The 115,343-nt window shown below is 70.5% G+C and carries 89 protein-coding genes, 4 tRNA genes and 1 pseudogene (2 of these 94 cut by a window edge); 32 read left to right on the forward strand and 62 right to left on the reverse strand.

Annotated features, from left to right (window positions below; all coding sequences use genetic code 11):
- On the forward strand, positions 1-674 hold the 3' portion of the coding sequence (locus ACZ7MG_RS16765; RefSeq protein WP_471379977.1) for an MBL fold metallo-hydrolase. Its footprint begins 58 nt before the window's first position; only the last 674 of its 732 coding nucleotides appear in the window; its start codon lies beyond the left edge, outside the window; its stop codon occupies positions 672-674.
- Positions 675-715: 41 nt separating this feature from the next.
- Complete coding sequence (locus ACZ7MG_RS16770) at positions 716-1,531, forward strand: DUF3097 domain-containing protein (protein ID WP_471379976.1); 816 nt, start codon at positions 716-718, stop codon at positions 1,529-1,531.
- Here the strand turns inward: ACZ7MG_RS16770 and ACZ7MG_RS16775 are convergent.
- The 3 genes from ACZ7MG_RS16775 to ACZ7MG_RS16785 form a co-directional block, all read right to left on the reverse strand.
- A complete protein-coding gene (locus ACZ7MG_RS16775; protein ID WP_471379975.1) occupies positions 1,509-2,087 on the reverse strand; it encodes a Uma2 family endonuclease in 579 nt (192 codons plus the stop codon). The two genes, ACZ7MG_RS16770 and ACZ7MG_RS16775, sit on opposite strands and share 23 nt — an antisense overlap.
- Before the next feature lie 100 nt (positions 2,088-2,187).
- Entirely contained in the window at positions 2,188-3,420 is a 1,233-nt protein-coding gene (hemW, locus tag ACZ7MG_RS16780) for a radical SAM family heme chaperone HemW (protein ID WP_471379974.1), read from the reverse strand.
- 41 nt (positions 3,421-3,461) lie between these two features.
- The gene (locus tag ACZ7MG_RS16785; RefSeq protein ID WP_471379973.1) at positions 3,462-5,996 is read right to left on the reverse strand and encodes a SpoIIE family protein phosphatase; all 2,535 of its coding nucleotides are present in this window, start codon (positions 5,994-5,996) and stop codon (positions 3,462-3,464) included.
- Between the two features lie 104 nt (positions 5,997-6,100).
- Here ACZ7MG_RS16785 and ACZ7MG_RS16790 point away from each other — a divergent pair, with 104 nt between their 5' ends.
- Positions 6,101-10,309, forward strand: coding sequence for a HAMP domain-containing protein (locus tag ACZ7MG_RS16790; RefSeq protein WP_471379971.1), 4,209 nt, complete (start codon positions 6,101-6,103; stop codon positions 10,307-10,309).
- Positions 10,306-10,878, forward strand: a complete 573-nt coding sequence (locus tag ACZ7MG_RS16795; protein ID WP_471379970.1) for a response regulator — start codon at positions 10,306-10,308, stop codon at positions 10,876-10,878. Before ACZ7MG_RS16790 ends, ACZ7MG_RS16795 begins: the two co-directional genes overlap by 4 nt.
- Before the next feature lie 78 nt (positions 10,879-10,956).
- Here the strand turns inward: ACZ7MG_RS16795 and ACZ7MG_RS16800 are convergent, their stop codons facing one another.
- Together ACZ7MG_RS16800 and lepA are read right to left on the reverse strand one after the other, a co-directional pair.
- The gene (locus ACZ7MG_RS16800; protein WP_471379969.1) at positions 10,957-12,834 is read right to left on the reverse strand and encodes an AMP-dependent synthetase/ligase; all 1,878 of its coding nucleotides are present in this window, start codon (positions 12,832-12,834) and stop codon (positions 10,957-10,959) included.
- 300 nt (positions 12,835-13,134) lie between these two features.
- A complete protein-coding gene (gene lepA, locus ACZ7MG_RS16805) occupies positions 13,135-15,003 on the reverse strand; it encodes a translation elongation factor 4 (RefSeq protein ID WP_471379968.1) in 1,869 nt (622 codons plus the stop codon).
- A 245-nt stretch (positions 15,004-15,248) separates the two neighbouring features.
- Between lepA and rpsT the strand changes: the two genes are divergently transcribed.
- The 4 genes and pseudogenes from rpsT to ACZ7MG_RS16825 form a co-directional block, all read left to right on the forward strand.
- On the forward strand, positions 15,249-15,515 hold the full coding sequence (rpsT, locus tag ACZ7MG_RS16810) for a 30S ribosomal protein S20 (RefSeq protein WP_383887445.1): 267 nt from the start codon (positions 15,249-15,251) through the stop codon (positions 15,513-15,515).
- A 300-nt stretch (positions 15,516-15,815) separates the two neighbouring features.
- Positions 15,816-16,061, forward strand: coding sequence for a hypothetical protein (locus ACZ7MG_RS16815; RefSeq protein WP_471379967.1), 246 nt, complete (start codon positions 15,816-15,818; stop codon positions 16,059-16,061).
- A gap of 143 nt (positions 16,062-16,204) precedes the next feature.
- A complete protein-coding gene (holA, locus tag ACZ7MG_RS16820; protein ID WP_471379966.1) occupies positions 16,205-17,191 on the forward strand; it encodes a DNA polymerase III subunit delta in 987 nt (328 codons plus the stop codon).
- 191 nt (positions 17,192-17,382) lie between these two features.
- Positions 17,383-17,869, forward strand: a pseudogene (locus ACZ7MG_RS16825) (transposase); the annotation flags it as partial.
- Between the two features lie 11 nt (positions 17,870-17,880).
- On the opposite strand, the gene ACZ7MG_RS16830 reads toward ACZ7MG_RS16825, so the two are convergent.
- The 7 genes from ACZ7MG_RS16830 to leuS all read right to left on the reverse strand — a co-directional run bounded on the left by ACZ7MG_RS16830 (position 17,881) and on the right by leuS (position 27,948).
- Complete coding sequence (locus ACZ7MG_RS16830; RefSeq protein ID WP_471379965.1) at positions 17,881-18,366, reverse strand: hypothetical protein; 486 nt, start codon at positions 18,364-18,366, stop codon at positions 17,881-17,883.
- Between the two features lie 99 nt (positions 18,367-18,465).
- Entirely contained in the window at positions 18,466-19,284 is an 819-nt protein-coding gene (locus ACZ7MG_RS16835; RefSeq protein WP_471379963.1) for an arylamine N-acetyltransferase family protein, read from the reverse strand.
- A gap of 4 nt (positions 19,285-19,288) precedes the next feature.
- Entirely contained in the window at positions 19,289-21,811 is a 2,523-nt protein-coding gene (locus tag ACZ7MG_RS16840; RefSeq protein WP_471380540.1) for a ComEC/Rec2 family competence protein, read from the reverse strand.
- Positions 21,812-21,891: 80 nt separating this feature from the next.
- On the reverse strand, positions 21,892-22,968 hold the full coding sequence (locus tag ACZ7MG_RS16845) for a ComEA family DNA-binding protein (protein WP_471379961.1): 1,077 nt from the start codon (positions 22,966-22,968) through the stop codon (positions 21,892-21,894).
- A gap of 159 nt (positions 22,969-23,127) precedes the next feature.
- Positions 23,128-23,973, reverse strand: coding sequence for a DegV family protein (locus ACZ7MG_RS16850; protein ID WP_471379960.1), 846 nt, complete (start codon positions 23,971-23,973; stop codon positions 23,128-23,130).
- A gap of 99 nt (positions 23,974-24,072) precedes the next feature.
- Complete coding sequence (locus ACZ7MG_RS16855; RefSeq protein ID WP_471379958.1) at positions 24,073-24,873, reverse strand: hypothetical protein; 801 nt, start codon at positions 24,871-24,873, stop codon at positions 24,073-24,075.
- Between the two features lie 201 nt (positions 24,874-25,074).
- Complete coding sequence (gene leuS / locus ACZ7MG_RS16860; RefSeq protein WP_471379957.1) at positions 25,075-27,948, reverse strand: leucine--tRNA ligase; 2,874 nt, start codon at positions 27,946-27,948, stop codon at positions 25,075-25,077.
- A gap of 415 nt (positions 27,949-28,363) precedes the next feature.
- On the opposite strand from leuS, the gene ACZ7MG_RS16865 reads away from it, so the two are divergent.
- Both ACZ7MG_RS16865 and ACZ7MG_RS16870 read left to right on the forward strand, forming a co-directional pair.
- On the forward strand, positions 28,364-29,776 hold the full coding sequence (locus ACZ7MG_RS16865) for a cytochrome b/b6 domain-containing protein (RefSeq protein ID WP_471946137.1): 1,413 nt from the start codon (positions 28,364-28,366) through the stop codon (positions 29,774-29,776).
- The gene (locus ACZ7MG_RS16870) at positions 29,773-31,389 is read left to right on the forward strand and encodes an NADH-ubiquinone oxidoreductase-F iron-sulfur binding region domain-containing protein (protein WP_471379955.1); all 1,617 of its coding nucleotides are present in this window, start codon (positions 29,773-29,775) and stop codon (positions 31,387-31,389) included. Before ACZ7MG_RS16865 ends, ACZ7MG_RS16870 begins: the two co-directional genes overlap by 4 nt.
- Before the next feature lie 118 nt (positions 31,390-31,507).
- Here ACZ7MG_RS16870 and ACZ7MG_RS16875 read toward each other — a convergent pair.
- From ACZ7MG_RS16875 to ACZ7MG_RS16915, 9 genes are all read right to left on the reverse strand, one after another.
- Positions 31,508-31,580, reverse strand: a tRNA-Ala gene (locus ACZ7MG_RS16875).
- Positions 31,581-31,826: 246 nt separating this feature from the next.
- Positions 31,827-32,060: a hypothetical protein gene (locus ACZ7MG_RS16880; RefSeq protein WP_005479297.1), complete on the reverse strand. Its 234-nt coding sequence runs from the start codon at positions 32,058-32,060 to the stop codon at positions 31,827-31,829.
- A gap of 406 nt (positions 32,061-32,466) precedes the next feature.
- A tRNA-Ala gene (locus ACZ7MG_RS16885) sits at positions 32,467-32,539 on the reverse strand.
- Positions 32,540-32,684: 145 nt separating this feature from the next.
- A complete protein-coding gene (locus ACZ7MG_RS16890; protein ID WP_471379954.1) occupies positions 32,685-33,353 on the reverse strand; it encodes a histidine phosphatase family protein in 669 nt (222 codons plus the stop codon).
- On the reverse strand, positions 33,350-33,796 hold the full coding sequence (gene rsfS, locus ACZ7MG_RS16895; protein ID WP_471379953.1) for a ribosome silencing factor: 447 nt from the start codon (positions 33,794-33,796) through the stop codon (positions 33,350-33,352). Before rsfS ends, ACZ7MG_RS16890 begins: the two co-directional genes overlap by 4 nt.
- Before the next feature lie 102 nt (positions 33,797-33,898).
- Entirely contained in the window at positions 33,899-35,701 is a 1,803-nt protein-coding gene (locus ACZ7MG_RS16900) for an LCP family protein (RefSeq protein WP_471379952.1), read from the reverse strand.
- 16 nt (positions 35,702-35,717) lie between these two features.
- Positions 35,718-36,428, reverse strand: a complete 711-nt coding sequence (nadD, locus tag ACZ7MG_RS16905) for a nicotinate-nucleotide adenylyltransferase (RefSeq protein ID WP_471379951.1) — start codon at positions 36,426-36,428, stop codon at positions 35,718-35,720.
- Positions 36,429-36,486: 58 nt separating this feature from the next.
- Positions 36,487-36,654 carry a hypothetical protein gene (locus ACZ7MG_RS16910; RefSeq protein ID WP_149829762.1) on the reverse strand — a complete coding sequence of 56 codons (168 nt, stop codon included), beginning with the start codon at positions 36,652-36,654 and terminating at the stop codon, positions 36,487-36,489.
- Positions 36,655-36,831: 177 nt separating this feature from the next.
- Positions 36,832-37,002, reverse strand: coding sequence for a hypothetical protein (locus ACZ7MG_RS16915; protein WP_471379950.1), 171 nt, complete (start codon positions 37,000-37,002; stop codon positions 36,832-36,834).
- 98 nt (positions 37,003-37,100) lie between these two features.
- Between ACZ7MG_RS16915 and ACZ7MG_RS16920 the strand changes: the two genes are divergently transcribed.
- Positions 37,101-38,207, forward strand: a complete 1,107-nt coding sequence (locus ACZ7MG_RS16920; protein ID WP_471379948.1) for a M48 family metallopeptidase — start codon at positions 37,101-37,103, stop codon at positions 38,205-38,207.
- A 123-nt stretch (positions 38,208-38,330) separates the two neighbouring features.
- Here the strand turns inward: ACZ7MG_RS16920 and ACZ7MG_RS16925 are convergent, their stop codons facing one another.
- From ACZ7MG_RS16925 to proB, 5 genes are all read right to left on the reverse strand, one after another.
- Entirely contained in the window at positions 38,331-39,401 is a 1,071-nt protein-coding gene (locus ACZ7MG_RS16925) for an SCO2583 family membrane protein (protein WP_471379947.1), read from the reverse strand.
- Between the two features lie 121 nt (positions 39,402-39,522).
- Positions 39,523-40,116 carry an SCO2584 family spore wall biosynthesis protein gene (locus ACZ7MG_RS16930; protein WP_471379945.1) on the reverse strand — a complete coding sequence of 198 codons (594 nt, stop codon included), beginning with the start codon at positions 40,114-40,116 and terminating at the stop codon, positions 39,523-39,525.
- Positions 40,117-40,263: 147 nt separating this feature from the next.
- Complete coding sequence (locus ACZ7MG_RS16935) at positions 40,264-41,550, reverse strand: glutamate-5-semialdehyde dehydrogenase (protein WP_471379944.1); 1,287 nt, start codon at positions 41,548-41,550, stop codon at positions 40,264-40,266.
- Between the two features lie 154 nt (positions 41,551-41,704).
- Positions 41,705-42,181 (reverse strand): hypothetical protein, encoded by a 477-nt coding sequence (locus ACZ7MG_RS16940; protein ID WP_471379943.1) that lies wholly within the window; start codon positions 42,179-42,181, stop codon positions 41,705-41,707.
- Positions 42,182-42,365: 184 nt separating this feature from the next.
- Positions 42,366-43,472 carry a glutamate 5-kinase gene (gene proB, locus ACZ7MG_RS16945; protein ID WP_471379942.1) on the reverse strand — a complete coding sequence of 369 codons (1,107 nt, stop codon included), beginning with the start codon at positions 43,470-43,472 and terminating at the stop codon, positions 42,366-42,368.
- Positions 43,473-43,809: 337 nt separating this feature from the next.
- Between proB and ACZ7MG_RS16950 the strand changes: the two genes are divergently transcribed.
- Positions 43,810-45,867 carry a hypothetical protein gene (locus tag ACZ7MG_RS16950; RefSeq protein WP_471379940.1) on the forward strand — a complete coding sequence of 686 codons (2,058 nt, stop codon included), beginning with the start codon at positions 43,810-43,812 and terminating at the stop codon, positions 45,865-45,867.
- A 125-nt stretch (positions 45,868-45,992) separates the two neighbouring features.
- On the opposite strand, the gene obgE is transcribed toward ACZ7MG_RS16950, so the two are convergent.
- The 6 genes from obgE to ACZ7MG_RS16980 all read right to left on the reverse strand — a co-directional run bounded on the left by obgE (position 45,993) and on the right by ACZ7MG_RS16980 (position 54,985).
- Entirely contained in the window at positions 45,993-47,429 is a 1,437-nt protein-coding gene (gene obgE / locus ACZ7MG_RS16955) for a GTPase ObgE (protein WP_471379939.1), read from the reverse strand.
- Between the two features lie 118 nt (positions 47,430-47,547).
- A complete protein-coding gene (rpmA, locus tag ACZ7MG_RS16960; protein ID WP_033525817.1) occupies positions 47,548-47,802 on the reverse strand; it encodes a 50S ribosomal protein L27 in 255 nt (84 codons plus the stop codon).
- A gap of 14 nt (positions 47,803-47,816) precedes the next feature.
- The gene (gene rplU, locus ACZ7MG_RS16965; protein WP_006374708.1) at positions 47,817-48,137 is read right to left on the reverse strand and encodes a 50S ribosomal protein L21; all 321 of its coding nucleotides are present in this window, start codon (positions 48,135-48,137) and stop codon (positions 47,817-47,819) included.
- 299 nt (positions 48,138-48,436) lie between these two features.
- The gene (locus ACZ7MG_RS16970) at positions 48,437-52,594 is read right to left on the reverse strand and encodes an Rne/Rng family ribonuclease (RefSeq protein ID WP_471379938.1); all 4,158 of its coding nucleotides are present in this window, start codon (positions 52,592-52,594) and stop codon (positions 48,437-48,439) included.
- A gap of 245 nt (positions 52,595-52,839) precedes the next feature.
- Entirely contained in the window at positions 52,840-53,673 is an 834-nt protein-coding gene (locus tag ACZ7MG_RS16975; protein WP_471379936.1) for a TIGR03936 family radical SAM-associated protein, read from the reverse strand.
- 136 nt (positions 53,674-53,809) lie between these two features.
- Entirely contained in the window at positions 53,810-54,985 is a 1,176-nt protein-coding gene (locus ACZ7MG_RS16980) for a hypothetical protein (protein ID WP_471379934.1), read from the reverse strand.
- Positions 54,986-55,236: 251 nt separating this feature from the next.
- Between ACZ7MG_RS16980 and ACZ7MG_RS16985 the strand changes: the two genes are divergently transcribed.
- Positions 55,237-56,856, forward strand: coding sequence for a collagen-like protein (locus tag ACZ7MG_RS16985; protein ID WP_471379933.1), 1,620 nt, complete (start codon positions 55,237-55,239; stop codon positions 56,854-56,856).
- Between the two features lie 83 nt (positions 56,857-56,939).
- Here the strand turns inward: ACZ7MG_RS16985 and ACZ7MG_RS16990 are convergent, their stop codons facing one another.
- The 11 genes from ACZ7MG_RS16990 to ACZ7MG_RS17040 all read right to left on the reverse strand — a co-directional run bounded on the left by ACZ7MG_RS16990 (position 56,940) and on the right by ACZ7MG_RS17040 (position 72,745).
- Positions 56,940-58,892 (reverse strand): TIGR03960 family B12-binding radical SAM protein, encoded by a 1,953-nt coding sequence (locus tag ACZ7MG_RS16990; protein ID WP_471379931.1) that lies wholly within the window; start codon positions 58,890-58,892, stop codon positions 56,940-56,942.
- 105 nt (positions 58,893-58,997) lie between these two features.
- The gene (locus ACZ7MG_RS16995; protein ID WP_471379930.1) at positions 58,998-60,530 is read right to left on the reverse strand and encodes a CYTH and CHAD domain-containing protein; all 1,533 of its coding nucleotides are present in this window, start codon (positions 60,528-60,530) and stop codon (positions 58,998-59,000) included.
- 105 nt (positions 60,531-60,635) lie between these two features.
- A complete protein-coding gene (gene rodA, locus ACZ7MG_RS17000) occupies positions 60,636-61,832 on the reverse strand; it encodes a rod shape-determining protein RodA (RefSeq protein ID WP_471379929.1) in 1,197 nt (398 codons plus the stop codon).
- The gene (gene mrdA / locus ACZ7MG_RS17005) at positions 61,829-64,099 is read right to left on the reverse strand and encodes a penicillin-binding protein 2 (RefSeq protein WP_471379927.1); all 2,271 of its coding nucleotides are present in this window, start codon (positions 64,097-64,099) and stop codon (positions 61,829-61,831) included. Before mrdA ends, rodA begins: the two co-directional genes overlap by 4 nt.
- Before the next feature lie 144 nt (positions 64,100-64,243).
- The gene (gene mreD, locus ACZ7MG_RS17010; RefSeq protein ID WP_471379926.1) at positions 64,244-64,915 is read right to left on the reverse strand and encodes a rod shape-determining protein MreD; all 672 of its coding nucleotides are present in this window, start codon (positions 64,913-64,915) and stop codon (positions 64,244-64,246) included.
- A 28-nt stretch (positions 64,916-64,943) separates the two neighbouring features.
- Positions 64,944-65,897 (reverse strand): rod shape-determining protein MreC, encoded by a 954-nt coding sequence (gene mreC / locus ACZ7MG_RS17015; protein WP_471379924.1) that lies wholly within the window; start codon positions 65,895-65,897, stop codon positions 64,944-64,946.
- Positions 65,898-66,071: 174 nt separating this feature from the next.
- Positions 66,072-67,091, reverse strand: a complete 1,020-nt coding sequence (locus tag ACZ7MG_RS17020) for a rod shape-determining protein (RefSeq protein ID WP_005479350.1) — start codon at positions 67,089-67,091, stop codon at positions 66,072-66,074.
- Between the two features lie 422 nt (positions 67,092-67,513).
- On the reverse strand, positions 67,514-67,927 hold the full coding sequence (gene ndk, locus ACZ7MG_RS17025) for a nucleoside-diphosphate kinase (RefSeq protein ID WP_471379923.1): 414 nt from the start codon (positions 67,925-67,927) through the stop codon (positions 67,514-67,516).
- 76 nt (positions 67,928-68,003) lie between these two features.
- The gene (locus tag ACZ7MG_RS17030) at positions 68,004-68,357 is read right to left on the reverse strand and encodes a DUF4233 domain-containing protein (protein ID WP_471379921.1); all 354 of its coding nucleotides are present in this window, start codon (positions 68,355-68,357) and stop codon (positions 68,004-68,006) included.
- 10 nt (positions 68,358-68,367) lie between these two features.
- Positions 68,368-69,876 (reverse strand): bifunctional tetrahydrofolate synthase/dihydrofolate synthase, encoded by a 1,509-nt coding sequence (folC, locus tag ACZ7MG_RS17035; RefSeq protein ID WP_471379920.1) that lies wholly within the window; start codon positions 69,874-69,876, stop codon positions 68,368-68,370.
- 238 nt (positions 69,877-70,114) lie between these two features.
- Positions 70,115-72,745, reverse strand: a complete 2,631-nt coding sequence (locus ACZ7MG_RS17040; RefSeq protein ID WP_471379918.1) for a valine--tRNA ligase — start codon at positions 72,743-72,745, stop codon at positions 70,115-70,117.
- Positions 72,746-72,882: 137 nt separating this feature from the next.
- Here ACZ7MG_RS17040 and ACZ7MG_RS17045 point away from each other — a divergent pair, with 137 nt between their 5' ends.
- Entirely contained in the window at positions 72,883-73,842 is a 960-nt protein-coding gene (locus ACZ7MG_RS17045; RefSeq protein ID WP_471379917.1) for a hypothetical protein, read from the forward strand.
- A gap of 90 nt (positions 73,843-73,932) precedes the next feature.
- Here the strand turns inward: ACZ7MG_RS17045 and ACZ7MG_RS17050 are convergent, their stop codons facing one another.
- From ACZ7MG_RS17050 to ACZ7MG_RS17075, 6 genes are all read right to left on the reverse strand, one after another.
- Positions 73,933-74,208 (reverse strand): hypothetical protein, encoded by a 276-nt coding sequence (locus tag ACZ7MG_RS17050; protein ID WP_471379916.1) that lies wholly within the window; start codon positions 74,206-74,208, stop codon positions 73,933-73,935.
- A gap of 219 nt (positions 74,209-74,427) precedes the next feature.
- Positions 74,428-75,714, reverse strand: a complete 1,287-nt coding sequence (clpX, locus tag ACZ7MG_RS17055; RefSeq protein WP_086762710.1) for an ATP-dependent Clp protease ATP-binding subunit ClpX — start codon at positions 75,712-75,714, stop codon at positions 74,428-74,430.
- 203 nt (positions 75,715-75,917) lie between these two features.
- A complete protein-coding gene (locus ACZ7MG_RS17060) occupies positions 75,918-76,598 on the reverse strand; it encodes an ATP-dependent Clp protease proteolytic subunit (RefSeq protein WP_471379914.1) in 681 nt (226 codons plus the stop codon).
- 82 nt (positions 76,599-76,680) lie between these two features.
- Positions 76,681-77,292 carry an ATP-dependent Clp protease proteolytic subunit gene (locus ACZ7MG_RS17065; protein WP_037729632.1) on the reverse strand — a complete coding sequence of 204 codons (612 nt, stop codon included), beginning with the start codon at positions 77,290-77,292 and terminating at the stop codon, positions 76,681-76,683.
- 404 nt (positions 77,293-77,696) lie between these two features.
- Positions 77,697-79,112: a trigger factor gene (gene tig / locus ACZ7MG_RS17070; RefSeq protein WP_471379913.1), complete on the reverse strand. Its 1,416-nt coding sequence runs from the start codon at positions 79,110-79,112 to the stop codon at positions 77,697-77,699.
- Between the two features lie 206 nt (positions 79,113-79,318).
- Positions 79,319-79,395 (reverse strand) — tRNA-Pro (locus tag ACZ7MG_RS17075).
- 188 nt (positions 79,396-79,583) lie between these two features.
- On the opposite strand from ACZ7MG_RS17075, the gene ACZ7MG_RS17080 reads away from it, so the two are divergent.
- Positions 79,584-79,657 (forward strand) — tRNA-Gly (locus tag ACZ7MG_RS17080).
- A 107-nt stretch (positions 79,658-79,764) separates the two neighbouring features.
- Here the strand turns inward: ACZ7MG_RS17080 and ACZ7MG_RS17085 are convergent.
- Complete coding sequence (locus ACZ7MG_RS17085) at positions 79,765-79,959, reverse strand: hypothetical protein (protein ID WP_033526477.1); 195 nt, start codon at positions 79,957-79,959, stop codon at positions 79,765-79,767.
- Between the two features lie 502 nt (positions 79,960-80,461).
- Here ACZ7MG_RS17085 and ACZ7MG_RS17090 point away from each other — a divergent pair.
- Positions 80,462-81,631, forward strand: a complete 1,170-nt coding sequence (locus tag ACZ7MG_RS17090; RefSeq protein WP_471379912.1) for an acyltransferase family protein — start codon at positions 80,462-80,464, stop codon at positions 81,629-81,631.
- Positions 81,632-81,656: 25 nt separating this feature from the next.
- Here ACZ7MG_RS17090 and ACZ7MG_RS17095 read toward each other — a convergent pair whose 3' ends face one another.
- Complete coding sequence (locus ACZ7MG_RS17095; RefSeq protein WP_471379911.1) at positions 81,657-82,139, reverse strand: HD domain-containing protein; 483 nt, start codon at positions 82,137-82,139, stop codon at positions 81,657-81,659.
- Positions 82,140-82,348: 209 nt separating this feature from the next.
- Positions 82,349-83,521 (reverse strand): SpoIIE family protein phosphatase, encoded by a 1,173-nt coding sequence (locus ACZ7MG_RS17100; protein ID WP_471379909.1) that lies wholly within the window; start codon positions 83,519-83,521, stop codon positions 82,349-82,351.
- Between the two features lie 225 nt (positions 83,522-83,746).
- On the opposite strand from ACZ7MG_RS17100, the gene ACZ7MG_RS17105 reads away from it, so the two are divergent.
- A complete protein-coding gene (locus ACZ7MG_RS17105; RefSeq protein ID WP_471379907.1) occupies positions 83,747-84,991 on the forward strand; it encodes a GNAT family N-acetyltransferase in 1,245 nt (414 codons plus the stop codon).
- A 13-nt stretch (positions 84,992-85,004) separates the two neighbouring features.
- On the opposite strand, the gene ACZ7MG_RS17110 is transcribed toward ACZ7MG_RS17105, so the two are convergent.
- Positions 85,005-85,823 carry an Fpg/Nei family DNA glycosylase gene (locus ACZ7MG_RS17110; RefSeq protein WP_471379905.1) on the reverse strand — a complete coding sequence of 273 codons (819 nt, stop codon included), beginning with the start codon at positions 85,821-85,823 and terminating at the stop codon, positions 85,005-85,007.
- 217 nt (positions 85,824-86,040) lie between these two features.
- Positions 86,041-86,526, reverse strand: a complete 486-nt coding sequence (locus tag ACZ7MG_RS17115) for a ribose-5-phosphate isomerase (protein ID WP_471379904.1) — start codon at positions 86,524-86,526, stop codon at positions 86,041-86,043.
- Positions 86,527-86,803: 277 nt separating this feature from the next.
- On the opposite strand from ACZ7MG_RS17115, the gene ACZ7MG_RS17120 reads away from it, so the two are divergent.
- The gene (locus ACZ7MG_RS17120) at positions 86,804-88,279 is read left to right on the forward strand and encodes an amino acid permease (protein ID WP_471379903.1); all 1,476 of its coding nucleotides are present in this window, start codon (positions 86,804-86,806) and stop codon (positions 88,277-88,279) included.
- On the opposite strand, the gene ACZ7MG_RS17125 is transcribed toward ACZ7MG_RS17120, so the two are convergent.
- A complete protein-coding gene (locus ACZ7MG_RS17125; protein WP_471380537.1) occupies positions 88,266-90,044 on the reverse strand; it encodes a protein kinase domain-containing protein in 1,779 nt (592 codons plus the stop codon). The genes ACZ7MG_RS17120 and ACZ7MG_RS17125 overlap by 14 nt on opposite strands.
- Before the next feature lie 272 nt (positions 90,045-90,316).
- On the opposite strand from ACZ7MG_RS17125, the gene ACZ7MG_RS17130 reads away from it, so the two are divergent.
- Entirely contained in the window at positions 90,317-91,078 is a 762-nt protein-coding gene (locus tag ACZ7MG_RS17130; protein WP_471379902.1) for an LPXTG cell wall anchor domain-containing protein, read from the forward strand.
- 105 nt (positions 91,079-91,183) lie between these two features.
- On the opposite strand, the gene ACZ7MG_RS17135 is transcribed toward ACZ7MG_RS17130, so the two are convergent.
- On the reverse strand, positions 91,184-91,765 hold the full coding sequence (locus ACZ7MG_RS17135; protein WP_471379900.1) for a biotin transporter BioY: 582 nt from the start codon (positions 91,763-91,765) through the stop codon (positions 91,184-91,186).
- Positions 91,766-92,226: 461 nt separating this feature from the next.
- Between ACZ7MG_RS17135 and ACZ7MG_RS17140 the strand changes: the two genes are divergently transcribed.
- From ACZ7MG_RS17140 to ACZ7MG_RS17175, 8 genes are all read left to right on the forward strand, one after another.
- Entirely contained in the window at positions 92,227-93,468 is a 1,242-nt protein-coding gene (locus ACZ7MG_RS17140; protein WP_471379899.1) for an ROK family protein, read from the forward strand.
- 267 nt (positions 93,469-93,735) lie between these two features.
- Complete coding sequence (locus ACZ7MG_RS17145; protein WP_471379897.1) at positions 93,736-94,800, forward strand: ABC transporter substrate-binding protein; 1,065 nt, start codon at positions 93,736-93,738, stop codon at positions 94,798-94,800.
- Complete coding sequence (locus ACZ7MG_RS17150; protein WP_471379896.1) at positions 94,797-95,750, forward strand: ABC transporter permease; 954 nt, start codon at positions 94,797-94,799, stop codon at positions 95,748-95,750. The genes ACZ7MG_RS17145 and ACZ7MG_RS17150 overlap by 4 nt, the downstream gene beginning before the upstream one ends.
- Positions 95,726-96,490, forward strand: coding sequence for an ABC transporter ATP-binding protein (locus ACZ7MG_RS17155; protein WP_471379894.1), 765 nt, complete (start codon positions 95,726-95,728; stop codon positions 96,488-96,490). The genes ACZ7MG_RS17150 and ACZ7MG_RS17155 overlap by 25 nt, the downstream gene beginning before the upstream one ends.
- 58 nt (positions 96,491-96,548) lie before the next feature.
- Positions 96,549-97,925 carry an LLM class flavin-dependent oxidoreductase gene (locus ACZ7MG_RS17160; protein ID WP_471379893.1) on the forward strand — a complete coding sequence of 459 codons (1,377 nt, stop codon included), beginning with the start codon at positions 96,549-96,551 and terminating at the stop codon, positions 97,923-97,925.
- Positions 97,926-97,977: 52 nt separating this feature from the next.
- The gene (locus ACZ7MG_RS17165) at positions 97,978-98,868 is read left to right on the forward strand and encodes a TauD/TfdA dioxygenase family protein (RefSeq protein ID WP_471379891.1); all 891 of its coding nucleotides are present in this window, start codon (positions 97,978-97,980) and stop codon (positions 98,866-98,868) included.
- A gap of 123 nt (positions 98,869-98,991) precedes the next feature.
- Positions 98,992-99,633 carry a superoxide dismutase gene (locus ACZ7MG_RS17170; RefSeq protein ID WP_471379890.1) on the forward strand — a complete coding sequence of 214 codons (642 nt, stop codon included), beginning with the start codon at positions 98,992-98,994 and terminating at the stop codon, positions 99,631-99,633.
- A 225-nt stretch (positions 99,634-99,858) separates the two neighbouring features.
- Positions 99,859-100,074 (forward strand): hypothetical protein, encoded by a 216-nt coding sequence (locus ACZ7MG_RS17175; protein ID WP_471379888.1) that lies wholly within the window; start codon positions 99,859-99,861, stop codon positions 100,072-100,074.
- 47 nt (positions 100,075-100,121) lie between these two features.
- Here the strand turns inward: ACZ7MG_RS17175 and ACZ7MG_RS17180 are convergent, their stop codons facing one another.
- Positions 100,122-100,787: a mycothiol-dependent nitroreductase Rv2466c family protein gene (locus ACZ7MG_RS17180; protein ID WP_471379886.1), complete on the reverse strand. Its 666-nt coding sequence runs from the start codon at positions 100,785-100,787 to the stop codon at positions 100,122-100,124.
- 144 nt (positions 100,788-100,931) lie between these two features.
- Between ACZ7MG_RS17180 and pepN the strand changes: the two genes are divergently transcribed.
- From pepN to ACZ7MG_RS17195, 3 genes are all read left to right on the forward strand, one after another.
- Entirely contained in the window at positions 100,932-103,511 is a 2,580-nt protein-coding gene (gene pepN / locus ACZ7MG_RS17185) for an aminopeptidase N (RefSeq protein ID WP_471379885.1), read from the forward strand.
- Between the two features lie 337 nt (positions 103,512-103,848).
- Positions 103,849-104,919 carry a hypothetical protein gene (locus ACZ7MG_RS17190; protein ID WP_471379884.1) on the forward strand — a complete coding sequence of 357 codons (1,071 nt, stop codon included), beginning with the start codon at positions 103,849-103,851 and terminating at the stop codon, positions 104,917-104,919.
- Positions 104,920-105,099: 180 nt separating this feature from the next.
- Positions 105,100-105,555, forward strand: a complete 456-nt coding sequence (locus tag ACZ7MG_RS17195; RefSeq protein WP_471379883.1) for a hypothetical protein — start codon at positions 105,100-105,102, stop codon at positions 105,553-105,555.
- Between the two features lie 49 nt (positions 105,556-105,604).
- Here ACZ7MG_RS17195 and ACZ7MG_RS17200 read toward each other — a convergent pair whose 3' ends face one another.
- The 3 genes from ACZ7MG_RS17200 to ACZ7MG_RS17210 form a co-directional block, all read right to left on the reverse strand.
- Positions 105,605-106,762, reverse strand: coding sequence for a serine hydrolase domain-containing protein (locus ACZ7MG_RS17200; protein WP_471379882.1), 1,158 nt, complete (start codon positions 106,760-106,762; stop codon positions 105,605-105,607).
- Between the two features lie 113 nt (positions 106,763-106,875).
- Entirely contained in the window at positions 106,876-108,648 is a 1,773-nt protein-coding gene (locus ACZ7MG_RS17205) for a TIGR03767 family metallophosphoesterase (protein WP_471379880.1), read from the reverse strand.
- A gap of 233 nt (positions 108,649-108,881) precedes the next feature.
- On the reverse strand, positions 108,882-109,352 hold the full coding sequence (locus tag ACZ7MG_RS17210; protein ID WP_471379878.1) for an NUDIX hydrolase: 471 nt from the start codon (positions 109,350-109,352) through the stop codon (positions 108,882-108,884).
- Between the two features lie 229 nt (positions 109,353-109,581).
- Between ACZ7MG_RS17210 and ACZ7MG_RS17215 the strand changes: the two genes are divergently transcribed.
- Positions 109,582-112,896, forward strand: coding sequence for a S8 family serine peptidase (locus ACZ7MG_RS17215; RefSeq protein WP_471379877.1), 3,315 nt, complete (start codon positions 109,582-109,584; stop codon positions 112,894-112,896).
- Positions 112,897-112,993: 97 nt separating this feature from the next.
- On the opposite strand, the gene ACZ7MG_RS17220 is transcribed toward ACZ7MG_RS17215, so the two are convergent.
- Together ACZ7MG_RS17220 and ACZ7MG_RS17225 are read right to left on the reverse strand one after the other, a co-directional pair.
- Positions 112,994-113,980: a hypothetical protein gene (locus tag ACZ7MG_RS17220; protein WP_471946143.1), complete on the reverse strand. Its 987-nt coding sequence runs from the start codon at positions 113,978-113,980 to the stop codon at positions 112,994-112,996.
- Between the two features lies 1 nt (position 113,981).
- A complete protein-coding gene (locus ACZ7MG_RS17225) occupies positions 113,982-114,518 on the reverse strand; it encodes an RNA polymerase sigma factor (RefSeq protein WP_471379874.1) in 537 nt (178 codons plus the stop codon).
- 352 nt (positions 114,519-114,870) lie between these two features.
- Here ACZ7MG_RS17225 and ACZ7MG_RS17230 point away from each other — a divergent pair, with 352 nt between their 5' ends.
- A protein-coding gene (locus tag ACZ7MG_RS17230; protein WP_471379873.1) for an aspartate-semialdehyde dehydrogenase crosses the window boundary here: on the forward strand, positions 114,871-115,343 show its 5' portion. Its footprint extends 547 nt past the window's final position; only the first 473 of its 1,020 coding nucleotides appear in the window; it begins with the start codon at positions 114,871-114,873; its stop codon lies beyond the right edge, outside the window.

Raw genomic sequence — 115,343 nt, forward strand, 5'->3', positions numbered from 1 at the left:
GCCGCCTGCCCGGCTGGGACTGCACGGTGGGGCTGGTGGCCGGGGGCGGTGCGGCCCTCATGATCGACGCGGGGTCGAGTCTGCGGGAGGGCGCGCGGTTGCGCGGCGAGGCGTGCCGGCTGCTCGGCGGCGCCCGTGTGACACATCTCGCGCTCACCCACCCTCATTTCGACCATGTCTTCGGGGCGGCGGCGTTCTCCGGGGTGGAGGTCTTCGGCGCGGTGGGCGTCGACGGCGTCCTGGCCCGTGACCGCGACGCCCTGCACGCGGACGCCGTGCACCACGGCCTGCCCCCGGCGGACGCCACGGAGGCCGCCGACCTCCTCGTCCTCCCCCGCCATCTGGTCTCCGGCGAGTGGACGCTCGACCTGGGCGACGGTGTCCGGGGGCTCCTGGCGAACGTGGGCCCCGGGCACACCGGCCACGACCTGGCGGTCCTGGTGTCGGAGGGCGCTCGGGAGGTGGTGTTCTGCGGGGACCTGGTCGAGGAGTCCGGTGAACCGCAGGCGGGCCCGGACGCGATCCCGTCCCGCTGGCCGGCCGCCCTGGACCGGCTGCTGGCCCTCGGCGGCGAGGACGCGCTGTACGTCCCCGGGCACGGGGCGGTGGTGGACGCGGCGTTCGTCCGGGCCCAACGCGACGCGCTGGCACGCCGCTTCGGCGTGTCGGACTGAGTACGGGGCATCCGGGCGCCGCTTCTCCTATCGTCATCCGAATGCGCCAGTACTCACCCGACCTGACCCCTCCCTGGAAGAAGTCCCAGTCGGCCCCCGAGGTCCCGGCCGACCCCGGTCTGGTCGTCGAGGAGCCCACCACCGGGTTCTGTGGGGCGGTCATCCGCTGCGAGGCGGGCACGGTGACGCTGGAGGACCGCTTCGGCAAGCACCGGGTGTTCCCGTTGGAGCCCCGGGGCTTCCTGCTGGAGGGTCGCGTGGTGACCCTGGTTCGCCCCTCGTCGCCGGCCCCCGCCCGTCCCTCCCGCACGGCCTCCGGCTCGGTGGCCGTCCCGGGCGCCCGCGCGCGGGTCGCCCGCGCCGGGCGCATCTACGTCGAGGGCCGCCACGACGCCGAACTCGTCGAGAAGGTGTGGGGCGACGACCTGCGCGTCGAGGGCGTGGTGGTGGAGTACCTGGAGGGCGTGGACGACCTGCCGTCGATCGTCGCGGACTTCGCCCCCGGGCCCGACGCGCGCCTCGGCGTCCTGGTCGACCACCTGGTCCCGGGGAGCAAGGAGTCCCGTATCGCCGCGTCCGTGACCAGCGAGCACGCGCTCGTCGTCGGCCACCCGTACATCGACATCTGGGAGGCCGTGAAGCCGTCGTCGGTGGGCATCGCGGCGTGGCCGCGCGTACCGCGCGGACAGGACTGGAAGACGGGGGTGTGCCGGGCGCTGGGATGGCCCGCGGACAACACCGGGGCGGTGTGGCAGGCGATCCTGGGGCGGGTGGGGTCCTACAAGGACCTGGAACCGGAGTTGTTGGGGAGGGTGGAGGAGTTGATCGACTTCGTCACGGATAGCGGTGGGGCCTGACGCCGGGGAAGATACCGAACTCGCTCGTGTCCAGTTCGAGCCCCAGCTCCTCCAACGGTAGCGGCGCTCCGAACTTAGTGATCTGCTGCCGCTGGTAGTCGGCGTTCTCGCCCCTTCCCGTGGGCCGTGTCAACAGCACGCACTGCGCCATGACCGGATCCACGATGAGGTAGGAAGGCACATTCCCCGCCGCATAGATCGACCGCTTGATCTCGTAGTCCCGCTGGACGCTGGTCTTGGAGACAACCTCGACGACCAGGGTGATGAGACGGCACGGCAGCAGGCGTCCCGAGGTGGGCATCACGTCGCGTTCAAGGACCACCAGGTCCGGTACGGGCTCACTGGCCTCATCAACGATGTCGACATCCTGGGTCTGCAAGCGAGACCACCGCGTACGCGGGATCTGGTCCAGCACGTCCTCCACGATCATGTTGTGCACAAGGTCAGGGCTGGCCATCATCACGATTTCCCCCCGGAGAAGCTCGACCCTGACGCCCTCCGGGGGCTCGAACTCCTCGAAGAACTTGGTCATGTCACGCTCGTCCACAGCGGTCATCTCCGTGGCCCTCCACATCCGCCGCGTACTTTTAGCGGCAGCCTACGAACCAGGTTAGGTACCGAACCCCCGTTCCGCACGGATTCACCCACCCAAGTGATCAGTCCACCAGGTCCCGCACCACCGCGTCCGCCAGCAGCCGCCCCCGCAGGGTGAGCACCGCGCGCCCCTCCGCGTACGGCCCCGTCTCCAGCAGCCCGTCGGAGAGGGCGCGCTCGGCGGCGGCGCGGCCGTCCTGCCGCAGCAGCGACAAGGGGCACCCCTCCCGGAGCCGCAGCTCCAGCAAGATGCGTTCGACCCGGCGGTCCTCGTCCGCCAGGAGCTCGCGCCCGGCGCCAGGGGAGCGCCCGGCGGCCAGCGCGCCCGCGTACGCGCCGGGGTGCTTGACGTTCCACCAGCGGACGCCACCGACGTGGCTGTGGGCGCCCGGCCCCGCGCCCCACCAGTCCGCGCCGCGCCAGTACAACTCGTTGTGGAGACAGCGCCCGGCGTCGGAGGTGGCCCAGTTGGAGACCTCGTACCAGTCGAACCCGGCGGCCGAGAGCATCTCCTCGGCGATCAGATACCGGTCGGCATGCACATCGTCGTCGGTCATCGGCACCTCGCCCCGCCGGATCCGCCGCGCGAGCTGCGTGCCCTCCTCCACGATCAGCGCGTACGCCGAGACGTGGTCCGGCCCGGCGCCGAGCGCGGCGTCCAGGGAGGCCCGCCAGTCGTCGTCGGACTCGCCGGGCGTGCCGTAGATCAGGTCCAGGTTGACGTGGTCGAAGCCGGCGGCGCGCGCCTCCGCCACGCACGCCTCCGGGCGCCCCGGCGTGTGCGTACGGTCGAGGATCTTCAGCACATGCTGCCGCGCGCTCTGCATCCCAAAGGAGAGCCGGTTGAAGCCGCCGGCGCGCAGGGTCTCCAGATACGCGGGGTCGACCGACTCCGGGTTCGCCTCCGTCGTCACCTCCGCGTCGTCCGCGAGCCCGAACTCGTCCCGGATCGCCCCCAGCATCCGTACGAGATCGCCGGCGGCCAGCAGCGTGGGGGTGCCGCCGCCGACGAAGACCGTACGGACGGGGCGCGGGTCGTCGCCGAGGACCTTGCGGGCGAGGCGGATCTCGTCGACGACCGTGTCCGCGTAGTTGTCGCGGGAGGCGAGGACGCCGCCGGTGGAGCGCAGCTCGGTCGCGGTGTAGGTGTTGAAGTCGCAGTAGCCGCAACGCGTCGCGCAGTACGGAACGTGCAGATAGAACCCGAGGGGCCGCTCGGCCGCGTCGGCCAGGGCGTGCGCGGGCAGCGCCCCGTCGTCGGGGACGGGCTCACCGTCGGGGAGTGCGGAAGGCATGTCCTCCATTGTCCAGCACCCGGCCGGTCATCGTTCCGCCCTCATTCCGCCCGCAGTACGAGCAGCGCCAGGTCGTCGTCCGGTGGCCGTTCCCCGAACTCGTGCACGAGTCGGCGGATGCGTTCGGCGATCAGCTGGGCGTCGAGTCCGGCGCAGCCGGAGAGCGCGGCGGCGAGGCCGTCCCCGTCGTCGAACATGTGCGGGCCGCTGCGTCGCTCGGTGACCCCGTCGGTCACACACAGCAGCGTGTCGCCGCAGCGCAGCTCGAACGTCTCGGAGACGTACTCCGTGTCCTCGATCACCCCGAGCAGCGTCTGCGGCTCGGCCACGGCCCGTACGTCGCCGTCGGGGCCGAGGAGCAGCGGCAGCGGGTGCCCGGCGGAGGCGAGGGTGCAGCGGACGCCGCCGGCGACGGGGACGAGTTCGCCGTAGAGGAGGGAGAGGAAGCGGGTCTGCGGGCCGTCGGGGTCGACGAGGCCGGGGTCGCCCGCCGTGACCAGGGCGCGGGCGGCGGCGTCCGCGGCCTCGGTCGCGTCGTCGAGGAGGAGCTGGTTGAGGCGGTCGAGCACGTCGGCGACGCCGTATCCCTCGCGGGCGAGCAGCCGCAGCCAGGGCCGGGCGAGGCCGATGACCACGGCCGCCTCGGGGCCCTTGCCCTGGACGTCGCCGATCGCGAAGCACCAGCGGCCCCGGCCCGCCGGGAAGAGGTCGTAGAAGTCGCCGCTGGGGCCGCCCTTGTCGCACGGCTCGTACACCAGTGCGCTGGACACCCCGGGGATCTCGGCGACCGCGCCCGGCAGCAGGCCGCGCTGCAGCACCCGGCTGATGGTGGCCTGACGGGCGTACTGGCGGGCCGCGCCGATGGACAGCGCGATCCGCCGGCTGAGGTCCTCCACCAGCCCGGTCACCTCGTCCGGGAAGCGGAGCAGTCCGGCCCGGCCGATGACCAGGGTGCCGAGGGGCCGCCCACCGGCAATCAGCCGATACGCGAGCGCGGCCCCGCCTTCACCTTCAGCCGCGACCTCGCCGCTTTCCACGGGCCCGGGACCAGACCGGGTCCCGCCTCCGGCTGCACGGGGCTCTGTCGCGGCGGCTGTCCGGCCTCCGGCCGTACGAGGCGCCGTCGCGTCGACTGCCCCACCTCCGGCCGTACGAGGCGCCGTCGCGTCGACTGCCCCACCTCCGGCCGGCCGGGGCTCCGTCCCGCCCCCGGGCTCACGCGCAGCGCCGGTCCCACCCGCCACGCCGGTCTCCGGGGCCGGTCCAGCTTCCGTGCCCAGGTCTGCGCCCGCTCGCGAACCGGAGCCCGCGCCCGCGCCCAAGTCAGCACCCGCACCCGCTCGTGACCCGGAGCCCGCCGCACCCCCCTCGGCGCCCACCTCCGCAGCGGCCCCCGCGCCCATCCCCGGCCACGGCACCGGCACCGCCCGCGACCGCACCGACTCCGGCAGTCTCGGGGGGGCCTGTTCCAAGGCCCGGCGGAGTTCCTCGATGCGGTTCTCGCTGCCGTGCCAGACGCGGGCGAGCCGTGGCGCGGGGCCGAACGCACCGTCGCCGCCGCGCCAGCCGAGCCCCTCGTCCTCCAGCCACACCGCGCACCAGTCGGCGAGCCTCGGCACCAGCAGCTGCCCGGCGAGCGCGGCGACCAGGTCCTCGTCCAGTTGCCCGGCGAGCAGATCGGACGCCTCGGCGAGGAAGGAGAGCGCACCCCGGTTCAGCCACTCCCGGTCATGCTCCCCCGCACGCCGGGGCGCGGGGGCGACCAGATCGGCCGGGTTCGCGCGGTGCCCATGGCCGGGCTCCCCGGCGTGGCCGGAGCTACCGGCGTACGCCCGCGCATCCCAGCCCCGGGCCCCCGCGTCCTCCTCGCCGTGCCCGCCCCTTTCACGCCCCTCCTCCCCCACGCCGGCCACATCACCGCCGTACGCCTCGAACGCACCCTCCACGGCCAGCGAACCGTCCACAGCCATCGCCCCGTCGACCGCGAGCGCCCCGTCCACCGACAACCGCGCCCACACGGTCTTCATGCCGGTCCGGTAGGTGATCCCCCACGCCTCGGCGAGCGCGGCGACGAGGCGCAGGCCGCGCCCGTACTCGGCGTCCCCGTAAGGCCGTTCGACGAGGTAGGGACGCTCGGCGCCCTCCTCCCGTACCGCCCGGGAGGGATGGTGGTCCGAGACCTCGACGAGCAGCCACCCGGCGGCGGTCGGGTCGTCGCGGCCGAGCCGGCAGAGGAGGTCGACGTCCGTGCCCGCGTGGACGACCGCGTTGGTGACCAGCTCGCTGACCACGACGAGCGCGTCCTCGACGAGGCGGGCGGAGAGCGCGGCGGCGCCCGGCAGATCGAGTTCCGTCCACTCCGCGAACGCGGCGCCCACGAAGCGCCGGGCGGCTCCGGGCGCGAGCGGACCCCCGGGCAGCGAGACATGCGCCATCGCGCGCCGGTCGACGCCCGCGTACGCGGGCGCGGCGGACGACAGGTCGGACGGCGCGGCGTACAGGGACTCGGGTCCGACGCGCGCCGGCGTATCGGAAGCACAGGACACGAGATCCCGTTGCGTCGGAATGGCCCCCACTGAGCGGCTCCCTGAGAAAGTTCGGACGAATAGGCCTCAGGCGGCACGGACAGAGTGACAGACTGACCACGCCCATAAGCGCCGAGTTACCGAAGTGGGCCACCATGAGTGAGAACAGTGCTACGCGGGTGCTCGAAAACGGCCAGAAGAACGGCCAGAACGACGGCCAGAACGACAGCCGAACGGACGGATCGATCCGGGCGTCCGATCTCCGCGCGCTGACCGCGGCCATGACCGCCGCCCGCGACGGAAGCTTCACGAAGATCCCGGAGGCGGGTCCCGCGCCGGTGGCGGAGCTGTGCGCCCTCTTCAACCAGATCATCGACCGCAGTACCCACTTCGGCGGCGAAGTGCAGCGCGTACGGCGGGAGTTGGTCCGGCACGGCCGCCTCGACGAGCGACTCTCGGCCTCCCCCGGCCAGGGCGCCTGGGCGACCCGGGTCGACGACGTCAACCAGACGCTCGACGCCCTGGTCGCCCCCGCCGCGAACGCCACCCGGGTACTGGACGCGGTGGCCGGCGGCGATCTGACCCAACGCGTCGACCTGCACGACGGCAATCGGCAACTCCGGGGCGATCTACGGCGGTTGGGCCGGGCCGTGAACAAGATGGTCGACCAGTTGTCGCTGTTCACGGGCGAGGTGACTCGGGTCGCCCGCGAGGTCGGCACCGAGGGGCGGCTCGGCGGCCGGGCGAAGGTCCGTGGCCTGTCCGGGAGTTGGCGGGACGTGACGGAGGCGGTCAACACCATGGCCGCCCGGCTGACCGCTCAGGTGCGGGACATCGCGCTGGTGACGACGTCGGTGGCGCGCGGCGACCTCACCCGTACGGTGACGGTCGAGGCGACCGGCGAGTTGCTCGAACTGAAGCTCACCGTGAACACGATGGTCGATCAGCTGTCCGCGTTCGCCGACGAGGTGACCAGGGTGGCCCGCGAGGTCGGCACCGAGGGCCAGCTCGGCGGCCGGGCCCAGGTGCGGGGCGTCTCCGGGGTGTGGAAGGACCTCACGGACAACGTCAACTTCATGGCGTCCAACCTGACGTCGCAGGTCCGCAACATCGCCCAGGTGACGACGGCCGTGGCGAACGGCGACCTCTCGCAGAAGATCATGGTCGACGCGCAGGGCGAGATCCTGGAGCTGAAGTCCACGATCAACACGATGGTCGACCAGCTCTCCGCCTTCGCCGACGAGGTCACCCGCGTCGCCCGCGAGGTCGGCACCGAAGGCAACCTCGGCGGCCGGGCCCAGGTGCGCGGCGTCTCCGGCGTCTGGAAAGACCTCACCGACAACGTCAACTTCATGGCGGACAACCTGACTTCACAGGTCAGGAACATCGCCCTCGTCTCCACGGCGGTCGCCCAGGGCGACCTCGGCAAGAAGATCACGGTCGAGGCGAAGGGCGAGATCCTGGAGCTGAAATCGACGATCAACACGATGGTCGACCAGCTCTCCGCCTTCGCCGACGAGGTCACCCGCGTCGCCCGCGAGGTCGGCACCGAAGGCAACCTCGGCGGCCAGGCGCAGGTGCGGGGCGTCTCCGGGGTGTGGAAGGACCTCACCGACAACGTCAACTTCATGGCCCTGAACCTGACTTCGCAGGTCCGCAACATCGCCCAGGTGACCACGGCCGTCGCCAACGGCGACCTCTCCAAGAAGATCACCGTCGATGCGCGCGGCGAGATCCTGGAGTTGAAGGACACCGTCAACACGATGGTGGAGCAGCTGCGGGCCTTCGCCGACGAGGTGACGAGGGTGGCCCGCGAGGTCGGCACCGACGGCGCGCTCGGCGGCCGGGCCCAGGTGCTGGGCGTGTCGGGTGTCTGGCGAGACCTGACCGACAACGTCAACTACATGGCGGACAACCTCACTTCGCAGGTCCGCAACATCGCCCAGGTGACCACGGCCGTGGCGAACGGCGACCTCTCCAAGAAGATCGACGTGGACGCGCGCGGCGAGATCCTGGAGCTGAAGACCGCCATCAACACGATGGTCGACACCCTCTCCTCCTTCTCCTCCGAGGTGACGAGGGTCGCCCGCGAGGTCGGCTCCGAGGGCCAACTCGGCGGCCAGGCACGGGTGGAGGGTGTGTACGGCACGTGGAAGCGGCTGACGACGAACGTGAACGAGCTCGCGTCGAACCTGACCACCCAGGTCCGCGCGATCGCCGAGGTCGCCTCCGCCGTGGCGCAGGGCGACATGTCGCGCTCGATCACGGTGGAGACGCAGGGCGAGGTCGCCGAGCTGAAGGACAACATCAACCTGATGGTGGCCAACCTCCGCGAGACCACCCGGGCGAAGGACTGGCTGGAGTCCAACCTCGCCCGGCTCGCCGCCCTGATGCAGGGCCACCGCGATCTGATGGAGGTCGCCGACCTGATCCTGCGCGAGCTGACCCCGCTGGTGAACGCCCAGTACGGCGCGTTCTATCTGGCCGACCCGGACGAGGACGGCGCGGCCCCGCTGCCGGTGGCGCCCACCAAGGGTCTCGCCTTCATCGCGGGCTACGGTGCGGCGCAGGGCGCGACCGTGGAGACCGGCGGCCTGCCCGTGCACGGCCTGGTCGCGCAGGCGGCCCGCGAGAAGAAGCGGATCCTGGTGGAGGAGGCCCCACCGGACTACATCAAGATCAACAGCGGCCTCGGCGAGGCTTCCCCGTCCAGCGTCGTGATCATCCCGATCCTCTTCGAGGACAAGCTCCTCGGCGTGATCGAGCTGGCCTCCTTCTCCCGCTTCTCCGATGTCCACCTGGCGTTCTTCGACCAGTTCGTGAACACCATCGGCGTCGCCATCAACACCATCATCGCCAACTCCCGTACGGAGTCCCTCCTCGGCGAGTCCCAGCGCCTGGCCATGCAGCTCCAGGAGCGCTCCGACGAACTCCAGATGCAGCAGGCGGAGTTGCAGCGTTCCAACGCCGAACTGGAGGAGAAGGCAGCCCTGTTGGCCACCTCCTCGCAGTACAAGTCGGAGTTCCTGGCGAACATGTCCCATGAACTGCGCACCCCGCTGAACTCCCTGCTCATCCTGGCCCGGCTGCTCTCCGACAACCCGGACGGCCATCTCACCGACCAGGAGGTGCAGTTCGCGACCACGATCCACCGCTCCGGCTCGGACCTCCTCCAGCTGATCAACGACATCCTCGACCTGTCGAAGATCGAGGCCGGCCGGATGGACGTACGCCCCAAACGCCTCCCGCTCATCAAGCTCCTGGACTACGTCCACGCCACGTTCCGCCCGCTCACCCTCGACCGGGGCCTGGCCTTCGAGGTGACGGTCGGCGAGGACGTACCGCGCGAGATGTACTCCGACGAGCAGCGCCTCCAGCAGATCCTGCGCAACCTCCTCTCCAACGCGATCAAGTTCACCGCGTCCGGCCGCGTCGAACTGACCGTGAACCGCGTCAAGGACCCCGACCGCCGCTTCACCCGTGAGGACCACGACTCCGCGGCCGCCGAGGTGATCGCCTTCGCGGTCTCCGACACCGGGATCGGCATCGCGGCCGAGAAACTCCCGGTGATCTTCGAGGCGTTCCAGCAGGCCGACGGCACCACCAACCGCAAGTACGGCGGCACCGGCCTCGGTCTCTCCATCAGCCGGGAGATCGCCGGTCTGCTCGGCGGCCGGATCATCGCCGAGAGCATCCCCGGCCAGGGCTCCACCTTCACGCTGTACGTGCCCGTCTTCAGCCCCGGCCACGGGGTGACCGGCCACGCGGCCGAGGAGCCCGGCAGCCTCGTACCCGAACAGCTGACCACCACGCCGTACCCGGCCGCCCTCGACGGCGACGGGCACGACAGCGACGACACCTGGCCCGCGCCCACCAAGCTGGAGGCGTGGAAGGCGGGCCGCGCCGGTCAAGTGCTGCCCGGCCGCCGGGTGTTGATCGTGGACGACGACATCCGCAACGTCTTCGCGCTCACCCATGTCCTGGGCCGCGTCGGCATGCCCGTCCTCTACGCGGAGAACGGCCGCGAGGGCATCGAGACCCTGGAGCGCAACCCGGACGTCGAACTCGTCCTGATGGACATCATGATGCCGGAGATGGACGGCTACGAGACGATCTCCGCCATCCGCCGCACCCCGCGCTGGGCGGGCCTGCCCATCGTCGCCCTCACCGCCAAGGCGATGCCCGGCGACCGCGAGAAGTCCATCGTCCGCGGCGCCAACGACTACGTACCGAAGCCGGTGGACGTCGACCAGCTGCTGACGGTCGTCTGCGCGGTCCTGGACCCGGAGGCCGCGGAAAGCCCGGAGAGCGCCGAGCCGTCCCCCGGGAAACGCACCGAAGAGAACGAGGCACCCTCACCATGACCACTCAGGACCGGACCGACGGAAGCGCGGGCATCCTCCTCGTCGACGACATGGAGGACAACCTGATCGCCCTGGAGGCCGTCCTGGCATCCCTCAACGAGCCGCTCGTACGCGCCCGTTCGGGCGAGGAGGCGATGAAGGCCCTGCTCCGGCAGCGGTTCGCCGTCGTCCTCCTCGACATCCGCATGCCCGGCATGGACGGCTTCGAGACCGCCGCCCACATCAAGCGCCTCGACCAGACCAAGGACGTCCCGATCATCTTCCTCACCGGCACGGACGCCGACACCGGCTACGCCTTCCGCGGCTACGCCACCGGCGCCGCCGACTACCTCACCAAGCCCTTCGACCCCTGGGTCCTCCGAGCCAAGGTCAGCGTCTTCCTCGACCTGCACCGCAAGACCCGGGAACTGGAGACCCTGCTGGCGAGCCAACGCGAACAGACGGAACAGATCAACGCCCGCCTGACGACCCTGGAAAAGCAACTGGCCACGCCCGCACCGGACGTGACCGAGTTACGCATACAAATACGCGACCTTCAAACCCTGGTGGAGAGCAACCGAGCCCCGTAAAGGGCGCGGGGAACTGCGCGACAAGCCACAACGAACCCGCAGCCGCCACCCAGCCCCCGCAGCCCCCTTCAATAGGCGCTACGCCTCACGAGAGCCCGCATACATCTCATCGATGAGGTGCTGATACTCCTTCTCCACCACCGGTCGCTTCAACTTCAGACTCGGCGTCAACTCCCCGTGCTCGACATCGAGATCCCGCGGCAGCAACCGGAACTTCTTGATCGTCTGCCACCGCTGCAACCCCTCGTTGAGCTGCGCGACATGCCCCTGCACCATCTCCACCGTCGCCGGCGCCGAGATGATCTCCTCGTACGACTTCCCGGCCAGCCCGTTCTCCGCGGCCCACGCCTGGAGGGACAGCTCGTCGAGCGCGATGAGGGCCGTGCAGAAGTTACGGTCCGCGCCGATCACCATCACGTTGGAGGTGAAGGGGCACAGCGCCTTGAACTGCCCCTCGATCTCGGTCGGCGCGATGTACTTGCCGCCCGAGGTCTTGAACAGGTCCTTCTTCCGGTCGGTGATCCGCAGATACCCGTCGGGCGACAGCTCCCCGATGTCGCCGGTGTGGAACCAGCCGTCGGCCTCCAGCACCTCCGCCGTCTTCTCCGGCAGCCCGTGGTAGCCCTCCATGACACCGGGCCCGCGCAGCAGGATCTCGCCGTCGTCCGCGATCCGCACCTCGCAGCCGGGCAGCGGCTTGCCGACCGTACCGGTGCGGTACGCCTCGCCGGGGTTCACGAAGGACGCCGCCGAGGTCTCGGTGAGTCCGTAGCCCTCCAGGATGTGGATGCCGGCGCCGGCGAAGAAGAACCCGATCTCGGGCGCCAGCGCGACCGAGCCGGAGACACAGGCCCGCAGCCGCCCGCCGAACGCCTCGCGGAGCTTGGCGTACACCAGCGTGTCGGCGACCTTGTGCTTCGCGCCGAGCGCGAACGGCACCGAGGCGGTACCGGTGCGCCGGAAGTTGTCCTGGCTGACCTTGGCGTACTCGCGGGAGACCCCGGCCGCCCACTGGAAGATCTTGTACTTGGCCGGGCCGCCCGCACGGGCCTTGGCGACCACGCCGTTGTAGACCTTCTCGAAGATACGGGGCACGGCCGCCATGTACGTCGGCTGCACGACCGGCAGATTCTCGATGATCTTGTCGATCCGGCCGTCCACGGCGGTGACGTGCCCGACCTCGATCTGACCGCTGGTAAGCACCTTGCCGAACACGTGCGCGAGCGGTAGCCACAGGTACTGCACGTCCTCGGCGCTGACCAGCCCGGTCGCGGCGATCGCCTTCGCCATGTACGACCAGTTGTCGTGCGGGAGGCGGACACCCTTGGGGCGCCCGGTGGTGCCCGAGGTGTAGATGAGGGTGGCCAGCTGGTCCTTGGTGATCGCGCCGACCTTCTCCTTGATCAGGTCGGGCTTCTTCTCCAGATACGCGGCGCCGCGCTTCTCCAGCTCGGCCAGCGAGAGCACCCAGTCCTCGGAGAGGTCCGCGCCCTCGGTGTCGATGACGACGACATGCGTCAGGTCGGGCAGCTCGGCCTTCTTCTCCCGGGCCTTCGCGAGCTGCGCCGCGTCCTCGGCGATGAGGACCCGGCTGGCGGAGTCCGAAAGGATGTACGCCGACTCCTCCGCGTTGGTCTGCGGATAGACGGTCGTGGTGGCGGCACCGGCGCACATGATGCCGAGGTCGGCGAGGATCCACTCGATGCGCGTCGACGAGGCGAGGGCGACGCGCTGCTCCGGCTGCACGCCCAGCTCGATCAGCCCGGCCGCGACGGCGTACACCCGCTCGGCCGACTGCGCCCAGCTCAGCGACTTCCAGTCGGAGGGCCCCTCGCCGGAGGCCGGCGGCACCGGATAGCGGTAGGCCTCGCCGTCGGGCGTCGCCGCCACGCGCTCCAGGAAGAGGGCCGCCACCGAGGGCGGACGGTTCTCGATCAGGGTCTGTGTGTCGCTCACGACATCCTCCGGGGCACGCGACAGTGCGGCTGGCTCATGGACTGTGCGGCTGGCTCAAAGCGGCTGTTGTTTAACTCGCGAGTAACTATCGAGTGGTGATCAGGGTAGAGCGCGGTTGGCCGGTTCGTAAGGGGCGGCGGGCAGTCACTTTCCACCGAGAACGACCGTACGGACACGTACCGCCGTCACCCGGACGACCTGCGGGCCCGTCGCGCCGAAACGCGACGGGCCCGCATTGTGCCCGAGTTCCCGGGGGTAACAGCGACTCCCCCGGCGGTCGGCGACGGCCGCCGCCGTTGGCTACTTCTTGCCCTTGCCTCCGCCGCCGCTGTCGTCGCTGGACAGAACGGCGATGAAGGCCTCCTGCGGAACCTCCACAGAGCCCACCATCTTCATCCGCTTCTTGCCTTCCTTCTGCTTCTCCAGCAGCTTCCGCTTACGGGAGATGTCACCGCCGTAGCACTTGGCGAGGACGTCCTTGCGGATGGCGCGGATGGTCTCGCGGGCGATGACCCGCGACCCGATGGCCGCCTGGATCGGCACCTCGAAGGCCTGCCGCGGGATCAGCTCGCGCAGCTTGGCGACGAGCCGCACCCCGTACGCGTACGCCGCGTCCTTGTGCGTGATCGCCGAGAACGCGTCCACCTTGTCGCCGTGCAGCAGGATGTCGACCTTGACCAGGCTGGAGGTCTGCTCGCCGGTGGGCTCGTAGTCCAGCGAGGCGTAGCCGCGGGTCTTCGACTTCAGCTGGTCGAAGAAGTCGAAGACGATCTCCGCGAGCGGCAGTGTGTACCGGATCTCGACCCGGTCCTCGGACAGATAGTCCATCCCGAGCAGCACCCCGCGCCGGGTCTGGCACAGCTCCATGATCGACCCGATGAACTCGCTCGGCGCCAGGATCGTGGCGCGTACGACGGGCTCGTACACCTCCGCGATCTTCCCCTCGGGGAACTCGCTCGGGTTGGTGACGGTGTGCTCGGCGCCGTCCTCCATGACCACCCGGTAGACCACGTTGGGCGCGGTGGCGATGAGGTCGAGCCCGAACTCGCGCTCCAGCCGCTCCCGGATGACGTCCAGGTGCAGCAGCCCGAGGAAGCCGACCCGGAAGCCGAAGCCCAGCGCCGCCGAGGTCTCCGGCTCGTAGACGAGCGCGGCATCGTTGAGCTGCAGCTTGTCGAGGGCCTCGCGCAGCTCCGGGTAGTCGGAGCCGTCCAGCGGATAGAGCCCGGAGAAGACCATGGGCTTCGGGTCCTTGTACCCGCCGAGCGCCTCGGTCGCCCCCTTCTGCTGGCTGGTGACGGTGTCACCGACCTTGGACTGGCGGACGTCCTTCACACCGGTGATGAGGTAACCCACCTCACCGACACCGAGGCCGTCGGCACCGAGCATCTCGGGCGAGTTCGTACCGATCTCCAGCAGCTCGTGCGTGGCGCCCGTCGACATCATCTTGATGCGCTCACGCTTGTTGAGCTGCCCGTCGATGACACGGACGTAGGTGACCACGCCCCGGTAGGAGTCGTAGACCGAGTCGAAGATCATGGCGCGGGCGGGGGCGTCCTTGACGCCGACGGGCGCCGGGACCTCCTTGACCACCCGGTCCAGCAGCGCGTCGACCCCGAGGCCGGTCTTGGCGGAGACCTTGAGCACGTCGGACGGGTCGCACCCGACGAGGTTGGCGAGCTCCTCGGCGAACTTCTCGGGCTGCGCGGCCGGCAGGTCGATCTTGTTCAGTACGGGGATGATCGTGAGCTCGTTCTCCATCGCCAGGTACAGGTTGGCGAGGGTCTGCGCCTCGATGCCCTGGGCCGCGTCGACGAGGAGGACGGTCCCCTCACAGGCCGCCAGCGACCGTGACACCTCGTACGTGAAGTCGACGTGCCCGGGGGTGTCGATCATGTTGAGGATGTGCGTGTTGCCCGGATCGTCGGTCGGCGCCCAGGGCAGACGCACCGCCTGGGACTTGATCGTGATACCGCGCTCACGCTCGATGTCCATGCGGTCGAGGTACTGAGCACGCATCTGCCGCTGGTCGACCACACCGGTCAGCTGGAGCATCCGGTCGGCGAGCGTGGACTTGCCGTGGTCGATGTGCGCGATGATGCAGAAATTGCGGATCTGAGCCGGGTCGGTACGGCTCGGCTCGGGCACATGGCTGGGGATCGCGGGCACGCAGGGTCCTGATTCTTGAGGTGTCCGCAGCGTCTGCGGTCTCGGGTCGGATCTGGCGGTACTGGTACGGGGGCGGTTGGTACGTAGGTCGTTCTGCTATGTAGGCACCATGGTCCCACGGGCGGGGTACTGCGACCGGTTTGGGCCGACCCATGGGCGGCTGGTAGCGTGGGCGGCTGTGTCTCATGCCCTCTCAGCAGGAGGCACATCCCAAGAAAATCATCTGAAGCTGAAAAGGCTCATTCGTGGCGAACATCAAGTCCCAGATCAAGCGGAACAAGACCAACGAGAAGGCGCGCCTTCGCAACAAGGCCGTCAAGTCGTCGCTCAAGACCGCTATCCGCAAGGCCCGCGAGGCCGCTGCCGCGGGTGACGCCGAGAAGGCCACCGAGTACCAGCGCGCTGCCGCGCGTCAGCTCGACAAGGCCGTCTCGAAGGGCGTCATCCACAAGAACCAGGCCGCCAACAAGAAGTCGGCGCTTGCTTCCAAGGTCGCTTCCCTCCAGGGCTGAGCTCCACCTCTGATCTGACCGCCGGCTGAACCCGGAGCGGACTCTCTCTTATCCGCTCGCACCCGGCACCCCGGACCCGTACGCGGCCTGCGTTCGCAAGCCGACCGGACTTCCAACCCTCCCGCGAGGGACGTCGAGCCCTCTACCTCGACTCGCGGACAGACCTTCGTGGTCGCCACGCCACGTTCAATGCCCCCGGACCCACTTCGGGGGCATTGCTGTGTCCGCCCACGAACACGGGAGCCCGGCGCTCCGGCTGCGGAAGCGCCGACCAATGGCCACGTCGAAGAACATAGGGGTGTGAGTGATGTGAGGCATGTACTGGTGTTGCCCGATCGTGATGCGGCCGAGCAGGCCTTGGAGGCGCTCGGGCAGCGGTTCGGGCTCGATGAGGAACCGCAGTTGGTGCGGGACGCGCTGGCGGGGGAGGACGACGCCGAGGACGCGCAGTGGTTGGTGGTGCTGCGGGATGAGCGGGCGCGGTTCGATCCGGTGGCGTTGGACGAGTTCGTGAGGGAGTGGGACGGGTGGCGGGAGGAGCCGTAGGGCTCCGCCGGGGCCGGGTGATGTCCCGCGGGTCGTAGGCGGGTGCGGATCCGCGGGGAGCGCTCTCGCAGTTCCCCGCGCCCCTTGGCCGGGCGTGGTTGCCGCGGAGTGGGTTGTCAGTGGGGCGTGGGATGCTGTCCCGGATGGCCAAGAAGACTGTGAATGATGATCCTCTCGCTCCCGTGACATTGGCTGTGGGGCAGGAGGAACTGCTGCTCGACCGGGCTGTGCAGGTGGTGGTGGCCGCGGCGAAGGCCTCCGACGCCGACACGGATGTGCGGGACCTGGCCTCGGACCAGCTGCAGCCCGGCACGCTCGCCGAGCTGACGAGTCCGTCGCTCTTCGCGGAGCGAAAGGTCGTGGTCGTACGCAACGCGCAGGATCTGTCGGCCGACACGGTCAAGGACGTGAAGGCGTATCTGGGCGCTCCCGCCGAGGAGATCACCCTGGTGCTGCTGCACGCGGGCGGCGCCAAGGGCAAAGCGCTGCTGGACGCCGCGCGCAAGGCGGGGGCGCGGGAGGTGGCGTGCCCCAAGATGACGAAGCCGGCGGATCGGCTGGCGTTCGTGCGGGGGGAGTTCCGGACGCTGGGGCGGTCCGCGACGCCCGAGGCGTGCCAGGCGCTCGTCGACGCGATCGGCAGTGATCTGCGGGAGCTGGCGTCCGCGGCGTCGCAGCTGGTCGCGGATGTCGAGGGGACGATCGACGAGGCGGTGGTCGGGCGGTACTACACCGGGCGGGCCGAGGCGTCGAGCTTCGAGGTGGCCGATCGGGCCGTCGAGGGACGGGCGGCGGAGGCGCTGGAGGCGCTGCGGTGGTCGTTGGCGACCGGAGTGGCGCCGGTACTGATCACCAGTGCGCTGGCGCAGGCGGTGCGGGCGATCGGAAAGCTGTCGTCGGCCCGGGGCGGACGGCCGGCGGATCTGGCGCGGGAGCTGGGGATGCCGCCGTGGAAGATCGATCGGGTACGACAGCAGATGCGGGGGTGGACGCCGGACGGGGTGGCCGTGGCATTGCGGGCGGTGGCCGAGGCCGATGCCGGGGTCAAGGGCGGAGGGGACGATCCCGAGTACGCGTTGGAAAAGGCAGTCGTAACGATCGCACGGGCGGCCCGGTCTCGTCGGGGTTGAGCTCTCCGCCCCCCACCGCGCTTACCCGCCCCCCTCCCCAGGGGGGCTGCCCCCTCCCCCCGTTACCTGCTTCGTGGCTCCGCAATGGGGCCTCCGGCCTTCGGGTCCGGCATGGCTTCCCCCCTTGTTGTTCATGGTCCGGGGGGTGGCGTCACCGGGCCCGGAGGCATCGACGGATCGCTGATGAGGGGCTCTTCGCTGCCCTCGACGAGCAGACCCTTACCGTTCCCGGCACCGAGGCGGCCTCTCTGATCGAGCCCGAGCCTCGCCACGTCGCTGACGGCCGCGCTCGACCAGCGGAAACTGCTTGCCGGACGGATCGAGGAACTGCTGGCGGCACACTCTCTTTCCAAGGTCCTGACGTCTACGCCGGGAGTCGGCGTCAGGACCGGAGCACGCACCCTGATCGAGGCCGGCGACGGCAGCACCTTCCCGACCGCCGGCCACTTGGCCGCCTACGCGGGTCTCGCCCCGGCGACCCGGAGTTCGGGCTCATCGATCCGCGGCGAACAGCCATCCCGGAGAGGGAACAAGCAGCTCAAGCGAGCCTTCTTCCTATCGGCGTTCGCGGCGCTCAGTGACCCGGCCTCCCGGGCCTACTACGACAAGAAGATCGCCCAGGGCAAGCACCACACCCAGGCCCTGCTCCGCCTCGCCAGACACCGGGCCGACGTCCTCGTCAGTCCCAGTCACCTGACCTGCGGGTCTGCAAGGACAACGACCCGATCAGCCTCGACGTCGAAGCCGAGCACCGGATTGCCGTACTCGCCCTCCGGGTCCATTAGCACCGGCTTGCCCAAACGCCGCCCGATCTCCCCAAGGAAGCCACAGAGCACATCAAGTCGGTCCTGGCCCCGCAACTCCCGCAGGTCAACGTCGAAGTCGACTTCGTCGTCGGCATGAAAACGGAAGATCGCCAACACATCGGCGCTCGGCCAGACCCGCAGGTCCGGGCACTCGGCATCCGCCGAGCGGGACAGCACGGCCTCCGCCCGGGGCATCGGAAGCACCGTCTCTCCCTCGGAGTACTGGCACTTCCAGCCCTTCTCCACGACAAGGTCGAGGACCGCCTGCCAGTCCTCCACCGAGGCGTTCGGGACACGCACGTCGGGCAACGACCCCATCAGGTCCAGGTCGAAGAAGCGCTTCACGTCATCCCACAGCAGGCCGCTCACCCCGCCATGCTGCCCGGGTCGCCGACCCAACGCACCCCCGTTTCCCTTGACATAGGGCAAGGGGGCACCCCTCCCCCTCCCCCTCCCTCCCCACCCCGCTCAACGCCCCCGCCGCCCCGCCCCCACCTCCGGCACCCGTCCCAGATCCATTCCGAATCGCTCCCGGTACGCCGCCAGTACCTCCGTGTCCGTCGACAGCTCGGTCGTCTCCCGGTCGCCTCCCGCCGAGGTGAGCGTCAGGGTGCGTCCGCTGAGGGTGACGCGGCCGCCGTCCTCGGTGACCCGGGAGCAGACGAGGGACTGGGTGAAGTGGGAGGCCGGTGAGGTGCTGTGCCACCAGGCCCCGGCCACGAAGTCCCCGAGCACCCTCGGCCGTGTCTCCAGCCGGTACTGGGGCTGGCCGTCCCGGAACACGTCCAGGTCCCCGAACTCCCGCCCCCCGCTCTCCCGGTCCGCCTCGGCCACCCGGAACGCCCCACCCGGATCCGCCTGCTCCCCCCGGTCCCCGAACTCCAACGGATAGTGGCTGTTCGCCCCGAACCCGACATCGGCCAGCCAGTCACCCCCGTCCACCGTCCGCACCCGCAGCACGAGATGGTCGTACGGGATGCCCAGCCGCCCCTCCTCCCCGTACACCCGTGCCGCGAGCAGCGTCACATCGAATCCGAGCGCCGCGAGCAACGCCCCGAACAGTCCGTTCAGTTCGAAGCAGAAGCCTCCCCTGTGCTCCCCGACCACCTTGTCCAGCAGCCGCTTCTCCTCCAGGACGATCTCCTCTCCGAGGTGGATCGACAGATTCTCGAACGGCACCGCCCGCAGATGGCGCAGATGCAGTTCTCGCAGCACATCGACAGTGGGCCAGGCCGGCTGCTCGGCTCCGAGGCGGCGAAGGTAGGCGTCAAGCTCTGCGGTTTCCATGACATCAGTCTCTCGCCACGAGCAACTCCTTCGTCGTACCCGCGACGGCGATCGCGCCGTCCTCGTCCGTACGCAGCACCGTGGCACCCCCGGCCCGCAACGCCGCGACCGTACTGGGGGCCGGGTGGCCGTACGGGTTGTCCGCGCCCACCGAGATGAGGGCCAGCCGCGGGGTCATCGCCCGTATCAGCCCCGGATCCTGGTAGGCCGAGCCATGGTGGGCGACCTTCACCACGTCCACGGTTCCCAGGGCCGCCGCCTCCGGTGATCTCGCCAGTTCCCGCTGGCCGGGTGGTTCCAGATCGCCCAGGAGCAGCAGGGTCAGCCCGGCCGAGCGGACCAGCATGGTCACGCTGGCGTCGTTCGGCCCGTCGGGTGCGACGGCGTCACCCGGCGGCCACAGCACCCGCCACGACAGGCTTCCCGTGCGCCGCTCCTCCCCGGCCGCGGCCCGGGTCAGCGGGATCCGCCGGGCCGCCGCCTCCCTGCGCACGAAAGCGGCCTGGTCCGCCGGTTCCTCGAACCCCGTCGCCGCGATCGCTCCCACCGAACGCCCCCGTAGCACTCCCGGCAACCCCACCACATGGTCGGCGTGGAAGTGGGTGAGGACCACGAGCGGGACCCTGGTGATGCCGAGCGAGGTGAGACAGCGGTCGACCAGCACCGGATCGGGACCGGCGTCCACGACCACCCCGGCACCGTCCCCCACCGCGAGAACGGTCGCGTCCCCCTGCCCCACATCGCACATCACGAAGCGCCAGCCCGGCGGCGGCCATCCCGTGATCACCCTGGTCAGCGGCGGCGGCTGCACCACCACCAGCAGAAACGCCACCAGGCAGGCCCCCACCAGCCAGGGGTGGCCCAGGAGCCGCCGCCCGACGAGGACGACGACCACGGTGGTCAGGAGCAGCAGCAGCGCGCCGGTCCAGCTGCCCGGCCAGTCCACCCCCGCGCCGGGCAGCGACGCCCCGGTGCGGGCGATGTCCGCGATCCAGCCGGCGGGCCAACTCGCGCACCAGGCAAGGCACTCGGCCACCGGCATCGCCACCGGGGCCGTCGCCAGCGTGGCGAACCCCAGCACCGTGGCCGGGGCCACCGCGAACTCCGCCAGCAGATTGCACGGCACCGCCACCAGGCTCACCTTCGCCGACAGCACGGCGACGACCGGCGCGCACACCGCCTGCGCGGCTCCCGCCGCTGCCAACGCCTCCGCCGGCCGCGGCGGCACCCGGCGCCTTTGCAGCGCCGCGCTCCAGCGCGGGGCGAGGGTGAGCAGGGCTCCGGTCGCGAGAACGGACAGCAGGAAGCCGTAGCTCCGGGCCAGCCACGGGTCGTACAGCACCAGCAGCAGCACCGCCGTCGCCAGCGCCGGGACGAGGGATCTGCGGCGCCCCGTCGCGATGGCCAGCAGCGCGATCGAACCGCATGCCGCCGCCCGCACCACACTCGGGTCCGGCCTGCACACGATCACAAACCCGAGCGTCAGCGCTCCACCGGCCAGCGCGGTCGTCCGCAGCGGGATCCCGAGCCGGGGCGCTAGCCCCCGTCGCTCGGCCCGCTGCGCCAGCCCCGGCGGCCCGATGAACAGAGCCAGCAGGATCGTGAAGTTGGCGCCACTGACGGCGAGCAGATGCGTGAGATCGGTCGCCTTGAACGCCTCGTCCAACTCGGCCGGCACCCGCGAGGTGTCCCCCACGACGAACCCCGGCAACAACGCCCGCGCGTCCGCGTCCAGCCCGTCCGTCGCCTCCCGCAGCCCCGCCCGCAACCGCCCCGCGAACCGCTGCACCGCGCTCGGCCCCTCCACCACCACCGGCGCCCCACCGCCCCGCACCCGCAGCACGGCCGCCACCCGGTCTCCCCCGACCATGGCCGGCACGGCCTGCGCCACCACCCGCACCCGCGTGGACGGCAGCAGTGAGAGCCAGGCCGCCCGACCGGGCCGTCCCACCACATCGACGATGACCAGCACCGGTGTCCGTGTGTCCACGACCGTCCCGTCCGGGCTCCGCACCCGGCGCACCTCGGCCTGGAGGAGTACGGCGGTCGGGGCCGCGCGGTTGCCCTGGAGCCGGGGGCGGGTGAGCCGTGGATCTGACGTCAGCTCGGCCTCCGCGGTCACCCGGGAGTACTGCTCGGCCAGCGCGGGCACCGGCCCCCGCCGCAGATCCGCCCCGTGCAGCCCGGCGGAGGCCGCAGCCGCCCCGGCACACAGCAGCACGGCCGCGACAGACACCCGCGTCCAGCCCCCGGCCCACCTCCGCCCGCGCTCCCGCTCCCGCCCGCGCCCGCGCCCTTGCCCTTGCCCTTGCCCTTGCCCTTGCCCTTGCCCTTGCCAAGGAACGAGCAGGGCCAGGCCCACCACCAGGCAGACCACGACCACTCCCGTGACCCACCCGGGCGAGGCGTGCACCATCAGCGCCGCCGTCCCCCACGCGGCCAGCGCCGGAGGCACGAGGCGCAGATCGGTCGGCCCCTCCTGCCGGGGATGCGCGTCCCCGAGCCGAGTACCGGAGGCCGCGTGCACGGCGGCCCGCGCTGGAGTGCCCCGGGGAGGAGCCTGCCGCACACCGCCCACCGCCCTCGGCGCCCCCTCCTCGGTCGCCCTCACGGCCGGACCAGAGGCCGCAGGTCGGCGAAGCGGCGGTCGCCGATGCCGTTCACCTCACGCAATTCGTCGACCGAGCGGAAGCCGCCGTGCTGGGTGCGGTAGTCGATGATGTGCTGGGCGAGGACGGGGCCGACGCCGGGCAGGGTGTCCAACTGGTCGGCCGTGGCCGTGTTCAGGGAGACGGGAGCCGCCGGCGCCGCCCCGGTGACGGCGCCACCGGCCCCGACCGCGCCACCACCGCCCGCCCCGGGCACCGCGCCCGGCCCGGACACCGGTGCCGGACTCCCGACCAGGACCTGTTCGCCGTCCACGAGGAGCCGGGCGCGGTTGAGCCCGTCGGTGTTCGTCCCCGGGCGTACCCCGCCCGCCGCGCGCAACGCGTCGGCCACGCGGGAACCGGCCGGCAACCGCTGGATCCCCGGCCGTCGCACCTTCCCGCCGACGTCCACCACGATCACGGGCCCGGCCGTGGAGGCGCCCGACCCGGCCGAGGCGCCGGACCCGGCCGCCCTGGGGCCGTCCCCGGGCTCCCCGAACGAAGCCGCCGGGCCGCCCGAATCCCCCGAGCCGCCTGGAACCCCCACACGCACCACCTCGGGCGCGCTCACCTGCTGGGTCCGGCCCGCCCAGAAGTGCTGTGCCGCGAACACCGCCGCGACGACCAGCACCACGCTCAGCGCGACCACGCTCTTCCGCTCGATGCCGCACCGCACCTGCAACCACAACGGCAGCCGCTCCCGCACAGCAGGCCCCACCCGCTGCCGCCACGCGCCCCGCTCCCCATGCCCCGCAGCACCGTCGTCGAGGTCCCGGTCCGGGTCGCCCGGCGGCCCATGCCCCAACTCCCGTGGCTCCGCGGCCCTTTCCGGGAACAGTGCCTCCGCACGCAGCCGGAGCGTCTCCGCCGAAGCCTCGCGGCGACGGCCGCCCCGCACCCTCGGCGGCCCGGAGCGGTGCCGAGCCCGCCCGTCGGAGGACGGACCCCGGCCGGGCCCGCTGGTGACCGTCGCCGTACGTGAACGTGAATGTGAACGTGACTGTGCTCGTGCGTGTGAACGTGATCGAAGTGCCATGCGACGAGGATCGGGCAATCCCGCCCACCCGCGATGATCTTGCTCAATTCCCGTGGACAACTACCCAGTTGTGGATAACTCCGTCACCCACACGAGCGAACGGGCAACCAACCGAGCCCCACCGACCACCGCACCCCGACCGCCTCAACTCGACCCGCCTCACCGAGGCGAGACAACCGCCCCCAACAACCCAGGCCCCGTATGCGCCCCGATCACCGCCCCCACCTCGCTCACATGGAGGTCGGCCAGCCCGGGCACCCGCTCCCGCAACCGCTCCGCGAGCGCCGAGGCCCGCTCGGGCGCGGCGAGGTGGTGGACGGCGATGTCGACCGGCGCGCCGCCCGCCCGCTCGGCGACGATCTCCTCCAGGCGGGCGATCGCCCTGGACGCCGTACGGACCTTCTCCAGCATCTCGATACGGCCGCCGTCCAGCTGCAGCAGCGGCTTGACCGCCAGCGCGGACCCGAACAGCGCCTGTGCGGCGCCGATCCGGCCGCCCCGGCGGAGATAGTCCAGGGTGTCGACGTAGAAGAACGCGGACGTCCCCGCGGCCCGCTTCTCGGCGGCCGTGACGGCCTCGTCCACCGTGCCGCCCGACTCCGCGGACTCGGCGGCGGCGAGGGCGCAGAACCCGAGGGCCATCGCGACCATCCCGGTGTCCACGACACGCACCGGCACGGGTGCCTCGCGGGCCGCGAGGGCGGCGGCGTCGTACGTGCCGGAGAACTCGGCGGAGAGATGGAGGGAGACGATGCCCGTGGCGCCCGCCTCCGCGACCCTGCGGTAGGTCTCCGCGAACAGTTCGGGGCTGGGGCGGGAGGTGGTGACGGACCGTCGCTTCTGCAGTGCCTGGGCCAGGGACCGTGCCGAGATCTCGGTGCCTTCGTCGAGCGCCTCGCCGCCGAGGACCACGGTCAGGGGTACCGCGGTGATGCCGTGACGCTCCATCGCCGGCGGCGGCAGGTAGGCCGTTGAATCGGTGACGATCGCGACATGGCGGGACATGAGCTGGAGGTTACCCGCCAAGCCCCGAGGACGGCAGCCCGCCCCCTCTCACCTGCGACCGGGCGGAGCGATCCGATCGGGACGAGCGCGCCGCCCGGCTCAAGTCGTGCTCTCCGGGCGGGGCTTCTTCTGCCACGGGTAGGTCGGCCGCGCGCCCGGCGGTGTGATCGCGGGCCTGGGCGGCACCTGACCGCCGTGCGCCCGACCACCGCTGGAGTCAGCACCGCTGGAGTCAGCACCGCTGGAGTCGTCGCCGCCGGACTCGGCGCCGCGCGCCCCGGGGGTCTCCTGCCAGGTCTGCCCCGTGGAGGCCGTGGGCTCGGGCTTGGGCGCCTCCGGCCACACCGAGGCCGGTTCCGTCGTCCAGTGCCGCAGCGCGCCCGCCTCGACGTCTATCTGCGCGCTGAGGGTGTCCAGGTCGTCCTCGGCGAACTTGCGGGCCCGGTCGTGCGCCGCCCAGCGCAGGGAGTCGGCGGACTTGATGATCCGCTCCGTGCGCTCGCGCAGCGCGGGCAGCCGCTGGGCCAGCTTGCTCCGGTCCGGCTCGGGCTCCAGGCGCCGCAGTTCGTCGTCCAGCTCCCGGCCGTGCTTGCTGAGCTGGTCGAAGAGGGCCAGGGACTCCTTGAGGGACTCGTCCTCGCCCACCCCCGCCTGCAACGCCTCCTGGGTAGCCCGCATCGAGGTACGCAACTTCAGCCGCAGATCGGCCAGTTGCCCCACGGGGCCGGGCTGGGCCAGGCTTCTGGCGCGCAGGGTGGTGTCCTCGACGGTCCGCTTGGCCTGCGTGATCGTACGGTCCACGCCCCGCTTGGCCGCGCCGACCGCCTTCACCGTGGCGTACACGCCCAGCACCACGAACAGCACGAAGAACAGGGCGACGACTGCGATGACGGCTTCCACGACGCGCTCCTTCTCCGAACCTTCTCCGAAGCTTCTCCGACCGGCACGGCATGTGCTGCGGCGCTCTTCAACGGTAAACGCAACAGGCAGGTCCCGAGTTCCATCCGAACCCGGAACCTGCCCGTAGGGGACGACCCCGAACCGCGACCCTCGACAGCCGAACGACTACCGAAAGCCACGGGAAGTCACCGGAAGTCACCCTCAGGTGACGATGTTCACCAGCTTCGGCGCCCGCACGATCACCTTGCGGATCGGCGCCCCGGCCAGCGCCGCGACCACCTTCTCGTCGCCCAGGGCCACCTTCTCCAGCTCCTCGTCGGAGATGGCCGGCGACACCTCCAGCCGGGCCTTGACCTTGCCCTTGATCTGGACGACGCAGGTGACGGCCTCGTCGACGACGTACGCGGGGTCGGCGACGGGGAAGTCCCGGTGCACGACGGAGTCCGTGTGCCCCAGCTTGCGCCACAGCTCCTCGGCGATGTGCGGGGCCAGCGGCGCGACCAGCAGGACCAGCGCCTCGGCGACGGAGCGGGACACCGGGCCGCCCACCTTGGTCAGGTGGTTGTTCAGCTCGGTGACCTTGGCGATCGCGGTGTTGAACCGCATGCCCTCCAGGTCCTGGCGGACGCCGTCGATGGCCTTGTGCAGCGCCCGCAGGGTGTCCTCGCCGGGCTCGGTGTCGACGACCGTCACCTCACCGGTGACCTCGTCGACGACATTGCGCCACAGCCGCTGCAGCAGCCGGAACTGGCCCACCACCGCGCGCGTGTCCCACGGCCGAGACACGTCCAGCGGGCCCATCGCCATCTCGTACAGGCGCAGGGTGTCGGCGCCGTACTCCGCGCAGATGGACTCCGGAGTGACCGCGTTCTTCAGGGACTTGCCCATCTTGCCCAGCAGCCGGCTGACCTTCTCGCCCTCGTAGTAGAAGGCGCCGTCGCGCTCCTCGACCTCGGCGGCGGGCACCGCGAAACCGCGGCTGTCGCGGTAGACGAAGGCCTGGATCATGCCCTGGTTGAACAGCTTGTGGAACGGCTCGGCGGAGGAGACGTGCCCCAGGTCGAACAGGACCTTGGACCAGAAGCGCGCGTACAGCAGGTGCAGCACGGCGTGCTCGGCGCCGCCGACGTACAGGTCGACACCGCCGTGCGGCTGCCCCGCGCGCGGGCCCATCCAGTACCGCTCGATCTCCGGGTCGACCAGCTTCTCGGAGTTGTGCGGGTCCAGATAGCGCAGCTCGTACCAGCAGGAACCGGCCCAGTTGGGCATGGTGTTGGTCTCACGCCGATAGCGCTTGGGACCGTCGCCCAGGTCCAGGGTGACGTTCACCCAGTCCTCGTTGCGCGACAGCGGCGTCTCGGGCCGGGTGTCGGCGTCGTCCGGGTCGAAGGTGCGCGGCGAGTAGTCCTCGACCTCGGGCAGCTCCAGCGGCAGCATCGACTCGGGCAGCGAGTGGGCGACGCCGTCCTCGTCGTAGACGATCGGGAAGGGCTCGCCCCAGTAGCGCTGACGGCTGAACAGCCAGTCCCGCAGCCGGAAGTTGACGGTGCCCCGACCGGTGCCGGAGCGCTCCAGCCACTCTGTGATGCGTGCCTTGGCCTCGACGACGCCCAGGCCGTCCAGGGAGACTCCGTCAGCGGTGGAGTTGATGATCTTCGCGTCGTACGACCCGAAGGCGTCCTCCCAGGTGGAGGTGTCCGTACCGCGGCCGTCGGTGGGTTCGACGATGCAGTGGATCGGCAGTTCGAAGGCGCGCGCGAACTCGAAGTCGCGCTGGTCGCCGCAGGGTACGGCCATGATCGCGCCGGTGCCGTAGCCCATCAGGACGTAGTCGGCGATGAAGACGGGCACCTTCTCGCCGTTGACCGGGTTGGTCGCGAACGAGCCGATGAAGACGCCGGTCTTGTCCTTGGCCTCGGCCTGCCGCTCGACGTCGGACTTCGAGGCGGCCTGCGCGCGGTAGGCGGTGACGGCGTCGGCCGGGGTCGCGTGCCCGCCCGTCCACACGTCGTGGGTGCCCTCGGGCCAGGCGTCCGGGGTGAACTTGTCGACCAGCGGGTGCTCGGGGGCCAGCACCATGTAGCTCGCGCCGAACAGGGTGTCGGGGCGGGTGGTGAAGACCGTGATGTTCTCGCCGTCGATGGGGAAGTCGACGCGGGCGCCCTCGGAGCGGCCGATCCAGTTGCGCTGCTGCAGCTTGATGGCCTCGGGCCAGTCCAGCTCGTTCAGGTCGTCCAGCAGCCGGTCCGCGTAGGCGGTGATGCGCATGTTCCACTGGCGCAGCTTCGCCTTGAAGACGGGGAAGTTGCCGCGCTCGGAGCGGCCGTCGGCGGTGACCTCCTCGTTGGCCAGGACGGTGCCCAGACCGGGACACCAGTTGACCGGCGCGTCGGAGGCGTACGCCAGGCGGTACTCGCCCAGGACGTCGGCGCGTTCACCGGCGCTCAGCGCGCTCCAGGAGCCGCCGCCGGGCACCGCGCGCTCCCCGGACTCGAACTGGGCGACCAGCTCGGCGATCGGGCGGGCCTTCCTCGCCTCGTCGTCATACCAGGAGTTGAAGATCTGCAGGAAGATCCACTGGGTCCACTTGTAGTAGTCCGGGTCGATCGTGGCGAACGACCGGCGCTTGTCGTGGCCCAGGCCCAGCCGGCGCAGCTGGGACTTCATGTTGTTGATGGCGGCTTCGGTGGTGATCCGGGGGTGCTCGCCGGTGGCCACGGCGTGCTGTTCGGCGGGCAGGCCGAAGGCGTCGAAGCCCAGGGTGTGCAGGACGTTGTGGCCGGTCATCCGCTGGTAGCGGGCGAAGACGTCGGTGGCGATGTAGCCCAGGGGGTGGCCGACGTGCAGGCCCGCACCGGAGGGGTACGGGAACATGTCCATGATGAACTTCTTGGGCTTGGCGGCCAGCTCGGGGTCGTCCGCCAGGTCGCCGCTCGGGTTCGGCGCGGCGTAGGTGCCCTCGACGTCCCAGAAGTCCTGCCAGCGTGCCTCGATCTCGGCCGCGACGGCGGCCGTGTAGCGGTGTGGCGCGGCATCCACCGCCGCACCTGTGACAGCGGGGTTCGTCTCGCTCATGATCCTCAAGGCTCCATCGATCGTCTCTGCCAGCGGGGTGTTCGTCCAGGTCGGTCCTGGAAACGAAAAATCCCCTCGCACAGGAGGGGACGCCGCGCTGATGCCGACCACGCCGTTCACCGGCGGTCGGGACTGATCAGCGCGGCTCGCTAAGCAGAAGGCGTACGGCACGCATGGGCTCAGGGTACCGCAGCCCCGATGGACATCGACCAGCGGCGTGTCAGCCACACGATCCGGCCAAATAAGTTGAACTTTATTCAAAACTTACTTCGCGTAACGACCTCTAAGGGGCAACACAGGTGTGAGATTGCCCCTTGATAACAACGCAATAACTCAAACCTCGTACCGCCCGGTATTGGCACCACTTACAGTTCGACGACGGGACCGCTTTCCCGAACTGTTCGGAGTTGCCCCCATGAACCGTCCTCGCAGTAACAGCTCGCTGCCCCAGACCGGCCGTTCGGCCTATGGGATAGCCACGGCTGCCGCTCTGCTGCTGATACCCGTAAGTGTGCTGGTCGGAGGTGACGCGTACCGGGAGTTCCTCGACTTCGGAGCGGGCGTACTCTCGCTCGTCTCGTTGACCCTCTCGGTGCTCTGGGGGCTCGTCGCCCAGGACCGGACCCTGCTCACCGTGCGCCAGCGGATCATCGGCCAGGCCGTCCACCGGACGACCGCCATCGCCTCGGTCGCGTTCCTCGTGCTGCACGTCTCGGTCAAGCTGGCGCTGAACCACGTGTCCGCGATCGCCCTGTTCCCCTTCGCCCTCGGCGTGACGGGGTCGGGCGCGCTCATCGGCTTCGGCGCGACCGCCGGGGCCATGATGGTCTTCGTCGCCATCACCGGCGCACTGCGCAGCAACTTCGCCTCCCCCGCGCCGGTCGCGGCACGCTGGCGCGCGATGCACATGATGGCCTACCCGGCCTGGTGTTTCGCGCTGGTGCACGGACTCTACGCGGGTCGCGAAGCCAAGCCGGTCTTCGTGATCCTCTACTCCGCCGGCCTGGTCGCCGTCGCCGCCGCCCTGCTGCTGCGGGCCGCGCCGCGCGAGATCAAGCGCGAGGTGGTCGAGCGCGTCGCCGCCATCCTGGGCACCGACGGCCAGCGGCCCCCCGAGGTCGACGAACTCGTGAAGTCCCGCTCGGCCCTGCAGGGCCTGGACGAGACCGGCGGACGCCGTGAGGGCGGCCGGCGCGAGGGCGGTCAGCGTGACCAGATGCGCGACACCGGCCAGTTCCCGCTGCCCGGTTTCGGCGGCGGCCAGGGCAACCCCCCGCTCGGCGACCCGCTGGTGCCCCCGCAGCGCGGGGCGGCCGCTTCCGCCGACAGCGGCCCCGGCTTCGCGGCCGCGTACCGCGCGGTGTCGATGACCCCGCGTTCCCCGGAGCCCACGGCGCCCTATCTGACCCAGCAGCAGCCGCCGTTGGACATGCAGCCCACGCAGGCCATGCCCCGCATGGACGACGGTTCGACCACGGGCGCCACCCGCTGGCCGGCCCCGTCCCCGCCGCCGGTCGGCGAGGCGCCCCCGTCGTCGTACGACCCGATGCAGGACACCTTCGCCGGGCAGCCGATCGGCGGGCAGAGCTACCCGGGGCAGACGTACCAGGGCCAGGCGTACCAGGGCGAGACGTACAACACAGGGGCCAACCCGGTGGTCTCAGAAAATTCCTACGGAACGGCTGAGACGAACGCCCCCTACGGCACGTACAACCCGAACGACACGTACAACAGCGGTCCCGCCACTGATGCGCTGTCCGGCTACGACGACTACAACCAGCCGGGCTCAGGCGAACCCTGGAACGCGCCTTCCGGAGGATTTAAGTGAACGAGGCCCTTCCCGACGTCCCCGAAGTCCGAGTGGTGGGTCTCCCCCAGCTCACCTCGGGCTTCGACCTCGTCGAGAGACTCGACCTCCCCATGCACCTGAAGGTGCACGGTCCGCTCGAACCGATGGGCGGCGAGCAACTCGCCCAGCTGTCCGAGCGGATCAACCTGAAGGGCAGGGGCGGCGCGGGCTTCCCGTTCCACAAGAAACTGCGCTCGGTCGCCGAGTCGGCCATCAAGCGCGGCATCCGGCCCGTCGTGGTCGTCAACGGCAGCGAGGACGAACCCGCCTGCCGCAAGGACACGGTGCTGATCAACCGTGCCCCGCATCTCATCCTGGACGGTGCCCTGCTGGTCGCGGAGGCCCTGGGCGCCCGTCAGCTGGTCATCGGGGTGACACGTGAATCCACCGAGCGCTCGATGGAGGCCGCCCTCGCCGAGCGCGGGCTGAGCAACCGGCGCGGCGCCGCGATCCGCGCGAGCGTGCAGCGCAACCCGGTCCGGATGGTCACCGGCGCCGCCGGCTCGCTGATCCGCTCCATCGACGGCGGCCCGCCCATCCCGCCGGGCCGCAAGACCAGCGCCTCCAAGAGCGGTGTCGGCGGCGCACCGACCCTGCTCTCCAACGCCGAGACCTTCGCCCAGCTCGCCATCGGCGCCCGTATCGGCGCCGAGCGGTACGGCAACACGGGCCTGTACGACGAGCCGGGCACCGTCATGCTCACCGTGTCCGGCGCGGTCGCCCGCCCGATGGTGATCGAGGCGCCCACCGGCGTGCCGCTGCGCTACATCCTGCAGCTGGCCGGCGCGCCGCCGGTCCCGCAGGGCGTGCTGACCGGCGGCTACCACGGCAAGTGGATCGACGCGGCGACGGTCAACGAGGCGGTCGTCTCGCGCAATTCGCTGGACGCGGTCGGCGGTGCCCTCGGCGCGGGCGCGATCCTGCCGATCAGCCAGGACACCTGCCCGCTCGGTGAGTCGCTGCAGGTCGCCAAGTGGCTCGCCGAGGAGAGCGCGGGACAGTGCGGTCCCTGCTACCTGGGTCTACCGGCCGCCGCGCGCGGTATGGAGGACATCCTCAACGGCGGTGGTCCGGCCGCCCTGGAGGCCCTCAAGCAGGTCGCGAAGAACGTCAAGCGGCGCGGCGCGTGCTCGCACCCGGACGGCTCCGCGATGTTCCTGGAATCGACCATCAAGGCGTTCACGGACGACCTCGCCGCGCATGTCCTCGGCAACGGCTGCGGCCGTCCCGTGGAGGGCGTGCTGCCGCTCTTCGAGGGCGGCAGGATGCCCACCGGTATCCCGGGCGGCTCCGGCGAGGAGGAGGGCGGCGCCAGCCGCCAGAAGATCTTCGTCGACTGGACGCTCTGCCGCGGCCACGGCCTGTGCGCCGACATCCTCCCCGAGGTCTTCCAGCTCGGCGCCGACGGCTTCCCCACCGTCGCCCAGGCGAAGGTCCCCCAGTACGCCGAGGCCAAGGCCCTGCGCGCGGTGCGCCGCTGCCCGGCGCTCGCCCTGCGCATCGAGGAGGACAACCGCCCCTCCGCCCCGTCCCGGAACCTGCCGGTCCTCTCCCAGGGCCGTGGCCGCCGGGCCCTGGGCAGCGGTCGCTGACGGAAAGCATGCGGAAGGGCGGGGCACCCCCGGCCGGGGGTGTCCCGCCCTTCCGCTTCGTCTCGTGGACGTGGCCAACAACGCGAAGACCCCGTCCACTTGGACGGGGTCTTTTCTGTGGAGCTAAGGAGAATTGAACTCCTGACCTCCTGCATGCCATGCAGGCGCTCTACCAACTGAGCTATAGCCCCTTGCGGTGTTCTCCGCCCGGTCTCCCTGGCGACGACGCCAACATTACCGGTCCCCCGCGCGCACCACCAAATCGTTTCCGTCGGGTGCGAACTATGGGCGGATCAGGATGCCTATGCCGGATTCCGAAGCACCCATCACGCGACCGCCGTTCACGCCCCCGTCCGTGACGGCCGCCCTGCGGGCTCTGGGACACCCGTGGCCGCCCGGAGAGGAGCGACAGCCATGGAGGGACGCCGAGTTGACGCTCAGGCCGTCACGAACGAATAGAAGCGTTTGAGTGTGCAGTGCTCTTCGAGGAGCCGGCCGTAGATCGGCTCGCCCTCCAGCTCGCGGTACGTCTCGATCGGGTCGCCTTTTATGATCAGCGCCCGCGCGCATTCCTCGCACCAGTACTGGTAGTCGGCGTTGACCGGCTCCATGTCACGGACGATGGGCGTGCCGCTGCCGCACCAGTCGCACTTCCTCCTGTGTGCACCCATCGATCAGCTCCAGCTGTGGCCGCAGGCCGTGCACACGTAGGAGATCCCTCCGTTGTCACCGAGGACTTGGGCAACGTGGAGCGAGCCGCAGGAAGGGCAGAGGAGGATGGTCTTGCTCCGCATCGCCACCGCTGCGGAAAGGTCGTGGACCTCTCCGCGGATGCTCGCAGGCATCGCTTCTCCCTCCCGTCGGGCCGCGCCCCCTTCCGGCCGTTTGATTCTGCCACGGCCGGACCAATACGGTCAGCGACGCCTTCGTACCAGTCCGGGCACGGAGCGGGAAAGAAGGCCGTCCGCAGAGGTATACGCCTGCGGAGGCGCACCTGCTCAAGAAGGGACGCAGGTCACACACGAAAAATCCCGCCCCCTCGCGGGAACGGGATCTTCTGTACCGATCTGTGATCTGTGGAGCTAAGGAGAATTGAACTCCTGACCTCCTGCATGCCATGCAGGCGCTCTACCAACTGAGCTATAGCCCCTTGCTGAGTTCTTCCCGCTCGGCGGGGCGAACAAGAAGAACTTTAGCCTGCGACCCGCCGGAAAGTGAAATCCGGGTCCCGGGCCGCGTGACCAGGCCTCTTACGGGGCCTGGTCGTCGTCCGTGCCTCGGTCGCCGCCCGTGACTCAGTCGTCGTCGCCGAGCACCGGCTCGGGGAGCGTGCCGGCGTTGTGCTCCAGGAGCCGCCAGCCGCGGGCGCCCTCACCGAGGACGGACCAGCAGCAGTTGGAGAGGCCGCCGAGGCTCTCCCAGTGCTGGGGCTCCAGGCCGAGAAGTCGCCCGATCGTGGTGCGGATGGTGCCGCCGTGGCTGACGACCACGAGGGTGCCGTTCTCCGGGAGCTTGTCGGCGTGCCGGAGCACCACGGGGGCGGCGCGGTCGGCGACCTCGGTCTCCAGTTCGCCGCCGCCGCGGCGGATCGGTTCGCCGCGCTTCCACGCGGCGTACTCGTCGCCGTGCCGGGCGATGATCTCGTCGTGCGTGAGGCCCTGCCAGACGCCCGCGTAGGTCTCGCGCAGGCCCTCGTCGTGGTTGATCTCCAGGCCGGTGAGCGCGGCCAGCTCGGCGGCCGTGTTCGCGGCGCGCCGCAGGTCGGAGGCGACGATCGCGTCAGGTTCGAGGGAGGCGAGGAGCCGGGCGGCGCGGCGGGCCTGGGCGACGCCGCTCTCGGTCAGCTCGACGTCCGTGGTGCCCTGGAAGCGGCGCTCCACGTTCCACGAGGTCTGGCCGTGCCGCCACAGGATGAGGCGGCGGCCCCGGCCGCTCCCGCCGGCGGAGTCGATGCCGCCGGTCACCGCGGCTCCCCGCCCAGCTCGGCCTCCTCCTCGGCGGCCCGCAGCTTGGCGTGCTCCTCGCCCTTGCCCCGGGTGGCCTTGGCGTCGGCGGGCAGCTCCAGCTCGGGGCAGTCCTTCCAGAGCCGCTCCAGGGCGTAGAAGACCCGCTCCTCGCTGTGCTGGACGTGGACGACGATGTCGACGTAGTCCAGCAGCACCCAGCGGGCCTCACGGTCGCCCTCGCGGCGGACCGGCTTGGCGCCCAGGTCCTTGCTCAGCCGCTCCTCGATCTCGTCGACGATCGACTTGACCTGGCGGTCGTTGGGCGCGGAGGCGAGCAGGAAGGCGTCCGTGATGGACAGCACATCGCTGACGTCGTACGCGATGACGTCGTGCGCGAGCTTGTCGGCGGCCGCCTGCGCGGCGGTCGTGATGAGTTCGAGGGAGCGGTCGGTGGCGGTCACTAAACGGCTTTCGGTCGTCGGTCAGGAACCCTCACGGGCTACCCCAAGGGTCTCACGGCCCACCGACACCGCCCCACGTGTTAATCGATCAGGTCTGTTCGGTCAGCCGGTGGTCCCCGTCGTCCCGGTCGTTCCCGTCGCTCCGGCCGGGTCGGTCGTCTCGTAGTTCTGGCCGAGTACGACCGAGACGTCGGCGTTGGACGTGGTCTCGCCCTTCTTCACAGCGCTGGTCGGCAGGCCGAGGGTCTTGGCGACCTCGATGGCGTCCTGCTTGCGGGCCGCGTCGGAGTAGGTGACCTGGGAGGTGGCCTGGGCGGTGGACGTGGTGCCGGCGTCGAGGAAGGTGTAGCCGCCGTTGAGGACGACCACGCGGGCCTGTTCCGTGGCGTCCTTCTCACCGGTGGCGTTGCGGATGCCGACCCGGACGGCGTCCCCGGCGTCGGGGCTCTTCGCGGCGCCGCCGAGCAGGTCCTTGACCACGCTGTCGGAGTCCTCGGCGCTGAGCGTGCCGTCCTGCTGGACGGGCAGCAGCTCGGTCTCGTAGTCGCCGCCCTTGGCGCGGTCGGCGAGCTTGGCGAGGAAGGTGCCGAGGTCCTTGTCGCTGAGCGAGGGGTCGAGGATCTGGGCCAGCGTCTGCACGGTGACCGTGGCGGCCTGGGAGTCCGAGGACAGCTTGCGCAGCACGCCCTGCATGACCTGCCCGAACCGCTTCAGCTGCGCGTCCTGCGACTCGCCGGAGGCCCGGTAGGTGGCGTAGGCGACGGCCATCTTGCCGCTGAGGGTCTGCGCTTTGCCCTTGGTGACGAGGGGGGCCGCGCCCTTCTTCTTCGCCTCGGGGTCGGGGACGTCGGTGTCGGTGTCGACGTCGATGTTGCCGACGAGTCCGACGAGGTTGTTCAGATACGGGGTGTCGAGCCGCCAGGTGCCCTCGATGTCGGTGCCGAGGACGGTGTCGAGCGCGTCCCGGGTGCCGGAGGAGCCGTCGTCGTCGACGGACTTGGCGAGGGTGGTCGTGGTGCCGTCGTCGCCGGTCAGGGCGAGGGCGTTGGGGATGAGGACGGTGGCGCCCCGCTCGGTGGTGGTGTTGTTCACGAGCAGGGCCGTGGAGGTGCCGCCCTCCTTGGTGTCGTGCAGGTGGACGACGATCACGTCCCGTTTCTGGGCGGCCGCGGAGGTCGTGGTGCCGGTCCGCTCGTCCGAGGAGGCACCGGGCAGCATGCCGGCCCACCACATGTAGCCGACACCGCCGACCGCGACCAGGGCGAGGACCACGGCCAGGGCGACCATCCGGCTCTTGGCCCGCCGCTTGGCCTCCTCACGGCGCTCGGTGCGGTTCTCGGTGAAGTTCAGCCAGTCGATGACGTCCTCGGAGTCACCGTCGGGCTCCTCGACGAAGGCGAACTGCTCGGTGCGGTAGTCCGGTTCGGCCGAGCCCGGCTCCGCGGAGCCGCCCTGGTTCCGGGCTCCGTCCTCCTCCGCGGTCTCCGGCGCCACCGGCTGCTGCGGGATGTAGGCGGTCTGCTCGGCGACAGGCGCCTGCCGGCCGCCGCCTACGGGCTGCCCGTTCTGCCCGTAGGGGTCGTACGGGTCGTAGGCGGGCCCCGGCGCCTGCTGACCGGTGTCGTAGCCCTGCCCGTACGTCTGGCCCTGGCCGTACCCCTGGGTGTGCTGCTGCTGGACCTGACCGGTGGCGTACGGGTCGTAGCCGTAGCCCTGGCCGTACGCCTGGTACTGCCCCTGGGGCTGCTGGGTCCCGTAGGGGTCGTAGGCCTGCTGCTGGGGCACCTGCTGGTGCGGCACCTGCTGGGCGGGTGCCTGTCGGTACACCGGCTGTCCGTACTCGTCGTAGCCGACGAGTTCGTAACCCTGGTCGCCCGCGTAGCCGCCGTCGTATCGGTCGTTCACCGGTGCCCCTCTCGGCTCACTCGCCGCGGTACAGCTGCCGCTTGTCGATGTAGCGCACCACACCGTCCGGCACCAGGTACCAGACGGGGTCGCCCTTGCCGACTCTCGCACGGCAGTCCGTGGAGGAGATGGCGAGTGCGGGGACCTCGACCAGGGAGACCCCGCCCGCGGGCAGGCCGGGGTCGGCCAGGGTGTGACCCGGACGGGTGACCCCGATGAAGTGCGCGAGGGAGAAGAGTTCCTCGGCGTCGCGCCAGGTGAGGATCTGGCTCAGCGCGTCGGCGCCGGTGATGAAGAAGAGGTCCGACTCGGGGTTCAGCTCGTGCAGTTCGCGCAGGGTGTCGATCGTGTACGTGAGGCCCTTGCGGTCGATGTCGATGCGGCTCACGGAGAACTGGGGGTTCTCGGCCGTCGCGATGACCGTCATCAGATAGCGGTCCTCGGCCGCCGAGACCGAGCGGTGGGACTTCTGCCACGGCTGGCCGGTCGGTACGAACACGACCTCGTCGAGACCGAACTGGGAGGCGACCTCCTGGGCCGCCACGAGGTGCCCGTGGTGGATCGGGTCGAACGTGCCGCCCATGACGCCGAGCCGGCGCCGGCCGGGCTCCGACGGGCGGTTTCCCGGTGCGCCCGAGGCGCTGTCGGCCCGGCCGTCCGTGGTGTCGTGTGCCTGGTCCGCGGCCTTGTCGTGCTCCGGACCGGTAGGCGTTTCCTGCTCTCCCATGCGTGGAGAGCCTACCGGCCCGGCCGACGCGCACCGTTCGAACGTCCTTTTGCGCGGATTAGCGATCGCGGTTGAAGCGGGTGGTGATCCACAGCAGCAGCATCAGGGCGACGAAGGCTCCGCCGCCGGTCAGGTAGGGGCTCAGGCTCTCGTGGTTGCCGCCGTGCTCCCCGCCGCCCTCGGCGGCGAAAGTGACCAAGTCGGCAGCGGTGCTGTGGAAGCTCATCGTCGGCGTGACCTATCCGGGTGTGGGATCGGGATAAAGACCCGCCCATCGTAAGCGGGGGCCCCGTCGGCGATCACGCCGACTCCGCCCGGGAGTGAACACGGGCGCCGCCGCGCGCGTACTTCCCTCGGAAGACAACCGTTCGCGGACTGTGGACGTCCTTCCTCTCGGCGGGCGTCAGTCGTCCCGCTTGTAGCCCCGCAGCAGGAACCACGCCATCAGGACGGAGCCCAGGACCATCACGATCAGCACCACACGCAGCAGATTGCCCGGCCCCTGCGCCTTCGCGGCGAGGTCGGCCGCGTCGGTGAGCCAGGCGGACGCGGGCGGGTGCGGGAGATGTCCCATGGAGATCGCTCCTTACGGTTGATGCCCTGCCACGGTAACTCCGCCTAGGCTGGACCCCGCTTCGGGGGCAACATGGGCAAACAGAGCATGGGGGAAACATGCCGGACGACAGCCACGAGCAGAACGGGCCCGACAACGGGCACGAGAACGTGCCGAGCAGGCAGCGCAGGCGCTTCGAGGGGATCTCCTCCCGGGCGTACGAACACCCCGCGGACCGCTCGGCGCTGGTGGCGCTGCGCAAGCTCAGCGGCTTCGACACGGTGTTCAAGGCGCTCAGCGGTCTGCTGCCGGAGCGCAGCCTCAGGCTGCTGTTCCTGTCCGACTCCGTACGGGTCTCGGACCAGCAGTTCGCCCACCTCAACACGATGCTGCGGGACGCGTGTTACATCCTGGACCTGGAGAAGGTCCCGCCGATGTACGTGAACCAGGACCCGCAGCCCAACGCGATGTGCATCGGTCTGGACGAGCCGATCATCGTCGTCACCACCGGGCTCGTCGAGCTGCTCGACGAGGAGGAGATGCGGGCGGTCATCGGGCACGAGGTGGGCCACGCGCTCTCCGGCCACTCGGTGTACCGGACGATCCTGCTCTTCCTGACGAGCCTCGCCCTGAAGATCGCCTGGATCCCGCTGGGGAACATCGCGATCATGGCGATCGTGACCGCGCTGCGCGAGTGGTTCCGCAAGTCGGAGCTGTCCGCCGACCGCGCCGGTCTGCTGGTCGGGCAGGACGTCCAGGCGTCGATGCGCGGTCTGATGAAGATCGCCGGCGGCAACCACCTGCACGAGATGAACGTGGACGCGTTCCTCGCGCAGGCCGAGGAGTACGAGGCCGGGGGCGACCTGCGCGACTCCGTCCTCAAGATCCTCAACGTGCTGCCCCGCTCGCACCCCTTCACCACCGTGCGCGCGGCCGAGCTGAAGAAGTGGGCCGAGTCCCGCGACTTCCAGCGGATCATGGACGGGCACTACCCGCGGCGCAGCGAGGACAAGGACACCTCGGTGACCGACTCCTTCCGTGAGTCGGCCTCGCACTACACGAGCAGCGTCAAGACCTCGAAGGACCCGCTGATGAAGCTGGTCACCGACATCGCGGGCGGCGCGGGCGACCTCGGCAGCCGGGTCCGCCGAGGGTTCGGCGGCGGCGGTGCGGCTACGGCCCAGGAGGACCGGCCCCAGGAGGACCGGGGCCGCGACGACGAGTAGGACGTCGGGTGCGGGTGGGGTGGGGACGGCCTGAAAAAGCAGGGGCGCAGCCCCGCTTTTCAGGGGCGCGGGGAACTGCGCGAGAAGCCCCACCCACCCGCACCCGACCACGCACCCCCCGGCTCACACCTTCGGCTGCGCACTCTCCGCCAAGGTCCCGCACAACGCCGTAGCCGCACCCGTGCCATAGGGGTCGGTCCCCGCGGAGGGACCGCCCGCCTTCGCCGTCTGCCCGGCGAGCAGCGGTCGCAGATGGTTCGTGGCGTCGTCGGCGCAGGCCAGCGGCCCGGCCTGGACATAGGCGACGACGACCTCGACCTGGTGGGTGCGCAGATCGTCCTGGTCGAAGCGGAAGTGCAGCTCGCGCCGGACGGTGAACAGCGAGGCCTCCGCGTCGGCCGGCCCGCCGGACGGCCGCAGCGCGTACACGAGGGTGTGCGCGGCGACGACCTCCAGGGTGCCGGAGTCGAGCTCGGCGGCCTGCAGCGTGCCCTGGACGCGGATCTTCCGGTCGGCGAGCTCCGCCCGGGACGGGTCGAAGCGGACCAGCCAGCCGGTGGGCGCGTGCCGCCCGTCCGCCGCCGGCTGGTCGAAACTCTGCTCGAACTGGTCGAGCTGTTCCGAGTCGAGCAGCCGCCGCACCGGCTGGACGGTCGTGCCGCCGAGCACCTCCGGGTCCAGGGCGGAGGCGACCAGGTACTCCTTGGCGATGGTCAGCGCGGAGACGACCTGGCTGTCGGTGAAGTGCTCGGTGCGCCGGGTGGCCGGCATGGTGATGCCCTCGGCGCCGATCCGGAACTGGGCGGCCGGGCTGTGCGCGTACAGCGTCTCCGGCTGCTCGGCGCCGGGCACCGCGGACTGCGGGGACAGCGGGATCACCGTCATCCGCAGCGGCTCGGTGGGCTTCGCGGCCGGGGTGTCGTACGGATGGCGGACGCCCATGTAGATCGCGGTGCCGAAGGCGAGGGCGATCAGCAGGACGAGGACCAGGGCCTGCCGGGAGAGGCCGCGGCGGACGGCCGGGCGGCGGCGCACGGCGGGGGCGTGGTCGGAGAGGCGCTCGTGGGCGGAGAACTCCTGGAGGCGGGCAGCACGGATGAACGATTCGTCGAAGACGACGGATCGGTATTCGTCCTCTCCACCGCCGGGGCCGCCCTCGGGACTCCCCTCAGGTGGGTTTCCAGGCCCGCCCATACATGGAGAGTAGGTCTTCCGGGGCCTCGGTAAACGCCGTGGTACACCACAAGTTCTGACAGGTCCTCACCAGGTTTCACGCACCGTGACACACCGCACTCCGGGGCCCGTGCGGAGCCCGTCAGGGGGTGCGGGGGTCCGCCGACACCGCCGGCTGGGAGTAGTCCGCGGAGGCGGAGGGGCCGGTCGGGGTGCCTTGTTCGACGCCGGTGGTGGCGGGGGGCAGCGGGACCTCGCCGCGTCCGGCGGAGGCGCCCCGGTAGACCGCGGTGAAGGCCAGCGCGACCATGCCGATGCCCATCACCAGGGCGAGGATCCAGGCCACGGGCCGGTGCCAGCGGGTCTGCTTGCCGTACGGCCTGCCGTACGCCCCGTCGGCGCCGTAGCGGCCCTGAAGGATCTCGGCGTCGTCGAGGTCGTCCAGGTCGTCGTCGCGGCCGTGACCGAAATCGGGGCCGTCGGCGCCGAAGCGGTCGTCGTCGCCGCGTACGCCTCTGGAGTGCGCCCGGCGGGCCTCGGCCTCCTGGGCGGCGGCACGGGCCTCCGCCGCTGCGAGCAGACGTTCGATCGCGGTCGGCTCGTGGACCACGGCCGCCCGTACGAAGTCCTCGTCGAAGACCACGGAGGCGAACTCTTCGTCCATACCCCCGCGGTCGCGGTCGTCGTCGGGCTCCCAGCCGTCAGGGAACGGCGTGCCCCCCACGTCCTCCGGCACGGATCCAGAGTAGACCGGGGTGGTCAATTTGGGCAGACGGTAAGGAAATTCATCCGTTTTGCCAGCTGGACGCCAGGCTGTTCACAGGAACGGACCGGCGCCCCGCGAGACCCGCGCGCCCCCTCGGCGCCGTACGTGCCCTCGCCCTCAGCGCCGTACGTGCCCGTCGCCGGTGACGATGTACTTGGTGCTGGTCAGCTCGGGCAGGCCCATCGGGCCCCGGGCGTGCAGCTTCTGGGTGGAGATGCCGATCTCGGCGCCGAAGCCGAACTGGCCGCCGTCGGTGAACCGGGTCGAGGCGTTGACGGCGACCGTCGTGGAGTCGACCAGCTGGGTGAAGCGGCGGGCGGCCTGCTGGGAGGTGGTGACGATCGCCTCGGTGTGGCCGGAGCTCCACAGCCGGATGTGCTCCACGGCCCGGTCGAGCGAGTCGACGACGGCGGCGGCGATGTCGTACGACAGGTACTCGGTCTCCCAGTCCTCGGTCGTGGCCTCGACCACGGTGGCCTTGGAGTCCTTCGCGTACGCCAGGACCCGCTCGTCGGCGTGGACGGTGACCCCGGCGTCGGCGAGCGCGTCGAGGGCGCGGGGCAGGAACTCGGGGGCGATGTCCTGGTGGACGAGGAGGGTCTCGGCGGCGTTGCAGACGCTGACCCGGTGGGCCTTGGAGTTGATCAGGATCTCGATCGCCGTGTCGAGGTCGGCCTGGGCGTCGACGTAGACATGGCAGTTGCCCGTGCCGGTCTCGATCACCGGGACGGTGGAGTCCTCGACGACCGAACGGATCAGGGAGGCGCCGCCGCGCGGGATGAGGACGTCGACCAGACCGCGGGCGCGCATCAGCTCGCGCACGGAGTCGCGGCTCTCGCCGGGGACCAGCTGGATGGCGTCGGCGGGCAGGCCCGCGCCGCCGACGGCGTCCCGGAGGACCCGGACGAGGGCGGTGTTGGACTCGTAGGCGGAGGACGAGCCGCGCAGCAGGACCGCGTTGCCGGACTTCAGGCAGAGGGCGGCGGCGTCCACGGTCACGTTCGGGCGGGCCTCGTAGATGATGCCGACCACACCGAGCGGGACCCGGACCTGGCGCAGGTCGATGCCGTTGGGGAGGGTCGAGCCGCGGACGACCTCGCCGACCGGGTCGGGCAGCGCGGCCACGTCACGGACGTCGGCGGCGATCGCGCGGACCCGCTCCGGGGTCAGCGTCAGCCGGTCGACGATCGCCTCGCTGGTGCCGGCCTCCCGGGCCCGCTCGATGTCCTTGGCGTTGGCCTCGACGATCTCGCTCGTACGGACCTCCAGCGCGTCCGCGATGGCGAGCAGCGCGTCGTCCTTGTCGGCGCGCGGGAGCGGCGCGAGGTCGGCGGCGGCGGCCTTGGCACGGTAGGCGGCCCGGGTGACCGGCGTCATGGAGTCGTACGGCGAGAGCGAGGTCATGGGGAAAGGGTAGTGCGCCCGGCGGAGGCGTTCATCGGCTGTTCCACAGCGCGAGACACCCTGCCCGGGGCCACCCGCGGGACGGCCGGAAGTGGTGGAGGGCCGAGAGGGGTGGACGGCCAGAAGGGGGTGGACGGTCAGAAGGGGTGGACGGTCAGAAGGGGTGGACGCCCACGGACGTGGCCGGGGGCGGACCGAAGCCCTCGGCGAGGCGCAGGTGGTACGTCTGGCGGTCGATGACCTCCAGGCCGACGATCTCCCAGGGCGGCAGCCCGGCCGTCCGGCGGTGCTCGCCCCACAGCCTGAGGGCCACGGCGGCCGCGTCGTGCAGGTCGCGGGCCTCCTCCCAGTAGCGGATCTCGGCGTGGTCGTTGGCATAGCGGCTGGTCAGCAGAAAGGGGTGGTCGTGGGCGAGCTGTTCCAGGCCGCGCCGGACCTCCTTGAGGGGGGCCTCGGGTCCGGAGACGCTCAGGGTGACGTGCCACAGCCGGGGCAGGTCCTGCGGCTTCTCGGCGCACTCGCCCTCGTACGTGTCCGAGGCGGCGACGCTGGCGAGCGTCCGCTCCTCGCCCGCCGCACGGGAGGTACCACCACCACGGGACGCCGCGGCCCCGGGGCGTACTCGTCTCACGACGGCCTCCTTCGCAACGATGTCGTGCCTCGTCTTGCCTCGTATCAGGTCGTGCAGCAGCTCTTCACAGGTCGTACGGAATCCCCCTGGGACAAAGTTGAGCAGGCTCAGGGGCTTCGCGTGGCGGTTTTACGGAACGCGCACCGCCGGGGGCCGCGCTCCGGCCCCTCCAGGGGGCCGCTGGTCAGGGGTGCAGGAGGGCGAGGTCGTCCCTGTGTACGACCTCTCGTTCGTACGCGGGACCCAGCTCGCGCGCCAGTTCCCGGGTCGAGCGGCCGATCAGCTGAGGGATCTCCTTGGCGTCGAAGTTCACCAGCCCGCGGGCGACCGCCCGGCCCGCGCCGTCGCGCAGTTCCACGGGGTCGCCGGCGGTGAAGTCGCCCTCGACGGCCGCGATGCCGGCCGGCAGCAGCGAGGTGCGGCGTTCGACGACCGCGCGCACGGCCCCGTCGTCGAGGACCAGCGCGCCCTGCGGGGTGGAGGCGTGCTGGAGCCACAGCAGCCGGTCGGCGGACCGCTTGCCGGTGGGGTGGAAGTACGTCCCGGTGTCACCGCCGGAGAGCGCGTCCGCCGCGTGGACCGCGCTGGTCAGGACCACGGGGATGCCCGCCCCGGTGGCGATCCCGGCCGCCTCGACCTTGGTGACCATGCCCCCGGTGCCGACGCCCGCCTTGCCGGCGCTGCCGATCTCCACGTGCGCGAGGTCCTCGGGCCCCCGTACCTCCGCTATCCGCGACGTACCGGGCCTGCCGGGGTCGCCGTCGTACACCCCGTCCACGTCCGACAGCAGGACCAGCAGATCAGCCCGTACGAGGTGGGCGACCAGGGCGGCGAGGCGGTCGTTGTCGCCGAAGCGGATCTCGTCCGTGGCGACGGTGTCGTTCTCGTTGACGACCGGTAGCGCGCCCATGGCGAGGAGCTTGTCGAGGGTGCGGGAGGCGTTGCGGTGGTGGGCGCGGCGGCTCATGTCGTCGGAGGTGAGGAGCACCTGGCCGACGCGGATGCCGTAGCGGGCGCAGGAGGCCGTGTAGCGGGCCACCAGCAGGCCCTGGCCGACGCTGGCGGCGGCCTGCTGCCGGGCGAGGTCCTTGGGGCGACGGCGCAGGCCCAGCGGTGCGAGTCCGGCGGCGATGGCGCCGGAGGAGACCAGCACGACCTCCCGCTCGCCGCCGCTGCGGGCCTTGGCGAGGACGTCCACGAGGGCGTCCACCCGGTCCGCGTCGAGGCCGCCGGACGCCGTCGTCAGCGACGAGGAGCCCACCTTGACGACGATCCGGTGCGCTTCCGCCACGCCCTGCCTTGCCGCTGACACCCGTATCCCCAATGTTCCGAACCGGCCCGGTGTGTACCCCGGTGTGTGTACTTCGCAATCTACGGGAGCGCGCGGACCGGCCGCGTCCTCATTTCGAGGGGCGGACGGGGGCGGTCGGCCGTCGAGCCCTTTATGAGGAGATGCCGAAAGGCCCCTCAAGGTTCCAGGCGTTATGTCCGACTACCACCGATTACTCCCGCCGAAGATTGCTCCTCGGCCTCCCTAGGTCATACGGTCAGGGATCGGCCTCCTTCAGGCCACCCCCAGACTCACCCTCCCCCCTCCGTCCGTCGCACCCTCCGCAGGAGCCCAGCCCGTGCCCTCCGCAGGCCTCGCACCCCGCCGCATCGCGCAGCTGTCAGCGCTGTTCGCGATGTTCGCGCTCTTCACGGCCCAGACCGTCTCCGCGCTGCTGCCGAACATCCCCTTGTTCGTCGCCGCGAGCGCGGCGGGCCTCGTCCTGGACACCTACCTGCAGTACCGGGACCCCGGACTGCTCTCCCTCCTGGGCAAGGTCCGTTTCGACGCACTGGTCCGCCAGCTGCTGCGCGACATGCTGATCCTGGTGGGGCTGCTGCGCATCGACGGCCTGCCGCTGGGCGAGCAGGCCCCGCTCGTGGTCGGCCTCCTCGTCTTCTACGTGGCGCACTTCACCTGCCAGGCCGTCTCGGTGCTGGTCCGCCGCACCCGGACGCTGCCGATCGTCACCCGCAACATCGACGCCTCCGCGCTGCGGCTGACCGCCTCGCCGCCGCGCCTCCTGGCCCGCCGCCAGGCCCACCGGCTGCTGACCTTCTCCCTGCCGATCACGGCCGGCCTGGTGCTCACCGCGGCCACCGACGACGCCACCTGGGGCGGCCTCGGCCTCGGCGCCTCGCTCGGCGCCCTCGTCGTCGGTACGACGTACCTGGCGACCTGGCTGCTGCCGAAGAAGCGGGCGAAGAACGAGCAGCAGGTCATGGAGTGGCTGGACCAGTGGCTCGCCGACTACCGGCCGACCACCGCGATGTACTTCTCCGGCGGTACGACGTCGGCGTACCAGGCGAACATGTGGCTCTCCACGCTCTCCCGGCTGGAGAAGCCGCTGATCGTGCTGCGTGAGCGTTTCATGGTGCAGAAGATCGACGCGACGGACGTGCCGGTCATCTGCTTCCCCAAGGTCTCGACGATGTTCTCCCTGGAGAACTCGACGCTGAAGATGATGCTGCACCCGGCCAACGCCGCGAAGACCTCCCAGGTGCTGCGCATCCCCACCGTCAAGCACGCCTTCATCAACCACGGCGAGAGCGACAAGCTGTCCTCCTGCAACCCCTACGCGAAGGCGTACGACGAGGTGTGGGTCGCCGGTCCCGCCGCCCGGGAGCGGTACGCGCTCGCCGAGGTCGGGGTCGAGGACAAGGACATCGTCGAGGTCGGCCGCCCGCAGCTGGCGCCGATCCGCCCGTACGCGGGCCCGCCGACCGGCACGTTCACGACCGTCCTGTACGCCCCCACCTGGGAGGGCTGGGACGGCAACCCCGGCAACACGTCCGTGGTCCTGGCCGGCGAGAACATCGTCCGGCGGCTGCTCGCCGACGACAACGTCCGGCTGCTCTACAAGCCGCACCCGATGACCGGTTCGGTCGACCCGCGCGCGGGCGCCGCGAACGAGCGCATCAAGGCGATGATCCGCGAGGCCAACACGAAGCGGTCGGGCGCGCGGCCGGGTGCCGACGCCGCGGCCGAACTGGCCCGCCGGACGGCCGAGTTGGACAAGCTCACCTCGACCTCCTTCCGGGCCAGCGCGGACGAGATGGAGCGGATGCTGCTGCAGGGCACGCCGAGCGGGGACCGTGAGGCGGCGATCTTCGAGGCGACGCTGGCCTGGGAGAAGGCGTACTGGGCGTCGTTCCCGGAGTGGGAGCACCGGATCATCACCGAGGCGCGGCCCGCGATCTTCGCCTGCTTCAACGTGTCGGACCTGCTGATCAGCGATGTCTCGTCGGTGGTCTCCGACTGGCTGTCCAGCGAGAAGCCGTACTCGGTCGCCAACACCTCCGGGCTGCCGGAGGAGGCGTTCCGCTCGGCCTTCCCGACGGTCTCCGCGGGTGTCGTCCTGACGCCGAAGGCGGACGGTGTCCCGGCCCTCCTCGACGCGGTCCGCGACCCAGAGAAGGACCGCTTCACCAAGGCCCGCGCCGACCTCAAGGAACAGCTCCTCGGCCCCTCGGACCCGCCGTCCCTCGTCCGCTTCGACCTCGCCGTCAAGGCCCTCTGCGCCAAGGCCGACGCCCGCCGCGTCCGCATGGAGTCCCGCCTCGTCAACGAGGTGCCGTCCCCCCGGGAGGCGGGCGACGAACTGACAGAGGGCGAGCCCACGGAGGCGCTCGCGTAGCCCCCGGAGGCGCTCGCGTAGCCCCCGGAAACGACGGAAGGGCCCCGGAGGTGTTCACCTCCGGGGCCCTTCCACTTCCCTGCTGCGGGGCACCCAGGAACCCCCGGGCACCCCCCCCGGTCGCCCTAGAACGGCTCGAAGTCGTCGTACTCCTTCTGGAGTTCGTCCCGCTCCGCCTGCCGGTCCCGACGCCGCTGCACGGCCGGCCGGGGCTCCTCGAAGCGGTGGTCCTCGCCACGGCGGCCGAGCATCTCCGCGCCGGCCATGACGGTCGGCTCCCAGTCGAAGACGACCGCGTTGTCCTCGGGGCCGATGGCGACGCCGTCGCCCGCGCGGGCCCCGGCCTTCATCAGCTCCTCCTCGACACCCAGCCGGTTGAGCCGGTCGGCGAGATAGCCCACGGCCTCGTCGTTGCTGAAGTCGGTCTGGCGGACCCAGCGCTCCGGCTTCTCGCCCCGCACCCGGAAGAGCCCGTCCTCCTCCCGCACGACCGTGAAGCCCGCGTCGTCGACGGCCTTGGGCCGGATGACGATCCGCGTCGCCTCCTCCTTCGGCTTCGCCGCCCGCGCCCCGCCCACCAGCCCGGCGAGCGCGAAGGACAGCTCCCGCAGCCCGGTGTGGGCGACGGCGGACACCTCGAAGACCTGGTAGCCGCGGGCCTCCAGGTCCGGCCGCACCATCTCGGCGAGATCCTTGCCGTCGGGCACGTCGATCTTGTTGAGGACGACGATCCGGGGCCGGTCGCCGAGCCCGCCGTACTGCGTCAGCTCCTCCTCGATGATGTCGAGGTCGGAGAGGGGGTCGCGGTCCGACTCCAGCGTCGCGGTGTCGAGGACGTGGACGAGGACGCTGCAGCGCTCGACGTGGCGGAGGAATTCCAGGCCCAGGCCCTTGCCCTGGCTGGCGCCGGGGATGAGCCCGGGGACGTCGGCGATCGTGTAGACGATGTCGCCGGCCGTGACCACGCCCAGGTTCGGGACGAGCGTCGTGAAGGGATAGTCCGCGATCTTCGGCTTGGCGGCGCTCAGCACCGAGATCAGCGAGGACTTGCCCGCGCTCGGATAGCCGACCAGCGCCACGTCGGCGACGGTCTTGAGCTCCAGGACGATCTCGCCCATGTCGCCGGGCACGCCGAGCAGCGCGAAGCCGGGCGCCTTGCGGCGGGCGGAGGCGAGGGCCGCGTTGCCGAGGCCGCCCCGGCCGCCCTGCGCGGCGACGAAGGAGGTGCCGTGGCCGACGAGGTCGGCGAGGACGTTGCCCTGCCGGTCCAGCACCACGGTGCCGTCCGGCACGGGCAGGACCAGGTCCTGTCCGTCCTTGCCGGACCGGTTGCCGCCCTCGCCGGGCTTGCCGTTGGTGGCCTTGCGGTGCGGGGAGTGGTGGTAGTCGAGGAGAGTCGTCACGGACTGGTCGACGGTCAGGACGACATCGCCGCCCCGGCCGCCGTTGCCGCCGTCCGGGCCGCCGAGCGGCTTGAACTTCTCCCGGTGGACGGAGGCACAGCCGTGGCCTCCGTTACCCGCGGCGACATGCAGCTCGACGCGGTCCACGAAGGTGGTCATGGTGGGGTGCCTCCAGAGACTTACGGGTTCAATTACTGGTTAACACGCGAAAGGCGGACCCGCCTTCCCGAACGGGAAGTGAGGTCCGCCTCGCGAAAGACTGTGCGAAGACGTCCGATCAGCCGACCGGAACGATGTTCACTACCTTGCGCCCACGGGCGGTGCCGAACTCGACCGCACCGGCGTTCAGCGCGAACAGCGTGTCGTCCTTGCCGCGGCCGACACCCGAGCCCGGGTGGAAGTGCGTGCCACGCTGGCGGACCAGGATCTCACCGGCGTTGACGACCTGACCGCCGAAGCGCTTCACGCCGAGCCGCTGAGCGTTGGAGTCGCGACCGTTCCGGGTGGACGATGCGCCCTTCTTGTGTGCCATGTCTCCTCAGTCCCTTACTTCGCAGCCGCGGGGATCTCAGTGACCTTGATCGCCGTGTACTGCTGGCGGTGGCCCTGACGACGGCGGTAGCCGGTCTTGTTCTTGTAGCGAAGGATGTCGATCTTGACACCCTTGTGGTGGTCCACGATCTCGGCCTGGACCTTGATGCCGGCCAGCACCCACGGGTCGCTGGTCACAGCGTCGCCGTCGACAACGAGCAGGGTCGAGAGCTCGACCGTGTCGCCAACCTTGGCAGTGGAAATCTTGTCAACCTCAACGATGTCGCCGACAGCAACCTTGTGCTGGCGACCACCGCTGCGCACGATGGCGTACACGCGGATCTCACTCTCTCGCTCGGGAACGGCACCCCCGCAGTCCAGCCGCCCGACATGCGAACGGCCTCTTCCAGGGCGCCCGGCGCCCGGAAGGGAATGAGGTTTACGGGGATGTGACGCGTCTCTACCTACGGACACGCCGACGGTCAAGGTTACGGGGCCACGCCCGAAGGGGTCAAACCGAGCCCCTCCCCGCACACACCGGTGCCCCCGCCCGGTGGTGAAATCACCTGGCAGGGGCACCGGTTGGGGCGGACGGCGAACCGCCCGCCCCCTGTGACTCAGCTCTCGTCCGTGACTCAGCTCTCGTCGGTCGAGGCCGTGACCGTGGCCGACGACTGCTCGGCGGCCACCGTGCTCTTCTTCGTGGCGGCCTTCTTCGTCGCCGCCTTCTTGGCCGTGGCCTTCTTCGCGACCGTCTTCTTGGCCGCCGCCGTCTTCTTCGTGGCGGCCTTCTTCGCGGTTGCCTTCTTGGCCGTCTTCCGCGCCGCCGCCTTCTTGGCGGGCGCCTCGGTCCCGGCCTCGGACCCCGTCTCCTCGGCGGCCGGAGCCGCCTCCTCGACCGGAGCCTGGGCCGCGTCCTCGGCGGACGCCGACGGAACCACGACCACGGCCGCCTCGGCGGACGCGGTGGGCGCCGTCGCCTTGCGCACCGCGCGCCGCCGCGGACGGGCCGGAGCCGCGCTCTCGGCGACCTCGGCCGCCTCGGGCTGCGCGACCGGCTCGGCGGCCTTCTCCACGACCGGCTCGGCCACGGGCTCCGCGACCGGCTCGACCACCGTCACGACGGCGTCGTCAGCCACGGCCCCGCCCGGCGCGCCCGCCGGGGCGGACACCTTCCGGGTCGCCCGGCGACGCGTACGGCCCTTGGGCGCGGCCTCCGCAGCCTCCTCTACGCTCGGCGCGGCGGCCGGCGCCTCGACGACCGGGTCCTCCACGGCCACGGGCTCCGCCTCGGCGGCCTCCCGCGACTTCGGGGCACGGTCCTCGGAGACGGTGGTGGCGGCCACGCTCTCGCGGGACTCGCGCGCCTTCGGGGCACCCGAGGGCGCGGACGCCCGCCGGGTCGCCCGACGACGCGAACGACCGCGCCCGACCGCCGCCTCGGCCTCCGCGACGCTGCTGTACAGCTCCTCGTCCGGCTCGAACTCGGGGGCGGGCAGCGCCACCGGCTCGGCGACCTCGGCGGCCACCTCGGCCTCGACCAACTCGGCCGAATCCACCGGCTCGACGGCCTCGGTCACGTGCTCGTGGTCGTGCTCGGCACCGCCACGGCCGCGCTTGCGACGCTTGCCGCCGCCCCCGCCGCCGGCGACGGCCGTCGGCTGGTCCATGTGCACGATCACACCGCGCCCGTTGCAGTGGACACAGGTCTCGGAGAACGACTCCAACAGGCCCTGTCCGACACGCTTGCGGGTCATCTGGACCAGGCCCAGCGAGGTGACCTCGGCGACCTGGTGCTTCGTACGGTCGCGTCCCAGGCACTCCAGCAGACGCCGCAGCACCAGGTCCCGGTTGGACTCCAGGACCATGTCGATGAAGTCGATGACGACGATGCCGCCGAGGTCGCGCAGCCGCAGCTGGCGCACGATCTCCTCGGCCGCCTCCAGGTTGTTCCTGGTGACCGTCTCCTCCAGGTTGCCGCCCTGGCCGGTGAACTTACCGGTGTTGACGTCGACCACGATCATGGCCTCGGTCTTGTCGATCACAAGCGAACCACCGCTGGGCAGCCACACCTTGCGGTCCAGCGCCTTCATCAGCTGCTCGTCGATGCGGTACGTCGCGAAGACGTCGACCTCGGAGGTCCACTTCTGCAGCCGGTCCGCCAGGTCGGGCGCGACGTGCGAGACGTAGCCGTGGATGGTCTCCCAGGCCTCCTCGCCGCTGACGATGACCTTGGAGAAGTCCTCGTTGAAGATGTCGCGGACGACCCGGACGGTCATGTCCGGCTCGCCGTACAGCAGCGTCGGCGCGTTGCCGTTCTTGGCCTTCTTCTGGATGTCCTCCCACTGCGCCTGCAGCCGCTCGACATCGCGGCGCAGCTCGTCCTCGCTCGCGCCCTCGGCGGCGGTGCGCACGATGACGCCCGCGTCCTCGGGGACGATCTTCTTGAGGATGGTCTTCAGCCGGGCCCGCTCGGTGTCGGGCAGCTTGCGGCTGATGCCGGTCATCGATCCCTCGGGGACGTAGACCAGGTACCGGCCGGGCAGGGAGACCTGACTGGTCAGACGGGCACCCTTGTGACCGATCGGGTCCTTCGTCACCTGGACGAGCACGGACTGACCGGACTTGAGGGCGGACTCGATGCGGCGCGGCCCGTTGGCCATGCCGAGCGCCTCGAAGTTGACCTCACCGGCGTACAGGACGGCGTTGCGGCCCTTGCCGATGTCGATGAAGGCGGCCTCCATCGACGGCAGCACGTTCTGCACCTTGCCGAGGTAGACGTTGCCGACGTACGAGGTCGACTGCTCCTTGTTGACGTAGTGCTCGACGAGCACGTTGTCTTCCAGGACGCCGATCTGGGTGCGCTCGCCGCTCTGGCGCACGACCATGACCCGCTCGACGGCCTCGCGGCGGGCGAGGAACTCGGCCTCGGTGATGATCGGGACGCGTCGGCGGCCCTGCTCACGGCCTTCCCGGCGGCGCTGCTTCTTGGCCTCCAGACGGGTCGAGCCCTTGATGGACTGCACCTCGTCGGAGAGCTCGGTCTCCTTGGCGCGCCGCTCGCGCGGTTCACGGACCTTGACGACCGTGCGCTCGGGGTCGTCGGAGCCCGACTCGGCCTCCGTGCCGGAGTCCCCGGCGCGACGGCGACGGCGACGGCGACGGCGGCTGCTGCTGGAGCCGGAACCGGACTCCTCGCGCTCGTCGGCCTCGTCCTCGGCGTCCTCGTCCACCTGCTCGGCGGTGTCCTCGGCGTCCTGCGCGGCCTGCTCGGCGGCGAGGTCGTCACCCTCGGCGACGTCGTCGGCGTCGGCCGACTCGCCCCGGCGGCGACGGCGGCCACCACGACGACGGCGACGGCGCGAACCGGTGGACTCCTCCTCGCCGAACTCGTCGCCGTCGGCGGCGTCCTCCGCCTCCTCGGGCTCCTCGGAGTCCTCCGGCTCGTCGGGCTCGGCCACCGGGGCGGCGGCCACGGGCCGCTCCGCCTCGGCGGGCTCACCCCGGCGACGACGGCGACGGCGCGAACCGCCGGTGTTCTCCTCCTCGGCGAACCCGCCGAGGTCGGTGGGCTCGGGGGCCTCGGCGGGCTCCTCGACCTCGACGACGGTCTCGGCCCGTGCCTCGGCGGCGGCCTGCGCGGCGGCCCGCTCCGGCGTCTGGAACATCGGCTCGGTGAACACCGGCGCCTGGAACACGGCCACGGCGGGCCGGGACGGCCGGGACGGCGCGTCCTCCGCGACGGGCGCGGCAGGCGCCGAGAACCCACCGGCGGCCTTGCGCGTGGTCCGACGACGGGCCCGGCGCGGCCCGGCGTCCTCGGCCTCGGCGACCGGCGCGGCGGCCTCCTGTGCGGCCTTGGCCGCGACGGGCTCGGCGGCGGGCGTCTCGGCGACGGCCGCCTGCACCGACTGCGGCGCGGCGCTCTCGGCCGCGACGGACTCGGCCACCTCGGCGGCCGCACCCTCGGGCGCGGACACCCGACGCGTGGCCCGGCGGCGCGTACGTCCCTTGGGCGCGGCCTCCTCGGCCGCCTCCTCCACGGGCTCCGCGACGGCGGCGGGGACAGCGGGGGCGGCTTCCACGGCCTCCGCCGGAGCCTCCGCCACCTCGGCGGCCACCGGCTCACCGGCGGGCGCGGACACCCGGCGGGTCGCACGACGACGCGTACGAGCGGCGGGCGCGGCCTCCTCGACAGCGGCGGGAGCCTCGGCCGGGGTGGCGACGATCACAGCCTCGGGCGCGGTCTCGGCGGCACTCTCCTCGGCGGCCTTGGGCGCGCCGGTGGGTGCCGACGCCCGGCGGGTCGCACGACGACGCGTACGTGCGGCGGGAGCGGGCTCCTCGACAGCGGCGGGAGCCTCGGCGCTCTCGGCCACGGCGGTGGCGGCCGGCGCCACGGTCTCGACGACCTCGACGGTCTCGGCGTCCTTGGGCGCACCGGCGGGCGCGGAGGCGCGGCGGGTCGCACGACGGCGCGTACGAGCGGCGGGCGCGGGCTCCTCGACGGCGGCGGGTGCCTCGGCTGCGGCCTCAGCGGCCTCTTCCTCGTCCACCTCGGCGTCCACGACGGCCTCAGCGGTCACGGCGGGCTCGTCGGCTGCCGCGAGGTCCTCGGACTCGGCGGCCGGTATGGCCGGCGCGGTGGTCTCCGCGGCCGCTTCGGAGGCGGCGGAGGGGGGTCCCGCGGGGCGGGACGCGGCACGGCGGCGACGGCGCGGCGGCAGGGTGTCGCTCGGCGTGTTCTGCTCGGAGCCCTGCGCGGGCTCTGCGGATTCGATCGATTCGGGCATGCGGGCGTTTCTCCCGTCAGGCTCCCGGGCGCCGCACCCGGTCCGGCATGGCCGGTGACGTCCGCGGCTCGCGTCGTGCGCGACTGCCGCCGTCCGGGGCGCGGGCGCCGCACGGGAGCTCTCTGTGTCCTGTCTCGCCGGTTCCGTACGCCATGTTGCGTACGGCCTGGCGAAAGTCTTGTGGTCGGTGCGCTGCCCGACCCAGATGGCTCCCGGATCAGAGGGCGGCGCTACGACGTCCGTCCCTACGCGGGACCCACCGGCGCCGACGCCTTCGCGGCGGCAGCGGGTTCGGCCGTTGAGAGGGCCGTCGCTGCCTCGCGGTCGGGCGCGAGCGGGTCGGTCACCGTGCCGGTCTCTTCATCGAAAAGCCCCTGCGCCAGCCTGGTCACCGCTGCGGGGACCGGCGGCGCCAGGTCGGCCACGGCGCGGAGACCGGACAGGACGTCGTCGGGTCGTACGGCAGGCGTCACGTGCCGAACAACCAGGCGCAGTATCGCACAGGCCTGGTCCGTCGGCCTATCAGCCTCCGGACCGACCGTCTCAGAACCGTCCGCCCCGACGCTCCCGTCACGGCTGTCACGTCCGTCACGGATGCCGAGATCGACGACGGCTTCCCGGGCGTCGAAGGTCCGTACGCCGTTCTTGGTCCTGCGCTGGACCTCGACGAGGTCCGCCGCCTTGAAGGCCTCGACCGCGCGCCCGGCCTCCTCGGGGTCCACGCCGTCCAGGCGCAGCTCCCACACGGAGGCCGTGAGCCGGTCGGCGAGCCCGGACGTCCGGGCCTCGACCGCGTCGACGATGTCGAGCCCGGTGGGCAGCGACTCGTCGAGCAGGATCCTGAGCTTCTCCGGGTCGCGCGCGTCGGTGAGCGCGATCTCCAGATATTCCGCCTCACTGCCCGTGCCGGTGGGTGCGGCATTGGCGTACGACACCTTCGGATGCGGCGTGAACCCCGCCGAGTACGCCATCGGCACCTCGGCACGGCGCAGCGCACGCTCGAAGGCGCGCTGGAAGTCACGGTGGCTGGTGAACCGGAGGCGGCCGCGCTTGGTGTAGCGCAGTCGGATGCGCTGCACCGCGGGTGCGGGCGGCGGGCCTTCGGGCTGTCGCTTGCCCAGGGGTACCTCTCCTCGTGTCGTGCGGTCCTCGGGCGACCCCCGCATGTGCGGGGAGCACTCCGGCAGACGCCTACCCAGCGTCGTACAGTCCGGATCACCCCCGCGACGGCGGGGAGGCTTCGGCGGCCCTGGACCTCTTCTCAAGGGTACGCGCTTCGTAAGGCGCCGGTTCCCGCCTGTGGACGGGCAGTGGCTCCGCCGGCCGGCCGAAGAGGGCCGATCGCACACTCGCGCGGGCCTGGCGGACGGATTCGCGGGCGGTGGCCAGGGCCTGCCGCGTGGTGCGGGCCACCGCGCGCCCGGCCTCCGCGACCGGCTTCCACACGACGTCCCGTACGACATGACCGGCGGGCGTGAGGACGGTCCGGTACACCCACCGCGTCGGCTCGACGATGATCCACCGGAAGAGATTCGCCAGGAACCGTCCGACGGCCAGCGAGATCCGCCCGGCCACCCGCCACGCGTGCCCGAGGGCGTCCAGGAGCTCCCGACCGGCGACGGCGAGCAGCCGCCCGACCGGGGCGAGCACCCACCGCCACACGGCGACCGAGGGCAGCACGAGCAGCACCCGCAGCGTCCAGTACACGCCGAGCCAGAGCCCGGTGAGGATCGTCCGCACGAGCCACACCACGCCCAGCGCCACCCACGCAATCCCGTGACCCACGGGCGTCAGCACATACCGGTACGTCCACAGCGCCGGTACGACGACGAGGTACCGCACCAGCCAGGCGATCGCGTGCCCGAGCGGCGTCAGCGTCCACCGGTACAGCCACCCGAGCGCGGCCCCGAGCCCCCGGGCGGCCAAGACGATCCCGGCCCAGAACCCGGTGGCCAGCCAGACGACCCCGGCCCAGACCCCGGTGGCCAGCCAGACGACCCCGGACCAGATCCCGGTGGCCAGCCAGGCGATCGCATGGCCCACAGGTGTCAGCCCGTACCGGTACACCCACACCGCCGGTACGACCAGCAGCCAGTACCCGAGCCACCCGATCCCCTTGGCGACCGGCACGACGGCGTACCGCCACAGCGCCACCCACGGCCACACCAGGACGGCCCTGCCGACCCACAGCGCCGCCCGGCCCAGCGGCCGCAGCACGGCGTCCGTCAGGAACCGTCCAACCACCACGAGCGCGTCCCACACCATCCGCACCGGTACGACCAGCACGAGCACGACGATCCGCACGGGAACCCGGATCGCGACGACGAGACACCCCTCGGGCGCCTGCCGCGCGGGCATCGGCTGCGGCGCGGGCCTCTTCTCCAGGTCCATGACGATGTAGACGCCGCAGCGCCCTGTCCGGATGCGCCCGATCGTCCACGAATCGCGTGACGTACCTCCCCTCACCTCGCAACTAACCACTCCCAGGCCTGAATTAGCCCACCCGTGACAGCCGGTTAGGCCGATTTGATGATCTACGTCCCCGTCCGGTCCAGCGCGCTGGTCGGGTCGGTGGACAGGGGTGAGGCTCACGATCGAGTGCGGGGAAAAGCCCCGAACCGGTCGAAACAAGGAGCACATAGATGAGTCCTGAGCGCAGGACGATATCGCTGATAGGCCCGCTGGCCCGCCACAGATTCACGCAGGTCGGCACTGTCGCCTCACTCGCGCTGGCGGTGACGGCCGGACTGGCCGGCCCCGCTTCCGCGGCGACGCGAAGCGTGTCCGAGCACTCCTCCACGACGAGGGCCGGCAACGACGAATGCCCTCCCGCCGACGAACACGGCGAAGAGCAGCACAACGACAACGGGCAGCACCAGGCCGAGTCCGACGGCTCGTCCGACTGGTACGACCAGGACGGCCACGCGCGTACGACGGCGCTCGGCGGCAACGACGACCAGTGCGAGGAGGGACCGGCCGGACCGACCGGACCCCCCGGGCCGACGGGGCCTCCTGGGCCGGTCGGGCCGAAGGGTGAACCCGGCAAGCAGGGCGAGCCCGGAATGAGGGGCGACACCGGCGAGACCGGCCCCGAAGGACCTGAGGGACCGGCGGGACCGGCAGGACCCACCGGACCGGAAGGACCCGAAGGACCGGCTGGATCCACCGGCCCTGAGGGGCCCCAGGGACCCGGAGGTCCCGAAGGACCCCAGGGCCCCGAAGGACCCAAAGGCGACACCGGCGAGACCGGCGCCGTAGGCCCCGCGGGCCCGGCCGGATCCACGGGTCCCGCCGGACCGGCCGGACCCGCAGGCCCCACTGGTCCTGCCGGCCCCACCGGCCCCACCGGTCCCTGCGCCGACATCGACGCGGCGCAGGACTCGAAGAAGCGCGAGTTCCGGGTCGTCCTGTCCAAGGGACGGGTCTTCGCGGGCATCCGCGACCTCCAGGGCAGGGCCTCCCACCCGTTCCTGTGGACGGACCTCAGCACGCACCCCAACTTCCCGTCGGGCGGCCGTGATTCACAGGGCCGCTACGTCGGCCACGCCTGCGGTGTCTCCGTCAACACGCACTCGTCCGACGCCCCCCAGGAACACGGGCAGAAGGAGACGGGCAAGGAGACCGGCAAGGAGCACAGCACCGGCACCGGCACCGGCACCGGCCACAGCCAGGGCACAGGACAGAGCCAGGGCACGGGACAGAGCCACAGCCAGGGAACCAGCCAGAGCACCGGCCAGGGTCACACCCAGCAGACCGGCCAGAGCCACACGCAGGGCACCGGCCAGAGCCAGAGCCAGACGCAGCAGACCGGCCAGAGCCACAGCCAGGGGCAGCAGACCCAGGACGCGGCCCAGAGCCACTCCCAGGACACAGGCAAGGACTACACCCAGGGCACGAGCCAGGCCACCGGCAAGGACCACGCCCAGAACGCGACCCAGGAACACGGCGCGGACACGGGCAAGGACCACGGCACCGGCAACGGCACGGGTAACGGCACCGGCAAGGACCACGGCGAGGACAAGGGCCAGTACAAGGGCGGCCACGGGAGCGCCGACAAGGGCCTCGTCAAGTTCAACGTCGTCACCACCGTGGGCCAGGTCTGGGAGACCACCTGCGTCCCGGCCGACACCCGCCCCCACGCCACCCTGAACTGCGACGACGCACGGGGCAACCCACGCCCCTGGTACCGGGTCGAGCTCCAGCCCTCGGACAACATCGTCAACGGCGGCTCGATCGTCACCCCCCGCGTGACCGGCAGCTAGCACGTGAGAAGGGGTGCCCGGAGCACGGCCCACCGGCCCTCCGGACACCCCTCACGACCCGAGCCCTCGGGGGCCGCGGCCGGTCAGTGGCTGTGCTGCCCACTCCCCACCGGCTGCTTCACCGACAGCGGCAGCAGCTTCTTGCCCGTGGGGCCGATCTGGATCTGCGTGTCCATCTGGGGGCACACCCCGCAGTCGAAGCACGGGGTCCAGCGGCAGTCCTCGACCTCGGTCTCGTCGAGGGAGTCCTGCCAGTCCTCCCAGAGCCAGTCCTTGTCGAGGCCGGAGTCGAGGTGGTCCCAGGGCAGGACCTCCTCGTAGGTGCGCTCGCGGGTGGTGTACCAGTCGACGTCGAGACCGACGTCGGCGAGGGCCTTGTCCGCGCACTTCATCCAGCGGTCGTAGGAGAAGTGCTCGCGCCAGCCGTCGAAGCGGCCGCCGTCCTCGTAGACCGCGCGGATGACCGCGCCGATCCGGCGGTCGCCGCGCGACAGCAGGCCCTCGACGATGCCGGGCTTGCCGTCGTGGTAGCGGAAGCCGATGGAACGGCCGTACTTCTTGTCGCCGCGGATCTTGTCGCGAAGCTTTTCGAGGCGGGCGTCCGTCTCCTCGGCGCTCAGCTGCGGCGCCCACTGGAACGGTGTGTGCGGCTTGGGGACGAATCCGCCGATCGACACCGTGCAGCGGATGTCGTTCTGGCCGGAGACCTTGCGGCCCTCGGCGATCACGTTCATCGCCATGTCGGCGATCTGGAGGACGTCCTCGTCGGTCTCCGTCGGCAGGCCGCACATGAAGTACAGCTTCACCTGGCGCCAGCCGTTGCCGTACGCGGTGGAGACGGTCCGGATCAGGTCCTCCTCCGAGACCATCTTGTTGATGACCTTGCGCATGCGCTCGGAGCCGCCCTCGGGCGCGAAGGTCAGGCCGGAGCGCCGGCCGTTCCTCGTCAGCTCGTTCGCGAGGTCGACGTTGAAGGCGTCCACGCGGGTCGAGGGGAGGGACAGACCGATCTTGTCCTCCTCGTACCGGTCGGCGAGGCCCTTGGCGATGTCACCGATCTCGCTGTGGTCGGCGGAGGAGAGGGAGAGCAGGCCCACCTCCTCGAAGCCGGTCGCCTTCAGGCCCTTCTCGACCATGTCACCGATGCCGGTGATGGAACGCTCGCGGACCGGGCGGGTGATCATGCCCGCCTGGCAGAAGCGGCAGCCGCGGGTGCAGCCGCGGAAGATCTCCACCGACATACGCTCATGGACCGTCTCGGCGAGCGGGACCAGGGGCTGCTTGGGGTACGGCCACTCGTCGAGGTCCATGACGGTGTGCTTGGACACCCGCCACGGGACACCGGACCTGTTGGGCACGACGCGGCCGATACGGCCGTCGGGCAGGTACTCGACGTCGTAGAAGGCCGGGATGTACACCGAGCCCGTCTTCGCGAGGCGGAACAGGACCTCCTCGCGGCCGCCGGGCCGGCCCTCCGCCTTCCAGGCGCGGATGATGTCGGTCATGTCGAGCACGGCCTGCTCGCCGTCGCCGATGATCACCGCGTCGACGAAGTCGGCGATCGGCTCGGGGTTGAAGGCCGCGTGGCCGCCGGCCAGCACGATCGGGTCGTCGAGCGTGCGGTCCCGGGACTCCAGGGGGATCCCGGCCAGGTCGAGGGCGGTCAGCATGTTCGTGTAGCCCAGCTCCGTGGAGAAGGACAGCCCGAACACGTCGAAGGCCTTCACCGGGCGGTGGCTGTCGACGGTGAACTGCGGGACGGCGTGCTCCCGCATCAGCGCCTCCAGGTCCGGCCACACGCTGTACGTGCGCTCGGCGAGGACGCCCTGACGCTCATTGAGCACCTCGTAGAGGATCATGACGCCCTGGTTGGGCAGACCGACCTCGTACGCGTCCGGGTACATCAGCGCCCAGCGGACGTCGCAGGACTCCCATGGCTTGACGGTGGAGTTGAGCTCACCGCCCACGTACTGGATCGGCTTCTGCACATGCGGGAGCAGGGCCTCTAGCTGTGGGAAGACCGACTCGACAGTCATCGCGGGAGTACCTTCGTGAGCTGACTGGGGGCACCCCCGGCCGGAGGCTGGGGGAGGGTGACCATCTAGCCTAACGCCCCCGGAGGCCCCCCTCGCACGCCCGCATCAGAAGGGCATGTCCGCGCTGATCTTCCGCCAGGTCTCCGGCAGTGCCTGCTCCGCCAGCTCCGCCCGCCGTTCCTCCCTGCCGTACAGCAGTCCGTACGTGAAGGCGCTCTCCCCCGGTGCCGCGTGGGCCTGGTGGGCGAGGTCGCGCAGGGCCTCGCGGGCCATCACGCTGTCCTGGTGGTCGCCGAGGAGGCTCTGCAGGGACTTCATGTCCTTGACGAGCGCCTTGGCCTGCTTGCCGAGCAGGGGGTGCGCCGCCTCGGCCGCGTACCGGGTGCGCTTGGTCTTCTTGCGGGCCTCGTGCATGGCGAGGTCGCGGTCGGTGCCGGACGGCTGGGCCAGGGCCTCCTCGACCAGGGCGGCCACCTTGCCGAAGTCCTTCTTGATCGCCTTGGTGATCACCTTCTCGGGATCGCCAGCGGCGGCTTCGAGCAGCGGCGGGTCCGCGATCACGGCGTCGAGGGACTCCAGCAGCGCCAGATACCGCTGTCCGTCCAGCGCCTCGATCAGTCCGCTCCGGGGGCCGGCGCCGCCGCCGTCCTGCTGCGACCAGGCGCGCAGCCGTGCGTGGACCGGGCCCGTCACCAGGGACTCGGGGAGGGCGTCCAGTGCCTCGGTGAGCCGCTCCGTCAGGACCTCCTGGTCACGGTCGACGCCCAGCTCCCCCGCGAGCCACTTCAGCTCCTCGCCGATCGGGTCCGTGACGGTCCGGTCCAGCACCTTCCCGAACGACTTGAAGGTGCTGCGCAGCCGGCGCGTGGCGACCCGCATGCTGTGGACGGAGTCGAAGACGTCCCGGCGGACGGCGGGATCGAGCTCGACGATCGCGTCGCGCTGGGCGCGGATGTAGGCAAGGACATGATCACCGGGGGTGACGGGCTCGCCCGCCGCCTGTTCCTTCGCCTTCTGCCTGGCCTTCTTCTTGCCCTTCTTGGGGGCCGTCTCCATCAGCGCCCTGGCCAGTTTGGAGGGGGAGGCCGACGGCCGTACGCCCGCCTTGCGCAGCTTCTTGTCGACCTTGTCGAGGAAGGCCGGGTCGCCGTCGTCGGCGAGTTCCACCTCGATCTCGGACCACTGGGCGGTCCGGCCGTCCTCGGTGAGCCGCTCGGCGACCACGGCGTCCACGCTGACCTCGGCGAGGAGGACGCCGTCCGCGTCGAACAGGTCACTGACGTCACGGGTGGAGAGCAGCCGGACCAGCGGGACCAGCTCGGCCCCCCGGACCCGGGAACGCACCAGCGCCACGAGATCGTCGGGCAGCGTGTCCGACAGCGGGGCCCTGATCTCGTCCCGGACGCCCGTGGAGACCGGAAGCTTCAGATGCCAGCCGGCGTCACTGCCTCCCGTGCGGCGACGCAGGGTGATGGAGGCGGCGGCGAGACATTCGTCCGCGGTGTCGTAGTAGACGGCGTCCAGCTCCGCCACGCCTTTGTCTATGACGGTCGCGACCCCGGCCACACCGGTCAGATCCGGCAGGCCGCTCTCGTCGGACTCGTACTTCCGCTCGATCTCGCGCTTGATGTCCGCCATGAAATGAATCTAGTCCTACTTTGCCTCCCTGGGCAGCCCCACCCTGCCGATCGCCCGACAACCACCGTTCCCCTCGACGCTACCCGGCGTTACCACCGCCCACCGCTACGCCGACATCGGGCGCTGCACTCTGATGGACTGCAGCAGCCCCACCGCCACCCACACCGCGAACATCGACGACCCGCCGTACGACACGAACGGCAGGGGCAGGCCCGCCACCGGCATGATGCCGAGGGTCATCCCGATGTTCTCGAAGGACTGGAACGCGAACCAGGCGATGATGCCGCCGGCCACGATCGTGCCGTACAGCTCGGTGGTCTCGCGGGCGATCCGGCAGGCCCGCCACAGGACGACCCCGAGCAGCAGGATGATCAGCCCCGCGCCCACGAACCCCAGCTCCTCCCCCGCCACCGTGAAGACGAAGTCGGTCTGCTGCTCGGGCACGAACTGCCCGGTGGTCTGCGACCCCTTGAACAGCCCGGTGCCGAGCAGTCCGCCGGAGCCGATGGCGATCCGGGCCTGGTTGGTGTTGTAGCCCACGCCCGCCGGGTCCAGCTCGGGGTTGGCGAAGGCGGCGAAGCGGTTGATCTGGTACTCGTCGAGCACCCCGAGCTGCCAGACGGCGATCGCGCCCACCGCGCCCGTGCCGATGAGGCCGAGGACCCAGCGGTTGGAGGAGCCCGAGGTGAGCAGGACGCCGAGCACGATGACCACCATGACCATGACCGAGCCGAGGTCCGGCATCAGCAGGACGATCAGTATCGGAATGGCGGCGAGACCGAGGGCCTGCACGACCGTGCGGTGGTCCGGGTGGGGTTTGTCGCCGGCGTCCACCCGGGCCGCCAGCAGCATCGCCATCCCCAGGATGATCGTGATCTTCACGAACTCCGAGGGCTGGAGCGAGAAGCCGCCGCCGATGACGATCCACGCGTGGGCGCCGTTGATCGTCGCGCCCAGCGGGGTCAGCACCAGCAGGATCAGCAGGACCGAGATGCCGTACAGGACGGGCACGGCCGTGCGCAGGGTGCGATGGCCGAGCCAGACCGTGCCCATCATCAGGGCGAAGCCGATGCCGGTGTTGAGCAGATGCCGGAAGAGGAAGTAGTACGGGTCGCCCTGGTTGAGTTCGGTGCGGTTGCGGGTCGCCGAGTAGACGAGGGCCGCGCCGATCAGGGAGAGCGCGATGGCCGAGAACAGTATCGGCCAGTCGAGCCGGCGGGCGAGCGAGTCACGGGCGAACAGCCGGGTCCAGCCGGAGCGTTCGGGCCCGTACCCGGAGACGGAGAAGCTGTTGCCGGTCATACGGATGCCCTCCGCCTCTCTCGTCGACGGGCGGCGCGGTTGCCTCCGCTCCCCCGTGTGCCGACGATCGCCGCCAGGTCGTTCAGCGACACCGGCTGGGCGAGCGGCCCGGCGGCCACCGTCTGCGCGTCCTCCGCCGCCTTCTCCTCCGCGCTCTTCTTCGGCGGGTAGTTCTCCAGCTTCGGGGCGTCGATCGAGCCGTCGGACTCGATCTTCGGCAGGCCCTTCTGCGGGGTGGGCAGCAGCGCCTTCTTCTTGTCGATCTTGCCGTCCTCGGAGACGCCGTACAGCGCGTTGTACAGCTTGCGCACGGCGGGGGCCGAGGCGCCGGAGCCCGTACCACCCTGGGAGATCGTCATGACGATCGAGTAGTCCTTGGTGTAGGTGGCGAACCAGGAGGTCGTCTGCTTGCCGTAGACCTCGGCCGTACCCGTCTTGGCGTGCATCGGGATCTGCTCCTGCGGCCAGCCCTCGAAGCGCCAGGCGGCCGTACCGCGGGTCGCGACTCCCTCCAGGGCTTCGTCTATCTCGTCGTGGGTCTTCTTCGTCATCGGCAGCTTGCCGTGCGACTTGGGCGCGATCTCCTGGACGTTCTTGCCGTCGGCGCTGATGATCGCCTTGCCGACGGTGGGGTCGTAGAGGGTGCCGCCGTTGGAGATGGCCGCGTAGATGGTGGCCATCTGGATCGGGGTGACGAGGGTGTCGCCCTGGCCGATGGAGTAGTTGACGGAGTCACCGGCGCGCATGCGGTTGCCTTCGAGGCAGTTCTCGTACGCGATCTGCTCGGCGTACGAGCCGCCCTTCTTGCCGTACTTGCACCAGGCGTCCTTGTTGGCCTTCCAGTAGTCCAGCTTCCACTTGCGGTCCGGGATGCGGCCGGTGACCTCGTTGGGCAGGTCGATGCCGGTCTCGGCGCCGAGGCCGAACTGGTGGGCGGTCTTGTAGAACCAGTCGTTGGCGCCCTTCTTGGGCTTGATGCCTCCGTCGCGCTTCCACTCCTCGTGGGCGAGGCGGTAGAAGACGGTGTCGCAGGAGACCTCCAGCGCCTTGCCGAGGCTGATCCCGCCGTGGCTCTGGGACTCGAAGTTCTTGAAGACCTGGCCGCCGATCGAGTACGAACTGGAGCATTCGTAGGGGCCGTTGAAGGAGTAGCCGGCGTTCACCGCGGCGGCGGTCGGGACCACCTTGAAGATGGAGCCGGGGGCGGACTGGCCCTGGATGGCGCGGTTCAGCAGCGGGTAGTTGGACTTCTTGCCGGTGAGCCTCGCGTAGTCCTTGGCGGAGATGCCGCCGACCCAGGCGTTCGGGTCGTAGTCCGGGTTGGAGGCCATGGCGACGACGCGGCCGGTCTTGGCCTCCATCACGACGACGGCGCCGGAGTCGGCCTTGTAGTTGGTCCCGGTGTTGCGGTCGTTCTGCTTGCGGGCTTCCTTCATCGCCTCGTTCAGCTCGTACTCGGCGATGCGCTGGACGCGGGCGTCGACGCTGGTGACCAGGTTGGCGCCGGGCTGGGCGGGATCCGCCTCGGCCTCGCCGATGACACGGCCGAGGTTGTCGACCTCGTACCGGGTGACGCCGGCCTTGCCGCGCAGCTCCTTGTCGTACTGGCGCTCCAGGCCGGAGCGGCCGACCTGGTCGGAGCGGAGGTACGGCGAGTCGGTGTCCTGGGCCTTGGTGATCTCCTCGTCGGTGACCGGGGAGAGATAGCCGAGGACCTGCGAGGTCTTGGAGCCACCGGGGCTGGCGTACCGGCGGACGGCCTGGGGTTCGGCGGTGATGCCGGGGAAGTCCTCGGAGCGCTCGCGGATCTGCAGGGCCTGCTTGGCGGTGGCCTCGTCGGTGATGGGGATCGGCTGGTAGGGCGAGCCGTTCCAGCAGGGCTGGGGGGTCTCGGAGTCGCAGAGCCGGACCTTGTCCATGACGTCCTTGGGCTTCATGTCCAGGACGCCGGCGAGCTTGGTGAGGACGGCCTTGCCGTCGTCGTCCATCTTCAGCAGGTCGGTGCGAGAGGCGGAGACGACCAGCCGGGTCTCGTTGTCCGCGATCGGCACTCCGCGCGCGTCCAGGATCGAGCCGCGCACGGCGGGCTGCACGACCTGCTGGACGTGGTTGCCGGAGGCCTCCTTGGCGTAGGCGTCGCCCTCGCGGATCTGGAGGTACCAGAGGCGGCCGCCGAGGGTGCCGAGGAGGGAGAAGACGAGGATCTGGATGATGATGAGCCGGATCTGGACCCGTGGGGTCCGTCCGGTCTCCGGGATGTTGGTCACTGCCTGTCTCCCCCTCTCAGAGCGTGTGCGGGTGGTGCGGGTGCGGGCCGTGCGCGGAGTGCTGGTACATGGGGTACACCGCTCGGCGGTGATCGGTTCCCCCATCCGCCCCCGCGCCCGCCCCGGGTGTCATGTGCCGTGCCGTCACAGCCGCTTGACCCCCTTGATGCGTCCCGCCCGGGCCATCCGTGAGCGCGCGGCCTTGATGCGCAGGCCGCCGCGCTGGTTGCCGATGCGCAGGCCGGTGCCTCCGGAGAGCCAGCCGGAGGAGACGTCGGGCGCCTTGGCGGCGCTGTTGGTCTCGGCGAGCGGATCGTTCTCGGCGCGCCGGGCGAGCGCCATGACGCCGGGGACGACGAAGGGTGCGAGCAGCAGGTCGTACAGCGCGGCGGTGAACAGCAGGCTGGGCAGGCCGACATGGCGGGCGGCGTCGTCGCCGACGAGGGCGCCGACCCCGGCGTACAGCAGGGTCGCGCCGAGCGCGGCCACGACGACCACGGCCATGGGGCCGGTCGCCGACTTCAGGCGGCCGGTCTCGGGCTTCGCCAGCCCCGCGAGGTAGCCGATGACACAGAGGACCAGGGCGTACCGTCCGGCCGCGTGGTCGGCGGGGGGCGCGAGGTCGGACAGCAGCCCGGCGCCGAAGCCGACGAGGGCGCCGCCGACATGGCCGTAGACCAGGGCGAGGCCGAGCACGGTGAGGAGCACCAGGTCGGGGACGGCGCCCGGGAGATGGAGTCTGGCGAGGACGCTCACCTGGATCACCAGGGCGACGATCACCAGGGTGGTGGAGAGCAGCATCCGGTTGAAGCGCATGAAGGGGTCAGCTCCTACTGTCCTACGTCTACTGCTCTTGCGGCTGTCCGTCGGTGCCGTCGCCGGGTTCGTCCGCGCCCGGGGTGACCGTGACCGTCACGGTCGGCGTGGGGGTGGCCTTCGGCTTGTCCGGCAGGACGGTGTCGCGCGGGTCCTTGCGCGGCGGCTGGACGACAACGCCGACGATGTCGAGCTGGGTGAAGGCCACGAACGGCTTGACGTAGATCGTGCGGGTGAGGTCGCCGCCGGAGGGGTCGACCTTGGAGACGAGGCCGACCGGGACGCCGGGGACGAACGGCTTGTCGGCCTGCGAGCCGAAGGTGACGAGGCGGTCGCCCGCCTTGACCTTGGCCTTGCCGTTGAGGAGTTCGACGCGCAGCGGGCGGTCGCCCTGGCCGGAGGCGAAGCCGAGTTCGTCGGTGGACTCCATCCGGGTACCGACGGTGAAGTCGGGGTCGTTGGCGAGGAGCACGGTCGCGGTGTTCGGTCCGACGGTGGTGACGCGGCCGACGAGCCCGTCGCCGTTGAGGACGGTCATGTCGCGGGTGATGCCGTCGTCGCTGCCGATGTCGATGGTGACGGTCCAGGAGAAGCCCTGGGCCGCTCCTATGCCGATGACCTCGGCGCCCTTGATGCCGTACTGGCCGTTCGCGGCGGTCTTCAGCATCTTGTCGAGCTGGTCGAGCCTGCTGCTGTTGCGGTCGTCGCTGCCGAGGGACGCCTTCAGTTCGGCGTTCTCCTTCTCCAGCGCGGCGAGCCGGTCGTGGCGGGAGCCGGAGGCGCGGACGGCGCTTATGGCGTTGCCGATCGGGTCGACGGCGGTCGACACGCCGTCCTCGATCGGGCCGAAGACGGTGGCGGCGGCACGTCGGGCACCGTCGACCGGTGAGTCCTCCCCGCCGCGGATGTCCACCGTGATCAGCGCGAACGCGACGGCGATCAGCAGCACCAGGAGCAGCCGGCTCTCTCGTGTGTCCCTCACGTGCGGCGGCCGTGCCTTCCTCATAGGAATTCGACAGGAATTGGGGAATTCGGGTAGCCCCTCGGAATCCCGGGCCGGGAACCGTAGGGGCGCTTTGTGGGAGCTTATGCCTCTATATCAACGATCCGCCGCACGAGAAGAGAACGTCCCGTACGGCGGAATCGAAGTGTCACGTCATCTGCGGGGCTGGGCGTCGAGCACCTGCTGCAACGCCTCGAACTCCTCGACGCACTTGCCGGAGCCGAGCGCCACACTGTCCAGCGGGTCCTCGGCGATATGGATCGGCATTCCGGTCTCCCGGCGCAGCCGTTCGTCGAGGCCGCGGAGCAGGGCGCCGCCGCCGGTGAGGACGATGCCCCGGTCCATGATGTCGCCGGAGAGTTCCGGCGGGCACTTGTCGAGGGTCGTCTTGACGGCATCGACGATGGCGTTGACGGGTTCCTCGATCGCCTTCCGCACTTCTCCGGCGGAGATGACGACGGTCTTGGGCAGCCCGGACACAAGGTCCCGGCCGCGGATTTCGGTGTGCTCGTCAGCGTCGAGGTCGTACGCCGAACCGATCGTGATCTTGATCTGTTCGGCCGTCCGCTCACCGAGGAGGAGCGAGTACTCCTTCTTGATGTGCTGGATGATCGCGTTGTCCAACTCGTCGCCCGCGACGCGGATGGACTGGGCGGTGACGATGCCGCCGAGGGAGATGACCGCGACCTCCGTGGTGCCGCCGCCGATGTCCACCACCATGTTGCCCGTGGCCTCGTGGACCGGCAGGCCGGAGCCGATGGCCGCGGCCATGGGCTCCTCGATGATGTGCACCTGACGGGCGCCGGCCTGGGAGGACGCCTCGATGACGGCGCGACGCTCGACACCGGTGATGCCGGACGGCACGCAGACGACGACCCGAGGACGGGCGAGATACCGCCGCTTGTGAATCTTCAGGATGAAGTAGCGGAGCATCCGCTCGGTGATCTCGAAGTCGGCGATGACACCGTCCTTCAGCGGACGTACGGCAACGATGTTGCCGGGGGTCCGCCCGATCATCTTCTTCGCTTCCGCGCCGACCGCGAGAATGCCACCGGTGTTGGTGTTGATCGCGACGACGGACGGCTCGTTCAGTACGATCCCGCGACCCCTGACGTACACCAGCGTGTTGGCGGTCCCGAGGTCGACAGCCATGTCACGGCCGATGAACGACATTGAGTTCCCCATCAGGATTCGTGTGGCCTTCCCAGGAGGGCACTGAGGGCTTTTGAGTGCCTTTCAGGCTTTTTCGGGTCGGCGAAGTGGGTGCTGTGACGTGAAGGCTTACATCGTAGTCTCGCCCGCACGAACACTGCGCGAGGGTCTTCGCCATTGTGGGCATGCGATGCGTCGCCTCGCCTCTGGAGACGATCCATCGGGGGTGCACGTTCCCGCGATCGCCCCGCATATGCCGTTGTACGGCCGGAATTTCGGCGGAGATGGCTGGTCAGCCTGGGGCTAGGCCGTGTGGGTGGTGGCCGTGTGTTGCGAGAAGAGTAGAGGCGGCGGGGGCGGGACCGATCACCGGCCCCCGCCGTCTCGGACGCGGCTACGCGCGGCCGGGGTTCACGCGCCCGGGGCTCACGCGCGCCCGGGGCTCACGCGCGCCCGGGGAAGAAGATCTTGACCTCGCGCTCGGCCGACTCCTCGGAGTCTGAGGCGTGGATCAGGTTCTCCCGCACGATCACTCCGTAGTCACCGCGAATCGAACCGGGCTGCGCGGCGATCGGATCGGTCGGACCGGCCAGCGCCCGCACGCCCTCGATGACCCGCTCACCCTCGACGATCAGCGCGACGACCGGGCCGGAGGCCATGAACGCGACGAGCGGCTCGTAGAACGGCTTGCCCTTGTGCTCGCCGTAGTGCTGCTCCAGCGTCTCCTGGTCCAGGGTCCGCAGTTCCAGCGCGGTGATCTGCCAGCCGGCCTTCCGCTCGATACGGCTGATGATCTCGCCGGTCAGGCCCCGCCGGACGGCGTCGGGCTTGAGCAGGACGAGGGTGCGCTGGCTCACTGTGGTGACTCCTTCGTTTCACACGGGTGCGGAGCTCAGAGGCTACAGGGCCCGCCCGGCACCGTGTTACGCAGCGTCAGGATGCGCCGGCCTCGCCGGCGGCCTGCGCGGCGAAGCGGGCCTTCGCCTCGTCGACCTTGCGGCCGAAGTGGACCGAGGCCCACCACAGGGCGGCGAAGACCACGCCCATGAAGAACATGGTCGGGACGAAGAAGCCGGAAAGGATCAGCGCGATCTGCAGCGCCCAGCCGAGCTGGATGCCACCGGGCCGGGTGACCAGCCCGCACAGCACGACGCACAGGAACATGGCGATGCCGCTGACCGTCCAGACCGTCGTCATGGCCAGTTCCGGGTCCTTCATGGCGACCAGCCCGGCGAAGCCGATCACGAAGAACTCGCCGATCAGGGTCGAAGCACAGAGGGTACGCATGGTGTGGAACTCAGCCCTTCCCCAGCAGCAGCCGGGCCTCGCCGACGGTGATGACGGAACCGGTGACGAGGACGCCACCGCCCGCGAACTCGCCCTCCTCCTCGGCGAGCGTGATCGCCGCCTCCAGGGCGTCGGGCAGCCGCGGCTCGACCTGCACCCGCTCCTCGCCGAACACCTCGACCGCGATCCCGGCCAGTTCGTCGGCGTCCATCGCGCGGTGGCTGGTGTTCTGGGTGACCACGACCTCGGCGAAGATCGGCTCGAAGGCCTCCAGCAGACCCCGTACGTTCTTGTCGCCGCTGGCCCCGACGACGCCGATCAGCCGGCTGAAGTCGAACGCCTCTGCGACGGCCTCGGCCGTGGCCCGCGCGCCCGCCGGGTTGTGGGCGGCGTCGAGGACGACGGTCGGGGACCGCCGTACGACCTCCAGCCGGCCCGGTGAGGAGACGGCCGCGAACGCCTTGCGGACCGTGTCGATGTCGAGCGGCTCGGGGCGCTGCGAGCCGACGCCGAAGAACGCCTCGACGGCGGCGAGGGCGACGGCCGCGTTGTGCGCCTGGTACGGGCCGTGCAGCGGGAGGTAGACCTCGGGGTACTCGCCGCCCAGGCCGCGCAGGGTGAGCATCTGTCCGCCGACGGCGACCTGCCGCGCGACGACGCCGAACTCCAGGCCCTCCCGGGCCACCGTCGCGTCGACCTCCACGGCCTTCTTCAGCATCACCTGGGCCGCGTCCACCGGCTGCTGCGCCAGGATCACGGTCGCGTCCGGCTTGACGATGCCGGCCTTCTCCACGGCGATCTCGGCGGGCGTCTCACCCAGCCGGTCGGTGTGGTCGAGGTCGATGGGGGTGACGACGGCGACGTCGCCGTCGATGACGTTGGTGGCGTCCCAGGTGCCGCCCATGCCGACCTCGACGACCGCCACGTCCACGGGGGCGTCGGCGAAGGCGGCGTACGCCATGCCGGTCAGCACCTCGAAGAAGGAGAGCCGGTACTCCTGGGCCGCGTCCACCATCTCGATGTACGGCTTGATGTCCTCGTACGTCTCGACGAACCGCTCGGCGGAGATGGGGGCGCCGTCGAGGCTGATGCGCTCGGTGATCGACTGGACGTGCGGGGAGGTGTAGCGGCCGGTGCGCAGTTCGAAGGCGCCGAGGAGGGCCTCGATCATGCGGGCGGTGGAGGTCTTGCCGTTGGTGCCGGTGATGTGGATGGAGGGGTACGAGCGCTGGGGCTCGCCCAGGACGTCCATCAGCGCGGCGATCCTGGTGACCGAGGGCTCCAGCTTGGTCTCGCCCCAGCGGGTCGCGAGGTCGGTCTCGACCTCGCGCAGCGCCTTGTCGACGGCCGGGTCGGCGGGGCGGGTCGGTACGTCACCCTGCGGTGCGCCGCCCTGGGCACGCAGGGTGCGGCTGCCGGCCTCGATCACCGCGAGGTCCGGATCCCGGTCGGTCTCCGCGGCGATGATCTCCTCGAACGGGTCGATCGGGTCGGGCTGCGGGTCACTGCGTTCGCTCACGGGGCCAGTCTACGGGTGGGGCTTCGCCGGGCCGGGGGCGCCTCATGGCTCGGGGGCAGGGGTTGTACGGCGGCTGCGGGTGGGTCGTGGTTGCTCGCGCAGTTCCCCGCGCCCCTGAGTGACCGGCGGTCACCAGGCGCCCCGTGAGCGCCGGGCCGCGCGGTCTCCCCCGGCCAGCCGAAGGCCCCGGTGCCCAAGCAAGAGCACCGGGGCCTTCACCCACGTACAGCCCGGAGGGCTACGCCTTCGGGAGGCGGTCCAGTTGGGCGGCGATGCGGGCGATGTCCTCGTCCGCCTTGGCGAGGCGGCCGCGGATCTTGTCCACCACCTGATCGGGCGCCTTCGCGAGGAACGCCTCGTTGCCGAGCTTGGCCGTGGCCTGGGCCTTCTCCTTCTCGGCCGCCGCGAGGTCCTTCGCCAGGCGCTTGCGCTCGGCGGCGACGTCGATGACACCGGAGAGGTCGAGGGCGACCTCGGCGCCCGCCACCGGCAGGGTCGCCGTGGCCGCGAAGCCCTCCCCCTCGGGCTGGAGGCGGAGGAGCTGACGGATCGCGGCCTCGTGCGGGGCGAGGACCGTACCGTCGAGCGTCAGACGGGCCGGGACGCGCTGGCCGGGCTGGAGGCCCTGGTCGGCGCGGAAGCGGCGAACCTCGGTGACGACCTCCTGGACCAGCTCGATCTCGCGCTCGGCGGCGTCGTCACGGAAGCCACTGTCCTTGGGCCAGTCGGCGACGACGAGGGACTCGCCGCCGGTCAGCGTCGTCCACAGGGTGTCCGTGACGAACGGGATGACCGGGTGGAGCAGGCGCAGGGTGACGTCCAGGACCTCGCCGAGGACGCGCTGGCTGACCTCGGCCGGTTCGCCGCCGGCCTGGAACGTCGTCTTGGACAGCTCGACGTACCAGTCGAAGACCTCGTCCCACGCGAAGTGGAACAGGGCGTCGCTGAGCTTGGCGAACTGGTAGTCCTCGTAGTACGCGTCGACCTGCTCGACCGTCTCGTTGAGGCGGGCGAGGATCCAGCGGTCGGTCGCGGAGAGCTTCGAGGCGTCCGGCAGCGGGCCCTCGACGGTCGCGCCGTTCATCAGGGCGAAGCGGGTCGCGTTCCAGATCTTGTTGGCGAAGTTGCGGGATGCCTGGACCCAGTCCTCGCCGATCGGGACGTCGGTGCCCGGGTTGGCGCCGCGCGCGAGGGTGAAGCGGAGCGCGTCGGAGCCGTACTTGTCCATCCAGTCGAGCGGGTCGACGACGTTGCCGAAGGACTTCGACATCTTCTTGCCGCGCTCGTCGCGGACCAGGCCGGTCAGCGCGATGGTCTTGAAGGGGACCTCGCCGTCCATGGCGTACAGGCCGAACATCATCATCCGGGCGACCCAGAAGAAGATGATGTCGTGGCCGGTGAGCAGGACGTCGGTGGAGTAGAACTTCCGCAGGTCCTCGGTCTGTTCGGGCCAGCCGAGCGTGGAGAACGGCCACAGGCCGGAGGAGAACCAGGTGTCCAGGACGTCGGTGTCCTGGGTCCAGCCCTCGGCCTCCGTGCCGGGCGGCTGCTCGTCGGGGCCGACGCAGACCGTCTCGCCGTCCGGGCCGTACCAGACGGGGATGCGGTGGCCCCACCAGAGCTGGCGCGAGATGCACCAGTCGTACATGTTGTCGACCCAGTCGAAGTAGCGCTTCGACATGTCCTCGGGGTGGATCTTGACGCGGCCGTCACGGACGGCGTCACCGGCGGCCTGGGCCAGCGGGCCGACCTTGACCCACCACTGCATGGACAGCCGGGGCTCGACGGTGGTCCTGCAGCGCGAGCAGTGGCCGACGGAGTGGGTGTACGGGCGCTTCTCGGCGACGATCCGGCCCTGAGAGCGCAGTGCGCCGACGACGGCCGAGCGGGCCTCGAAGCGGTCCTGGCCGAGGAAGGGGCCGTGGACGGTGATGACACCGTGCTCGTCCATGATCGTCATGGAGGGCAGGCCGTGGCGCTGGCCGATCGCGAAGTCGTTCGGGTCGTGGGCGGGCGTGACCTTGACGGCACCCGTGCCGAACTCCGGGTCGACGTGGGTGTCGGCGACGACCGGGATGGAGCGGTCGGTGAGCGGCAGCTTGATGAGCTTGCCGATGAGGTGCTTGTACCGCTCGTCGTCCGGGTGGACGGCGACGGCGGTGTCACCGAGCATCGTCTCCGCGCGGGTCGTGGCGACGACCAGGCTGTCGTCCCCCTCGCCGTACCGGATGGAGACCAGCTCGCCGGCGTCCTCCTGGTGCTCGACCTCGATGTCGGAGATCGCGGTGAGGCAGCGGGGACACCAGTTGATGATGCGCTCGGCGCGGTAGATCAGCTCGTCGTCGTAGAGCCGCTTGAAGATGGTCTGGACGGCCTTGGACAGCCCCTCGTCCATGGTGAACCGCTCGCGGTCCCAGTCGACTCCGTCGCCGAGTCGGCGCATCTGGCCGAGGATCTTGCCGCCGTACTCCTCCTTCCACTGCCAGACGCGCTCGACGAACTCCTCGCGCCCCAAGTCGTGGCGGGACTTGCCCTCTTCGGCGAGCTGCTGCTCGACCTTGTTCTGGGTGGCGATGCCGGCGTGGTCCATGCCGGGCAGCCACAGCGACTCGTACCCCTGCATGCGCTTACGCCTGGTCAGGGCGTCCATGAGGGTGTGCTGGAAGGCGTGCCCGAGGTGCAGGCTGCCGGTGACGTTCGGCGGGGGGATGACGATGGTGTACGCGGGCTTGTCGCTCTTGGCGTCGGCCGCGAAGTAACCGCGCTCTACCCAGCGCTCGTACAGCGTCCCCTCTACATCGGCCGGCGCGTACTGGGTCGGCAGATCGGTGGCGGGCGCTGGAGGCTGCTGCTGAGCGTTCTCGGTCACCCGCTCAGTTTAGGGGTGTTACGGGGTGGTCCCGAAACCCGATTGTTCGGTAACGGTGTGCACCCCGGTGCTCGGCGGCCATCGAGATTGCGCCAGGATGTCAGGAACACATAAGCATCTGGAGGGGAACCCAGACGATGAGCTACAACCAGCCGGGCCCATACGGTGGGCAGCCTCAGCAGCCCGGACCGTACGGTCAGCCGGGCGGCCAGCCGGGGCCCTACGGCCAGCAGCCGCCGCAGGCCGCCCCTCAGCCCGGCTACGGCTACCCGCAGCAGGCGCCGCCGCAGCAGCCGGGCTACGGGTACCCCCAGCAGGCCCCCCAGGGCGTCCCGTCCCAGACCCCGCCGTACGGCCAGCAGCAGGCCCCTTACGGCCAGCAGCCCTACCCGACCGTCCCGCAGCCGCCGGTCGCCTCCGGCGGTGGCGGCAAGAAGGTCGGCATCATCCTGGGCGCGGTCGCCGTGGTGGCGGCGGTCGCGGTGGGCGCGTACTTCGTCCTCGGCGGAAGCGGCAGCGGCGCGGACATCGCGGACGACGGGCCGCACAAGCTGACTACGCCGGCGACTGTGCTCACTGAGTACAAGAAGAGCAGCGACAGCGGCGACGAGATGACCGACGAGGATCTGAAGAAGGCCGAAGCCTTCGGCATCAAGAACCCCAAGGACGTCAGCGCCAACTACCAGTCGGGGGACGAGAGCAACCCCCTGGCCGGGAAGATGATCAACTACGGCGGCGTCTACGGCGAGATCGAGGACCCGGAGAAGGCGGTCGACGGTTTCCTCGCGATGCAGAAGGAAGAGGCCGCGAAGAACGACGTGACCTTCATCGGCGACGCCGAGCAGTACACGCCGGACGGGCTGGACGGCGCCGTCCTCAAGTGCCAGAAGGCGAAGGGGAAGCTGGACGAGAGCGCCACCACGAGCGGTGGGCCGTCCGAGATGAACCTGGTCTACTGCGTCTGGGGCGACTACAGCACCCTCGGTTTCGTGATGCCCATGGAGTTCACGGACGTCGCGGCGGGCAAGGCCGCGGACCCGAACGAGGCGGCCGAGATCGCCGCCAAGCTTCGCAAGGAAGTCCGCGTCAAGATCTGACGCCCGCAACTCCCGGTTGCCATCGACAAAGAATGCGGCTCGGCCCCTCACACACGGGCCGAGCCGTCTTCCACGTGTGCTGTCACCTCATCAGGCGCGCTTGCAAGCCGCCGAAGCGTCACCGGAACGGACGCCTATGTTCGCGAGCCCGGTCAGGCAATACGGGTTGGGCAGCTTTATCGCGCCGGAAGAGAGCGCCGCGTGGTCGCAAGCAGCTCTGACCCTAGGGCCGATCACATACCCCTCGCCGCCGAGGTAGTTCACACACTGCGCCTGCGACGCGTGCGCCGGTGCGGCCGTCACCAGCGGGACGACGCCTGCGGCCGCCACCACACTCATCACTGCCAGAGCTCTCTTGATCTTCATGGCCTTTATCAGCAGCCTCCCGTTTCACTTGCACTATCGCTCGAACGAGCGATCGATATGGTCGGCCTCGACTAGATCATGAGAGCAGGCAGGGATCCAAGGCATCGACGTGAGCCTGGCGTGTTTCCTTCGGTGGGCAGGCGCTTGAGCGACGAAAAAGGTGCCTGGCGCATCCCTGCGCCAGGCACCTTCACGCAAAGTGCGTGGAGAGGACGGGAGTTATGCCGTCTTCTGCTCCCCCGGCCCCCGCCCCCGTGCGTCGCGCGGGATCAGGGTCGGGTTGACGTTTGAGCGGACTACGTCGGCGTTGATGACTACTCGGGCCACGTCCTTGCGGGACGGGACCTCGTACATGACCGACATGAGGACTTCCTCCATGATGGCGCGGAGGCCGCGGGCGCCGGTCTGGCGGAGGATGGCCTGGTCGGCGATGGCTTCCAACGCCTCGCGCTCGAAGTCCAGCTCCACGCCGTCGAGTTCGAAGAGGCGCTGGTACTGCTTCACCAGCGCGTTGCGGGGCTCGATGAGGATCTGGAGGAGGGCCTCGCGGTCCAGGTTGTGGACGGAGGTGATGACGGGGAGGCGGCCGATGAACTCGGGGATCATGCCGAACTTGACGAGGTCCTCCGGCATGACGTCCTCGAACTGGTCCTTCGACTCGAGTTCACGCTTCGAGCGGATCGTCGCGCCGAAGCCGATGCCCTTGGCGCCGGCCCGGGACTCGATGATCTTCTCCAGACCGGAGAAGGCACCGCCGACGATGAACAGGACGTTCGTCGTGTCGATCTGGATGAATTCCTGGTGCGGGTGCTTGCGGCCGCCCTGCGGCGGGACCGAGGCCGTCGTGCCTTCCAGGATCTTCAACAGGGCCTGCTGGACGCCTTCACCCGATACGTCGCGGGTGATGGACGGGTTTTCGCTCTTTCGGGCCACCTTGTCGATCTCGTCGATGTAGATGATGCCCGTCTCGGCCTTCTTGACGTCGTAGTCGGCCGCCTGGATGAGCTTGAGGAGGATGTTCTCGACGTCCTCGCCGACGTAGCCCGCCTCCGTCAGCGCCGTCGCGTCGGCGATCGCGAACGGGACGTTCAGCATGCGCGCGAGGGTCTGGGCGAGGAGGGTCTTGCCGGAGCCCGTGGGGCCCAGCAGCAGGATGTTGGACTTCGCCAACTCGATGGCGTCCTCGCGGCTTTGACCGCCGCCGTTCTCGCCGGCCTGGACCCGCTTGTAGTGGTTGTAGACGGCGACGGAGAGCGCCTTCTTGGCCGCCTCCTGGCCGACTACGTACCCCTCCAGGAACTCGTAGATCTCGCGGGGCTTCGGGAGTTCCTCCCAGCGGACCTCGCTGGTCTCCGCGAGCTCCTCCTCGATGATCTCGTTGCAGAGGTCGATGCACTCGTCGCAGATGTACACACCGGGCCCTGCGATGAGCTTCTTGACCTGCTTCTGGCTCTTGCCGCAGAACGAGCACTTGAGCAGATCGCCGCCGTCACCGATGCGTGCCACGGTGTGCTTCCCCTTCGCCTGGGAGACGCCTGGACGATTGGAATCCAGCGGCTCCTGGTGCTGCCTTATGTCGACGGTACCTTGCCGGGCCCCCCGTTCGGGCCCCCCTTGGCACGGTTCGCTTTGACGTGCACCTTGTCGTGCACTGGGTCAAACGGTGCCAACCATGCCAAGGGGCGGCAGATAATACAGCTTCTCCCGCGTCAGCGGACGTTGCTGTTGTTCATCTTTCGCGTGGAGATGATCTGGTCGACCAGGCCGTACGAGAGCGCGTCCTCGGCCGTGAGGATCTTGTCGCGCTCGATGTCCTCGCGGATCTTCTCGATCGGCGTGGTCGAGTGCTTGGCCAGCATCTCCTCCAGCTGCGAACGCATCCGGAGGATCTCGTTGGCGGCGATCTCCAGGTCGGAGACCTGGCCGCGGCCCGTCTCGCTGTACGGCTGGTGGATCAGGACGCGGGCGTTCGGCAGCGCCATGCGCTTGCCCGGCGTACCGGCGGCCAGCAGGATCGCGGCGGCGGAGGCCGCCTGCCCCATGCAGACCGTCTGGATGTCGGGCTTCACGAACTGCATCGTGTCGTAGATCGCGGTCAGCGCCGTGAAGGAGCCGCCGGGGCTGTTGATGTAGACCGAGATGTCCCGGTCGGGGTCCATCGACTCCAGGCACAGCAGCTGCGCCATGACGTCGTTGGCGGAGGCGTCGTCGATCTGCACCCCGAGGAAGATCACCCGCTCCTCGAAGAGCTTCGCGTACGGGTCGTACTCACGGATGCCCTGCGAGGTGCGCTCGACGAAGCGCGGGATGACGTAGCGGGACTCGGCCGTGGGGCCCGAGTACTGGGAGCGTGCGCCTTCGTAGAGGCCGCTGCCGGGGAAGTCGTTCACTGTGGTCTCCTGGAGGCCTGAGAGGGGCTGAGGCGGTCGACTGAGGGCTTTACGGGGGTGTGGGTGACGGCGGGTGCCGTCACTACTGCCCGGCCCCTGTGCCGCCGCCGCCCGGCATACCGGCGGCCGTGGGGATCACGTCGTCGATGAGGCCGTACTCCTTGGCCTCGAAGGCGTCGAACCAGCGGTCGCGGTCCGAGTCGCGGGTCACCTGCTCGACCGTCTGCCCGGTGTGCTGGGAGGTCAGCTCGGCCATCCGCTTCTTGGTGTGCAGCAGCCGCTCGGCGTGGATCTTGATGTCCGAGGCCGAACCGGCCAGGCCGGCCGAGGGCTGGTGGATCAGGATCTCGGCGTTCGGCAGGGCGAAGCGCTTGCCGGGGGTGCCCGCGCTCAGCAGGAACTGGCCCATCGAGGCCGCGAGGCCCATGGCGATGGTCACCACGTCGTTCTTGATGAACTGCATCGTGTCGTAGATCGCCATGCCGGCCGTGATCGAGCCGCCGGGGCTGTTGATGTAGAGGTAGATGTCCTTGTCGGGGTCTGCGGCAAGGAGCAGCAGCTGTGCGGTGATCTTGTTGGCAATGTCGTCGTCGACCGGCTGGCCGAGGAAGATGATCCGCTCGTTGAGCAGCCGGTTGTAGACCTGGTCGCCGAGGCCACCACCGATGGAAGGCTCGCCGGCGGCGGAGGGCATCAGATTCGTCACGTATCCACCTGCTCGTCTTACGACGGCGCCGGGCCGTCTTCACGTTTCCCTGCCGGGGGCCGAGCCGTGTCGCCGATGGCTCCGCCCTCGTATTCATGGACCCTAACGCGGTGGCTGCGCCGGTGAATCCCGCAGAGGGAACTGTTCGCTGTCAGCGCATGTGCTCCGCTGGTCGAGCGGGTGCCTTGTGACCCCCGGTCCGGAAAGGGGCGCGGGGAACTGCGCGGCCCGCCACGAACAGGCCGCGGACGTGTCTGCCACGTCAGGTGTATCGGCGGGTGCGGCTCGTACGGGGCCGGTCGCGCAGTTCCCCGCGCCCCTGGGTAAGCCGACGGGCCCCCGGGTCACAAGTGATCCGGGGGCCCGTCTCAAGCCTGCTGTTCGGGGAGTGATCAGGCCTCGGGGGCCTTCTCCTCCGCCTCAACCGCAGCGGAGGCCTCTTCGGCGGAGCCCTCGGCGGCCGGGGTCTCCTCGGCGGAGCCCTCGGTCTCCTCCTCGTCGTCGTCCAGGTCGACGATCTCGCCGTTGGTGTCCTTCACCGTGGAGGACTCGACGACGAGGGCCAGGGCCTTGCCGCGGGCGACCTCGCCGACGAGGAGCTGGACCTGGTTGTTCTGGACGACGGCCTGGGCGAACTGGTCCGGGGACATGCCGGAGGAGGCCGCGCGGCGCATGAGGTGCTCGGTGAGCTCCTCCTGGTTGACGTTCAGCTTCTCCTTGGAGACCAGCTCGTCGAGGACGAACTGGGTCTTGATGCCCTTGACGGCCGCTTCCTTGGTCTCGGCGTCGAACTCCTCGGCCGTCTTGCCCTGGATCTCGAGGTACTTCTCGAGGTCGAGGCCCATCTGGCCGAGCTGGTGGTGCTCCAGGTTGTGCTTGCGGGTGTTGATCTCGTCCTCGAGCAGCTTCTCGGGGACGGGCACCTCGACGAGCTCCAGCAGCTTCTCCAGGACGCGCTCCTGGGCCTGCGTGGCCTGGTCGTACTGCTTCATGTTCTCCAGGCGCTTGCGGCTGTCGGCGCGCAGCTCCTCGAGGGTGTCGAACTCCGAGGCGAGCTGGGCGAACTCGTCATCCAGGGACGGGAGTTCACGGGCGGCGACCTGGGTGACCTTGACGGTGACCTCGGCCTCCTTGCCGGCCGCGGAGCCACCCTTCAGCTCGGAGGCGAAGGTGGCCTCGCCACCGGCCTCCAGGCCCTTCACGGCGTCGTCGATGCCGTCCAGCAGCTCGCCGGAGCCGATCGTGTAGGAGACGCCGTCGGCGACGCCGTCCTCCAGGACCTCGCCGTCGACCTTGGCCTCCAGGTCGAGCGTCACGACGTCGCCGTCCTCGGCGGCCCGCTCGACCGGGGAGGTGGAGGCGAAGCGCTCGCGCAGCTGCTCGACCGCCTTCTCGATGTCCTCCTCGGTGACCTCGACGGCGTCGACCTCGACCTCGATGCCGGAGTAGTCCGGGATCTCGATGGTCGGGCGGACGTCGACCTCGGCGGTGAAGTTCAGCGTCTCGCCGTCCTTCAGCTCCGTGATGTCGACCTCGGGCTGGCCCAGGACGTTGAGCTCGGCCTCGTTGACCGCGTCGGTGTAGAACTTCGGAAGCGCGTCGTTGACCGCCTCCTCCAGGACCGCACCGCGGCCGAACCGCTGGTCGATGACGCGGGCCGGGATCTTGCCCTTGCGGAAGCCCTTCACCGTGACCTGCTGGTTGATCTTCTTGTACGCCGCGTCGAGGCTGTCCTTGAGCTCCTCGAAGGGCACCTCGATGCTGAGCCGAACCCGGGTCGGGTTCAGGGTCTCCACGGCGCTCTTCACGGTTCGGTCTCCTTGGGGGCTGACTTCTTGGGGTTCTGCCTGTCCCCCGCCGGGTGGGCGGGGCTTCGGCAAGATTCGCGGCCCTTGAGAGACATGAGAGTGCAGACACACGGGCGCGCAGCTTGCATAGTAACCGCAGGCGGTACACGCCCCAAAAGGCGATCTCGCCGATGGCGGGCGCGCCCTCCCGCACGGCGGTCGGACGGTGGTCGGGGTGGCGGGATTTGAACCCACGGCCTTCCGCTCCCAAAGCGGACGCGCTACCAAGCTGCGCCACACCCCGTCTGGTGCGACACGTAGGGTACATGCCCGCAGGCCATGCGGTTGCCGCATTTGCCGAGTGCGCGGGCGCGCGCGACGGCGGGCGCCGGAGCGGCCGGGGGGCGCGACCGGAAGGGGTGTGCGGCGGGGGTGTCCGACCCGCTACGATGCCTTCAGTGCCGCGGTCCTCCGACCTGCGGCGCGAGCTGTGCGGGCGTAGCTCAATGGTAGAGCCCTAGTCTTCCAAACTAGCTACGCGGGTTCGATTCCCGTCGCCCGCTCCACGTGGCCTCCGGCCCGGTTTCGAGGGACTCCTCGGACCGGGCCGGAGGTTTTTTGTCGCCTCACGACGAGTGTTCGCACGCATCCGGACGGTCACTGGAAGCGGTCACTAGAACTGGATCGAGTTGATCGTGTCCGCTATCGAGTTCAGGAAGCGTTGGATGTCGTCGGCCATGCCCGTCGAGGCGAGGAAGAAGCCGAAGAGGATGGCGACGACAGCCGGTCCGGCCTTGATCGTCCCTCCTCGCATCAGGACTACCAGGATGATCCCCAGCAAGAGCACCACTGACAGCGAAATGGCCACACAGATCACACCCTCGGTCGGTCCGCACTCCCGGCCCGGGGCGCCGACCCCACGCGCACCCCGCCATGACCATCGTGCCACCAACCAGGCCGTCATATGCAGCCGGTGAGACAACGTCGGCCACGCCACCGCACGCGCGCCACCCGCACCCCCGGTCAACAAGACGGCGTCGGGAGTGAATTCGGGGTGATCGTTTCCATGCACACACAACCCGGCCGCAGGTAATTCGAATTGTTGCCACAGACACATCAAGGGGCAGGGCCAGGACGGTAATTAACCGGACATTCCACCGGAGTCGCCTGCGCATGTTATGCACCATTTAGTCGGGATGAATACGGACAGAACGATGCATGCCATGTGCCGTGCGGTGTACGGACGGTGATGCTCCGCCCAAGGAGGACTTCACCGAATCCCGGGTACCCGGGGGTGACACGTACCCCTCAATACAGGATTCACGTCGATGGTTTTACGGAATCGCACAGACAACGCTAGGGTGCCTCAGATGTTCACCGCTGCCTCGTCCCCCACTTGCGCAGCGAGTGCCGACGGAGTGCCGAGTCCGCGCTCGCTGAAGTCCTCTCCCCCCGACCCGACGCCAAGTGGCGCCTCCCCGGAGGCCAGACCGGCCAAACAACGTGACGCGTTCTTCGACAACGCCAAGTACCTCGCCATCGTGCTCGTCGCGATGGGGCACGCGTGGGAGCCGCTGACCGACCACAGCCGTGCCGCCGAGGCGCTGTACATGTTCGTGTACACGTTCCACATGCCGGCGTTCATCATCATCTCCGGCTATTTCTCGCGCAGTTTCGACATGCGCCCCGACCGGCTCCGCCGGCTGATCACCGGCATCGCCGTTCCCTACGTCCTCTTCGAGATCGCGTACTCCTTCTTCAAGCGGTACGGCAACGACGATCCCTCGCATCCGATCAGCCTGCTCGACCCCTGGTACCTGACCTGGTTCCTGATCGCGCTGTTCGTGTGGCGGCTGACGACTCCGCTGTGGAAGGTGGTGCGCTGGCCGATCCCGGTGGCGCTCGCCATCGCGGCGCTCGCCTCCGTCTCGCCCGACATCGGCGACGACCTGGACCTGCAACGCGTGCTGCAGTTCCTGCCGTTCTTCGTCGTCGGTCTCTTCATGAAGCCCGCGCACTTCCAGTTCATGCGGCGCCGTGAGGTGCGGATCCTGTCCGCGCCGGTCGCGGCGGGCGCGCTGGGGCTGGCGTACTGGCTGGGGCCGGACATGAACTCGGCGTGGTTCTACCACCGGGACAGCGCGCAGGAGCTGGGTGCGCCGTGGTGGGCCGGGATCGTCATGACCTTCGCCCTGTTCGGCTGCTCCATGGTGCTCACCACGTGCTTCTTCTCCTGGGTGCCCCGGCGGAAGATGTGGTTCACCGTGCTGGGCGCGGGCACGCTGTACGGCTATCTGCTGCACGGGTTCCTCGCGAAGGGCTCGCGGTTCTGGGACTGGTACGACATCAACGCGTGGGTGTACCAGCCGGTCGGTGAGCTGTTCGTCACGTTCTTCGCGGCGGCTGTGATCACGCTGTTGTGCACGCCGCCGGTGCAGCGGATGTTCCGGTTCGCGATGGAGCCGAAGATGGAGTGGGCGTTCAAGCGGGACGCGGCCGAGTTGGCTCGTGAGCGCGGGAAGGTCGGCGCCAAGGCTTAGCGGTGGGCGGTTCGTCCGCCCGGTTCTATGGGTTCGGGGCCTCCTCGGCCGTCGGTTCGTCCGGCAGGCCGAGGAGGTTTCGCATGTGGGCGTACTTGTGGGTGAGGCGGGTGCGGGTGGGGGTGTCCAGGGCGGCGAGGCGGGTGGGGTTCGCGTTGTGGGCGAGGTCGGACTGTTTGACGAGGAGGGCGCCGGGGGTGGTGAGGATGCGGGTGGCGTAGGTCTCCGGGGGTTCGCCCGGGTGTTTGGTGAGGGCTCGGACGATGGCCTTGGTGCGGGGGGTCAGGGGGGCGTCGGTGAGCCACGCGTCGGTGAGGGCGTTGTCCTCTATGGCGTCGTGCAGCCAGGCTGCGGCGATCTGGTCCTCGTCGCCGCCTCTTGCTCTGACGCCGTGCGCCACTGCCTGGAGGTGTTCGGTGTAGGGGCGGCCGGCCTTGTCGGTCTGGGTGGCGTGGGCGGATCTTGCGAGGGTCTCCACTTCGGGGAGGGAGAGGGGGGTTGGGGGCATGGGGGTGGCTCCTGTGTGTGGGTGGTTGGGGTTTTTGTTGTCGCCCCCGCCGCCCCTACCCGTCCCATCCTCAAGGGGCTGTGCCCCTTTGACCCCCTTGGGCGCCTTATGGGGAGGGGGGCATGGGTCTGTTGGCGGGTGCGGGTTTGTTGTGGTTGCTCGCGCCGTTCCTCGCGCCCCTGGAGGGCGCTTAGCGCCCTTCAGTGCTCTCACCTTGTGGCTGTGGGGCCTTCTCGGCAGATGAGGAGGAGGGCTCGGTCGTCGTTGACGTCTTTGGCTACGGCTTCGATGAGGTGCCAGGCGGCGCCGTGGAAGCCGCCGGCGACGTAGCGGTCGGCCTCGCCGGTGAGGCGGTCGATGCCCTCGACGATGTCGCGGTCGGAGGTCTCGACGAGGCCGTCGGTGAAGAGCATCAGGACGTCGCCGGGGCGCAGGGAGCCCTTGACGGGGTCGAACTGGGCGCCGTCGTAGACGCCGAGGAGGGGGCCCTCGGCGGCCTTCTCCTCCCAGCGGCCGGTGCCGGCGCTGAGCTGGAGGCCCGGCGGGTGGCCGGCGGAGAAGAGTTCGTAGTCGCCGGAGTCGAGGTCGAGGACGAGGTGGATGGAGGTCGCGAAGCCTTCGTCCCAGTCCTGGCGGAGGAGATAGCCGTTGGCGGCCGGGAGGAAGGCGTGGGGTGGGAGCGAGCCCAGGAGGCCGCCGAAAGCACCGGAGAGGAGCAGGGCGCGGGAGCCGGCGTCCATGCCCTTGCCGGAGACGTCGGTGAGGACGACTTCGAGGGTGCGACCGCCGTTCGTACGGGCGGCCACGACGAAGTCGCCCGAGAAGGACTGGCCGCCCGCCGGGCGCAGGGCCATCTCGCGATGCCAGCCGGCCGGCAGCTGCGGCAACTTGCTCTGCACCCGGATGCGTTCACGCAGGTCGAAGAGCATGGTGCCGCCGCGCCGCCAGGGGACGCCGACGCGGCTGCGGAACTGGGCGATGAGCAGGCCGAAGAAACCGCAGGCGGCGACCACGAGCACTATGCCGGGGGTGACTCTGGCCGGGCCCTCGGTGTAGGGGCCGAGCTTCACGGACTCGATGATCAGCGCGGTCGCGGCGGCGGCGTACAGACCGAGGAGGCTGGCGGGGCGGAGCAGCAGGCCGCCCGCGACGATGGGGAGGACGAGGACGGCGGGTGAGAACCACACCTCGTCGATCAGGGTGAGGCAGGCGATCAGCGGGATCATCAGCAGCAGGCCGGCGAGGGCGATCCAGTCGGAGCCGTCCCCGCGGAAGTAGTCGACGGCGGATTTACGCACGCCGGTGCGGGCCCGGTGAACCAGCTTCTTCATCCGGGCCGTGAGCGTATCGGCCGCCGCGCGCCGCTCTCGTCCTGCTGCCATTGTTCGGGACCTTATCCATCGGACCAGCCCCTGTGCACAGGAGGTCCTACTTGTCCCCCTTCCGAGGGCCGGTTCACGACGAATCTCACACAGATCTCACACCGGAACGCGTTCCTCTGCCCCCGTGCGCCCTCCGTGCGGCACCTGCGAAGGATCCCACGTCGAACGGCGACGCGCGGGACAAATTCGCTCGCTCGTACCGGATCGCCCTGCTAGGCATGGCGTATGACGACTGAGCTGCGGGCGCTGCGCAAGGAAGACTGGACCGTCTGGTACGACAACCTCCTCCGCGCCTTCGGTGGAGCCGAGGAACCGGACGACGAACGGGAGTTGTGGCAGGCGCTGACCCCGTACGACCGCTCGATCGGGGCGTGGGACGGCGATCAATGTGTGGGGTCGGCCGGGGCGTTCGACTTCCGGCTGACGGTGCCCGGCGGTGCCGCCGTGTCGGCGGCGGGCGTCACGATGGTCGGGGTCGCGGCCACGCACCGGCGGCGCGGGGTGCTGACGTCCATGATGCGGCGGCAGTTGGACGACATCCGTTCCTGGGGCGAGTCGGTGGCCGTGCTGACCGCGTCCGAGCCGGTGATCTACGGCCGGTTCGGGTACGGCCTGGCGACACAGCGCCTCACCACCGACATCGACACCACCCGCGTACGGCTGTCCGTACCGCCCGGCACCGATGACGTACGGCTGCGGTACGCCGACCCCGCCGAGGTGCTCGACGCGTGCGAGGCGGTGTACGCGCGCCGGGTGCCGGGGCGGCCGGGGATGCTGGAGCGGCGGCCCGGCTGGGAGCGGTTGGGTCTGCTCGACACGGAACAGCAGCGGAACGGGGCGTCGCCCCTGCAGTGCGTGGTGGCCGAGCGGCCCGGCGAGGGGGACGGGGCCGGGGTGGTCGGGTATGTGCGGTTCCGGGTCAAGTCGGACTGGGGGCCGAGCGGGGCGGAGGGGGTCGTCCAGGTGGCCGCGCTGGAGGGCCTGGATCCCGCCGCGCGGGCCGCGTTGTGGCGGTTCCTCTTCGATGTCGACCTGACGCGGTGCGTCGTCGCGCCCCGGCTGCCGGTCGACGATCCGGTGCTGCATCTGGTGTCGGACACACGCCGGTGCGGGCTGCAGTTGAAGGACGACCTGTATCTGCGGCTCGTGGAGGTCGGGGCCGCGCTCCGGGCGCGGACCTATCAGGCGCCGCTGGACGTGGTGTTCGAGGTCGAGGACGCCTTCTGCCCCTGGAACGAGGGGCGTTGGCGGCTCACCGGTGACCCGAAGGGCGCGACCTGCGAGCGGACCGCCGACGCCGCCGATCTCTCGCTCTCCGTACGGGAGTTGGGGTCGGCGTATCTGGGCGGGGTGAGCCTGGCCTCGCTGGCCGCGGCCGGGCGGGTGCGGGAGTTGCGGGTGGGCGCGCTGGCGGAGGCGTCCGTGGGGTTCCTGTCCGGCGTCGCGCCCTGGCTGCCGCACGGGTTCTAGGGGCGGGGCCGGTTCACTTCTGCTGGCAGGTGGGGCACCAGAAGAGGTTGCGGGCGGCGAGGTCGGCGGTGCGGATCTCGCCGCCGCAGAGGTGACAGGGCAGGGCGGCCCTGCGGTACACGTACACCTCGCCGCCGTGGTCGTCGACGCGCGGCGGGCGGCCCATGGCCTCCGGGAGGTGTTCCGGGCGGACGGTGTCGATGCGGTTGTGGCGGACGCCCTCGCGCATCAGGGCGACGAGGTCGGCCCAGATCGCGTCCCACTCCGCCGCGGTGATGTCCCTGCCCGCGCGGTACGGGTCGATGCCGTGCCGGAAGAGGACCTCCGCGCGGTAGACGTTGCCGACGCCCGCGATCACCTTCTGGTCCAGGAGGAGCGCGGCGATCGTCGTACGGCTGCGGGTCACGCGCGCGTAGGCGCGGGCCGGGTCGGCGTCGGGGCGGAGCGGGTCCGGGCCGAGGCGGGCGTGCACGGCCTGTTTCTCGGCGTCGGTGATCAGGGCGCAGGTCGTGGGGCCCCGGAGGTCCATGTACGACGTGTCGTTGCGCAGCCGGAGGCGGACGGTGTCCGTGGGCGGGGGTGCGGGGGCCGCACCGAAGGTGACCTTGCCGAAGAGGCCGAGGTGGATGTGGACCCGTTCTTCGGCGTCCGGGTCGCCGAAGTGCAGGAACAGGTGTTTGCCGTGGGCCTCGGCGGTGTGGAGGGGGGTGCCGGTGAGGAGGGCGGCGGCGTCGGTGAACTTGCCCTGGGGGCTGGTGACGTGGGTGTTCCGGCCGGCGAAGTGTGCGCGGCAGTCTGCGGCGAGGCGGTGGATGGTGTGCCCCTCCGGCACGGTGTCCTCCGGGGGTTCGGCAGGGTGGGTGGGGGGTGGTTGGGGGTGCGTTTTCGGGTGCGGGTGCGTGGGGGTTGCTCGCGCAGTTCCCCGCGCCCCTTAAAAGCCAGGGGGCGCCCCTGATCGTTCAGGGGCGCGGGGAACTGCGCGAGCAACCACATACGACCCGCGGCCGCCCTCCGAGTCCAGTCACCCGAGCTCGTGGGCGGCCCTAAAGCTACGGCTGGGGGTGGTGCGCCGGGATCTCCGGAAGGTCGCCGGTGGTTTCGTAGGACGCCAGCATGTCGATGCGGCGGATGTGGCGGGCGTCGCCGGAGAACGGGGTGTTGAGGAAGGTCTCGACGAACTTGGTCGCGTCCTCCTCGGAGTGCATCCGCGCGCCGACGGCGACGACGTTCGCGTCGTTGTGCTCGCGGCCCAGCGCGGCCGTCTCGGCGCTCCACGCGAGCGCGGCGCGGACGCCGGCGACCTTGTTCGCGGCGATCTGCTCGCCGTTGCCGGAGCCGCCGATGACGATACCGAGGGACCCGGGGGCCGCGGCCGTACGCTCCGCCGCGCGGAGGCAGAACGGCGGGTAGTCGTCCTGGGCGTCGTAGATGTGGGGCCCGCAGTCGACGGGCTCGTGGCCGGCGGCCTTCAGCCACTCCACGAGGTGGTTCTTGAGTTCGTATCCGGCGTGATCCGAGCCGAGGTAGACGCGCATGGTCCGAGTGTGACACGCGTGTTTCGGTGGGGCACGACGGGGTGTGGACGCGGAGAAACGTGAGGTTCACCACCGAACCTCAAGTAAACCTCAAGTAACGATCCGGATTCAAAGGTTCAGGAATCCTTTCACCTCCGATTCACTGGACCGATCTTTACAGCGGCCCAGCCCGACCCCGGCTGTCGAGTCTCGTTTCCCGCTCTTACGAGAGTCGATCGGCCGGTCGCTGGGCAGACGCACCGAAGTCCCCACAACGGCGCAAAGGAAACCTCCCCCCATGACCTCCCAGCCGACACTGCCGCCCCAGGCAGACACTCAAGGCTCCTCCTCTCCCCCCTCCCCCGGTCTGCACGCCGGTCTCAAGAACCGTCATCTGTCGATGATCGCGATCGGCGGTGTGATCGGGGCCGGTCTGTTCGTCGGGTCGAGCTCCGGCATCGCCACCGCCGGCCCCGGCATCCTGCTGTCGTACGCGCTCGTCGGCACGATGGTGGTGCTGGTGATGCGGATGCTCGGTGAGATGTCCGCCGCCAACCCGACCTCGGGTTCGTTCTCCGCCCACGCCGACCGCGCGCTCGGGCGCTGGGCCGGGTTCTCCATCGGCTGGCTGTACTGGTTCTTCTGGGTCGTCGTACTCGCGGTCGAGGCCACCGCGGGTGCGGTGATCCTGGAGGGCTGGATCCCGGCCGTACCGCAGTGGGGCTGGGCGCTGATCGTGATGGTCGTGCTGACCGCCACGAACCTGGTGTCGGTCGGTTCCTACGGTGAGTTCGAGTTCTGGTTCGCCGGGATCAAGGTCGTCGCGATCGCCGCGTTCATCGTCGTGGGTGGGCTCGCGGTGTTCGGGGTGCTGCCGGGGGCCGAGACCGAGAAGGCCGGGCTGTCCAATCTGACCGACCACGGCGGGTTCCTGCCCAACGGGGCCGGGGCGATCCTCATCGGTGTGCTGCTGGTCGTCTTCTCCTTCATGGGCAGCGAGATCGCCACGCTGGCCGCCGGCGAGACGGAGAACCCGCAGCAGGCCGTCACCAAGTCCACCAACAGCATCATCTGGCGGATCGGTGTCTTCTACCTCGGCTCGATCTTCGTCGTGGTCACGCTGCTGCCGTGGAACGACCCGTCGATCAAGGAGAAGGGCTCCTACGTGGCCGCCCTGGACTCCCTCGGGATCGCGCACGCCGGGCAGATCATGAACTTCATCGTGCTGACCTCGGTGCTGTCCTGTCTCAACTCCGGGCTGTACACCGCGTCGCGGATGGCGTTCTCGTTGGGGACGCGCGGGGACGCGCCGCGTGCGTTCGGCCGTACGAACGGGCGGGGTGTGCCGATGGCGGCCATCCTGTCCTCGGTGGTCTTCGGCTTCGTCGCGGTCGCCTTCAACTACTTCTTCCCCGAGAGTGTCTTCCTCTTCCTGGTCAACTCCTCCGGTGCGGTCGCGCTGTTCGTGTGGCTCGTCATCTGCTTCTCGCAGCTGCGCATGCGGCGGATCATCGAGCGGGAGACGCCGGAGAAGCTCGTCGTGAAGATGTGGCTCTACCCGTATCTGACGTGGGCCACCATCGGGTTGATCCTCTTCGTCCTCGGTTACATGCTGACCGACACCGAGCACGGCAACCGCGAGATCCTGCTGCTGTCGCTGCTGGTCGCGGCGGTGGTCGTCGGTATCGCGCTGGTGAAGGAGCGGATCCGTGGCGGCGGGAAGACCGCCGCGGCCGAGGTGTCCGACACGGTGGACCCACTCACAAAGGGGTGAAGGTCTTCTCGACCTTCTCGTAGACCGGGAGGGCGCGGTCCTCGATGTCGGGGTGGTACCAGGTGGTGAGCTGGTAGGACTTGCCACCGGTGTCGAAGCCCAGGGAGCGGACGCGCCAGGGCAGTTCCTGGGCCGTGACGGTGTACTCCCACACGACCGCCGGCCGGCCCCGGAACTCCGTCTCCTCCAGGCGGATCCGGCTGTATCCCGGCCCCTCCGCGGTGCTCTTCTCCTTCTTCCGCCACTGCTCCAGCAGGTCGCCGCGCGCGAGGGAGGCCTTGCCGACGATCTCCTGGCGCGCGTCGGGCGAGGTGTAGTGCACCTCGGCGCCGGCGTGCACCTCGCGCGAGAAGCCGGCCGGCGGGACCCAGGCGAACACCCCGGCCTCCGTGCGGGCGCCGGGGGGCAGTTCGGGAGGGCGGGAGGTGCCGGCGACGGTGGGGGCCGGGCTCGGGGAGGCGGAGGGGGTCGCGGAGGATGCCTTGTCGTCCTTGGCGTCCTCGTCGCCGGGTGAGCCGTCCATCGCCGGTACGACCACGGCGGCGACGGCGGCGGTCACGGCCACGGCGGCGGCCGCGGCGAGGCCGACACTGCGGCTGGGGCGGGCGCGCCGCAACCGGCCGGCCGGTTCGGGTGGGCCCGGGAGGTCGCCCGGTGGCCCCGGGGCGGGGGCGGTGCTGGGGGTCCCGGGTGCGGGGCTCAGGTGGGTGGTGGCCCGGTCGGGGGGCGAGGGTTGGTGTTGCCCGGGGGCCAGGGTCTGTTGCCGGTCGGGCTTCGGCTGCGGCTCGGGGTCCGGTCGGTTCCGTACCGTCGGGGTCCGTCGTACGGGGCTTGCGCCGGGGGTGGGGGTGGGAGTGCCGCCGGGCTCCGGGGCCAGGGGGTTCGGTGGGGTGCTTTCGTGCGCGGCCTCAGCCGTGCCGGGTTCCTCGGCGGCCCCCGCCCCCGAGGGCTGCCGTTCCGCCGTGCCGGTGGGGGTGGTGGTGGCCGGGGGCGCGGGTGTGGGCGGCGGTGGGCCCGAGGCGAGGGTGCGGAGTGCGTCGGTGAGTGCGGGCAGTCCGGGGCGGGACTCGGGCTGCTTCTCGAGGAGGGCGGCCAGAAGATCGCGCAGGGCGCCCGCGGCGGCGGGGAGTTCGGGCTCCTCGTAGAGGACCGCGTGGAGCGTGGCGAGGGTGGTGGCGCGGGAGAACGGGGAACGGCCGCCGAGGGCGGCGCAGAGTGTGGCACCGAGGGACCACAGGTCGGAGGGCGGGCCCTGGGGGCGGCCGGAGACGCGCTCGGGGGCCATGTAGTCGGGGGAACCGACGAGCATGCCGGCCATGGTGAGGGCCTCGGCGTTCTGGATGGCGGCGATGCCGAAGTCGGTGAGGACGGCCCGGTGGCCGCCCGTGCGCCGGATGAGGACGTTGGCCGGTTTGATGTCGCGGTGCAGCACGCCCTGCGCGTGCACCTGGCCCAGCGCGTCGACGAGTTCGAGGCCGATACGGGCCGTGGCGCGTACGTCGAGCGGGCCGTCCTCCGCCAGCAGGCGTTCCAGGGAGCGGCCGTCGACCAGTTCCATGACGATCCAGAGCCGTTCGCCGGCGTCGACCACGTCGTGGACGCGGACGACGTTGGGGTGGTCGATGCGGGCCGTGGCCCTGGCCTCCCGCAGGGTCCGCTCGCGTCGGGTGCGGCTGTCCTCCGGGTCGAGACCGTCGATCCGCATTTCCTTGACGGCGACCTGCCGGTCGAGCATGCCGTCGGTGGCCCGCCAGACCCGGCCCATTCCGCCCTGGCCGATGCTTTCGACCAATCGATAACGGCCGCTCACGATAAAACCCGGAACACCGCCCCGCGTTATTTCCGGCACCCCCATGCCCCCCTTCGACAACCCTTTCGCAACCTTTACGCAGCCGACCGCATGCGCCACAGAAGCATCAATCGGTCGCGCATCGGTCACACTTCGTGCCGCACCAGCATAGTGCGGAGAAATCTTGTGGTACCTCTTCATAGGCCGTGAATTCAGGCACGGCCAGGGGGACACAAGGGGGATGGAACATGAGTTCTCATCGTAGGGCTGTCATCGCCGGATCGTTGCTCACCGCGTCGTTCACGTCGGTGATGATCCTCGGCTTCACGGCCTCGGCGGACGACGAGAAAGGATTGAGCAAGCACGGCGGAAAGACCGTGGACGCGGCACCGGCGGACGTGCAGCTCTCGACGCTGCTGTCCGAGAAGATCGAGGTCGACAACAAGTCCGGGGAAACGGATGTCACCGGCGTCGTGAAGAACGAGGGCAGCAAGGCGAGTGGGGAAATCCGATTGCTCGTGGTCGGTTTCGACGGCATGACGGTCAAGAATGTCAAGGGTTGTTCGGCAATTCCGGAGGGGGATCTTCCCGACGGTGCGAACAGTGGTTTCGCGTGCGCGATCGACGATCTGGCGGCCGGAAAGTCGAAGACCTTTGCGATCGACGCCACGTTCGATCTGAGCAAGCAGGGCAAGATCTGTCTGCCCGTGCAGAACGCCGACGGTTCGAAGACGTACTGGCAGCAGGGGCCGGTGCCGTTCGGTACGACCAACCAGGCACCCAACGAGCCCGCCACGCCGCTGCTCCTCGGCACCGACAACAGTCCGGTCACCCCGGGCGGCGGTGACGGCGACGGCAACGGGGGTGGGAAGGACGGCGCTCCGGACGAGTTGCCGCAGACCGGGCCCGCCGACCGCGTGCTGCCGCTCGGCGCGGCCGGTGCCGCGCTCGTCTCGGCGGGGGCGGCGGGCCTGTGGTGGGACCGGCGACGGGCCCGGCAGGAGTCCTGACGGGAGTCCTGACGCACCGAGCGGGCGCCGCTGCTTGCGCGGCGCCCGCTCGGTGGGGCTCGACGAGGGGCTCGGCGGGGTCTCAGGACCGCCTGAGGCCCGGCGTCACTTCTTCAGCAGCTTCCAGGCCGTCGGCAGCAGGCCCATGGCCAGGGCGACCTTGAGGGCGTCGCCGATCAGGAAGGGGGTGAGGCCGGCGGCCACGGCGGCGGTGAGGCTGATGTGGGCGGTGGCGGCGAGGTAGGGGACGCCGACGGCGTAGATGATCGCCTCGCCGACGAGCATCGTGCCCGCCATGCGCAGCGTGGAGCGGTCGCCGCCGCGGCGGGCCAGGGCGCCCACGGCGGCGACGGCCAGGATCATGCCGAGGATGTAGCCGAAGGAGACGCCGACACCGGAGGTGCCGTTCGCGAACCACGGCAGACCGGCGAGACCGGCCACCGCGTACAGACCGAGCGCGGCGACACCGCGGCCCGCGCCGAGGGTGGTGCCGACGAGCAGCGCGGCGAAGGTCTGGCCGGTGACCGGGACCGGGGAGCCCGGCACGGGCACGGCGATCTGGGCGGCGAGCCCGGTGAGCGCGGCACCGCCGACCACGAGCGCGAGGTCGCGGACCCGGGTGCCGGAGACGGGGAGGATGTCGGCGAGGACCTCGCCGGGGCGGGCTGTGGTGGCGGCGGTGCTCATGGGCGGGCTCACTCCGGCGGGTGACGAGGGCGGGGACACGGTGACGCTATCCCGGGGCCCGCGCACCGGACACCGTCAGCGGTCGACAAAGAGGGGAACGGCGGCTTGGTGGGCTTCGCACAAAGGATGCGGGTTACACCTGGTACGGCGTGATGCCGGTCACTGAGGTGGCGTGGCTGCGGTCCTGACGGGGCGTCGGAGCGGATCTGTAGGGTTTCACCAATCGTGTCGTGGGCGTGGACAGCCGCTGTCTCGCCCTCCGGTCGCCGTCTGGGCAGCGGTGGGCCGGTTTGCTAGCTTCGAGCGCATGGTTGCTCAGGCCCGGTACTTCTCGTCGCGTCGCTACGTCGACCTGCGACGCGTGGGCGCGGCCACCTGTCGCCGACCCGGGTGAGGCGGCTCCGGCACGCCTCGCCTTCCGAGACGGCGCAGTGTCGGACCCGTTCCCGAGGATGATCGCCATGCCCCGTGCCGCGACGGCACCCACTCTTCACGCCCCCTCACCTCTTCCTTCCGCCACCCCGGCTCCCTCTCCCGTGCCCCGGGCCGCCGACAGCGACCGGCGGCGGACCAGCGCCAGTGTGGTGCTGCGGTCCGTGCTGGAGCACGGGCCCGTGGCGCGCAGCACCATCGCCCGGGTGACCGGGCTGTCGCCGGCCTCGGTGACCGACTACTGCGCCCGGTTCACGGGGCTCGGTCTCGTCCGCGAGGCCGAACCGCCCCGCCGGTCCAAGGCATCGGGGCGCCCGCACGTGCCGCTCGACCTGGACGACTCGCTGTTCGTGGTGGGCGGGGTGCATGTGGCCGTGCCGTACACGACGGTCGCGCTGCTCGATCTGCGCGGGCGGGTGCTCGTGGAGCGGCGGTCGAAGCACGGCCCCACCGACCCGGCCACCGTCCTGGCGCGGGCCGCCGACGAACTGCGGGCCCTGCTGGACGCGACGCCCGGCTGCCGGGCCCTGGCCGTCGGCTTCGCGGCCGGTGGCTGGGTGGACCGGGAGACCGGGACCGTCGTCGAACATCCGCTGCTGGGCTGGCGCGAGGTGCCGGTGCGGGAGCTGCTCGGCGCCCGGACCGGACTGCCGGTCCATGTGGACGGGCACGCGCGGGCGTTGGTGGGTGCCGAGCAGCTGTTCGGGCGGGCGCGGGGCAGCCGGAGCGTGCTGCACCTGTTCGTCGGCAACATGGTCGACGCGGCGTTCGCGACCAACGACGAGGTGCACCACGGGCCCCGTTCGCAGGCGGGATCGATCGCCCATCTGCCGCTGCCCGGCGGTACGGAGCCCTGCGACTGCGGGCGGACCGGCTGCCTCCAGGCCGAGTTGAGCGAGCGGACGCTGTGCCGGCGGGCCCGTGCGGCCGGGGTCACCGACGGGGTGAACCCGATGCGTGTGCTGGACGCGGCGGCGGGCGGCGACGCGACGGCCGTACGGCTGCTGGTGGAGCGGGCGCGGATGGTGGGGCGGGCGGTGGAGCTTCTGCTCGACGTGCTGAACCCGGAGACCGTGGTCGTCACCGAGATCGGGGTCATCGGCCGGGCGGACTGTCTGGCCGCGGTGCACGAGGCCGTCGGGGCGGACCGGGCGGCGACCGTGGGGCCGACGAGCTTCCCCGACTCCGTACTGGCCACGGCGGGCGGGGCGGTGGCCCTGGACGTGCTCTACCGGGATCCGCTGGGGGCCGTGGAGCGCCTCGGCGCCTGAGTTAATTCAGAAACTCCGAATGTTGACAGGCATTGCCGAAGACCGGGAACATCGTATTCATGCTGCTCACGAGTTGTCGCACCCTCTGTTGCTGACACGTTGACGTTCCGGAGTCCCTCTCGCACTCCGGCCGACGCGGCTCTTCCTCCTGTGTGAATTCTCCGTCCGCTTCCGCGGACTTCTTCCGTGCCCTTCCGTGCGCTTCCGTGCGCAATTCCGTGCGCAATTCCGTGCGCCGTCACACCGTTTCCCTCTGGGGGTTCTCCCATGCCTTCTTCCGCCGCGCCCGGTTTCGACCGGCGACTCTTCCTCACCTCTCTGCTCGGCGTCACGGCCGCGGCGGCCGGGCTCAGCGGCTGCGCCGACAGCGGCGCGGCGACCGCCCAGGTGGCCGCGGACGCGCCCCTGCCCACCAAGGTCCCCTCGGGCACGAGCCTGAAGATCGCCTCCTTCCAGGGGCAGCAGGAGTTGCAGCTCAAGCTCGCGAAACTCGACAAACTGCCGTTCAAGGTGAGCAGTTGGGCGAACATCGGCGCCGGCCCCGATGTCATCAACGCCTTCCGCTCGGGTTCCCTGGACGTCGCCAACAACGCGGGAATTCCGCCGATCCAGGCCTCTTACCAGGGATACGACGCGAAGATCGTCGCGATCAATGTCACCCGTAAGCCGAACTATCTCTTCGCCACCAAGCCCGGCAGCGACATCACCTCGGTGAAGGATTTCCGGGGCAAGAGGCTCGCCTTCTCGCAGGGGCAGGCGCAGGGGGTCGTGCTGCTGCGGGCGTTGAAGGAGGCGGGGCTCGCCTACGACGACGCGGAACTCGTCCCGCTGACCAGCAACCAGTTCCTGACGGCCCTGCAGTCGGGGCAGGTCGACGTCGCCCCGCTCGCCAACCAGCAGGCGCCCGCCTATCTGCAGCAGTACGAGGCCAAGGGCGCCCGCACGATCCCCACCGATGTGGTGGACCTGCTCAACCTGCTGTGGGCGCCGGCCTCCGTACTGGCCGACGCCGACAAGGTGGCCGCCGTCGCCGCGTACATCCCGTTCTGGGCGAAGGGCGCGGTCTGGCAGTACGAGAACCCGGACATCTGGAACGAGGAGTTCTACGTGAAGACCCAGAACCTGACCATCGCCCAGGCCGAGTCGATCACCGAACTCGCCAACAAGCCGCTGTTCCCGCCGAGTTGGGACGAGGCGATCAAGTGGGAGCAGGAGACCGCGGATCTGCTGGCGGAGGGCGGCTTCGTGAAGAAGTTCGACGTCGGCTCGCTCTTCGACCGGCGGTTCGAGGACATCGCCGCGAAGGCCGTCGCCGAGGAGTACCGGAAGTGAGCGCCGTGACCACGAGTGCCACGGCCTCGGGGGCAACGACCCCGAGTGCCACGACCGCGGGGGCCACGGCGACGGAGAACGCGGCAGCAGAGAGCACATCCGCCGCCGCCCCGATCGGGACGGCCACCGCCGTCGCCGTCGACACCGGCGCCGAGAACGCCCAGGTCCGCAGGCGTCGGCGGCTCTCCCCCGGCAAGCGGCTGCCCGCCTCGCGGCTGGTCGGGCCGGTGCTGTTCCTCGCGCTGTGGGCCGCCGCCTCGGCCGCCGGGCAGCTCGATCCGGCGGCGATCCCGGCGCCCTGGACGGTGCTGGAGTCGGGCGTACGGCTGTGGACGGCCGGGACGCTGCCGACGGACATCGTGACCTCGTTGCAGCGGGCCGGTTCCGGGTTCGCGATCGGGCTGACCGCCGGGATCGTGCTCGCGCTGGCCTCCGGGCTGAGCCGGACCGGCGAGGCACTGATCGACGGGACCGTGCAGCTCAACCGGGCGATCCCGACCCTGGGTCTGATCCCGCTGTTCATCCTCTGGCTGGGCATCGGCGAGACCTTCAAGATCGCGATCATCGCCATCGTCGTCTACATCCCGATCTACCTCAACACGCATGCCGCGCTGGCCGGGATCGACAGCCGTTTCGTCGAACTGGCGGAGGTGCAGGGCCTGTCGAGGCTCCAGTTCGTCCGGCAGATCGTCATCCCCGGCGCGCTGCCCGGCTTCTTCGTCGGGCTGCGGCTCGGGGTGACCGGCTCCTGGCTGGGCCTGGTCGTCCTGGAGCAGATCAACGCCACCAGCGGACTCGGCTACATGATGTTCCAGGCCACCAACTACGGCCAGAGCGACGTCATCCTCGTCGGCCTGGTCGTCTACGGGATCTTCGGCCTGGTCTCCGACAGCGCGGTCCGTCTCATCGAACGGAGGGTGCTGTCATGGCGACGCACACTGACCAGCTGACCACCGCCCCGGCCACCACCGCCGTCGTCGACCGTCCCGCCGTACGACTCCGGGACCTCACCCGGTCGTTCGACGGGCGGAAGGTGCTCGACGGCATCGACCTCGACATCCCCGCCGGGCAGTTCGTCGCCCTCCTCGGGCACAGCGGCTCCGGCAAGAGCACGCTGCTGCGGGCGGTCGCCGGGCTCGACCACGAAGTGGTGGGCAGCGGCCGGCTCACCGCGCCCAGCAGGGTGTCCGTGGTCTTCCAGGACTCCCGGCTGCTGCCCTGGCGCCGGGTCCTCGACAACGTGCTGCTCGGCGCGGAGGGCAAGGAGGCCGCCGGCCGGGGCCGCGAGGCCCTCGCCGAGGTGGGCCTGAAGGGCCGTGAGCGGGCCTGGCCGAACGAGCTGTCCGGCGGTGAGGCCCAGCGCGCCGCACTGGCCCGCTCCCTGGTCCGCGAGCCCGAACTGCTGCTGGCCGACGAGCCGTTCGGTGCCCTGGACGCGCTCACCCGGATCAAGATGCACACCCTGCTGCGGCAGTTGTGGGAACGGCACCGGCCCTCCGTGCTGCTCGTGACCCATGACGTCGACGAGGCGATCGTGCTCGCCGACCGGGTCCTCGTGCTCGAAGAGGGCCGTATCGGCCTCGACCTGACCATCGACCGCCCGCACCCCCGCTCGTACCGGGACCCCCTGCTGGGCGAGTACCGCGAACGGCTGCTGGCCGCGCTCGGCGTGAAAGAGGACCACCAGTGACCTCCGGTGAACCGCCCACGACCACGGAGAACCCCCAGTGACCCGGGAGAACAGACACGTGCCCGCACGACAGCTCCACCTGAACGCCTTCCTGATGAACACCGGTCACCACGAGGCCTCGTGGCGGCTGCCGGAGTCCGATCCGTACGCGCATGTCGCGCTGGACCACTACGTCCGGCTGGCCCGGATCGCGGAGCGCGGCACCTTCGACTCGCTCTTCCTGGCCGACGGGCCGCAACTGTGGGGCAGTGTGGGCCAGCGTCCGGCGGGCGCCCTGGAACCGCTCACCCTGCTGACCGCGCTGGCGACCGCCACCGAGCACATCGGTCTCATCGCCACCGCCTCCACCTCCTACAACTCGCCCTACAACCTGGCCCGCAAGTTCGCCTCGCTCGACATCCTCAGCGGCGGCCGGGCGGGCTGGAACATCGTCACCACCGCCGGCGCGGAGGCGGCCCGCAACTTCGGCCTCGACGCCGAGCCCGCGCACGCCCAGCGGTACGAGCGGGCCGCCGAATTCCTCGACGTGGCCCTGAAGCTCTGGGACAGCTGGGAGGACGACGCGATCGTCGCCGACAAGGAGACCGGCGTCTGGGGCGACGACACGAAGATCCATCCGCCCCGGCACCAGGGCACGTACTTCAGTGTCGAGGGACCGCTCAACGTGCCGCGTTCGCCGCAGGGTTATCCGCTGCTGGTGCAGGCGGGGTCCAGCGAGGACGGCAAGGCGTTCGCCGCGCGGTACGCGGAGGCCGTGTTCACCGCGCAGCAGACGCTCGCGGACGCGCAGGCCTTCTACGCCGACCTCAAGGCCCGTACGGTCGCGGCCGGCCGGGACCCCGAGCACATCAAGGTGCTGCCCGGGATCGTGCCCGTCCTCGGCTCGACGGAGGCCGAGGCGCGGGCGGCCGAGCGGGTCCTGGAGGACCACATCGTGTACACGCACGGCGTGGGCAACTTGGAGCGGCTGCTGCAACTGCCCGCCGGGTCCCTGGAGTTGGACGCTCAGCTGCCGGCGGATCTGCCGCCGGAGAGCGCGATCGAGGGGGCCAAGAGCCGCTACACGCTGGTCGTCGAGCTGGCCCGGCGCGACCGCCTCACCGTGCGGGAGCTGATCGGGCGGCTGGGCGGCGGGCGCGGGCATCTCACCTTCGCCGGGACGCCCGAGCAGGTCGCCGACACGATCGAGAGCTGGTTCACGCGGGGTGCCGCCGACGGGTTCAACATCATGCCCGCGGTGCTGCCGTCCGGGCTCGACGCCTTCGTCGAGCACGTCGTCCCGATCCTGCGCGCCCGCGGTCTGCTCCGCACCGAGTACGACGGCCGCCCCCGCCGGACCCTGCGCGACCGCTACGGCCTGCCGCGCCCCGCGAACCAGCACGTCAGCGCGTCCGCGTCCACGTCCACGCAGGAGCCCGCACCCGCCCTCGTCTGACCCCGCTGTCGCTCGCACCCGCTCCCGTCCGACCCCCGAAAGGAACCTCGTCATGTCCATCGAGATCCAGAAGGTCACCGCGAACATCGGCGCCCGCGTCTCCGGCGTCGACCTCTCCCAGCCCCTCGACGAGGAGACGGTCGCCGCCCTCCGTGAGGCCCTCAACGTCCACAAGGCGCTCGTCTTCGACGACGTGAACCTCGACGACGCGTCCCACCAGGCGTTCGTCCGGCACTTCGGTGACATCACCACCGCCCATCCGACCGTGGCCGCCGTCGAGGGCGCCGTCAACGTCCTGCCCGTCGACAGCGAGCGGGGGCGCGCCAACCACTGGCACACCGACGTCACCTTCGTCCTCAACCCGCCGCAGGCCACCACCCTGCGCAGCATCACGATCCCGTCGTACGGCGGCGAGACCCTGATCGCGAACGCGGCGGCGGCCTACCGGGACCTGCCCGAGCCGCTGCGCCGGCTGGCCGACGATCTGTGGGCCGAGCACACCAACGACTACGACTACGCGGTGCCCGACGAGGAGATCGACACCGAGCGGGCCGAGCAGCGCGCCCGGTTCACCTCGATCAAGTACCGCACGGCCCACCCGGTCGTCCGCGTCCATCCGCTGACCGGTGAACGCGGGCTGTTCATCGGCGGGTTCGCGCAGCGGATCGTGGGCCTGTCGCTCGGCGAGTCCCGCAAGCTCCTCGACCTGCTCCAGTCGTATGTGACGCGGCCGGAGAACGTGCTGCGCCACCGCTGGTCGGAGAACCAGCTCGTCGTCTTCGACAACCGCGTCACCCAGCACTACGCCATCGACAACTACGACGGCCTGCCGCGCCGCCTGCACCGGGTGACCGTCGCCGGTGACGTGCCGGCCGGTGTCGAGGGCAAGGAGAGCTACTCGATCGAGGGTGACGCCTCGCACTACACGTCCGTGGCCGCGTAGGCACAGCCGGTCCCGGTCTCGACCGGACAGCCCCTCCATGGGTGTGGAGGGGCTGTCCGGTCTTCTCTTGCTGCTAGCGTGCACTTGCAAGTACATTGCAACAAGAGGTCGGAGGGGACCCCCATGCCCGTCTACACGCTTCCTGAACTGCCGTACGACTACTCCGCGCTCGCGCCGGTGATCAGCCCCGAGATCATCGAGCTGCACCACGACAAGCACCACGCGGCGTACGTCAAAGGCGCGAACGACACCCTGGAGCAGCTGGCCGAGGCGCGGGACAAGGAGACCTGGGGATCGATCAACGGCCTGGAGAAGAACCTGGCCTTCCATCTTTCCGGCCACATCCTGCACTCGATCTACTGGCAGAACATGACCGGTGACGGCGGCGGTGAGCCGCTGGCCGCGGACGGGGTGGGCGACCTCGCCGACGCGATCACCGAGTCCTTCGGCTCCTTCGCCGCGTTCAAGGCCCAGCTGACCAAGGCCGCCGCCACCACCCAGGGCTCCGGCTGGGGCGTGCTGGCGTACGAGCCGCTGAGCGGGCGCCTGATCGTCGAGCAGGTCTACGACCACCAGGGCAACGTCGGCCAGGGCTCCACGCCGATCCTGGTCTTCGACGCCTGGGAGCACGCCTTCTACCTGCAGTACAAGAACCAGAAGGTCGACTTCATCGACGCCATGTGGGCCGTCGTCAACTGGCAGGACGTCGCCCGCCGCCACGAGGCCGCCAAGTCCCGCGCGGACGTCCTCCTGCTGACCCCCTGACCCACCCCTGACGTCCTGCTCGTGATCGTCTTCTCAACCTTCACCGGGCAGGCGGATAGAGGAAGAACCCCCGCGAGGCCGTGACTCGCGGGGGTTCTCGCCTTGCGGGGTGCCCGGAAAACGCCGTGGCGGGACGCGTTCCGGTCTGACGGTTTCCTGAACTTTCGCCCTAAGCTCCCGTTTCCGGCCGGATTCCCGATCCGGCCGACCGGACCGGGAGGTCGTATGCCGAGCTACAAGCACTGCCCCCCTTGCGGAGGCAGCAAGCCCCTGCCGTTCCACGAGGTCGACAAGGAGGTCCAGGCACACCTGCGGTCCCTGGGGAAGAACCCGGCCGGCTGGTGGCGCTGCGGCAACCACGGCGAGAAGGGGCGCTGCCTGTTCGTCCAGCCGTGGGGCAACCAGAGCGAGGGGCTGAGCCTCCCCGAGTCCTTCCGGTGACCCGAGCCGTCCGGTGACCCGAGTCCTTCCGGTGACCCGGCCGCCGGTCAGATCAGGTTGCTGAAGTCCGGGCCCTTGGTGCGGGTGCGCTTGAGTTCGTAGAAGCCGGGGACCGAGGCGACGAGGAGGGTGCCGTCCCAGAGCTTGGCGGCCTCCTCGCCCTTGGGGGCCGGGGTGACGACGGGGCCGAAGAAGGCGATCTGCTCGCCGTCGGCGCCGGGGACGGCGATGACGGGGGTGCCGACGTCCTGGCCGACCTTGTCGATGCCCTCCTTGTGCGAGGCGCGCAGCTGCGGCTCGTACGGGGTGGAGTCCCAGTGGTCCATGAGGGACTCGGGGAGGCCGACGTCCTTCAGGGCGGCGGCGACCGTCTCCTTCTCCGGGCCCTCGCCCTGGTTGTGGATACGCGTGCCGAGCGCGGTGTAGAGGTCGCCGAGGACCCCGGCACCGTGCTCCTCCTGGGCGGCTATGACGATGCGCACCGGGCCCCAGGCCTTGGTGGCCAGCAGCTCGCGGTACTCCTCGGGCAGCTCATCGATCCTCGGCTCGTTCAGTACGGCGAGGCTCATCAGGTGCCAGCGGACCTCGATGTCGCGGACCTTCTCGACCTCCAGCACCCACCGCGAGGTCATCCAGGCCCAGGGGCACAGCGGGTCGAACCAGAAATCGACAGGGGTCTTGCCGGAGGACGTGGCGGAGGTCTGCTCGGACATGCTTCTCCTCGGAAGGCGGTGGTGCGCGGTCGGTTCACAGGGCAACAACGCGGCAACGTCCGGGAGGGCCCCTGCCATTCCCGTGACCCATGGCAGGATCGGGATGTCCGCATACTGAACACCAGCCCCCAGGGAGTGCCGCCCGTGCCCGGTGAGAATCTGTCCCGCGACGAGGCCCGGGAGCGGGCCGCTCTGCTCTCCGTCGACGGTTACGAGGTCTCCCTCGATCTTCGGTCCGCCGTCGGCGACTCCGGCGGAGCCGAGCCGCGCACCTTCCGGTCGGTGACGACGATCCGCTTCCGCTGCGCCGACCCGGGCGCCGGCAGCTTCGCCGATCTGATCGCGCCGGGTGTGACGGCCGTCTCCCTCAACGGCAAGGACCTCGACCCGAGCGAGGTCTTCGACGGCTCCCGGATCACCCTCGACGACCTGGCCGCCGAGAACGAACTGGTGGTCGACGCCCAGTGCGCCTACTCGCGCACCGGCGAGGGCATGCACCGCTTCGTCGACCCCGAGGACGGCGAGGTCTACCTCTACACCCAGTACGAGCCGGCCGACTCCCGCCGTGTCTTCGCCAACTTCGAGCAGCCGGACCTCAAGGCCCCCTTCCGCTTCGAGGTGCGCGCGCCCGAGGGCTGGGTCGTGTGGAGCAACGGCGTCGGGGAGCTGACGGACGGGGTGTGGCGGTTCGCGGAGACCAAGCCGATCTCGACGTACATCACGGCGGTCGTCGCCGGGCCGTACCACTACGTGACCGACACCTACGAGCGGACCTTCGAGGACGGTACGCGGCTGGAGATCCCCCTCGGCGCGATGTGCCGCAAGGGTCTCGCGCCCTACTTCGACTCCGACGACGTCTTCCTGGTCACCAAGCAGGGTCTGGACTTCTTCCACGACCACTTCGACTACCCGTACCCGTTCGGGAAGTACGACCAGGCGTTCGTGCCCGAGTACAACCTCGGCGCGATGGAGAACCCCGGACTGGTCACGTTCCGCGAGGAGTTCATCTTCCGGGGCAGGGTCACGCGGGCGTCGTACGAGCGGCGGGCCAACGTCATCCTGCACGAGATGGCGCACATGTGGTTCGGCGATCTGGTGACCATGGTGTGGTGGGACGACCTGTGGCTGAAGGAGTCCTTCGCCGACTTCATGGGGTCCTTCTCCATGGTCGAGGCGACCCGCTTCACCAACGGCTGGGTCACCTTCGCCAACAACCGCAAGTCCTGGGCGTACCGCGCCGACCAGCTGCCCTCCACGCACCCGATCACGGCCGACATCCGTGACCTGGAGGACGCCAAGCTCAACTTCGACGGCATCACGTACGCCAAGGGCGCCTCCGTGCTGAAGCAGCTGGTGGCGTACGTGGGGCGCGACGCCTTCCTGGAGGGCGCGCGGCGCTACTTCAAGCGGAACGCGTACGGCAACACGCGCCTCGGGGATCTGCTGTCGGTGCTGGAGGAGACCGGCGGGCGGGACATGGCGTCCTGGTCGCGGGCCTGGCTCCAGACGGCGGGGGTCAACTCCCTCACGCCCCAGGTGCTGCTGGACTCCGAGGGGCGCGTCGACGAGCTGGCGGTGGTGCAGGAGGCGGCCGAGTCGCATCCCGAGCTGCGGCCGCACCGGGTGGCGATCGGGCTGTACCGAAGGACTGACGGGGGCGCGCTGGAGCGGTACGCGCGCGCCGAGGTGGATGTGGACGGGCCCCGTACGGTCGTCGGCGAGCTGGCCGGGGCCGAGGCGCCCGCGCTGGTGCTGGTCAACGACGACGACCTGACCTACTGCAAGATCCGGTTCGACGCGGGGTCGCTGGACACGCTGCGGGCCGGGCTCGGGGACGTCTCCGACCCGTTGGCGCGGGCGCTGTGCTGGTCGGCGCTGTGGAACCTGACCCGGGACGCGCTGCTGCCGGCGCGGGACTTCGTCGACCTCGTGCTGCGGTTCGCCGGGCGGGAGTCGGACATCGGGGTGCTGCAGATGCTGCACGCGTGGGCCGGCTCGGCGCTCACGCACTACGCGGCGCCCGGGTGGCGGGAGACCGGGGGGCGGCTGCTGGCGGAGGGGGCGCTGCGGGAGCTGCGGGCGGCCGAGGCGGGCAGTCAGCATCAGCTGACGTGGGCCCGTTTCTTCGCCTCGGTCGCGTCGGCTGAGGCTGATCTGGCCGTGTTGCAGGGGCTGTTGGCGGGGACCGAGAAGGTCGACGGGCTGGAGGTCGACCAGGAGCTGCGGTGGGCGTTCCTGGAGCCGCTGGCCACGCACGGGGTCGCCGACGAGGGTGTGCTGGCCGCCGAATTGGCGCGGGACGACACCGCCTCCGGGAAGCGGCATCAGGTGCGGTGCCTGGCGGCGCGACCCTCCGCGGCGGTCAAGGCGCAGGCGTGGGCCTCGGTCGTGGAGTCGGACACGCTGTCCAACGCGCTGGTCGAGGCGACGATCACGGGGTTCGGGCGGCCGTCCCAGCGGGAGTTGACGGCGCCGTACGCCGCGAAGTACTTCGAGGTGATCGAGCGGGTGTGGGCCGAGCGGTCCATCCAGATCGGGATGGATGTGGTGCGGGGGCTGTTCCCGTCGCTGCAGGACTCGCCGGGGACGCTGGAGGCGACGGACGCGTGGCTGGCCTCGCACGAGGCGGCTCCGCCGGCGTTGCGGAGGCTGGTGATCGAGGCGCGGGACGACTTGGCGCGGGGGTTGCGGGGGCAGGAGTGTGACCTCGCCGCCGGGCGGTAAGTGCCGCTGAGCTTCTGCGAGTTGCGCACCCGGCGGCTGCCGCTGGGCGAAGGCCGGGTGCGCTCACCGGCGCTTGCCGGGTGCCGCTGCGCCCACCCGTGCCGCCCCTAGCGGCACGATTGCCCGCAGCTACGGAGGCGGACAGGGCGCGGCCCCCGTGCTGCTGGTTCGGGGTTACCGAATTCGGGTAATCGGAGCCGTAACCTTTTCTGATCCCCGTACGGACCAGCGGGTATCGGCAGTCGAACGCACGTACTTTAGTGCGGTCTTGTCCGGATTTGTCGACGGGCGTGTAACAGAGGTTCATGGGCGGCTCCGGAGCGGGAACCTCCGGGTCATGACCCACAACACCCCGCTCTCCCCCCGCCCCCTCCGTCGCCTCTCGGACACCACGCGCCGGGTGCTGACGGCCGCGCAGCTGCGCGCGCAGGGTGTCACCGCGGCCGAGACGAACGAGCAGTGCCGGCCCGGTGGTTCCTGGCAGCAGATCCTGCCGGGTGTGTTCCTGCTGCACCCCGGCCCGCCCACCTCGGAGGAGCGGCTGCACGCGGTGCTGTCGTACGCGGCCCGCTCCCCGTTCCGCGAGACGACCACCGGGGTCGCCGGGGTCGCGGGCGTGCCCGCCCAGCCGCACGCGGACGAGCCCCGCCCCGCACCCCGCTACCAGGACGCCGTGATCACCGGCCTGGCCGCCCTGACGCTGCACGGCTTCACCTCCGCTCCCCCGCTGCCCTCCCTCGACGCGATCGACGTCCTGGTCCCGCGCCTGCGCCGGCTGCGGACCGTGGGCTGCGCCCGGATCGTCCGCACCCCGGTCATGCCGACCCCGTCGTACGTGACCGGCCTGCCCGTCGCGCCCGTGCCGCGTGCCCTCGCCGACGCGGTCGCCGACCTCTCCGACGCGGGCGTCGTACGCCGGCTGCTGACGGAGGCGGTGCGCGGCGGCCACACCGAACCGGCCGCCGTCGTAAGGGAGTTGACGCAGGCGCGGCTGCTGAACCGGCCGCATGTCGCCGACGCGGTGGAGTCGCTGCTCGCGGAGGGGCGGGCGATCGCGGAGAACCACCTGTACCGGATGGTCCGCGAGTACGCCCTGCCCGACCCGGTCTGGAACGTGGACCTCCGGCTGCCCGGCGGCCCCCACCTCGGCGGTCTCGACGCGTACTGGCCCGAGCAGGCCGTCGCGGTCGAGCTGGACATCCGCGCCCCGCGCCAGGAGGACGACGCGCTGTGGTCCGAGTACGCCCGCAAGCGCGAGATGTTGGAGCGGCTCGGCATCACCGTCGTCCATCTCACCCCCCGCAAGCTCCGCGACTCCCTGGAGCAGCAGGCGGCCGTCGTCCGCACGGCCCTGATGGCGTCCGGCGACCGCGATCCGGCCGCGTACGTCGTGGTGCTTCCCCGGTAATCGGGTAACTCGGACCACCAGGAGGGGAGAGGAAGGGCCGCCGCCCGTTCGGCGGCCCTTCCTCGTACGTACGGGGGCAGTTCACCTACCGGGAGCCGGGTGTGCCGGGTAGAGTCCCCGATCACCCGCCCGTCGATCATGTGTGCGGGGGGACTGTCGTCCGGATCATCAGGGGGAAACATGAAGAAGCAGGCGTTCGCGTCCGTGGTCAGAGGCGGGCTCGCGGTGGGCGCGGCCTTCGGGATGGTGCTGCTCGCCAACGCGCCGGCGATGGCGGCCGACCAGTGGACGTACTGGACCGAGGGCACCGACGACATCGAGATCGACCTCCACCGCGACGGCACCTTCCGCGGCTACGGCGTCTTCAACGCCGACCCGTCCGGTCTCGTCAACCCGATCCCCGGGGACGCGTTCCAGGCGTGCGACAAGTACGCCGACGGCAAGGGGATCGAGATCCAGCGGAAGTTCGAGGGCGGGTCCTGGAAGACCATGGCCACCACGCGGGGCATGAACGCGCCCTACTGCTCCTTCTGGGAGACCGACAACATGCCCGAGGAGACCTTCCTGGGCGTCCGTGTCTGCATCGTCGAGGGCACCCACCGGACGTGCTCGGACGACAGGTGGACCTGGGCCTGAGCCGTCGGCCCGGGGCCTCCTCGGTAAAGGGGCCCCGGGCCGGTTCCTCCTACTTCTCGCAGAACTCCGCTTCCATGATCGGCAGGCTGTCGCCGTTCCAGTCGCTGTTGAAGTTGTAGGTGAGGGTGTGGCGGCCGTCGGCGGTGGTGGCGGTTTCGGAGGAGGAGCCGTGGATGCCGCCGCTGTGGCCCCAGAGCCGGACGCCGCAGGAGAGCTTGTAGGTGATGAGGCCGAGGCCGTAGCCACCTCGGTCGCCGTCGATGGGGATCACCGTCTTCATCTCGGCGAGCTGCTTCTTCGGGAGGAGCTTGCCGCGGAGCAACGCCGAGTAGAAGCGGTTCAGGTCGTCGGCGTCGGAGACCATCTCGCCCGCCGCGCCGGCGATCGAGGGGTTGAGCTTCGTGGCGTCGTACGTTGTGCCGTCCGTGGTCTCCGCGAGCTTGGAGTAGGCGCGGCTGTGCGGCTTCGGGAGGTTCGGGTCGGTGCCGGGGGCCCTGGTGTCGGTCAGGCCGAGGGGCTTGATGACGCGGGCGCGGATCTCGTCGCCGTACGAGCGGCCCGTGGCCTTCTCGATCACCAGGCCGGCGAGCACGTAGTTGGTGTTGGAGTAGCTCCAGTCGGTGCCCGGGGCGAAGGTGGGCTCGTGCCGCATGGCGATGCCGACCAGTTCGCGCGGGGTCCAGGTGCGGTAGCGGTTCTTGAGGAAGCCGTCGGCGAGGAAGACGTCCTTCACGAACTGCTCGTCCGAGGTGTAGTCGGCGATTCCGCTGGTGTGGTTGAGGAGTTGGCGCAGCGTCACCTCTCGGCCGTCGTGGCCCTTGCCGCGGACGACGCCCGGCAGCCACCTCTCCACCTTGTCGTCCAGGGAGAGCCGGCCCTCCGCCTCCAGTTGGAGCAGCACGGTGGAGACGAAGGTCTTGGTGATGCTGCCGACGCGGAAGTGGTCGCGGGCGGAGCGCGGTTCGCCCGACTTCAGGTCGCCGACGCCCGAGGTCGCCTTCCAGACGCCGTGTTCGTCCTTCACCTGGACGGCGATGCCGATGACGCCGTCCTTCACATTGGTGTCCATCGCCTTCTGGGTGGCGCGGTGGTCGCCTCTCGCGGACGCGGCGGTGGGTGCCGCCGCGATCGCCGGCGCGGCCAGGGCCATCGCCGCGACGACGGCGGTGGCCGCCACGAGACCCGTGCGTGCTGCGCGTGCTGACATGTGGTTCTCCCCCTTCGGCCGGCACTCCCGGCGACTCCGAGAACGTCCGGTCGCGAAGGGGGACACGGCCGCACCCGCCCGGGTTGAGCGGGTGAGGGCCGGTTGAGCGGTTTTCAGCCCTTGCGGAGGACCAGCTCCGTGTTGCGGTCGCCGGCCGTGCCGGTGAGGGTGTCGCGGCGGCCGGGGGCGTTGTAGGACAGCTCGCGGTAGAGGGCGGCGAGGCCGGTCTGCGAGAGGTCCGTGAAGTTCGTGGCGTGCGGGGCGGCCGATTCGATCAGCGTGGTGAAGAGGGAGATCGTGCCGTCCTTGTTGTCCACCAGCTCGATGACCCGCGCCAGTTGGGGGAAGTCGATGTGCGAGGCCGTGGAGATCTCCCAGAAGGAGCCGCCGCTCGCGGCCGAGTGCGGGGTGACGCGGTTGCGGTGACTGTGGCCGTTCACCCAGGCCAGGACGTTGCGGTGGCGGCCGAGCAGGGACAGCACCTCGTCGCCGCCGTGGCGGGCCTCGGTGGGGCGGGCGGGGTCCTTGCGCAGGTTCCGCATCGACGTGCTGGTGTGGTGGCTGAAGACGACGGCGTACGAACCGTCCTTGGCCGCCTCCTTCAGCGTGCTGTCCAGCCACTTGAGCTGAGCCGTGCCGAGCGAACCCTCGTAGTGGCCGCCGGGGTCGGTGGAGTCCAGGCTGATACCGATGACATCGTCGGCGATACGGAAGGCGTAGTACTGGGTGCGGGCGTCCAGGTTGGCCTTGGAGTAGCCGTGGCCGACCGGGCCGGGGCCGGTGTGGGCCGGGTCCAGGTGGGCCTTCAGGTACTCCTGCGGGGTGAAGGGGGCGCGCTTCTCGTCCGGGGTGACCGAACGCATCTTCTTCGCCTGGGCCTTGAGGATGGCCTTCCACTCGGCGCCCTTGGGGTCGCCGCCGCTCTTGACGTTGTCCCAGATGGCCTTGCCGACCTGCTCGTCCAGCGTCATCAGCTTCTTGCCGCCGACCGCGAAGTCCGCGAAGAAGGAGTCGCCGGGGGCGTAGCAGCCGCCGGGGAGGGAGTCGTGGTTGCCGACCGTGGAGTACCAGGGGACGTTCAGGCCGGGGCTGTTGACCTCGCGGATCGCGGCGGCCAGGAAGCCGTTCAGCCGGGGGAAGCCGAGCTGCTTGTCGGCGTCGCGGAGGGCCGCGTCCGGCTGCCAGTAGAGCTTGAGACCGCTGTTCTGAACGCCCTCGTAGCGGCGCGGGTCACCGGAGTTGGGGGTGACGCGGCCACCGCTCATCACCTTCAGGAACCAGTCGAGTTCCGTCTTGGAGTTGTTGTCGGTGTTGTCGCCGGTCGTCATCACGAAGTGCAGCGGGGAGCCGGTCACCGGGGCGCCGCGCAGCGCGTTCACCCGCTCGACGAGCGAGACCGCGCCGGCCACGGACAGCGCCTCCTGCGGGCGCCAGGCGCTGGCGGTCTGGGCGCGCAGGTACTCGTAGCGCAGCGGGTGCTGGACGTCGACCACGTGCAGGTCGGTGAACTGCACGAAGGAGGCCAGCGTCGTACGGCGGTTCTCGCGGCCGGACTTGGGGGTGGCGAGGTCGCCGCGCACGACCCGCTTCCAGGCGGGGCCGTCGCCGAGGCGGCGGTAGCCGGAGGAGGGGCGGGGGGCGGCGACCGAGGCGAGGGTGGTGCCGCGGGTGTAGGGCGCGAGTGGTGCGGCCGGGGCCTCTCTGTTGGAGAGGTTGGCGAGGGGGATCTCGGCCGCCTTCTCGGCGGTGGCGGCGGCGTGGGCGTCCGCCTCCGGCCGCAGGGCGAAGCCGACCCCCGCGGCGAGGCCGACCGCGCCGGTGGCGGCGAGGAAGGCCCGGCGGTCAGGGTTGGTGGCGGCGGCAGCGACTGAGCGTATGCGCGACATGGCGCGGTCTCCCCGAGTGCGAACGCGTCGGAAGTGGTCGCGGGGCCGCTCCGCGGTGGGGGCCGGAGTGGGGTTCCCGCTCTTCCTTGATGCTTGGCAGCCGGGGTGGCCTGGACGTTAACGACGTCGCAACGGGTGGCGCCGATCACCGTACGTCGATCTTCGGGTACGGGGTGCGTTCACTGGGGGTTCCCGAATGTGAGGGGGAGTGAGGGGAAGGGGTCACTCCCTGTTCATCTTGCGGGGTAGGGCACGTATTCGCCGTGGCCGTTGGCCGGGCGCTCCCTCCACAGGTCCAGAGCCGCGTCCACCAGGTCGACGCGGTCCAGGGTCGGGATCTCGTCCAGGGGGTGCCAGGCGGCCAGGTCCGTGGAGCCGTTCGTCTCGTGGCGGAGGTCGCCGCCGGTGATGTGGGCCTCGTAGACGATGCGCAGGGCCTGGAAGTCGACGGGGGTGCCGAGGCGGCGGGGGTGGTGGCGGCGTCTGGTGTCGATGCCGAGGAGAACCGTGGGCTCGACCGTGTAGCCGGTCTCCTCCGTGGCCTCGCGGATGACCGTGTCGTACGGGTCCTCCCCGTGTTCCATGCCGCCGCCGGGCAGGGTCCACTTCTTCTCGCGGCCGTCCGGGGAGACCCAGCGGGCCAGCAGCAGCTGTCCGTCACGGACGCAGACGGCGTAGGCCGCCACTCTCAACTCCTCGCGCATGACCAGACGTTAGCCAAAATGTCCGCTCATGCGCGGGCAACGGCGGCAGCTTCGGTGGCGGGTTTACGCCATGACACAATTCCGCCTCGGTCAACACTCCCCAAACATGTGTCACTTCGGTAAGGCTGAGCGATCATCCGGTACCGCATAACGGACCGGACCGATCCGAAACCGTCGCTCGGATCTTCAAGGTTCGTTCTCACCGAATTCCTCACCTCCAGGGACGCTGATGACCCTCACCCCCCACCCCGGCCCCCGTCCGGGTGCGAGACGCGTGGCGCGCATAGCCGTGGCCGCGGGACTCGTCGCCGCGCTCTCCGCGGCAGGACCGATACCCATGGCCTTCTCGGCGGACGATCCGTCCGCCGCCGTCCCGACGGACGGTGGGGTCAAGTCCGCGCACGACAAGCTCGGTTCGACCGACGCGGACCTGCTCGCCGAGGCCAAGGCCGACGGCGACAAGAACGTCACGATGATGATCGCCACCACGCCCGGGAAGACCGAACAGGTCGCCGAGCAGCTGGACGCGGTCAAGGGCGGCTCCGTGGGCCGTACCTACGACAAGCTCGGCTACGTCCGCGCCACGGTCCCGACCAAGAGCGCCGACTCGGCCATCTCGGCCGCCGCGAAGCTCTCCTCCGTCCAGGGCATCGACCTGCGCCAGGAGATCGTCCTCGACGACCCCTCGCCGGTAGCGGGCACCGCCGAGGACGCGAAGTCGCAGGCCACGGCGGCGAAGACGTACCCGGCGCCGGACAAGAACACCCCCGCGAAGAACCCCTACAACCCGTCCTTCGAGACGGGCGCCGTCGACTTCGTGAGGAAAAACCCGGAGGCGGACGGCCGGGGCATCACCATCGGCGTCCTGGACTCCGGTGTCGACCTCGCGCACCCCGCGCTGCAGAAGACCAGCACCGGCGAGCGCAAGATCGTCGACTGGGTGACGTCGACCGACCCGATCATCGACGGTGACGGCAGCTGGCGCCCGATGACGACCTCGGTCGCCGGGCCCACCTTCGCCTACGGCGGCCGGACCTGGACCGCGCCCTCGGGCGCGTACTCGATCAACACCTTCCGCGAGTCCGTCACGGCGGCCGGTGACGCCGCCGGTGACGTGAACCGCGACGGCGACACCACCGACGCGTGGGGCGTGCTCTACGACGCGGCGGCCGGCACGGTCACCGTCGACGTCAACCAGAACTTCGACTTCACCGACGACAAGCCGATGAAGCCGTACAAGGACGGCTACCAGATCGGCTACTTCGGCACCGACGACCCGTCGACCGAGGTCGCCGAGCGCCAGCCGTTCGTCGTCGAGTACCGCAAGGACGTCCCGATGGACCCCTTCGGGGGCGACTGGGTCGGCAAGAAGGCCGACTTCGTCAACATCGGTCTCATCTCCAGCGAGCACGGCACCCACGTCGCCGGCATCACCGCCGCGAAGGGCCTGTTCGGCGGCAAGATGAACGGCGCCGCGCCCGGTGCGCAGATCGTCTCCTCCCGCGCCTGCGAGTTCGGCCCCGGCTGCACCAACGTGGCGCTCACCGAGGGCATGATCGACCTCGTCGTCAACCGCGGCGTCGACATCGTCAACATGTCCATCGGCGGCCTCCCGGCGCTGAACGACGGCAACAACGCGCGCGCCGAGCTGTACACGCGCCTCATCGACACCTACGGCGTCCAGCTGGTCATCTCGGCCGGCAACTCCGGCCCGGGTGCCAACACGATCGGCGACCCCGGTCTGGCCGACAAGGTGATCTCGGTCGGCGCGTCCATCTCCAAGGAGACCTGGGCCTCGAACTACGGCTCAGAGGTCGCCAAGGGCTACCAGCTGTTCAACTTCTCCTCGCGCGGCCCGCGTGAGGACGGCGGCTTCACGCCGACCCTGGTGGCGCCGGGCGCCGCGGTCAACACCGCGCAGACCTGGCTGCCCGGCGTCATCGCGCCCGAGGCGGGCTACACGCTCCCGGCCGGCTACCAGATGCTGAACGGCACCTCGATGGCCTCCCCGCAGGCGGCCGGTGCCTCCGCGCTGCTGCTCAGCGCCGCGAAGCAGAAGGGCATCGCCCTGCCGCCCGCGAAGCTGCGCACCGCGCTGACCTCGACGGCCGACCACATCCGCCGCGTGCAGGCGTACGCCGAGGGCGCGGGCCTGATGGACATCGAGGCCGCCTGGAAGTCGATCAAGGCGGGCGCCTCGGCGCACGAGTACACCGTCAAGGCCCCCGTCGACACGGCGATCGACTTCGCGCTGAAGACCCCGGGCTTCGGCACCGGCGTCTACGACCGTGAGGGCGGCCTGAAGGCGGGGCAGTCGAAGACGTACGACGTCGTCGTCACCCGTACCTCCGGCGCCGACAGCGCGATCCGTCACGACCTGCGCCTGAAGAACGACGAGAACGACACGTTCTCGATCGTCGGCGGCGACGAGGTCTCCCTGCCGCTGAACAAGCCGGTCACCGTGAAGATCGCCGCCAAGCCGGAGGAAGCCGGCATCAGCAGCGTGATCCTGGAGGTCGACGACCCGAAGACCGTGGGCGTCGACAAGCAGATCCTCAACACGGTGGTCGTCTCCAAGCCGCTGAAGTACACCCACTCGGTGTCGGACACGGTCCAGCGCAACGCCTTCAAGTCGTACTTCGTCACCGTCCCCGAGGGCGCGAAGACCCTTGAGGTCGCGATCAGCGGGCTGAAGGACAAGAGCCAGACCCGGTTCATCGCCAACCACCCGTACGGTCTGGCGGTCGAGAACACCAGCTCGCTGACCTGCTACAACAACTTCCAGGACGGCGGCGGCTGCAAGCCGGACGTGCGCTCGTACGCCAACCCGCAGCCCGGTGTCTGGGAGATCGAGGTCGAGTCGCGCCGTACGTCGCCGATGCTCGACAACCCCTTCAAGCTGAACTTCGCGGTCTACGGCGCGAGCTTCGACCCGGAGGTCGTCACCGTCCCCGAGGCCAAGGTCGGCACCCCCACCGCCGCCTCCTGGAAGGTGACCAACGCTCTCGCCCCCGTCGACGGCAAGCTGACGGGCGGCCCGCTGGGCTCGGCCAAGACCGACCGGCCGACCATCGCCACCGGTGTCACCCAGACCTCCACGGTCGAGGTGCCCGCGGGCGCCGAGTCCCTGGACGTCGCCATCGGCAACACGGCGGACACGGGCGCCGACCTGGACCTGTACGTCTACGACGCCGCGGGGACCGAGGTCGCGAGCTCCGCGGACGGCGACTCCGAGGAGTCCGTCTCCGTCCCGAAGCCGGCCGCCGGTACGTACACCATCGAGGTCGTCGGCTACGCGGTGCCCTCCGGGTCGACCGCGTACGACTACCGCGATGTGTTCTTCTCCTCCGCCCTCGGCGAGGTGAAGGTCGCGGACACCGCCGTCAAGCTCGGCACGGGCGCGTCGGCGACCGTCACCGGTGAGGTCGTCGCGGCGGCCGAGGCTCCGGCCGGCCGGGAGTTCTTCGGCCAGGTCCAGCTGGTGAACGCGCGCGGCACCGCGGCGGGCACCGGCAGCGTGCGGATCGAGAAGGTCACGCCGTAGTGCGCCGGTAATGCGTGAGCGGTATTGAGAAAAACGGAGGGGCGGGTGTCCGGACGGACACCCGCCCCTTCGTCCTGCTCCCCCTCCGTTCAGCGGCTCACTCGCACCCCAGCGTCTTCGCCTCCGGCAGCGCCGCCTCGATCCAGGCCCGGTCGCGGGCGATCTCCGCCTCCTTCGTGGTCCAGAGGTCCGGCTGCGCGCTGTCCCTCGGGATGCCGACGAGGACGTGGTCGCCCTTCTTCAGGCGGGGGTCGACGTTCTGGTCCATGGGGAAGACGACCTGCTTCTTGCCCTTGTCGGGCTTGATCCAGTGGTCCACCTCGACCGTGATCCGGTCCTGCTCGACCCCGGGCACGGGTTCGACCTCGGTGACGGTGCCCTCGACGATGAGCCGGGCGCAGGACACGTACCCCGCCTCAGCGCGCAGGTCGGATGCGCCGCCGGCGTCGCTCTGCGCCTGGCCCTCCGACTTGCTGGCGGTGCCCGAGTCGGACGACGTCACGTTCGCCCCGCCGCCGGTCTGGACGACGACCCAGCCGATACCGAGGACGACGGAGGCCGCCGCCGCGGCGGCGAGGGTGCCGAAGGTGATCTTCAGGGCGCGCCGGGCGCGGGCCCGGGACGGCCGCGGCGACAGGGGTGTCACCGACGCGGTGGGGGCCGTCGCGGGCCCGGACACCCGCCCGGGGTCCGTCTCGGCACCGGCCGCGTCCCCCGGCCGCGCGGCCCCGGATCGCCCCGGCGAAGCCCCGGCCACCGTGTCCTCGCCCGCCGCCGGCACCGGTCCCGCCAGCGCGTCACCGATCAGCCCCAGCTGCTCCCGCAGCAGCGCGATGTCACCGGCGGCGGCGTCCCGGGACGCCAGGAACTCGGGGTCCCGCAGCGCCTCCTCGGGCAGCGGTTCGTCGAGCAGCGCCGCCAGCAACGCGTCCATACCGCCGTGGACGGGGCCGTCGAAGGTGAGGTCGTCGAGCGTGGGGGCGTCGAGCGTGGGGGCGTCGAGCGTGGGGGCGTCGAAGGTGGGGTCGTCGTACGGCGGGGTCTCGTGCCCGGCGTCGTGCCGGCTTTCTTCGTGGGCGGACACGTCACACCACCTCGTCCTCGTGCAGGCGGGTGCGCAGCGCGCGGACCGCCGAGTGGAGCCTGCTCTTGACCGTGCCCTCGGGGATGCCCAGCTCGTCGGCGATCCCGCGGACCGGCAGGTCGGCGTAGAAGCGCAGGACGAGCACCTGGCGCAGGGCGTCGGGCAGCTCGTCCAGGCCCCGGGCGACGGCGAGCGAGAGCACGCTGGAGTCCTCGCCGGAAGGCAGCTCGTGCTGGCGCAGCGAGGCCAGCCGCTCACCCAGGCGCTCCTGGCGGCGCTTGGCGCGGTGCCAGTCCATCGCCAGGTTGGAGGCCACCACCGCCGCCCACGCGGACACGTCCCGCGGGGCCTCCCGGCCGCTCGCGGCCCGCTCCAGCAGCCGCAGCCGTACCTGCTGTACCCCGTCCAGCAGGTCCGACTGCGGCACACCGCCGAGTGCGAGCACGGCCCGCACCCGCCGTTCCTGGGCCGCGTCCAGTGGGTCGTCCGCCTCCGTGACCCCCTGGACGTGGCGCGCCTTTCTGCGCAGCACAGCCACCCCTCCCCCCTCCCGCGTTTCCCCTACGACGCCGGTGCGGGCCGAAACGTTCGGCCGGTTCGGCCCGACTTTCCCGCCGAGGCGCAGAGGCGTACGTCACACCTTCGCGTGCACCCGGGTGCCGTGGGCAGGGTCGAGGCAGCACAGCTTGCGGTACGGGGCCTCCGTAGGGCGAATTTCTCCAGTTCAGCGGGGGTGGCGGCCATAGAAGCGGCTCCGCCGCCGGGGTGGTCGCGTCCCGTCCCTCGGGCGTTCCGGTCAAAGGATTGGACACACGGGCCGGGACTGACCGCATGATGGAAACGCCTCGGTCATGCCGCAGACACACACAAGCCACGTAAAAGGAGTCGCCGTGAGGGTCGGAATCGTCGGAGCCACCGGTCAGGTCGGCACGGTCATGCGCGGGATCCTCAAGGAGCGTGACTTCCCGACGCGTGAGCTGCGTCTGTTCGCGTCCGCCCGTTCGGCCGGTTCGGTCATCGACGGGGTGACGGTCGAGGACGCGGCGACGGCCGACTACTCGGGCCTCGACATCGTCCTGTTCTCCGCGGGCGGCGCGACCTCGAAGGCGCTGGCCGAGAAGGTGGCGTCGCAGGGCGCGGTCGTGATCGACAACTCCTCCGCGTGGCGCCGCGACCCCGAGGTGCCCCTCGTGGTCTCCGAGGTGAACCCGCACGCGATCGCCGACCGCCCCAAGGGCATCATCGCCAACCCGAACTGCACGACCATGGCCGCGATGCCGGTGCTGCGTCCGCTGCACGAGGAGGCGGGCCTCGAAGCGCTGGTCGTCGCCACCTACCAGGCGGTCTCCGGCTCCGGTCTCGC

It is taken from the genome of Streptomyces sp. NPDC107538, from assembly GCF_055657445.1.

Excerpts from the sequence above, each read along its gene's own strand:
- ACZ7MG_RS16990 (WP_471379931.1), bottom strand. The coding sequence starts at position 58,892 with ATGACTGTCGAGTCGGTCTTCCCACAGCTAGAGGCCCTGCTCCCGCAT.
- ACZ7MG_RS16790 (WP_471379971.1), top strand. The coding sequence starts at position 6,101 with ATGAGTGAGAACAGTGCTACGCGGGTGCTCGAAAACGGCCAGAAGAAC.
- ACZ7MG_RS17170 (WP_471379890.1), top strand. The coding sequence starts at position 98,992 with ATGCCCGTCTACACGCTTCCTGAACTGCCGTACGACTACTCCGCGCTC.
- ACZ7MG_RS16865 (WP_471946137.1), top strand. The coding sequence starts at position 28,364 with ATGAACCGTCCTCGCAGTAACAGCTCGCTGCCCCAGACCGGCCGTTCG.
- ACZ7MG_RS17205 (WP_471379880.1), bottom strand. The coding sequence starts at position 108,648 with ATGTCGCGCATACGCTCAGTCGCTGCCGCCGCCACCAACCCTGACCGC.
- ACZ7MG_RS17155 (WP_471379894.1), top strand. The coding sequence starts at position 95,726 with ATGGCGACGCACACTGACCAGCTGACCACCGCCCCGGCCACCACCGCC.
- ACZ7MG_RS16915 (WP_471379950.1), bottom strand. The coding sequence starts at position 37,002 with ATGGGACATCTCCCGCACCCGCCCGCGTCCGCCTGGCTCACCGACGCG.
- obgE (WP_471379939.1), bottom strand. The coding sequence starts at position 47,429 with ATGACCACCTTCGTGGACCGCGTCGAGCTGCATGTCGCCGCGGGTAAC.
- ACZ7MG_RS16970 (WP_471379938.1), bottom strand. The coding sequence starts at position 52,594 with ATGCCCGAATCGATCGAATCCGCAGAGCCCGCGCAGGGCTCCGAGCAG.
- ACZ7MG_RS16845 (WP_471379961.1), bottom strand. The coding sequence starts at position 22,968 with ATGGCACTTCGATCACGTTCACACGCACGAGCACAGTCACGTTCACAT.
- holA (WP_471379966.1), top strand. The coding sequence starts at position 16,205 with ATGGCCAAGAAGACTGTGAATGATGATCCTCTCGCTCCCGTGACATTG.
- ACZ7MG_RS17140 (WP_471379899.1), top strand. The coding sequence starts at position 92,227 with ATGCCCCGTGCCGCGACGGCACCCACTCTTCACGCCCCCTCACCTCTT.
- ACZ7MG_RS16935 (WP_471379944.1), bottom strand. The coding sequence starts at position 41,550 with ATGACCTCGCTCTCGCCGTACGACTCCATGACGCCGGTCACCCGGGCC.
- ACZ7MG_RS17190 (WP_471379884.1), top strand. The coding sequence starts at position 103,849 with ATGACCCACAACACCCCGCTCTCCCCCCGCCCCCTCCGTCGCCTCTCG.
- ACZ7MG_RS16775 (WP_471379975.1), bottom strand. The coding sequence starts at position 2,087 with ATGACCGCTGTGGACGAGCGTGACATGACCAAGTTCTTCGAGGAGTTC.
- ACZ7MG_RS17050 (WP_471379916.1), bottom strand. The coding sequence starts at position 74,208 with ATGAAGATCAAGAGAGCTCTGGCAGTGATGAGTGTGGTGGCGGCCGCA.
- ACZ7MG_RS16795 (WP_471379970.1), top strand. The coding sequence starts at position 10,306 with ATGACCACTCAGGACCGGACCGACGGAAGCGCGGGCATCCTCCTCGTC.
- ACZ7MG_RS17125 (WP_471380537.1), bottom strand. The coding sequence starts at position 90,044 with ATGGGCCGGGTCTGGCGGGCCACCGACGGCATGCTCGACCGGCAGGTC.
- ACZ7MG_RS17020 (WP_005479350.1), bottom strand. The coding sequence starts at position 67,091 with ATGTCGTTCATCGGCCGTGACATGGCTGTCGACCTCGGGACCGCCAAC.
- ACZ7MG_RS16850 (WP_471379960.1), bottom strand. The coding sequence starts at position 23,973 with ATGTCCCGCCATGTCGCGATCGTCACCGATTCAACGGCCTACCTGCCG.
- hemW (WP_471379974.1), bottom strand. The coding sequence starts at position 3,420 with ATGCCTTCCGCACTCCCCGACGGTGAGCCCGTCCCCGACGACGGGGCG.
- ACZ7MG_RS16910 (WP_149829762.1), bottom strand. The coding sequence starts at position 36,654 with ATGAGCTTCCACAGCACCGCTGCCGACTTGGTCACTTTCGCCGCCGAG.
- ACZ7MG_RS16920 (WP_471379948.1), top strand. The coding sequence starts at position 37,101 with ATGCCGGACGACAGCCACGAGCAGAACGGGCCCGACAACGGGCACGAG.
- ACZ7MG_RS17135 (WP_471379900.1), bottom strand. The coding sequence starts at position 91,765 with ATGAGCACCGCCGCCACCACAGCCCGCCCCGGCGAGGTCCTCGCCGAC.
- nadD (WP_471379951.1), bottom strand. The coding sequence starts at position 36,428 with ATGGGAGAGCAGGAAACGCCTACCGGTCCGGAGCACGACAAGGCCGCG.
- ACZ7MG_RS16985 (WP_471379933.1), top strand. The coding sequence starts at position 55,237 with ATGAGTCCTGAGCGCAGGACGATATCGCTGATAGGCCCGCTGGCCCGC.
- ACZ7MG_RS17065 (WP_037729632.1), bottom strand. The coding sequence starts at position 77,292 with ATGCCCTCCGCCGCCGGCGAGCCTTCCATCGGTGGTGGCCTCGGCGAC.
- rodA (WP_471379929.1), bottom strand. The coding sequence starts at position 61,832 with ATGACCGGCAACAGCTTCTCCGTCTCCGGGTACGGGCCCGAACGCTCC.
- ACZ7MG_RS17090 (WP_471379912.1), top strand. The coding sequence starts at position 80,462 with ATGTTCACCGCTGCCTCGTCCCCCACTTGCGCAGCGAGTGCCGACGGA.
- rpmA (WP_033525817.1), bottom strand. The coding sequence starts at position 47,802 with ATGGCACACAAGAAGGGCGCATCGTCCACCCGGAACGGTCGCGACTCC.
- ACZ7MG_RS16925 (WP_471379947.1), bottom strand. The coding sequence starts at position 39,401 with ATGGGCGGGCCTGGAAACCCACCTGAGGGGAGTCCCGAGGGCGGCCCC.
- ACZ7MG_RS17045 (WP_471379917.1), top strand. The coding sequence starts at position 72,883 with ATGAGCTACAACCAGCCGGGCCCATACGGTGGGCAGCCTCAGCAGCCC.
- ACZ7MG_RS16995 (WP_471379930.1), bottom strand. The coding sequence starts at position 60,530 with ATGGCGGACATCAAGCGCGAGATCGAGCGGAAGTACGAGTCCGACGAG.
- ACZ7MG_RS17215 (WP_471379877.1), top strand. The coding sequence starts at position 109,582 with ATGACCCTCACCCCCCACCCCGGCCCCCGTCCGGGTGCGAGACGCGTG.
- mreD (WP_471379926.1), bottom strand. The coding sequence starts at position 64,915 with ATGCGCTTCAACCGGATGCTGCTCTCCACCACCCTGGTGATCGTCGCC.
- ACZ7MG_RS16835 (WP_471379963.1), bottom strand. The coding sequence starts at position 19,284 with ATGGAAACCGCAGAGCTTGACGCCTACCTTCGCCGCCTCGGAGCCGAG.
- ACZ7MG_RS17095 (WP_471379911.1), bottom strand. The coding sequence starts at position 82,139 with ATGCCCCCAACCCCCCTCTCCCTCCCCGAAGTGGAGACCCTCGCAAGA.
- ACZ7MG_RS17145 (WP_471379897.1), top strand. The coding sequence starts at position 93,736 with ATGCCTTCTTCCGCCGCGCCCGGTTTCGACCGGCGACTCTTCCTCACC.
- ACZ7MG_RS16770 (WP_471379976.1), top strand. The coding sequence starts at position 716 with ATGCGCCAGTACTCACCCGACCTGACCCCTCCCTGGAAGAAGTCCCAG.
- ACZ7MG_RS17100 (WP_471379909.1), bottom strand. The coding sequence starts at position 83,521 with ATGGCAGCAGGACGAGAGCGGCGCGCGGCGGCCGATACGCTCACGGCC.
- ACZ7MG_RS17030 (WP_471379921.1), bottom strand. The coding sequence starts at position 68,357 with ATGCGTACCCTCTGTGCTTCGACCCTGATCGGCGAGTTCTTCGTGATC.
- ACZ7MG_RS17120 (WP_471379903.1), top strand. The coding sequence starts at position 86,804 with ATGACCTCCCAGCCGACACTGCCGCCCCAGGCAGACACTCAAGGCTCC.
- ACZ7MG_RS17210 (WP_471379878.1), bottom strand. The coding sequence starts at position 109,352 with ATGCGCGAGGAGTTGAGAGTGGCGGCCTACGCCGTCTGCGTCCGTGAC.
- ACZ7MG_RS16980 (WP_471379934.1), bottom strand. The coding sequence starts at position 54,985 with ATGGACCTGGAGAAGAGGCCCGCGCCGCAGCCGATGCCCGCGCGGCAG.
- ACZ7MG_RS16880 (WP_005479297.1), bottom strand. The coding sequence starts at position 32,060 with ATGGGTGCACACAGGAGGAAGTGCGACTGGTGCGGCAGCGGCACGCCC.
- ACZ7MG_RS17165 (WP_471379891.1), top strand. The coding sequence starts at position 97,978 with ATGTCCATCGAGATCCAGAAGGTCACCGCGAACATCGGCGCCCGCGTC.
- ACZ7MG_RS17200 (WP_471379882.1), bottom strand. The coding sequence starts at position 106,762 with ATGTCAGCACGCGCAGCACGCACGGGTCTCGTGGCGGCCACCGCCGTC.
- ACZ7MG_RS17195 (WP_471379883.1), top strand. The coding sequence starts at position 105,100 with ATGAAGAAGCAGGCGTTCGCGTCCGTGGTCAGAGGCGGGCTCGCGGTG.
- leuS (WP_471379957.1), bottom strand. The coding sequence starts at position 27,948 with ATGAGCGAGACGAACCCCGCTGTCACAGGTGCGGCGGTGGATGCCGCG.
- ACZ7MG_RS17175 (WP_471379888.1), top strand. The coding sequence starts at position 99,859 with ATGCCGAGCTACAAGCACTGCCCCCCTTGCGGAGGCAGCAAGCCCCTG.
- ACZ7MG_RS17130 (WP_471379902.1), top strand. The coding sequence starts at position 90,317 with ATGAGTTCTCATCGTAGGGCTGTCATCGCCGGATCGTTGCTCACCGCG.
- ACZ7MG_RS17115 (WP_471379904.1), bottom strand. The coding sequence starts at position 86,526 with ATGCGCGTCTACCTCGGCTCGGATCACGCCGGATACGAACTCAAGAAC.
- ACZ7MG_RS17105 (WP_471379907.1), top strand. The coding sequence starts at position 83,747 with ATGACGACTGAGCTGCGGGCGCTGCGCAAGGAAGACTGGACCGTCTGG.
- ACZ7MG_RS17180 (WP_471379886.1), bottom strand. The coding sequence starts at position 100,787 with ATGTCCGAGCAGACCTCCGCCACGTCCTCCGGCAAGACCCCTGTCGAT.